This is a genomic window from Bacteroides reticulotermitis JCM 10512, assembly GCF_000517545.1.
Taxonomy (GTDB): Bacteria; Bacteroidota; Bacteroidia; order Bacteroidales; family Bacteroidaceae; genus Bacteroides; species Bacteroides reticulotermitis.
This window is the reverse complement of record NZ_BAIV01000001.1, coordinates 173,015-270,264: the sequence shown is the minus strand read 5'-3', so window position 1 is coordinate 270,264 and position 97,250 is coordinate 173,015. Positions and strand designations below refer to the sequence as shown.

Genomic DNA, 97,250 nt, shown 5'->3' with positions numbered 1-97,250 from the left:
TTATTTTGTATCGTTTTTAAATATCCGTTCAAAGACGGATTATCAGGCAGCAGATTATTACAGGGAAGAGAGAACTTTCCCTTCCCTGCAGTAATCTTTCTTGCTATCTATCTGTCAGTCTATGATTTTATTGAGGAATTAGACTAACGTTCTCACTCTCCAGATTCCAAGGACTAACCTTAACCTCTACTTTGATTTTAGTTGTTAGGTCAATCGGATTAGTTGGTACTTTAGGACCTTCCGTTGAATCTCCCAAGCCCATAATCTCATCAATAATAACTTGGTAGAAGTCATTACGGAATATATCGTAATTCTTAGCCTTGTTCACATAAACGGTATAGTAGCAAGTACCACTCGTATATTCCACTATATTGGCAGCAGGTATCAAGTACTCAGTGGCATAGGCATCGGCTTCCGTTACTGTTTTGAAGTACAGGTTGCCTGTAGTTGTTTTAATGCACCAGAATTTTCCGTTTGTACCATGAGGCGTTTCTTTATTCCAGTTACCGGTTGTTCCGGTAACTACATTGGTCGGAGCGAATTTCGCGCTAACGCTAACATAAGTCAGGTTACCGGCTAGTACGTTGTCATTCGTGTTTTCCGGAGCATACTTTGCAACCAGCGTATTTATTAGTGTAATACCGGAAGCATTCACTGCAGAGTAGTCGGCAACTGCGGGAGTAGCGGTCAGCCCGTCACCCGGAGTTGAGGGAGCCGCATAGTTAGGGTCTTCAATGGTAGTCCCTACTTTCTTCTGTGCAGCATACGTTGATTTATTCACCTGCCCCAGTGCAAACTGCAAATCACTCAGTGTTCCGCCATCAACATTTGCCAAAGCCAAATTAGCTTTCTCTTCCACCGTAATTTTAGAGGCAAATCGTTTTACATCTACCGTAATGGCATTGGCAGCCGGCATACTTCCCGTCACACCATCCCAAGCAATGAAAGTTGCACTATTCACATCGCTACCCATCGCGAAATTATTGTTGGTAGCAATATCAGCAACTGTGATTGCTTGGGCTACGGAAGTAAGAGCAGCGAGCGTCTTATTAGTCGTAGACAAGCTCGTTCTAATTTCACCAGGAAGGTTAATTCCTACATAAATCTGCTTGGCACCCGAAGTTGTTTCCATCAGTTGGGTTGTTTCCCAAACACCTGATCCCGGAGTTGTTTCAGCAAACGTAGAGAACTGATGGTGGTTTTTCAGGAAGCCACCGGAATTGTAGATAAACACATCAACTGTGTTGATCGTAGATTCTTCCGTAGTACCCGTATGCGAAGTAGCATACGTAGAGGGAGAACTGAATTTGATGCTGGCATACGTTTTAACTCCTTCTTTGGAGGTGTCATCTACGACATCACTTTCATTCGAACAACTGCTTAAACCCATTGTAAGGGCAGCAGCCATCATCATTACATACTTGAAATTTGCTTTCATTCTTTGTTGTTTTTAATTAATAATTAATATAGCGTTATCGCTTTTCGTGTTTTATCTATGATTTACCGACGCTTGGTGTAGCGTTCCATCTTCAGATTATCGGCACGCTTCGTCTGCACTTCCTCTTTGTTAAGGGTAGCTTCTTCGCTCCCTGCCTGCTGCGCTCGTTCGAAACAGGCTTCGGCTTTGTCGAGATCACCTTCCAATAGGTGGAGTACACCTTGGTTATTGATTGTTTGCGCACTGTCGCCCGCCTTTTCGAGATAGCGGGAAGCGGTGGTCAGTTCTCCGTTTTCCAGAAACACAACGGCTGCATTGTTGTTGGCGGCAGCGTCTTCACCGTAGTAGCGCAGAATCAGTTCCGTGAAGACAGTTGCATAAACCGGATTTGCTTTATCCAACGACTGGGCCAGCGTATAAAGTTCCAGATGTGATAAGTCCTCGGGACGGGAGTCCAGCAGTTTACTACTTTCCTCTACACTGTAATCCTTGACTGTATAGTCGATTTGGTATTCAACCCGGCGTAGCTCGGGAAACACATCTTTAAAAAGTGTCCGGTATGGTATACCTCCCTTGAAGCGTTTAAGCAGAACTTCTTTCTTGTCGGGTTCCTGCTCGGAATTGATAATCGCCAGAAGCTGTTCGGCATCGGGGTAGTCGCCCGCACCGACCAAAGCGGCTAATCCTTCCCAGTCCTCAGCTACCGAACTGATTCGGAAGAGGGATTCATCCAACGAGAATTTCGTGCGAATATATTCTTTCAAAGCAGTGGCTCGTTCACGGGATAGTCGTTCGTTTAAGGCGTACCGACTTTCGGGTGAAGCGAAGCCTTCTACATAGAGTCCTTTCAACTCGGCATCTTGATGGTTAATCACTTCCCCAACAGCATCCTCGATCTTCTGCAACTCCTGCGGGTTACGGCGGTATGTAGGCAAGATAACCGAACGGCCTGCCGGGAAGTCTAGGAATGCTTTACCCTGACGACTGCGACGCTTTTCTTCCTTCTGTGGTGTTATTAAGGCAAAACGAGGACAAACAGCATAGGGAAGTTTCTTTTCCAATTCCACTTGATCCCTCAGCTGATAGTGCGTGATCAACTTATGTCCCCGATAGCCCGACACTTCCTGCCGAATACACAGTCGCGCGGAATCCATCCAGAGTTGATAAGGAATACGCACTTCGTAGTTGTTAGCTGGCAGACTCGAAGCCTGTTGCTCAAGTTTGCGATTATGCTGATAGCGCTTAAGCACTTTATTCTTATTCTTACCCAGAACAGTCATGTGTGGCAGCCGAAGAATCGAATCACCCGCCTGAATCATTGGAACGATGTGCAGCCCCTGTCCACTTTCCACACTGTGGGGAGGCAGTTGTAATTGATAGCTCATATGCAGGCTATCGCTCTTCTCCCTAAATTGGAGAAATTTCACGCGGACCACCTCCTGAGAAAAACAGCTTGTTGTCCCCAACAACAGCAGTCCACAGAGTAGCGTGAATGGTATATGATCTCTTTTAATCCCTTTCATATAGATCTTTACTTAATAATATAGATTAGTGAAACGCCCAATTTGGTAGGGCCGAAATAATGTTTGTTGTTCTTGTTTAGCTTTTTGCCACAGGTATGACACTCGTAGCGGGAATAGTCCAAATACATATAACCCAGTCCCAGTGAGGCTTCCATGCTCCAACGAGGAGAGAGTAACCATTGATAACCGTAGGCAACACCCACTCCATACCCATTCCCCTGAAGGCGGTGATCTTTCAGATCCGAAAAGATATTCAGCGGAAGATTCAGGTTACCCACATTGAAGTTTGTATAGTTTACGTGAGCACCCAGAAAGTGTCCGTTAAAAGGTTCATGCACCCAATAGCGAAGTTCCGATTGAACTTGGAAGTGTTTGAGTTTGCGGTTATCCGAGAAAGTCCACGGATTGTAGTTAGCCGACAGATCCAGCGTCAGATAGTCTGACAAGCGGAACTCGGCACCCAGGTTAAAAGTTCCCGTCAGATCGGTAAGCAGATTTGTTTTCAACGCTACCGCAGGCAATGACTCCCCACCCGGCAAGTTTTCGGTTGTAAAGTCCGGTTGCTGAGCATGCAGCAGCAGTGGTGAAGCGAGAAACAACAGTACTAGTTTTGCTAATAGTTTATTCATTCAATCTAATTTTAAGGGTATCAGATACAGGAGAAAACGCCTAATATCCGTGCAAAAAGAATGGTACATTATGAAATGTCATCTATATATGCTTACTTTACCCATTTGTTTTAATATCTCTTTTCTAGGGAAGAGAGTTAAACCTCACAAAAGCCATTTAAAGGCCTTTTCTTAACTTCAATAAATTCACGCATATCTTTTCTGACACTTGCAGAGTGTCAGAGGGGGTTTTAGCATAATCACAGAATACTGACATACAGCACATTACATGATCAAATAATGACTCAAAAAACGACTTGTGAAACATTTGTGAAACATTATTTGAGAGGTCAGCTAAAAAAGAGGCCGGAAGAGACTGGCTACTAGCGTAGTAGTAACAGTTATCGAGAAAAACCCCAAGCAAATTTGTGAAACATTTGTAAAACATTGACTTAACAATCTTATTATTAATTAGATATGAAGAATAGAAGTGAATTCGCACATAAACTGTGCGCCAATTGTCGCAAGACAGGAAAAGCGGCAGTTGAAGTAGTGAAAATGGTAAAAGGAAAATCAGAGGTTGCAAACCTTATATTTCACAAAATTATATTTATAGCGGAAGGAAGCTTAAAACTTTCTTATAAGGATGAACCGGACTACCAAACCGCAAAAGGAAGGATGCTTTTTCTGGTTGCCGGAAGTCGATGCTCATACAAGGCAATAGAAAATACCACAGTTGTTTTCTTTAGGATTCAAGCACCGATTAATTTATGCAGGGACTTCTCACTGGAAGACTTATATACAAGAATGAATAGGAAGAGAAAAGACACCTACAAACCGGAGCACAACAACTTCGGAGAGTTGGACATTAGGTCTCAGATAGAGCAACTGATGGATGATATTAGTCAATCGGTCGGGAGTGGATTAAACTGCCACTACTGGCTTGAAATAAAGGTTAAGGAGTTCTTCTTACTACTTAGAATCAGTTATACCCAGGAGGAGATCTATGAGTTTCTATACCCTATACTAAGCAATGACATAGCCTTCTCCGAACAGATAAGACTTCATTGGAAGAAGTTTCAAACAGCGGCTGAGTTGGCAGCATTCCTGAACCTGACAAGCAAAAGGTTTACCGCACAGTTTACCGCTGTATTTGGGTTGACACCCTATCAATGGATGTTGCAGGAGAGAGCACGTAGTGTCTTGTTTGAAATCAAATCAACCGGAAAGCAGTTTAAAGAGATAGCCTTGGAAAACGGGTTCTCATCGGAATCATCCTTCACACGCTTCTGTAGAAAGGAATTTAACAAAACACCCACGCAAATAAGGTTGGATAAGTTGGAAGGAGAAGCCTGAATGTAAAACAAACGGCGATTAATGACAAATGCAAATCGAAGACTACACCCTATCTTTGCACCCAGAAATTTTAAGAAGTTCATGGCGACCTCTGACACTCTGCAAGTGTCAGATCATATATATCCGTCTAGTTACATGCTTTTGCAAAGGTAAAAAATATAATCGAAACTTGACTTTTTTTATTTAGAACCCCTTTACACTAATTAATTGTATTCGCTTGACGGACTTTTTATATTCGGAAGGATAAATGCCTGTATGACGCTTAAAGAAACGACTTAAATAGGACTGATCAGGGAAATGCAGTTGGTCGGCTATTTGAGTTATGGTTAAATCGGTAGAAGCTAATAACGATTTAACTTTGAATATCAATTGTTTATCAATAAGCTGTTTAGGAGTTTGTTCGGGAGCGTTTTCTCTAACAATTTGCGAGAGATAGCGCTTACTGATACACAACCGGGATGCATAAAATTGCAGATCGTGCTCTTGTTCACAGAAATTATAGATGTCGGCAATAAATCTGCGATACATATATTCCCGGTTAACGTATGCATTCAAACTCGATTTTAGAAAAGGACTGATATAATCAAAAAGATAAAGTATGTAGTTCAATGCAAAGTTCTTGATACGGGTTGAAGCTGTTTGCAAACTTCTTTCCAGATACAGTAATTGGGCCATATCCATGGATACACGCACAAATTGCAATGAAAGAGCTTCCGACGAATGAATATAAGCTGGAATTTTAGTTAAGAAATCGACGAATGCCGGGGGAATGCTTGGTATGATCTCTTCATACAACGCATAAGAAATGCTCCACATCCGAACGCTAAAGTCATCGCTTGCGTTGACAAGAAGGATGGAAGATCCATTTAAAAACATAGTGGTTGCATTCTGTACTAACTCAAGCGTTTCGATCCCTGTCACGATTGTGGCTTTCCCCTGAGTGCAAAGCATTACAACGCACCCGGATATAGACATAGGAGTACTTGTTAGATTATGCAGATCAGTGTCAGCATATACGAAGCTAGAAGTCTGAATTGTTGTTTCCATAACTGCAAATGACATACAAATATACGATAATAACGCAATAACTCCATAAGAGTTCCTGATATGAAATATTCTACTGAACTAATGAAATGAAGACATCAGAGGATTAGCCGTATGTTTGCATATAGTATGAACATTAACTAATGGATTATGAATAAAGACTTTAAGCAACAGTTGTTGGAAAGATGGAGTTTGTATTTTCCTGAGACGTCTCTTCCTATAGGCGTATTTTACTCAGACGATTTATGTGAAGCAACCTATGCAAAGACACCATCAGCTAATTCGCGCGGCTATACATGTATTTTTGCACAGATGGCACGTGTGCATTTAGGACATAGCCTAGCTTTTGACACGGAGAACTTGGGATGTTTTGGTTCTATGCAAACTTTGTTCGGCGGACCTTATCATGAAGAGAAAACAGTGAAGTTGCTGTGTGAGATCGAACATTTCAAAAAGAACAGGGAGCAGGTTAATGCCATGCACCAAATTAATCCGAAAGCTGAGCCAACCGGACGCTATATCATCTTTAAACCCTTCGACAAACTAACAGAAGAGGATAAGCCTGCTATCTATTGCGTGTTTGCCAAACCTGATGTAATCGCCGCACTACACGGATTAAGTTGCTATGATGACACGCGTGTAGACAGTGTTATTGTACCTTTTGGAGCCGGGTGTGAAGGGCTGATCTCGTTTGCTTTTTCCGAAGCTAAGAAATCACAACCACGTGCAGTTATCGGTGGAATGGACACAGCGATGCGCAACTGCATAAAAGCGGAATTATTAACTTTCTCTGTTCCGTCTATGCGCTTCGAGCAAATGGTGGAGAACATGGACAGTTCTTTTCTGAATACTTATATCTGGAGTGGACTGAAACCAAGGTTAATGAGAAAATAATGCGCACTTATTTTCAATACATATAAAACGCTGGGAAGAACGATCCTCATTCGATAGATCTCCATCCGTTTGAACACAAAAAAAGGATGTATTTTCATACACCCTTTTTTGTAATTTCATCGGCTATAGTAACTTAGTCAATTACTTTTTCGGCAATGCTTCTTTAACAACCATCGGACGACCTACATATTCTGCACCGTTCAATTCTTTGATAGCATTAGCTGCTTCAGCATCGTCCGGCATTTCAACAAATGCAAATCCTTTTGATCTTCTAGTTTCACGATCTGTAATAAGTTTCACAGAAGCAACTGTTCCGTATTCTTCCATTACATTTTTCAAATCTACTTCCTTAACATTGTAGTTAAGATTTCCAACGTACAAATTCATAAAATCAAATATAAATAATTAATAATCTCAATAACAAAGTTTCTTGGAAGTTCTTAATCAGAGATGGATATGCTCAATTAAATGAGAAGATTCACTTGAAATAATCAAATCGTAATAAACCTTTTATTGTTTAATGCGCAAATAAAAGCATTATCCGCCGATAAGCAATTATCTTTTGTTATTTTTCTTTCAGAAAATATCATTTTTTATGAAATTAGAGCAATCGTTGACATTCATGTTTCAAATATGTGATTTCTCTAACCCCGAAGTCTATGTCTCACAAGCTTCTATATTGACCATAAATTTGCAGATACCGATGTTTTTTTACTTGTATCAATCTCTACCTCCAATAAATTCACTAAATTCGTGGCGAACTAAATGAAATAAGACAATGGAGGTTAAAATAGACAACTGGAATAACCGAAGGTATCAGATAGGATATGCTTTAAGTGGTGGATTCATTAAAGGATTCGCTCACTTGGGAGTGATGCAGGCATTGCTGGAGCATGACATCAAACCGGACATTATATCAGGAGTCAGTGCCGGGGCCCTAGCTGGTGTATTCTATGCCGACGGAAATGAACCGCATAAAGTGCTTGATTATTTTACAGGACATAAGTTTCAAGACCTAACGAAATTGGTTATTCCCAAAAAAGGATTATTCGAACTAAGCGAGTTTGTCGATTTCTTAAGAACGAACCTGAAAGCTCAGAAGTTGGAAGAGTTGCAAATTCCATTAATAATCACTGCCACAGACCTCGATCATGGACGCATGGTGCATTTTCATCGGGGAAGTATAGCCGAACGTGTTGCCGCATCATGCTGTATGCCGGTACTTTTTGCACCTGTAAATATAGAAGGTTCGCATTATGTAGACGGCGGACTGATGATGAATCTTCCCGTTTCGAGCATTCGGAGAATATGCGACAAAGTGGTGGCTGTCAATGTAAGCCCTATCATGGCGGAAGACTATAAAATGAATATCGTCAACATAGCGCTACGCTCTTTCCATTTTATGTTCCGCGCCAATACATTTCCCGAAAGAGAAAAAGCCGACTTACTGATTGAGCCGTACAATCTTTATGGATACAGTAATACCGAACTAGAGAAAGCTGAAGAGATATTCGAACAGGGATATAAAACTGCAAGTGAGATTATAGACAATCTCTTGATTGAAAGAGGGAAAGTCTGGAAATAACCAAAACGATAAATATAGAAACAGATATGAATGAGAAGAATAAAATAATTATCTATCAAGTATTTACCCGCTTGTTTGGAAACAACAACAACCATTGCAGCTACAACGGAGATATTGGCGTAAACGGTTGTGGTAAGATGGCAGACTTTACGGCCAAAGCTCTGGGAGAAATCAAAAAACTCGGAACAACACATATATGGTATACCGGCATCATCGAGCATGCTACGCAGACGGATTATCGCCGATACAATATACAGCCCGATCATCCCGCCATTGTGAAAGGAAAAGCCGGGTCACCGTATGCGATCAAAGATTATTATGATATAGACCCGGATATCGCGACTGATGTTCCGGGACGTATGAGAGAGTTTGAAAATCTGGTACAACGCACGCATCGTGCCGGACTCCAAGTGATTATCGACTTTGTGCCCAACCACGTTGCACGTCAGTATCGCTCGGACGTACAACCGGATGGGACCACTGACCTAGGTGCAAACGATGACCCAAGCCAGCCATTCAGTCCCTACAATAACTTTTACTATATCCCTCAGTCCGAACTTCACGGCTTGTTTGATATGAAAGGCAGTGCCGCAGAACCTTATCGGGAGTTTCCGGCTAAGGCTACCGGTAACAACCGGTTCGATGCGACTCCAAATATAAACGATTGGTACGAGACAGTTAAACTTAATTACGGGGTTGACTACCAGAACGGGGGAACTTGCCACTTCTCTCCCACTCCGGACACGTGGTTCAAAATGCTCGACATACTTTTATTCTGGGCTTCGAAGAAGATTGATGGTTTCCGTTGTGACATGGCGGAGATGGTTCCGGTTGAATTCTGGGAATGGGTAATCCCTCAGGTAAAAGCAGTATATCCGCATGTTCTGTTCATTGCCGAAGTTTACAATCCGGGTGAATATCGGAATTATCTGTTCCGTGGGAAGTTTGACTATCTGTACGATAAGGTCGGACTATACGATACCTTACGGAATGTTATCTGCGGCAACGAATCGGCCACAATGATCAGCCGCTGCTGGCAGAACTTGAATGGGATAGAAAAGAGGATGCTCAATTTCCTTGAGAATCATGACGAACAACGCATAGCCTCTGATTTCTTTGCCGGAGATCCCCGGAAAGCTATTCCGGGACTGATTATCTCCGCTTGCATGAATACCAATCCGATGATGATTTACTTCGGACAGGAGTTCGGTGAAATGGGTATGGACAGTGAAGGATTCAGCGGACGAGACGGACGAACAACGATCTTTGATTATTGGAGTGTAGATACGATTCGTCGCTGGCGAAACGGTGGTAAGTTTGATGGCAAAATGCTGTCGGAAGAGTATAAAAGGATTTATGAAGTCTACAAAAAGGTACTCACGCTGTGTAACGAGGAGCATGCCATCACCGAGGGAGTATTCTTTGATTTGATGTACGCCAATCAAAACGGTTGGAAGTTCAATGAACATAAGCAATACGTTTTCTTGCGAAAGTATAAGAACGAACTTCTTCTAATCGCTGTCAACTTCGATCATCAGTTGGTGGATGTGGCAATCAATATCCCTTCGCACGCCTTCGACTTTCTGCAGATTCCTCAATCTGACGCGTATAAAGCGACTGACTTGCTAAGTGGTTTGCAGGAAACAATTACTCTGCTGCCTTACAAAGCAACCGATTTGTCAATTGGCGCTCATAGCGGAAAGATATTAAAGGTTTCTTTAGCTCAGCCAGAGAAAGAGGTCAACGAAGCCGGACACTAAGAAATACAGCATTTAATAAGTGGCTGCCCAACCTTTTTGGGGTAGCCACTTTCAAAACATTCCATAAAGAGATTGATCGAATAAAGTCGTATGATATCCTCATAAATGAGGATTGTCACATAAATCGAAACTCGCTACTTTTGCAAGCAAAAATAATAAAGAAAGATAATGAGGTATTATTTATTGCTTACCGTCCTGATGTCCGCCAAAGCAAGTTTTGCAGCCGTATCCATTCCAGATTCCATTACACACAGATCCGTAACACTGGATGAAGTTGTGGTAACTTCATATAAAGAACAGAAGGGTTTTAAAGAAATCCCGGCCTCGGTATCCATCTTATCAATCGGCGAACTAAGGAAAAGTAACATTACCGATTTTAAAGAAATCAGCTCCTATATACCCAACTTATATTTTCCTGACTATGGTTCCAAGCTGACCTCTCCCCTATATATTCGAGGAATAGGCTCGAAGCTTACTCCATCGGTGGGACTGTACATCGATGGGATACCGTTTTTCGAGAAGTCGGTATTCGACTTCGATATGAATGAAGTGAGCCGCATTGAAGTGCTACGAGGTCCACAAGGTACGCTTTACGGGCGGAACACCATGGGCGGAATTATCAATGTGTACACCAAGAACCCCTTGAATTATACGGGTTTCAACTACCGCCAGACTGTAGCAAACTATGGTCAGACGGATTTCTCCGGAGCGTATTACGGACGAATATCCGAAAAGGTAGGCTACTCCGTTTCATCCAAATACAAACATAATGATGGTTTCTTCACGAACCTGCATACCGGAGATAAGGTTGACCGCTCCAATCATATAGCCGCCAAAGGTAAATTACAGTGGCGAGCAACGAATGGACTGGAAGGTTTATTAGCCATAAATTATGAATATACCGATCAAGGGGGATATCCTTACGGGTTGTATGACCAAGATAACGGTGTTATTAATGATGTGGATTATAATGATTACAGTTCGTACCGCCAAGGGGTATTGACCGCCGGGTTGACGCTTAACTATGCTTTCCCCTATTTTATACTTAAATCGGCGACCGGTTACCAGAATCTGGATGACCGCCAAGCGATTGATCAGGACTTCACATCTCAGGCAAATTCATTTGTGATCCAGACTCAACGCCAAAACCAGTTCTCGCAGGAGTTGGAGATGCGTTCGAAAGAGAATGAGAAGTATAGTTGGCTAAATGGAGTCTTCGGTTTCTATAATACTGTAAATCGAAAGGTGTTCTTTACGACACAGAAGGATTTCAAAGAACCGGCTTACGGATTGGCCTTTTATCATCAGTCCACCATGAAAGACCTGTTTATTGAAAAGCTATCGGCCACGTTGGGCGTCCGGCTGGATATTGAAAGAGATAAGCAGGATTATACGCTCTGGAAACTGACAGATTCCGCGAAAGAACTTTCCACCCAATTGAATGACAGCAAAAGTTTTACTCAGTTTACACCGAAACTCTCTTTGCAGTATCAGTTCGATAAAGATAATATGGTATACACCACCGTTACCCGTGGCTATAAGACCGGTGGATTCAATGTTTCCTTCTCCTCCGAAGATGAACGTACATACAATCCCGAATACAGTTGGAATTATGAGGTTGGAGCTAAAGCGTCCGCATTCAACGGAAAACTTCAAGGAGACGTCGCTTTATTCTACATTGATTGGAGACATCAGCAAATCTCACACAAGATTCCCAATGGACAGATTTTGACCAATGCAGGACGCTCATATAGCAAAGGAGTGGAACTTTCGCTCAAAGCGCAACCAATCGAACAACTCCACCTGCAACTTTCTTATGGATACACAGAAGCTAAGTTCAGGGAGTATCTATATAACGATGCTGACTATTCCGGCAATTACACGCCATACATTCCGCGCCAGACTATTATGCTAGGCGGAGATTATGGGTTCAATCTGCATAGCCGCTACATCGATCATCTGCTCTTTTCTGCTCAATATACAGCTATCGGACATCAATATTGGAATGAGGCGAATGCAGTAGGACAAGGCTTTTACGGGACATTAAATGGTAAAGTGTCTGCAACGAAAAAGAACTTCACCGTTGATCTTTGGATAAAAAACGCCACATCCCGTGACTATACCGCTTATTTATTCCAATTGGGAACAAAATATTTTGCGCAGAAAGGGAAACCACTTACTTTTGGAACAACTATTTCATTTACGTTATAAGTGGAAGTTGCCCGAAGTATATATACTAGGTATAAGATCCCAAAGAATGGGTCTCAACTATGTTTTAAACAAATACGCCGATAATGAATTTATCAACACTTATATCCTCTGTCAATAGAGGAAGAGGTAATAAACAAGAGATAGTGAACGAAGAAAATCCGCTAGCGACGACTTCCGAACGTGACGATTCGGGACATAAATTCAAGCTTCTTACTTTCTTCTCGCTCTACATAGCTCAATCGGTGCCGATGAGTCTATTCAGCACCTTGCTACCGGTACTGATGAGAGAGGATAATTTTTCACTGACTTCCATCGGCTTGCTTCAATGTATCAAACTGCCCTGGATCATTAAGTTTCTCTGGGCACCACTCGTAGACCGCAACACCTCGAATCTGAAGACGTATAAGAAATGGATCTTCTGTTCGGAGGCAGTTTACGCGTTCTTAATCCTGGCCATTGCCCTACTCAATCTGAAAACCGATTTCCTACTGATTCTCGTGCTCATCGTATTGTCTTTTGTAGCCTCAGGCACTCAGGACATTGCCACAGATGCACTCACAACTCTCTCTTTCAACCGCAAAGAAAGGAGCCGGGGTAATAGTATGCAAAGTATGGGAAGCTTTGCCGGCTCATTAGTCGGTGGCGGTTTGTTGCTGGTCTTGTATAAATATATAGGATGGACTTCCACGCTTCTGGGATTGTCCGTATTTGTACTCATCATGCTTATCCCACTCTATCAATATAAAGACAAAAGCTTTACGTCACATTCGGGAAGAGTGCCTATTGGCATGAAAGACCTGCTCTCGTTCTTCCGTCAGCGCAGGATCGGTTCGCAATTGACGTTCTTGATTTTATTTAATTCCGGTTTGATCGGCACACTGGCTATGCTCAAACCCTGGTTGGTCGATTTGCATTATCCAATGGCTCACATCGGACTGATGTTCAGTGTTTTCGGCTCGTTATGTGGTTGTATAGGTTCTTATTTCAGTGGCAACATCATCCGTCGTTGGGGAAGAGGAAAAGCAGCAACGCTGTATGCGATATGCATTCTTTTCACCGGGCTTTACTTTGCCGGACTATCTCATTTCGGACTGTTAAGCACAATCAATCTTTATATCGGCATCTTCTTTCTCTGGGGAAGTTACGGACTGGCTACAGTATTGATTTATACTATAGCCATGGATTATGTACGTGTAGGACGTGAAGGGACTGACTTCACCCTCCAGATTGTAGCGTTGCATTTAAGCAGTATGTTGGTGGCCGTAGGAAGTGGCAAACTGGCAGATCATCTGGGTTACACAACTTTATTTGTTGTCGAGTCTCTCTTTGCGCTAGGTTCACTTCTATATGTTTGGTTTTATTTTAAGAAGATGCACCGGGCATAAAGAAAACAAACGATTTTATTTCAAAAACAGATATACAGACTATGCGAATGAGTAGTTTCCATATAAACAAAAGGTTCCAGTCATGAAAGTAGACGATTTAATAGCAAAATATAACTTACCGACTCCCCGATACACGAGCTATCCTCCGGCCAACTATTTCCACGAAAGGTTTACGGAAGAAGATTTCAGAAAGACTATTGCGGCGTCCAATCAATTATCTCCCGAACATCTGTCGTTCTATATTCACATTCCGTTCTGTCCGCAACTCTGCTATTACTGCGGGTGCAATTCTTATCCCATGGAGAAGAAAAATGTGGTGGAAGCTTATATGAATGCTGTAAAAGCTGAGATTAGAACCGTACTTCCACTACTGGATAAGAAGCGAAAAATAGCTCAGATTCACTACGGTGGAGGTACTCCTACCGCTATCCCTTTGCATTTCCTGAAAGAAATCAATGAGATGTTGCTTTCAACATTCGGTTGCATAGATAAACCGGAAATAGCTATTGAATGTCATCCGGGATATCTGACAGCAAAGCATTGGTTGGAATTAGTTGAAGCGGGCTTCAACCGTTGTAGCATCGGCGTACAGGATTTCAATGAGACCGTTCTCAAAATAGCCAACAGACGGCCGTCACTTCTTCCACTTGAAGAGATCATTGAGTTATTGCGTACGAATGATATATCGATTAATATGGATTTCATCTATGGACTTCCCGGTCAGACTGTAGAAAGCTTTTCACAGACCATAAGTCGGGCTGTGGAACTAAAACCCGATCGACTGGTTACCTTTTCCTATGCGCATGTTCCTTGGATCAACAAAAACCAGCTAATTCTGGAAAAAGCGGGACTGCCCAAAACTGAGGATAAAAGTAAAATGTACAGCCATACTGTAGAGACGATGGGTAGCCACGGATATGTACCTATCGGATTGGATCATTTTGTACTACCGAACGACTCGCTGAATATTGCTTTGAGAAACGGTATGCTTCATCGAAACTTCCAAGGATATTGCACCCGCGAAACGACTGGGCAAGTCTATGCTTTCGGAGTAACAGCCATCAGTCAACTGTCAGCCGCATACAGTCAGAATACACGTAGTATCCCACAATATATTGCAGCTGTCAATCAGGGGCTATCCCCGTCATGAGAGGCTATACACTGAATGAAGAAGAACAATTGGCACGTGAGGTTATTACCACGCTGATGTGCAACGAACGTTTGAATTGGGAGGAGTTGGCCAAACATATTGGTATACCGGTCGTCGACATAAAGCAACGATTGACTTATGATGAGTCGAGATTAGAAGATATGGCGAAGGACGGTATCATTACCTATTCTCCCAATGAAATAAAAGTGACTCATACGGGGGCACTCTATGTGCGTAATGTGGCAGCGGTATTCGATCCCTTGATGCATAACGGTGGTGCACAAAATTTCTCCAAACCGGTATAGGGCGAAAAGAGTAGGTATAAGTGTGAAAGGAAGCAGAGAGTGCAATAAAAGATTAGCAGTATTATAAAGAAAAACAAAAGATATGGATAAGAAAGTTGAAGTAGTTGTTATCGGTGCGGGAATTACAGGCTTGATCACCACGTTCCTTTTACAGGAAAAGGGTATTGACGTAGTATTGCTGGAAAAAACGGACCGAGTCGGCGGACAGCTCCATACCATCAACGACGAAAGTTTCTTATTCGAATCGGGACCAAACACCGGCGTTGTATCCAATATAGAAGTATTGGAACTCTTCAGAAAACTAAATGACGAATGTACACTCCAGATTGCACAGCAGGAAGCAAAAGTTAGGTTGATCTGGAAAAACGGACTTTTCCGTCCGCTCCCCAACGGACTTTCAAGTGCCATATCCACCAATTTATTTTCATGGTACGATAAGATCAACATTCTGTTTGAGCCATTCCGCAAGAGAGGTAATGATCCGCTTGAGAGTGTTGCATCGTTGGTAAAACGACGCCTGGGTAAATCGTATCTGAACTATGCGGTAGACCCATTCGTTTCGGGTATTTATGCCGGTGACCCCAACCGACTGGTCACTCGCTTTGCGCTGCCTAAGCTCTACAGGCTAGAACATGAATATGGAAGTTTTATACGCGGTGCGATGAAACGTCGCAAAGCGTTGGCAGAAGAAAAAGAACAAGGCATTTCCAAAGATGTTTTTTCGGTGAAGGGTGGCTTCAACCAATTGGTAGAAGCATTACGTAAACGAATATCGAATGATGCGATCATAACTTCAGCGGGGAACAGTATCGTGGAACCGACTCTTGACGGTTGGTCTACCTCCTTGTCCGCCAGCGGAGATAAGATCTATTCGCAATACGTTATCACTACCGTGCCAGCTTATGCGCTCCCGGACTTACTCCCCTTTGTAGAAGAGGAGGAGATGAAACCCATAGCATCTCTGCACTACGCTCCTGTCATACAGATTGGTGTAGGAATCAAAGACGGTAGTCGTGTTCCCTTGGCATTCGGCGGACTGATACCGTCTGTTGAAAAAGAAAAGCTGCTAGGTATTCTGTTCAACTCTTCATGCTACAGTGACAGAGCGCCTCGCGGAGCAGCATCTCTATCTTTCTTTCTAGGTGGAGTTCAGCATGCCGACCTATTAAACTATTCTGATAATGAACTTTACGAGTTGGTAAAAGAAGCCATGCATACCATGTTGAAGTATCCTAAAGATACCGAGCCTTACAAGTTCCACATTTTCCGACACTCGAAAGCTATTCCTCAATACGAAGCTGATAGTGAAGAACGCCTAAATACAGTGGATAAATTGCAAGAGAGATACAAAGGACTGATCATTGCAGGAGGTTTACGCGACGGTATCGGCCTTGCCGACCGCATCAAACAGGCAACCAAACTAGCCAACTTGCTTAGTAGATAATATCAGATACCATCGTTTACAGGTGATCCGTTTTTCGCAAGTAAGCAATAGTGTGATCGACACGTCAGTATAGTATCGGACAAAAAAAAGGTTGCCTATCGCATACGATGGACAACCTCTTTTATGGAGCGGAAAACGAGACTCGAACTCGCGACCCTAACCTTGGCAAGGTTATGCTCTACCAACTGAGCTATTTCCGCAAACTAAACTTTCACTACCATGAGCAGTGCCCAGAACAGGACTCGAACCTGCATGCCTTGCGACACACGCACCTGAAACGTGCGCGTCTACCAATTCCGCCACCTGGGCAAATCTAGTTGTAATATTTATTTCAAAGGAACAAGAGCGGAAAACGAGACTCGAACTCGCGACCCTAACCTTGGCAAGGTTATGCTCTACCAACTGAGCTATTTCCGCAATTTATCTTTAATGAACCGTGAAGAGAAGGAGACTCGAACTCCCACGACATAACTGTCACTACCCCCTCAAAGTAGCGCGTCTACCAATTCCGCCACCTCTCCAGATCCTAAAGTTTTTAATCTCTGTGCCCAGAACAGGACTCGAACCTGCATGCCTTGCGACACACGCACCTGAAACGTGCGCGTCTACCAATTCCGCCACCTGGGCAAAGATTTATTCCAATATTTCAAAGAAATATGAGCGGAAAACGAGACTCGAACTCGCGACCCTAACCTTGGCAAGGTTATGCTCTACCAACTGAGCTATTTCCGCGTTTTGTTTGCGGTTGCAAAGGTAGACATTTTCTGTAAACCTGCAAACATTATGCACTTTTTTTTTCACAGAGCCTCTATCCGCCTCAACGACCGCCAAACGATCAATTTGATTATCAACTCATTCGATCCCGATAGTCTTCGTAAGAGAATTCCTTAAAGATTTCAGCCTTTCCCTCTTTTGTCCACATAGCAATGCCCGGATGATGAATTCCATTAAACATATTAGTCTTTACTATGGTGTAGTGAATCATGTCTTCGAATACAAGTTGCTCACCAATCTGCAGTTCATGATCAAAACCCCACATTCCCATATAATCGCCACTCAAACAGGAGCTTCCGCCCAGCCGATAAACAAATGCACCTTCATCTCCGATTTCAGCACCGCGTACTACCGGTTGATAAGGCATTTCCAAACAATCGGGCATGTGACAAGTAAAGCTTACGTCCAGAATAGCCGTCTTTATTCCCCTACTCTCTACAACATCCACCACCTGAGAGGTTAAGACGCCCGTTTGCCAAGTAAAAGCGGATCCCGGTTCGAGGATAATCTTCAAATGCGGATAGCGTGCTTTCAGTGCTTTGAGTAAGTTAATCAGATGCTCGGTATCATAATCAGCACGCGTCATAAGATGTCCTCCACCCAGATTGAGCCATTCTATTTGCGGAAACCATCGGGAAAACTTCTCTTCCAAATGTTGCAACGTACGTTCTAGTTCGAACGAAGATGATTCACAGTGACAATGGCAATGAAAGCCACGAATGCCTTCCGGCAAAGTTTCCGGTAGCAGATCGGCCGTCATACCAAAACGGGTTCCAGGTGCACAGGGGTTATATAACTCCGTCTCGACTTCCGAATATTCCGGATTGACACGAATTCCACAAGAGATACCGCTTCCTTCGGTGACAACCTTCGGATAGAAACGTTCATATTGCGAGAAAGAATTGAAGGTGATGTGACTGCTACAACGCATTATCTCCGGGAAATCTTGTTCGGTATAGGCCGGCGAATAAGTGTGTGCTTTGCTTCCGAACTCTTCTAAGGCTAAACGCGCTTCATATACGGAACTTGCCGTAGAATGCCCGATATACTCCCGAAAGATAGGGAATGAACGCCACATGGCAAATGATTTGAAAGCAAGTATTATTTCTACTTCCGCCCGATCGGCTACATTTTTAATTAGGCCCAGATTCTTCCGGAGCAATTCTTCGTCCATTATATAGCACGGTGAAGGAAATTGAGTAAAGTCTATCATATTTCAAGTTTATTATCCAAACGTATTCATTGAATATGCAAAAGTACAAATTCGAAATCAAAGACTTTCGTTTTTATTTTTAATTAAGAAATGGCTTATTTCAAAAATAAATCCTATTTTTACACATTATATCATTTAAGCAGTTATTTCATTCCAAACGTTTGATTAGTATGAATAAAGAATTAAGAAAAGTCGTGATCTTACTGGCCCATCCAAATTTAAAGGACTCATTGGCCAACAAAGCTTTGATTGATACCGTGAAAGACATCGAAGGAGTAGCAGTGTTCAACCTGTACGAACATCAGGAAATAGCTTTCGATATCGACGAATGGAGTAAAGTCATATCTGAGGCTTCTTCAGTCATCTTCCAATTTCCATTTCATTGGATGGCGGCTCCGGCTCTACTTAAAAGATGGCAAGACGAAGTATTCACTTTCCTCTCCAAGACACCGGCAGTAGCAGGAAAGCCCCTACTCGTAGTCACAACGACTGGCTCCGAACATGAAGCCTATCGCAGCGGAGGAAGAAATCGCTTTACCGCCGACGAGCTCTTACGCCCCTACCAAGTGAGCGCAATTCATTCGGGAATGAACTGGCAAACTCCTATCGTGGTTTACGGTATGAGCACCAATGAAGCCGGAAAGAACATTGCCGAAGGAGCCAACTTATATAAGCAAAAAGTCGAAAACCTTGTTGACCACAGCAATGCAGGAAACAATTGGTAATTATAATACGGGAATCTAATTGATTTCCGATGAATCCGACCGACTAACTCATTGCAAGCTAGTCGGTCGGATTTATAGCCTCAGCCGGATAGGAAGCCTATTTTATTTGCGCCGGCAAACATCTTTCTTTCTCAAAGTCAGTATCGGCAAGAAAATAAATACGCCAATAACCGACATGATCAATCCTCCAATCGTACCGGCTGCCAATGGGAACCAGAACCCTTCCTTTTCAGCCCCTATCATAAAAGGTATAAAACCCAAAATAGTAGAAGTGACCGTTAGAAAAATAGGAATTATTTTCGTATTCCAAGCTTTCACATAGGCCTTCACCGAAGCAAGGCGAGGCTGTCTCTTCCGAATCGCATTGTATTCATTCAGAATGTAGATACTTGCATTCACCGTCACTCCACAAAGCAGGATGAATGAGGCGAATCCACCCTGATCGAAATTCAGCCTGAACCAATAGAAGGTTAGAAAGACACCGATATATGATATTGGAATCACAAAAATAATAGCCAACGGCTGCTTTAACGAATTGAAAAGGATACTCGATATCAAGAAAATGATGGCAATTACAATTAGTAGCAGGTAATACTGCTTATTACCTTTACCGCCCCAGTGCCAATTGGCCTTTTCCGATTTAGCAGTATACCCCATTGGCAACAATTCGCTAAGTTCTTCCAAATCCTTCTCTAATAATTTATCACCTTGTTCCGACGAACCGATATATTCATACTGCAAACATAATCGATATTGCTGATTTTCTTTGGATACCTCTTGAGGCATCTGACCTTTCTCCACCTTTGCAAGCTCCGAAAGTTTATAATCTCTTCCGCCTATACGGAGAGCATTATACTGCATAGCCCACACATCCCACTCGTTCGACTGACGAGAGGTGAGTTTAATCTTCTCCGAACCGTTCTCAGTAGCTACCGTCCCGACATTCATATCTCGCCCATATATCGGTCGAAGAGCCGCAAATAGTTGTCCGGCAACAATTCCCTCCTCTGCCATGCGCCTTCGATCCAAATCAAAGTAGAACTCCCGGTAGTCGTCTTTCCACCAAGAGAAGTTCGATCCGATGGCTACTTCTTTAATACGTCGATGCGTCAATAGCTTTTCCTTCAACTTCACAGCCCAACCATAGAGTTCATCATAGTTATAGCCATACATTTTTACCCGGAACGATCCCGCAGTTTCGCGCACATCGTTACTAAAACCCTGATCTTCCAAACCATACACACTCCAGCTACCACCTCCTAACTGCAAAGCTTTACTGGTAATACGTGCTTTCAGCGTATAAGGAAACCCGCTTTGTTGGTGCTCTTTATCAAAATAGATACTAAGGCTTGCTCGCTGCGCACTCTCAACGGATGCTTGAAACTGTTTTATCTCTTTAAACTCACTCAGATAAGCTTCCATTCGTTTGATCAAGGTGTTCATCTGTTCCAACGTACTTCCGTTCGGCAAGTTAGCATTGGCATAAAGTACAACCTCTTCCTTACGACTGAAGTAACTACCCTCATACACCTTTTCGACAAATAGTCGCAGGCTACCTCCTAACGCTTTATCTACAAGGGGCTTGATGCTTTCTTTGTATGTAGAAGTTCCTAACGTGTGATTATAAATTGTTGGCCATGCACCTTCACCTCCCATTTTATCCGGTAATAGAAAAACCGGCAATCCAAATGCCAATAACAACAATACGCAAACCGCTATCCGCCAACGGCAAAGTATTTGTATAAACCATGAGTAAAAACGTGTGAAGTAAACCGGGAAACGCCGTATTTTGTGTCCAATCCTCGAAAATACGCGGAGATGTACCCGTCGCGAGCTTAGGCGGGAAAGATAAGACTTTCGCCTTTCCATTCCCATCTTATCGATCAAAGACGGTACCAGGAATAAAGCGACCAGTAGTGATACGCCCAAGTTGATGATTACCACAGCGGCAAAGTCTTGTAAATTGAGACGTATCTTTTCATCCAGGAAGAAAATGATGACTAAAGCCCCCATTGTGGTTACCGTGGCCGCCAGTATAGACATAAACGCTTTCCGGTTACGACAACGCAAATAGTGATCACTCATCACAATGGTGTTATCGATCACCAGATTGAGTGAGACGGTAATACCGGCTAAAGAATACAGTTGCATTTCGAGTCCGAATGCATAGTAAAAAATAACAGCGATAGCCATATTGATGCTCAAACTACACACAATCAAGAACAGATATTTAGGACTAAAGGTGATCAGCAATACAAATAAAAGCAGAATCACCAACGTAGCACCTGTACGAAGATAGATCTTGCTCAACTCCGCATCGATAAATTCCGTCGCATCATAGCTGGTATGAATCTCATATCCGAAGGGTAAAGTGGCACGCAACGACTCCATAAAATCGGTAATTTGTTTACTCAATGTCAGTTGGTTGGCCGATTCTTCAGCAACAACAGACAAATAGATGGAATTCAGACCGTTGATACGGTAATAACTTTGAGGCTCTTCCTCCGCTCGTGAAACTTTGACCAATTCATCCAAGCGGATTATCCGTCCGTCCTTTATTTTAACTTGTATTTGACCGGCATCAAAGAGCCTGTCATTTTTTTCGGGCACTAAAGCCAATCGTATCCACTCCTTCTCACCGGACATCTGTTCTACGTCGTATGTACCCAGAAACTCCTTTTGATAATGTAATCGGATGGCTTGCTGAACTTCACCGGTAGTTACGCCTAAGGTCTGCAATTGGTCGTAATCATATTCCAGTTGCCACTCCATCGGAGTAGCTCCGCTTAGGTTTATCTTATAGATTCCCGGAATTTGTGCCAAACGTGTCTTGATATGCTCTTCCGCATATTCCTGAATCAGATAAGGCGTAGACGGTGCATTAATTGTGAACGATATAAAGGGCTTTTGGCTCTTCTGATCCGAACTTTTCATCTGGATATACGGATAGCTAACTCCATCGGGCAGCTCCGACCAAGTTTGTCGGATAATAGCTGAAGCCTCGAAACGAGCAACAGCCAAGTCGGCATGTTTATCTAAATTCACATTGATACTGCCCCACCCATTGCCCGACGTAGAGGAGATCTGCCGAACTCCTTTGACTCTGGCAAGCATGGATTCCAATTTGCTGGTAGCCTCCATCTCTACTACTCGTGCCGAAGTACCGTGCATGCTAAAGTGGACAGAGAACCCGGGAAGATTCCGTGACGGATTTAATTTCACCGGTAGCAACGGAACAAGAACTAACCCAACCAATGCCACACAGATAAAGGCTACAATTAGTGTAAATGCAGAGGCTTTTGAAGTTCCTTTTATATTCGAATCCATTTTCATTCTTTATTCATTGCATATAGTGTATAAATCCGGAATATCTCTTCCTAGATTTGCCCGGGTCGTCTAACTATCGGATGATATGTCCTCCATTAAAATCAAAGCGATCGGACAAGGATAGGTTCGTCGCAAAGTCAAATAGCGTGAGGCGTCGGATTTTATAATAATTCAACCAATAATTTTGCAAAGCAGAAATGTAGTTGCGTTGTGCCTGTTGCTGGCGATTGAGCGAGAGTGTCAGACTGCTAATATCTGCCTTACCTATAATAAAACGCTGTTTAGTTTCATTGTAGGCAAGAATAGAAAGGTCTAACGCTTCTTCAGCACTAGCTATTAGCTGTTGTTGAATATTAAAATCGCTCACTGTCATAATCACCTCCTCCTCAATATTGATTTCATTCTGGCGAGAGGAGATCTTCACCACATTGAGGTTGTTGCGTGCCATGTTATATTTGCCTTTCCTAACCCCCCAATCCAATAACGGCACAGAAACACTCACCGCTATCAGATCTTGTTGCATAGGTTTATGATATACATCTCCGAAATTATCGGCCACTTGATTGAAACCGATACTCGCATTCACACTGGCATTAAAACGGGCTTCCTTCTTTGTTTTATCCACGCTCCTCTCCGCCTCCAGTATGTTTTGTTTCAATTCGAGTAGTTGCGGATTATTGCTTCTTCCCCACAGAATAGCCTCATCGACAGGGATTTCAACACTTTGCGAATGTGAAGGAAGTTCCAACTCAATCTGTGTATCCTTATCAAGGTTCAAGAAAGAAGCCAATGAAAACATGGCTCGTTTTAAATCACTCGCCCGGTTTTGCAACGTGTTCTGCGCATTCACACGATCCAGTTTCAACGTCAACAGATCCGCCTGAGATATCGCAGCAATCCGATGCCGTTGTTCTCCGATGCGATACAATGTATCGGTAGAGCTAAGATTCTCTCGAGCCAGTTTATATTCTGCTTGTGCCATAGCCAAGGAAAAGAAGTAAGTCGTAGCTGTTTCCGATACTTTCTCTACATTATAAAGAAATTCCTTTTTCACTCGTTCGTATTTCAACGGCTCGATCTTTCTCTCCCATTGAAAAGAGTTGTAACCAACCAGGCTTTGCGAATATCCGATACGTATAGGTACACTGGTAAACTGAGTCGTGCGATTATCTCCAAAATTGCGCATATAGGCTAAGTTGGATTCCAGATAGAAAGTACCTCCGGTTAAATCGAGATTCTGCCGTACACTTAAACCTCCATAAGCATAATAGGACTGCTGTCTGCGATAGACATCCAGGTTCTGTCCCGAATCATAGCGCTTGGTTATATCCCGATTGTATTGAGCCGGCGTCATATCTAATGTCAAGCTCGGCAAGCGATTGGCACGATATGTTCGGTATTGCCAATAACCGGATAGATACATATTTTGCGTACGAAAAGACTCTAGTGAACTATCATTAGCCAGACTAATCGTTCGACTCAAGTCTAATGTCAGCCGTTTTTGTGCCTGTGCGGAAAGATTAACTCCCCATGCTATTGCCAACAATGCGACATAATAATAGAATTTATTCATATCTAAGCGTGTTTTTTCCGATAAATAAACCAATAAAGTAAGGGTACAATGAACAGGCTCACCGCAGTGCCGACCAGCATGGTACCAATCATTGCCACAGATAGTGGTTTCTGCAATTCTGATCCGAGGTCGGAAGAGAACAAGAGTGGAACCATAGCAAAAACGGTTGTAAGTGACGTCATGATAATGGGACGCAAACGTCGACGCCCCGCCTCATGAATAGACTCGACAAGAGGCATACCGGATTTACGCAGTTCATTGATCGCATCCAGTTTCAAGATGGAGTCGTTAATCACAATACCGCACGTGACAATTAAGCCGATAGCCGACATCAGATTCAATGTATATCCGCATAGCCAAAGTAACATCAGCGCAAAAGCAACGTCTATCGGGATTTCGACTAAGACCAGCAACGGTTGGAGGAAGCTTTCAAACTGAGCAGCTAGAATGAAGTACATCAATAGCAAAGAAACTAGCAGAATGATAACTAGTTCGTCGAGCATCTCTTTGTTAGAAAAGAAGCTTCCCGAAAATCCCGTATCCCAGTCACCGGTATCTTGCGCGACTTGTTTTGCTTCTTTTATCAGTTCTTCGGCATGTTTCACTCCATAAAAATGAAATGGAACATATTCGCCGTTACGACCGGCAGTAATACTTTTCAAATCCTCCGTAGGGGCTACGGTGATTAACTCACGAAGAGGAACATACGCTATTTCGCCCTTATTATCGGGTAGGGTTTGTATCAGCGTTTCCTGCAACACATCATTCACCGTTTTCTCATCACCGGCTACACTGATCGGTAAATACTGTTGGTAAGAGTGCAACATGGTTACACTGTTTTCGCGAAAAGCTGTTTTCAACATCCGATATAACTCATTATAGGATATGCGATAAAGCAGTAACTTCTCTTTGTTGATACTCAAGTTCAACTGGTTTTCAAAAGCAATACCGATAGGAACAACTCCCGCTCGTTGACCTAACTCAAGCTCGACTTTCCGAATAGCCTCTGCCCGAGGTGCTTCTGTCTTATCACGTGCATAAAACTCGGCAACCACATCCGGCTCACCGGTTACAAAAAGCTTTTCAAATACCGTTTCAGGTGGGAAGAATGAGACTACAGCATTCGGATAGGAATCTGTCAGTTTTTGGTGCACTTTCTGTTTTAGAGGTGCAATCTCTTTGGAAGTCTCCGTACGAAAATACAGTTCAGCTTCCGAAGATGAAAGTTCCCTCTCTCTGTTTAATATAAAGTCTTGATGTCCGATGGACGCCGTCTGCTCCAGTGTTTGCGCACTTAGTTCCTTGAAAAGTTCATCAATGCGTCGTTTGTTTTCATCTACGTGAATATTCTCATTCCAATCAATCCGTACCATGAGTTCACTCTCCTCCACAGTAGGCATTCGCTCCTTATCAATAAAAAAGAAGAAAAAGACACAGAAGGGGACGGAAATAAGACAAAAGAGCACACTCAGTGTCTTATGACTAAATACCCAGTCGATACCTCCATCATACATGCGAAAAAGAGTACGATCCTTTATCGGATTATTGAACTTAAAAGAAAGCCATCTCCATTTTCGAGTACGGACTCCGGTACGGTAAACCAAATAATAGAGCACCGGAAGTAATATAATGCCGGTAAAGTAAGAAACCATCAACCCCACAGTGACAGCAAATGCCTGGTCGAAGAAAATAGCACCGGCAATTCCACTCATAAAGATCAGTGGTATAAAGACGGCAATCGTTGTCAGCGAAGAACTCAACATGGGTGTAATCACCTCGTTGGTACCAACTATACAAGCACGACGCAATGAATAGCCTCGTTCACGATACTGAGATATATTTTCGGTAACCACTATCGAACTATCAATCATCATTCCCAAAGCCAGAATTAATCCAGCCAACGATATGATGTTAAGCGACATATTGAAAAGATAGAAAAGAGTGAAGCAACTCACGATAGAGACAAACATACTAATACCGATCACCAGCGGAGATTTCACATCACCCAGAAAAAGGACAGCAATCAGGCAGATAAACAGAAAGCCCAGAGACAGGTTTTCTTTTAAGTTATAAATTGTATAGTCTAATAGTTCCGTTTGATTACGGCTAATGCTGAAGTCAATATCCGGATACACCCGCTGGAAATGCCCCATAGTCCCCGCCAATGCTTTCTTCATCTGATCCATATTCTCATCAGCCTGCTTGATAACCGCCAAAGTAACAGCACGTTTACCATTGGACACAGCCATTCCCCGCTCTTTGACAGGAATAATGTGTATCCGGCAAAAGTCTTTTAGCTGCATAATGCGTCCTTCTTTACGAAGATAGATATTCTCAACGTCCTCCGCTGTACGCAGCAACGTTGAAAACTTTATGTTGTACTCATAGTATCCGTCACGAACCGTCATGCTGCCGGGCTCTACATTGTTGGTTGAAAGAACAGATTCAATATCCTCAATAGTAAGCCCCATGATGCCCATTTTATCTTTATCCGGCACAATCTGCAACTGTTGCTCCAATATTCCGGTAACATCAACCATAGCCACCTCGGGGAGTTGTTCTATTCGCCGCTTGATAACCGATTCGGCAAATTCACACAATTCTAGAAAAGACTGTTGCTGGGTGCTACCATACGCACTGTCTTTCTTCAATGTCAAATTCAGATAAAACACAGGAATATCTGTTGCACTAGCCTTAACTACCTTGGGACGTGATACATCCTTAGGTAAGTAGCTCATTGCCGCATCAATCTTTTCATTTACTTCAATAAAGGCTAGATTGGTATTTGTGCCATATTCAAAAGAAAGACGAATAATTCCTGCTCCATCTCTTGACTCACTCTGTATATCCTTCAGTGTGGAAACCTGAATCAGCTGTTGTCGTAAGGGTTTAACAATCGTATTCTCCAGTTCGCGTGCGGAGGTGTTTGCAGCAGATACTTGCACCGTTATTTCCGGAATGGCAATATCGGGGAGCAGCGATATGGGCAATGTATAATAAGTCACCAAACCAATAATGAAGCTAGCAGTAAATGCCATCAACACAGCGATAGGACGATGAATCAAAAATTTTATCATGAATATTTAAGTGTTTTTTATTATTTACCCTACCCTTCCGAATGCATTATTCGGCATGCATAGTAGCTTGTACTTCTGCCTCATGCGCCAAGTTCAAATTACCAGTAATAATAACTGTGTCACCTTCAAGTAGCCCATCCGCAATCCCTTTCTGCGATTTATCGGAAACAACATACTCGGTGGCGTTTTCTAATCCTGTATGTACATAATTCCACATAGCTTTGTCGTTACTTAGAGTAAACACGACCTGTTTGCCCGAACGCAAGACAACAGCCGTTTTAGGTATCACCAGTTGACCGCCCAAGGAGCGACGTACACTCACTCGCACATTCATGCCACTAAACAACTTATCTTGTCCATTCACCGCAGCCTTTACCTTTACCATCCCATTGACATCTACCAACGGATTGACTTCGGATACACTCCCTTCATAAGAATCACCGCCGGCATAGGGAGTAACCGAAACTTTGTCTCCCATCTTGATAAAAGACAATTCGCTCTCTAATACAGTAAAGTCCGCTTCCATTCCCCGTGTGTCGATAACCGTACAAAACACCTCAGACGTATTGGCGGGATTATGAGGTTTTGCGAATAAGTTAGCCACTATTCCATCAAAAGGAGCTACCAACGTAGCATGCTCTAGCTCTCTCTTTATCAACTCATACTGTGATTTTGTTTGGTCATAACCACTTTTCACCTTGGCAAGCTTCATCGTTTCAGCCGGTACTTTACTAAAATCATCCGATGTGTACCCCTGCCCAATCAGAACATCCTGTAACTCCAAGCTTGCTTTCGCTAAAGCATCTTCCGCTTGAGCCATTTTTTGTTCAAGGCGAAACTGATCCAACTCTGCCAACTTTTGGCCTTTACGTACTCGATCCCCATTTTTTACGTAGATACGAGCAATGACTTCACCTGTCTCAAACCGTAGATCAGCTTTACTGCGCGCATTCACCTTCCCATTACTTATCAGTTCGTGGTGGAAGTCGCACCGCTTTAAGATCTGGGCACTCACTCTATTATCGCCATCAGGAAGAACTGTAGAAACTCCTAGTTCTTTTTTATCAGCATCACTCTTTTTGCCAGAACAGGCAACTACCAGACTTAAGGCTACAGATAGTAAAAGCCACGTAAATTTATGTTTCATCATATTTTAATGTTTGTTTATCTTAGTATAGTCAACTAGCTAACATCAATCGTTTATTTGCAAATGTAAAAAATAAAACACATTAATCAAGCTGTATGGTTAATATTATAACTTACAAAGTGCATCTCACTCAGATATCTTATCATCTTTTATTTCATTATTATCTATTCACTCATATTACCGTTCGCTATGATCAATTATTAATTTCCGTACCTCTTCTCGCATCTCCTTTATAGCTGTTGATTGTACTTTAGGTTCTTTTGTCAATACTATAGAAGCTGTTTGCTTAAACTTTTCCAGGTTCTGAAATTCCGGTTCGGTATACAACTTCACCAATAAGTAATACGGATAAATACGTCCCGGAAGACGATGCGTAGAACGTATCAACATTCCTCAGCCTTTTCAAACTCACCCAATGCATGGTAGTTCTTACCAATAATATTCAGAATCATCGGATCACTGCTATACTGAATCGCTTCTTTCAACATCCTTATAGAAGAGTCATATACTTTCAATTTATGCAAACAATGACCATATTCAAAAAGGAATGCTCCTCTATTTTTCAACTCAGGATATAGCACCTCATATTCTTCCTTAGCAGCCTGATAAGCACCAATATTATACATCATTTTAACACGGAACCACTCCTTACAAGCATCATATTGATTACTCTTTAAGCAATAAGTTCCCAAAAGAGCTACTATCAAACTAAAAAATATCAATGAAATTTTGGAACGACTTATAACACAAGCGGCCAATAAAAAGAAAATAGCTATAGCAAAACCGGGAATTTGCATCGGATAAGAGGAAAAGGCAAATACCAAAACAGAAATCACGCCACCACAGATACCAATCTTTTGTTCAGTAATCCCTTTCCAAAGGCAAAACGCAATCAGCATTAAAATAAGAATAAGGAATGGAACTCCATATTCCACCGCTATTTGCAGATATTCGTTAAAAGCATATTCCGGACTTCCTGCCACCAACTCTTCCGTTTTTGTATAGCTTCCGGCAGCAAAATAACTCTCCTGTGCCATTCCGTAAACTGAAGCAAAAGTTCCACTTCCATGGCCCCACAAAGGGCTTTCGGCAATAGCCAGTCCACTTATTTTCCACATGAACAGACGCCCGCTAGCCGAATCAGCCTTTAAATGGAAAAGGGCATAGCCAGCCATTAACAATACAATCCCCCCAGTGATAATAGCGGCTAATGCCCTTCCCCTATATTTTCGTCCTATCTCCTTTATTCTACTTCCCCAGGAAGCATGCATTCCATATACCCATGCACTCGAAATAGTAGCAGCAATCCATGCCGAACGACTCATACCAGCAGGCAGTACACAAACAATCAATAAAATCACTCCTATCGACAAATAGCACTTCCCCTGCTGCATCCATCGACGCTCTCTTACATTTTTCACATTCAGCCATTCATGCAAACAAATCGGAAATACCATCGCCAAGTATCCCGAATAGGGGCCGGGATTGTAGAAAGAACCTGTAAGGGCATACAATGCATGGTTTGAAACAGCCAAACCATATAGTTGCCTCAAACCCCAAATTGCTTCAATTCCACCTAATGCAATCAATACCCATATAACAAATAAATGAAAAGAGAGACATTGTTTCTCATTCATATTAAAATAAAACAAACAACCAATAATAAACACAACAGACATATATCCTAACCATAGTTTTTGATATGACATATCTCCGACAGCAATGATGGTTGAAGTGGGCAAAAGTAATACCGCTAGAATAGCGATAACTCCCACGAGCATTATCAAATTCCCTATATGTTTTATTCCTATTTGTATCAATTTAATATTTCATTCAACAAGTAATTCAGGTCCTAATATCGTTACATAAAAACGCTAGCATCAGAAATAATATAGTATTTTACCATTTTCGAAGATTATCATTCTGGAAAAACTAAATCCATCCTCAAATCATCTGTCGTATTCTGCTCATCCAGTGCATTATCTACAAAAAGAGCAATACCATCACTTAATACATTCCACCCTGTATAATAGCTATATCGATGCTTAGCCAATTTAACTTCACAAACCACCTCAAAAGCCTCATTAAACAGCATCAAATATAAATCTCGATCATTTATCAATTTCTCTAGGTCTCTATTCGCATCAAATTCTAGTTTATCGATATGCAAACGCGCATACATTTTGACGCTTGGAATATACATTACATCATAAAAATGAGGATTCTCAATTCTATGCCTTTCCAAAGCGGCATAATCCTCCGCTAATGTAAATTTCTCAACTAAATTTGAAGTATAACGACTTTTCGCCGTGATCACTTTATTTTCATTGGTAAGTATATTAAGCGTATAAATAGAAGATTCTATCGGATAGTTATATATAATATTCTCACCAACAAAATTAACATTAGGCGCATCCATATAAGTATATCCCTCACTTATATCAGGCACGATCTTTGAGGGCGAAAGCTCATAAGTTATTGCACTCCTTTCACTGTCCACAAAGACCTCTTTTATGCCAAAAGAATTAGAAGATAGGTCCTTTACCAAAAACATCAATGATTGACGAACAGCATTATAATACAAATGCGAAGTATACATTGCGTAATTAGTATTAATGAGTAACTGCTCTGTTTCTTTCAAATGCTTTCTCAAACTAACCGTTTTTTTTATTGTTCCGGTAGAATCTACTAAAAAAATAGATTGAGATTCATCAGATAACCATACCGAATCTAAAGTATGAGCATATATCCCCGATAACCGAGTAAGAGCATCAGGACCGTCACTAGATAGTTGAGTTTGAGTAATTCGTTTTGTTCTTAGATCTATATAATCTAATGAATGTAATCTATAGTTATAGCCTATAAGGATATCCATAGAATCCAAATGAGTAGGAGAAGATAAATAATATGACTTTAGTTGTAATATGTTTTGTGGAGGAAATTGTATTTCCTCCACCTGTATCCCAACTTTATTATTATCTACTGCTCCTCCCTTTTTTACTCCTGTACATGATATTAATATCACAAAAAGCATAAAGAAGAATACATAAGCAATATGTTTAGCACGTAAGATCATTTATCTTTTTTTATTTGTTCAATTATCATAATTGGCGACTCCAAAAATAGGCGAAACGAAAGTAATTGCACAAAAAACAGGCTGACTATTTCGGACCAATTGCTTTTAGTTCGTATCTCTGCCTATTTAATTTTTTTCATGACACGTTCCCACAGGACTTGCCCAGTATATCTATTTACAGAACTCCAAATATATGTAGCTTTACCTACAATATACTCTTCAGGCAACATGCCCCAATAACGAGAATCCTGAGAGTTATCAGCCTTATCTCCTGCTACAAAATAATAGTTCTTTTCAAACTGATATTCGTTTATAACACTATCACCAATCATTACCGCATCATCCTTTACGGTCACTTTCCTTTTCTGCTCCCATCCTAGCAATTGTTTATACAAGCAGCCATTCTCACGATTCATCTTTACCACTTGCCCTTGCTTGGGCACAGGTAATGGGCCAAACTCTAACACCGTCCACCCCATTATTTTATCACGGGGAAATGCTCTTAATACAATAGTTTTCTCATCTTTCGCCAACATTTCAGAAATTTGTCCCTGTGCTCTCGCATTTCCTAATATTTCATTCACACCACGAACTTTAAAAAGACCTTGCCGAATTTCTAATGTATCACCTGGAAGAGCCACACATCGCTTTACATAATATTGCATCACATCAAAACGAATGCTATCTTTTCGTTTCTTCTCATAAGGAAAGTTGAAAACCAGAACATCATTTCTTTGCAATTTATCTAGGCTAGGTACTCTGTAAATGGCAACATCTTTGTTTTCTAAAGCAGCAGAAATATTAAATAAACGTGCTCCCATAACCATTTTATTCACCAGAATTTTGTCACCCGCTTGTAAAGTTGGCTCCATAGAATCGGATGGTATCTTGAACGAAGTAAAGCAAAATACTTGCAGAACTAATGCTAGCAAAAACAAGAGACACAAGCAAAAAGATAGATTCAGCAAGCTATTGCAACATTTTAGCAGAATTGTCCTCACTTCATTCATAGGCTTTCCTAATCAGTTAACGCATTTCCAGTAATGTTTAATAGTAAAGGCGATTTCTCTGCATTACAAAAGACTTTAACACTTTTATTAAAATATCCTGGTTGGTCCGCCTTATATTTAATAGAAAGCTTAAGTCCTTTTCCGGGTAGCACCGGTTTTCTACTATATTCTACAGTAGTGCATCCACAAGAAGTAACCACATCAACGACTACTAAAGGAGTATCTCCTGTATTAGTTAAAGTGAATTCGGTTACCACTTCTTCCTCCGAAGGGAAACTTCCCAAGTTAGCTACTGATTTATCCTTTTTCACAGTTGTATTTTTATGGGGAATTTGTTTAAAGGTTTCATCTCCTAAAATGACTTTTTTATATAGTTCTTTCACTTTGGGATTATGAATAGGATTGCCGATAGCTAGAACTCGGTCATCTTTATCAAGAAGGAATGTTTGAAAATTCTCATCCTTCGGAAAATGGTTTATCTTATTTAATGTATCAATCTCATCAATATAAACAAAATTAGTAAAGTGTTCTCTTTTTAAAAGCCGAGCTAGTACTCTCTCATCTTGAGAATTAAAAATAAAAATAAAATCTAGCTTATGTGGAGTTATTGAATCAAATTCCGCAATCAGTTCTTTCCACTTTGAAAGTTGCAACCTACAACTGAAACAGCCTGTAGAGTCCACATAATTGAGTATAGTGTATGGAAAAATCGATTTATCACATTTCGTTATAACTGAATCTTTGGAATATGATGTAAAACACATTCCACTAGGATAGTAGACTATTTCGCCCAACCATTCATTTAACAAACGAACAAATCTTTGTTTCTCAGTTTCTTTACATGATATCATCAAGAAAAAGACACAAAGCAACCCTATTATTTTCTTAATCATTTTAGGTAATATTTTAGTATTACAGGATTATCATCTTCTTTCAATTGCTTCATTTTATCAATATTTTCCAAAGACATTAAACTAGTATCCACAGATACAGGAACCTCTTCTGGTTCACAAATACTCAATAGCACATTATCGACATAGCAAAGCAAGGAGGGAACATAATAGGTTTTTTATCTTTCGTTAAAAAGGACTCTTTCGATTTTCTGTTAAAAATAAAAGTATTTCCCGGACGTTTATCTCCCTGAACTAGATACACATAAACATAATCATCATTGAAAAATTTGATTAAAGGATAAATATAATCAGACTCTCGCACAGCATTCCACCTCTTATCGACCTCATCTGCCAGTTTTTTTCTTTCCTTATCTGAATCAACTCTTTCTTCAATCGCACGACCAGGTAAGTCTTCATCTTTTATTTCCGCATCTCCAAAATCGAGATACATAATAGGAGTCAGCTTCATCTCCTGTTCATCAACTCGATAAAAATAATAATTAATACCCGGAGGAATAAAATAGAAATTATTTCCGACTTTGTGAAAGCACTCTCTGTCCATTGAATTTAAAGAAATCGTTCCACTATACCTCACATTCTTTGTCACTTTCGTATCCATATTTACGAACAAAACCTCTTCACCTGCCCACAGAGTAGGATAAGTGAAAACATAATATGTAGGCTCAACGCCATAAATTTGTTAAGGACAAACTCAGATTTGACCTTTTTCTTAGATATAAGATTGAAGCTAGGACTATATGTATATATTAAACCATAGGGGTCTAAAAGATCAACTCCTTTTAAATCAGGATTGAATTTTATATCTAGTGCCATATTATACTCTTGAGGACCTTGCCCTTGCATATTTTTTGAATTAGCAATAAAGCGACCATCTCCAGTGAACGTAAACACAATCTGGTCCCTAGTATAAAGTGCATACATATCCATTTCCCTGTTATAAATTACTTTTTTGCCTATTTGGGTTAATGATGAATCATTCGTCTCCAGAGGAATTATCTCTATTTTTCCAATGAAGGAAGAAGCGTTCGCAAGCATATCATTTACTGCAACCGGTATGGTTTCAATCTCAATAGTTACATTTTGCTTACTAAGAGAACATCCGTAAACAATTGCCAATAATAAAATCAGTCCTATCTTATTCATATACATTATTTTTTTATGAGGCTATCCCCATTATATTTTTCCATTTTATTTAAAATTAAAGCACAAAAAATAGTTGAATAAATAGCCTCATCTCTTCATTTAGATTAACAAGGACTCAAACATGATTCGTGTTGATAACCAGAGAACTCACAATCGGGCCAGTTATGCACTGTACATTCGATTCTTGAGATTCGCCAACAAACCCCTCCTTTTCCATTACATGTGACCTCCAATTCTGGTAATTCATAATCACTTGCTAATGCCTCTATATTAGCCAAAGCAAGATCAGACAGGTTATCTTTGTCTTGCGATACATATATACCATAGCCTATAGCCATAATAAATAAAAATACTATACTTAACGTTTTCTTTCTCATAATAATAATAGTTTAATTAAAAAAACTGAATTTGTCTCTTCAATAAATAAACAAAACAAATTTGTTATAAAGCCAAATGATTTTTGCGTTTGCCTTACCTCCTTTTTGATGGTTAAAAAGCAAAGGATATGAAGTGCTCGGCAAGACTCAACATTTATCCCATTACTCTTTGAAAATTTGTTTACTAATTCTCTTCTCGTCAAAAGTAAGGGATAAGAAACTAATAATCAAAGAACAAGCCTGACCATTTTAGACCAACAGCAATTACATGGAATATTGTACACAAAGAGATACAGAATTACATCCAGACTTGCCTTCCGCCTTCATAAATAAAGATTCGTTCTTCTTTTCCTTTTGTACGATTTCTCAAAAGTAACAAAGACCGTTCAGGTACACTATCATATTCAAGCGACATATTAGTTGCAATTCTACGTCCTAAAGAAATCCACTTGTGATCATAATACAACAACTCATACTCCTGCCGAAGTTGAATGAAATTATCATCATTCTTGGGGTAATAGACTATTTTTTGTATATATTTTGGGGATTCTAATGCGAGTCCCACCCAATAACCTGTTTGTTTACAGCTAGGACAAGTCTGCATATCGCTATCAAAACAGTTTTCCAATGCAGTAGCTTTTTCACCGACTACTTTTCCTAGTAGTCGCTGTCCATCACTCCAAAATTCAATTTCAGCCAAAGGCGTTCGACAATCAGTAGGACATACATAACGTATATACTTGAATTTTTCATCAGTATTAAGTTCTACAATGTTCTGAAAAAGCGGGGTCGACCGTATGGTATACAATATTTTCGCATGTTTGAAATCTGAAGAGTGACTACCTTCAAAACGTCCTTGAAGCATCTTTCCCCATTGATTGGTCCAATGCGTAAAAAATGGATATTTTCTATGTAACAATACTTTTTGTTTTGTTTGCAGATCCGGTTTAAGAATAACTTTCCGCCCATCAATTCGCAATATGAATGGATATCCTAAAGGAGTAAGAACTCCAGCATTTAGCTCCACAAGTTGATAAACAATAGAATGGCCAACATTACGAAATGTAAAACCATTCCTTTCGCGAGGCGCCCATGCAGCGAGCTGCCAATCGCGGCCTGTACGGAAGGTACACAGATATGCAACCTTAGCTTTTGTTAGAGATACAATAGAAACACTGCTAGTCAAAGCATACTTATCCGACACATCCACACTAAAAGGATTGGCTAAATTCCAAGGTATATATTTCAAGAAACTAGGATCTTCCTCCCAACTGAATCTATAGATACTACGCCAAACTTTGCTGACTCGCTTTATAGAATCTATCACAAAAGGATAATCAGATTCAAGTATATGAGTTGGTTTGAACATTGATGCATCAATTCTATTTCCAGTGCGGAGCACAGAATCTTTATCCAGAAGTGTATAAGTCTTCCCTTGATAAGGAAGTGCAATCCATGTATGCCCTACTTCACTATAGTTTGCCCATGAATGTACATAATCATATACAGCCGGTATACCAACTGCGCGCAAAGCATTTCCTAAAAGCAAAGATCGATCTCGCAAAGCCATAGCCGTATTTATTAAGTGATAATATATCCATCACATGCGGACAAGCAACACTAGATTGCGACATTTTCTTATTTACATATTTGCTGATCAACACAAATGCTCGTTGCATATCTGTCTCTTTTTCTATAATTGGAGAAAAGTGTAAATTTAAACTATCTCGCCAACTTATGGATAGCGGTTCATCCGCCAAACGATATGGCAGTATATAATGGCAAAAAGTATTATAATCAACCTTCTCACGCCAAGGAGACAACTCCCATACTCGGAAGGCACTCTCTATGTTTCGTATAAGAAAATCAGATGTTAGCGAATGCGCATCAAGCACGAACTCCTGTTCATCCGGCATCTGCGATTCCTCCCAAAATTTACGCAAAATTCCTCGTCCTAATACTCTTCCTCCAGCAGCAATTTTCTTTCGATACATCTCCTGTCTTTCACTCCACAAATATCCATGATAAGGCATATTTGCAATGAGGAAACATGCTGCTCTTAATTTTAGAGAATCTTTTGGATCTTTATAGTAAGCAAGCACTTTCTCCAGTTCCGCACGGTTTGTCCCCGCATAATCAAGCGCCACTTGTACTTCATTTTTTGAACAACCAGTATATAATAGATAAAAGGCGATTAAATATATAAAGTTTTTCATACTTCAAAAGACATAATTTCAGCATCAATACTATTTATACGACTATATCTACAAAAGACATTTTGCAGCTCCATATCAAATTCACATATAATAAGATGCAGGAAGAATACCAAATTTTATTTTTTTAACAACTTTATTAGCTCACCAAGTTTCAGATAAGCAAACTGAATTTCGTCATTCATCTGGAGTATAAGTCGTTCATTATCCAGTAACAATTGCTTATAATAAAATCAGTTCTATTCATCTCAAATAAAGGGTTATTAAGCTTTTCAAATCTTTTATATATCAAAAGAAACAACTTCAGCATCAATAGATATAGCATAAATCATTTTTTGCTTTTCATCTACAGCAAAACTAATAATTAGGTGTATCCAGTGTGTACTTCACCATTACATTCCCATTCAAGGAAAAAACATATAGCAGTTTGGAATAAGAATAATGCTCTTTATCTTTCTTATTCTTACCTGAGTATAATGCATAAATGTTATTGTTCGTAGCTTGGACAGCAAGGTACGCCCTTTTAGTTTCTTCTGATTTGACGAGAGTTGATCTTTCAATTGAACGCTTTGTATCAAATTTTAGATCAAATTCTTTTTCCGGACCTTTCAACATTTTCTGCAGATTACCTTTTGAATCATAGATTTCGATCAGATCTAAATAACGACCGGCTAAAATAACTTTCGACCGATCTGGAGTCACACACATCCTTGTTGACAAAATATCCGCCAAGATACCCTCATTATAATTCTCTTTAAAGATCAAATCGGGGTTTACAACCGATTTCACTAATTGGGCATTAGAGTCATAGATAAAGAACCTATCTATATACTTGGAAAGACTGCTTATTACAAATCCACCCTCAATCCAAACAGGATTATCCAAACCTGGCAAATTCGAATTACGTAAATTCAAGACATCAGTATCTTCAGCACTCTGGAATAGAAAACGGTTACTCAGTTTGTCAAACGCCATGCCTGTCCACAATTATTTTGTCATATCAAAAGTCCAAAAGCTCAAAGAGTCAACAGAAGCACTAATACTTGATGCTGACAACAGTTCTGTAGGGGCATTTCCTTTAAGAAAAACACTACCCAAGTATTTCTTATTGACCGTAGAAAAGCAGCGAACTAATGTATCTGAAGTTACTGTAGAATCAATCGTAAATAATAAGGAATCAAATAATGCTATCCGTGTCAGATTTTGTATCACAGAATCATTGAAAGAGACTGCATTCAATTGATCCACACGAGTAAACGACTTATCTTCAAATTTATCGCATGAAACAATGTCTACTAAGTCGCTGTGCATAGAAACATCTGACTTACATGAACAAAATGCAAGAAAAATTCCGAATAAAAACATGTAACCTTCTCTCATAAATTTTCTTTTAAATCAAAGCAGTGATACTATTTCTAAATATATTTCATAAAACAGTGAGTTTCCAATAAATATCAAATCATCTATCACTTGTTTCGTCAAATGTAAAAGATAAGAGAGAAATAATCAAGAAATAGGTCTGACCAATTCGGACCTAGTATAGTTGCATGGAATATTGTACACTTCACTATTCAGAACAAGGCTAATTTTCCATGCACTACTTCCATGCTTTACTATCCATGAAAAAAAAGTCAATATTGCTGTGCACTCTCAACTGAAGATTTAGTAGTTACTGGCTTCGTTCTTCGAGTTCTGCCTCACCCCGGAATGAGCATTTATATTATGCTAATCCATTACAAGAGATAAAACGATATATCTACGCAAGCTATCGTAATTTCTTATTCTAAAATGTGAAAATATCGATACTCGATTTCGATGCATTATGGGCATATATTTTAGTTCCTCCAACACAAAAAGAGTCATATACATTTTCGGAAAGTCGATAAGTAGCGATATGCTTCAATTCGCTTTCAGACGCATAAAGCACAGCCACATCATGACAGAAATATTTATCCTGTTTACGCGTTCCGATTAATACATATAAATGATTATCCGTATAATAAGCATCTTGTATAATAGTAAAATAACTCCCCGGATTCTGCAAAGTGTTCTGATAGGCTTCCATCATCTTTTCTATTTCAGGGACTATGGATAGGTCACAATCTTGCAATAGCTTTCCTTGCATAGAATATTGTTGCAATACAGGATAGGCACAACCTATCAAAAAGAAACAATTATCTCCTTCTACAACATGCTTGGTAGCATGCCTGCCAAATGTAGGATCATCCGATATAGCATACGAACACAAAAAAATCGGTTCATATCCACCAAACATAAAAACAGGTGCCTCTTTCGCTATAACAGAATGATAGATATCCCCCCCATGAACTAAAAAGCGGGTATTGAAAGTAAAACAAATACTTTCCGGAAGATCTATTGTGTGATTGTAATTTCCCCCAGAAAAGACTTCTATGGCACGCTTTCCTTCATTTAATATATATATAGAATCATTTTCACCTAAATAGAAGTGAGCAGCACCTATAAGTTCCCCTGGTCCTAGTCCTCTCGTCCCAATGCGAGATTTTAAGTTATAGCATGTATCCAAAACAACCATTCCATCGGCATAATCTGTATAATGAATATCACCATTTGCCGAAACAGCCATACATTTTATATGTGGAGAAATAAATATTGAATCATTAAGTTCATTTAGCACTGTATCAGGAACTAAAGTCAATACTTGAACTAACCCGTCTTGTTTTTTATCTCCACAGGATATTGTTGTTAAAAGGATAAATACAAGAAAATAAAAAGTAACTTTACCTTTAATCGTATACATATATCTAATTCATTTTTAGACACAATAACTAATATTCCCATCACAAATAACATACTGATGTCCACTTGAGCAATTGCTTGTTCCAGTACATGAAACACTCCCCTCCTGCCTACCACCGTAGTAGCAATTTGCAGAAGCTGAGCAAGAATAACCACTCTCCCTATTATTTGCCAAAGCTTCTATATTAGCTAATGTAAGATCAGACAATTTAGTCTCATTTTGTAAAGTATAGATATTTAAACCAATAAAACATGCGATTACAATACCACAAATAACTCCTTTAAAACTCTTTTTCATAATACAAATTATTTAAATGTCAATATTAATAAGTAACACCTATATTTATCATTTCATCAGATCAACAAAACGAATTTGCTATACAACAAAAAAAAGCTTTACCTCCTTTTTTTTAAAAATAAAGAGTAAGGGATGTAAAGCGTTCGGCTAGACTCAACAATTCATCGCTTCACTCCTTCTGAATTTGTTTTCTATCTCTCACCTCGTCAAAAATAAAGGATAGAAAACTGATAGTCAAAAAATAAGTCGGACCATTTCGGACCAGATCACATTTAACTCATTTTTCTTTAGTTTAAAAGACCGGTCATATTTAGTCAGAAACAAAAAAGGATTATTCCTTGTGATCCTCAATATTTATCACATTCTTTGTAAAGAAAATAATCACTATTTTTCTATGAAAACAGAATATAGATGTACGCTCACCTTAGGAATAATATTCAGTTTGAGTTTCCTCTGCTTTTTTACAATTGCAGGGTGTACTTCTAAGTATGATTATATTTATCAAATAGCAAAGGAAAACAAAGAAGAATTGCAGAAGGTATTAGACTATTATAAAAAAGATTCTATTAAATACAAAGCCGCAGACTTCCTTATTACAAACATGGCCCATGGCTACCCCTACACAACCACTATGGATGAATACAAATGTTCAATAATGTCCTGTACAATAACAAAAGGAGTACAAGACTCCTTATGGAAAAAAATAAAAAGCAGACAGTCTGAACCTTTGAAAGTTACAAAAGATCAATACATACAAGATGCTCAGTCACTATCTGCTGCCTATTTAATTAACAATATTGATGAAGGATTCAACACATGGAAAAGCACTCCATGGAGTAATCAAATAGACTTTTCCACCTTTTGTCAACACATTTTGCCATATAGGATCCAAAACGAGCCCATCTCAAATTGGAGAAAAATTCTCAGAAAGAAATATGCACCATACATAGTTAATATTCAATCAGCGGAAGAAGCCTTCATTTTGATATATAATAAAGTAATGGATGAATTCAAGAAAGGGGAAAATGATTATCCTCATCAAATGGACATACTGATGCTTGACAGAATAATGAAAGGAAACTGCATGGATCGCTCACTCTACATGACAAGTGTTATGCGTGCGTTAAGTATTCCTGCCGCATATGATTATGTACCATATTGGGCTAATTTCACAAGCAATGGACATTCTTGGGTTGCTACATCCGCAATGACTCTACTTTTATTCCTACGAATGATAGACAGAGCTTGGAGTTATATGGTGTTATAGATGCCTCCCATTTCTATCAAAAAACACATAATTATAACACACAAGAATTAGCATACAATGTCGATTCCGTAAAAAGAGCAGGTAAAGTATTTCGCTCCGGATATGCAATAAGACAAGATCACTTAACCTTTATCCAAGAAAGCAAGGAAGAGATTCCAAGCCTATTTATTGATCCATTCTTAGAAGATGTATCCGCACAATACGGACTATCCGAATCTCGTGTTTTTACTACATCAACTCAGCAAAATATTTATTTATGTAACTTTATCGCCGGTAAGAGTTGGCAACCAGTACAAATCTCAAAAGCAATTAATGGCAGGCTCTCTCTCAATAATTTAAATAAGAACGTAGTCTACCTTGCTGCAACTTACTCAGCAGGACATTTTATTGCTATTGCTCCTCCTTTTTATATAAATAGTTTGGGGAATATACATGAATTCAAACCCGATCAAATAAAAAAAGTAAAAATTAAATTATATCGTAAACATGTGCTTACTTGCCACTGGACCGACAGGTGGAGCCCATTTCTTGGAGGAAAATTTGAAGGTTCAAATTCTCCTAATTTTGATCGAAGCGATGTTTTATATGAAATCAATAAATTGCCAACTGGAATAGAATATATCATTTTTTCTACGCCTAAAAAACATCGATATATTCGCTTTGTTGCTCCAAAAGATAGTGACCCAAACTTTGCAGAAATAAAATTTCTAGGAAAATCATCTTTATCCGATACTGTAAAGCATGTTTTATCTGGTAAACTTTTATCTGAAGGAATTAACGAGATTTCGTTAAACAGGGGAATGGATGGAGATTACGCTACATTTTTTAGAATGACTAATACTCCAGGAATACCCAAAAAGAACTATTGGTTTGGATATGATTTAGGAACTCACAATACATCTTTATTTACTGGAGTTGAATTTTGCCCGATTAATGATCAGAATATGATAGAGCCGGGAAATCTCTATGAACTATTTTATTTTGAAAATAAATGGATTTCCATAGGACACCAAGTGGCAACAGAAAACTATCTAATATTCGACAATGTACCATCCGGATCACTATTGTGGCTAAAAAACAAAACAAAAGGAAAAGAAGAACGTATATTCACTTATATCGACGATAAACAGAAATGGTGGTAGCCAGCTCATGTTTTATGTATTACTTTTTTCACCACCATATCTGCTCTCCATTCTCATATGTGAAAATTCTCTCCTCTTTCCCTCTTGTTAAATTATGAAGAATATAAAAAGTATTTTGAGGAACAGTATCAAATGTAATTGTCAAATCAGTTGCGACTTTTTTTCCTACACTTATCCACCCTTCATCAGTCCAATAACATAATTCATATTTATGCCCCTCCACAATAAAGTTTGAATCACTACGTGGACAGTAGCGAACTCTCGTAATATAATGCGGAGTTCCCAAATCCAATCCTATATATCCTTCTTCATTCTTAGGCTTATCAAAATATGTCTCATAATCGTTATCCATAGCATGGGTATACGGATGTGTGATATCGGAAGAAATAGACGGGAGACCAAAAATTTGCCCTGATAATTGCTGTTCCGGGTCATTCAAATGCTTCTTCCCAAAAAACTGTACTTCAGCAAGACCACCAGTACGATATAAAGCTGGTCGTACTCTTACATATCTGAACTTCTGCGATACATTAACCGATGAGTCTACAACATCAACTGGTTCTTTCATTATATCAAAAAGTAAGGACTTGCCATTAAAATATTTATCATTCGCACCCTCTACGACACCTCTCCGAATCGCCATCGCAAACATCTCCATTCTTTTGAATCGCGGATACTTTCGTTTCAAAACCATATCCTCAGAGTGTAGCTTATCAATAGATAAATACTTAACACTTCCATTCTTCTGTAAGATAAATGGAGATGTTGCAGGAATAATCCTCCCACGATCATAATAAGCAGCCATGTAACAGACATCACCCATCATTCGAAGAAAAGTAATCTTATTATTTTTTATTTTCCCCCAATAGACAGGCTTCCATTCTTTATTATCAAAAACGCAAATAATCCCATGTTTTTTAGAGTAGTCTCCGCTCCATGGATGAGTACATTTAACAGATATATCGTACGTATCGCCATATTGCGTAGTGACATCTAATTCATCTGGAGATAATAGCCAACCGGGTACATCTTTCAAAGAAGGAATCTCTTCAGTGATATTATTCAATGAATACATTTTGCGAAATATCTTAGCAGGTTTATAAGCAAACTCTAATCGATCTATTCCAAAAGCGTCAAAAGGAAAAATTCGCCCGCTATCCAGCATCAATACATTCCACTCATGCCCTTGACTCCGATTTCCCCATGATTTAACAAAGTCAATAGCTACAGGTAATCCACAGGCACGCATTACCCATGTATAAAGAGCAACGGTATGCCTACAGGCTCCTCGATGAATCATTTCCATTTTACTAACTGGAAATGTAATTGGATAATTCCACAAAGTATTACTGTTACGATAACTACGGTTATAAAAGAATTCTTTATTAAATCCAAGCAAAAGTCCCTTTACTCCACTTTTTACCGTATCACGCAAATGAGCAAACTCTTTAAAATATTTCTCTCTATATATTTCTGGTATTTCATTATTAGCTTTATAGGGTAATACAAACTCGTAGAAATCGTCAAGTTCTTTACTTACATAGCTTGGGGCAGACTCCCACGCTTGAAAGGCTTGTTCGACATTTTCTATCAAGAAATTAGCACTCAAAATTCGAGAATCCAATTTTCTCTCCATATTCGACTCCGCAAGTTTTCCACAATGGTACTCCAATGAATCCCAAATTTGAGAGAGCATAGGCGGATCTCCCTCTATAATTCCTCTTTTATTTAGTGAATCACATAGTTGGAAAACCTCATCATACTTATCTAAAAGACTCCCTACATAATAATGTTTATTGGCCATGCCTGAGAGCAAGAATTCTGCAGCTTGTTTTTTTTGCTTATCTTTTGAATAATAAGAAAGAAAAGATTCTAATTCCATTCGATTTTCTCCTGCATGCTCTAAGACATACTCAATATGAAGGGGTTGCCCACAAGATAAAAAGCTAAAGCAGAAGAACAGTAACCAAGTATATTTTGTCATTTCTTAAAATTCATAAGATACATTATAGCAACTCGCTCTGAAATACTGTCTCTATACTGCTTTGGAAAGTATTCCAATGGATATTCGTCTGTTAAGACAGTAACTAAAACGTTTGGCAGATTAGTTGCAATAGGAATAGGACATACCGGATATCCGGGAAAGTCTATCTTGGGCAAATAAAAAACCGTGCTTTCCATTGTGTCCTTTTCATAAAGAGAACATAATGCCATAGAGTCAGATGTATACCACATAGTATATAAATACCTATTTGCATCAGCTATATAAGAGAGGTACGCATAATCATCGCGAATATCCATTAAATTATCCATACCCTTATATGCGGCCAATGCTTTTCTATCCGAAACCAAATGCTGCATTTCCACCAATTTGTCTTCCTTCTTTACTTCATATAGATAGAAAACCCCTGTTATCGGATCGAACACCTTGAAACTATCGTCAGAGGAAGTGTTAATTATTGTACTCCAATTTGTGCTGCTATATGGATAGGAGCGTCATGATATATTAAGGTCTTTTCCTCTTCCCCCTTTTCATTCATGAGCCAGATTTTACTCTCCCCTTTACGTCCTTGTATATCATGGCATAAGAATTTTCCATTAGGCAAAGCAATGATATCATCATACACAGATGTATGAGTAGCAGAAATTGTTTGAATATATCCTCCTGAATGTGTATAACAATGTATTTTCCTCATTCCTATATCACTGATAAAAACAGACTGCTTCCCTAAAAAGAAACGATGTAAAGCGCGATATTCTCCCGGAGCCTCTCCCTTGCTGCCTACTTGATTAAGAAATGTACCATCTTGTCTAAAACGATAGACGTACCCTTGCTTTTTGTCTACTACAAAAAAAGTAGAATCTGTAAATAAAACTTTAGTTATAATACCAAAGAAATAAGGTTCAGGAACTTCAAATTTGATAGTCTCAATATCATCGATAAAAGAAGAAATTGGTAAGTTTTCTTTTGGATTAGATAAATCAATTAATAGTGAACTACCTGTTTTCGAATTATTTTGAAAAGAACAACTGGAAACAAGTAATGCAAACAACGATAACAAAATTCCTATTGGTACATATTTCATATATATATTATTTTAATTGTATTTCCAAAAACTACTCAGGAATAATATTAGAATAAGTATTTGTCAAAACGCCGAATTTATAATAATAGATATACCTGAGTAGTCATATTGTTTTCTAAATCAATAATTTCAACATGAGTCTAATCCTCTAGAACAGCCACTATACGGACTTGGATCGCTTTCACAACACGGAATTGTAGTCGTTATAATCTTTCCATCAAGTATAATGCTCAATGTTTTTGATCCTAATCTAGTATATGGATCTAATGTTGGGTCAATCTTCCCATGCTCATCATTCGCAAAAGATTCAATATTTTCCAATAATAGGTCAAAAGATTCCCTATGGGGAGAGAACGAAAAAAGTACAGTTGAAACGACAACCGTAATTAATAGCAATAATTTAATTTTCATAATTTAATTTTTAAGTAGTTTTTTATACAATTTCCTAATACGTTCGTTTACAATTGGATCACCAATGCCTACTATACGGTTTTGTTGATCAAGTAAAAAGATGTGAGAGTCATTCAGCGACATATTATTGATCCGTCGTATTTCTTTACTAGAATCGACACATACAGGTGTCGAGAACCTATAAGCTCTCAAAACCGTATATAATTCTCTCTGATAAATAGGATCCATGATAAACAGAAAGCTGACATTAACAGCAGTAGAATCCAAATCCTGAATAAATCTCTGCCAATCATCAATTCTAAGTTTGCAACTTATACAATCAACTCCGCTAATAAAAATAGCTATTTTATACTGGTCTCTTGAATATTCAAAAGGTACTTTTTTCTCGCGCAAAAAGTCGAAAAGTCATTGTATCAGGCAACAATATGGTCTTTCCATACCATTCTCTCACATATCGTTCGTTCCTATCCATGCAAGCTAATAACAGTAATACAACTAATAAATAAATAAATATTTTACACCAATAGTGTCTCTTTTTTTTCACAACATGCATTCTATTCTATTTTCCCAACAAATATACAGTAATAATATTTCAACAATCGATGCAGACGAATTGCATTAATTAGAGTTTTTCTATCTGCACACCTCCATTCTATTTTATGAGCTCTGAAGCTATTGAAAAGAAGTTGACTACCAAACTAGACACTCTTTTAATCACCTCTCACTCTGGTTTTACAGTATTAACAGTGCCTCATCTATTCAAAGCAAAACCTTACTATCGGCTGATCTTTATTTACATCTGTTGCTATGATTGTTTTAGTAGCTTCATCCACCCAAATGCCATAAATATAGCGATTAAGCACATATTTATATAATGGTTCTCCTTTCAAATTAAAGACATAAATATACTTTCCTCCATCCGGACGTCGACCTTTTTTTTGAGCAATTTCTTTAAAGGATACTCCCTGAAATACTGTATAAATAGCACTATCCGTTACTTGAATATCACTAAACCCCATTATTCCCGTAGATTCCATATCCCTCGGCTATTCGAAACCCCGGCTCCCCATATTCTCCAATACGAACGATATATGTACTATCTTTTAAGTTATAGATTTCAAGTACTTCTCCTAATTGAGTAGCCGTTGCCATAATGTTATTATGCGGGTTATAATCCACAAAACTACGCCACGCTTGAGCCAGTGCCGGACGAGCATTTTGTAATGCCTTTCTATTGGCCGAAGGAATACTTCCTGTTTTATTTAGTATTCTCCCATTGCGATGTACCCAACACAATCGGTTATCACCCGAATAATCTGGAATAATTAAAGTTGTATCATTATATATAGCAAAATCAAGAGCTCTTAATATCTCTTCATCCAATGCCACCACATCATCACGAAGTAGTGAATCACCGGATGAAGAGAACCCTAACTGATTTAATTCTTTTTTGTTAGCATCTAAAGTCCAGATATTATGATTGTAGAAACGAATATTCTCCATAGAAAGCATTTCTGAAGGAGACTCACCACGCTTCCCAAAAGAAGATAAATACCGAAAACTTGGATATTGGAACAAATGTCCATAATGATCCATACCATGTAGATCCATAATAATGGCTCTATCTCCTTCTACTCGTATTCGAAACGGATAGCGTAACAAAGCTGTATCCAGCTCGATCACTTGTCCTTTCAATTCCTTTTCGTGCGGAAAATCAATATAGAAATATACATTTTCTCCATATTCTCGTTGCTTTGTTCCGCACGAGAAAAGAAAGAAGAAAAAAATAAAACTATGGTATTTCAATACTAATTCCGATGCCATAATATTCAGCTTTTTGATAAGAAGTTGGGCAGTCAACCGACCCTACCCCAAAACAGTATTTAGATCTATCGTGTTCATCGGCTGCTAAAGCCTCAATATTCTGTAAAAGTAATGAACTTACTTTCTCGTTTTTGGATACTTCTACTTTATACAAAACAAGTATAGCTATAATAGATGAAAATATTAAAACTGATAGCTTTTTCATAACGTAATGTAATAAGATTAATAATGTCAGCAAAAGTAGACGTAAAGTACACTAAAGCCATAAAAAAAAGCTGACCATTTCGGACCAGCTCTCTTTTTACATGTAATTTTGTGCAGAAGAATGGAATAGGAGTGTTCACAATTAAAGAAGAAGTTGATAGATACCGATGCCTCTCTTGATATCTATGGTGTCATCAATCTGACGAATACAAGAACGCAAGCGACCGATAGCCTTATGAATTCGCTCAGAAGTACCCGTTCCATCAGGCCACAAGATCTCCATAATTGCGTTGTCCTCGAGAATGTGATCGTTTTCTTTTTCCTTTAGAAAAAGTTCAAGTAATGTGCTGGATTGATTCTGAATTTTCTTTTCAAGACCATCAACTTCTATTCTTTTTTGCTCTGCATAAAATATTATTTTTTCATGTATGACATAAACACGCGTGGGAGTTGCCACAACTTCTTGAAGTACTGGATGAGTAATTGGCAGCTCATCCATCTCCGCATGATAAACCAAACGTGTGTGTTTTCGAAGGATCAAACTTACTCTATAAATCCCACAAATAATAATACCAATTAGCAACAGATAAAGAAAAAACTCAGTATGCACCATAGACCAAGCTGAATAAGGAAGATACCCCATTATTCCGATTTCACAAGCATGTCCGATATAAATAGTAAAAATCCTATTCGAGGAGTTGCACCATTCGCTTCCAGCGGAATATTGATCTTTTGTATGCCCCTTTTCATCTGAAATAGATATACACAGAACTGGCTTTACAGCAAGACCGACTGCCTGAAGTTGGCTACTCCATTCCATATTTAAAGAATCTGGACAAATAGGCTTTTTTATAAAAGCAATGGAGTGCATAAAACGTATATTACCATTTTCAGTAATATTCATTCGATGTTTTTCTGGGTCCAATCGATAGGCATGTCGACCCGATGCATCAATTAAGTATACAGAATCAGGTAGTTCTGCTCTCAACAGAGATTTCGAATTAAAACTAACCGAAAGGTCTCCTTCCAGATGCCTAGCCTTCAATTCTTTATCTAATGCTTCAATAAATGCTTTCTTCGCTTTTTCCTTTAACGTAGCAACCTTAGAATCATAAGTATATTTGCAAGCAAAAAAGAAAGTAACACTTCCAATTAGAATCAGTATTGATAGCAATATTATATTTGTAGTCTTCATTTTGTTTCATGTTAGGTGTTTTCACCGCGCAAAGATAACATTATTTTAGATTCGTCATTGTTTTACATTTAAAGATATTTCCATAATACCTTAAAGACTCTACTTAAAAACATTCACAAGTATCACAAAAGCAAGTCCTACATTTAGTATTATATTATAAGTACACCTTTATTCTCCCTATATAGTTACATGAGTTTATTCGAATTCAGCATAGATCTCCTATGAAGCCATATCTAGATAAAAAACAGATTATAGAATCATCGGTTTTCTTCAATCAAATCCATATATATAATAAAAAAAACAACTACTTAATACAGTAATTGTTTTTTCAAGGAAATAAAAAGTTTCACTAAACAAGCGAAGCTCTTTGTCCTAATATTATAATAGACAATTTAATCTCTCCGTTGCATAGGTAGAGTAAATTCCTGCGAATCGCAAATTCGTCCGTTCTCATTGGCAACCGCCACACGGAAAGTAACTTCACCATCTTTCAATTTTTCTCCGGCGTATATCGTAGCGGTATAACGAATCCCTTCACCGGGAAGTATCTCTTCTACCATAACAGACGGTGAAATGCCAATATGTTTCACCTTGCCGACAGTTTCGACCAACGGCACTACATTGTAGACAGCGTCTCGTCCCTCATTCATTATCTCAAAGATAATCTTACTACTCTCACCACCATCAATAATATGGTTGCGGTTGTCGTCAATAAAACGAATCTTGCGCAGTTTTAACTGAGATGCATATTGCACCTGCGAACGGGCTTTGTTCGAACGCGGTTCTCTATATACTTCTCTGACTTCAGGAATATAGGCACCATCCTCTATCCGCTCCTCTCTAGGAGTAGTCAAAGCATTGCCTATAGCAGCACCGGCAATAGTACCTACAATATTACCAATGGCAGAACCACGGTAGCCTCCTCGCCAACCATTGTTATTATCTCCGATAAGCCCTCCGATCGAGCCTCCTAAACTTCCGCCAATTGAAGCACCGGCTATAATAGCGCCGGGATTTCCCATCCTTCCGGATGCACAGCCGCCCAAGATAAGAGCGGAAAGCAAAATCATTGTTACTTGTTTCTTCATGATTTCTCTGTATTTTAATTTTTATCCTATTATTTTAAAACGTGCAAAGCGCAACAGTAGTTGTTTATCGCCTGCATTTTTAAAATGAATAGTCGCTTTTGCGTTGTCGCCCGCACCTTCAACTTTCATCACTTCGCCAATACCAAAACGTTCGTGCTCGATCATCTGTCCGGCTTCTACACTGCCAACTGGGGGAGTTCCCGAAGCAGAGGCAGTGGGCTTACTTCCTAATGAATTGACTCGTTTCAAGTTCCTCGGCATCGCAGGAGGAATTACTTGTACTTTTTCTTTCGATGTACCTGCGCCGAATGGTGTTCGCGAAGAAGAAGCAGAACGCATTCCTCCTCTTTCGATCTCTCGACGGAAGCGGCTGGCTCCTTCATCAACCGAACGTGCTAAACCTGCTTCATGAGGCAGATGCAAATAACGTGTCTCTATATCGTGCAAGAAACGGCTCGGACTCCCGAACTCCATTTTCCCATAACGAAAACGAGTTTTGGCATACGAAAGGAAGCAATGTTCTTCGGCACGGGTTATGGCAACATAGAACAAGCGTCTCTCTTCTTCCAAGCCTCGAGGCGAATCACCAACCATTCCACTCGGAAACAGATTCTCTTCCAAGCCAACCACAAATACATTCTTGAACTCCAATCCTTTGGCCGAGTGAACAGTCATCAAGGTTATCTTCTCCCCATCATCCGTTTTATCCGAGTCCTGATCAGTCAGCAGGGAAACTTCCGAAAGAAAGTCGGTTAATGAAACATTGGAGTTCCCCTCTTCCATGCGCAAGGCACAGAAATCATTCATTCCGTTGACCAGTTCTTCGATATTCTCTCTACGGCTCAGATTCTCGGGAGAAGTATCCTGCATACATCGTTGATGATACCGGACTGACGAATAATATCCGTACCCAGTTCATAAGCATTTTTATCTCCTTGCGTACCTATAAATAGCTCAATTAGTTCACGGAAACCTTGGAGTTTGTTATGAGTCCCTTTGTTGATAACAAGTCCATAAGTCAACGGTTCACAAATCACGGTCCAAAGACTTGTTTCGTTTTCGGTAGCTGCTGCAATGATTTTACCAACAGTCGTTTCTCCAATTCCTCGTGCGGGATAATTGATAATACGCTTGAAAGCTTCCTCGTCACTTGGGTTCACTACCAACCGGAAATATGCAATCACATCCTTAATCTCTTTACGCTGATAGAACGATAACCCTCCATAAATTTTATAAGGTATAGTCCGCTTCCGAAGAGCTTCCTCAAAAATACGGCTTTGCGCATTCGTACGGTATAGAATGGCGAAGTCGGCATACCCATAATCTTTCTCTCTTCGCAGTTCGGCAATCTTATTGACCACAATCTCGCCTTCTTCCATATCACTATATGCTTGAAAGACGCCGATCGGTTCGCCCTGCTCTTTTTCGGAAAAGACTTCCTTTTGTATCTGTCGTTCATTCTTCTCGATCAGGCTATTGGCCGCACAAACGATGGTCTGTGTAGAACGATAGTTCTGTTCAAGCTTAAACACCCTCGTATTCGGATATATTTTCGTAAAATAAAGTATGTTCTCTATATCCGCTCCCCGAAAGGAATAAATACTTTGCGCATCGTCGCCCACTACACAAACGCGTTGATTCTCTTTGGTCAATTGCAAGACAATGCTATGTTGCGCAATGTTGGTATCCTGATACTCATCCACCAACACGTAACGAAACTGGTTACGATAACGCGCTAGAACATCGGGATGATCGTTGAACAGAAGATACGTATTCATCAATAAATCATCGAAATCCATAGCACCTGCCTGACGACAACGATCCCAATAACGCCGATAAATATCCCGCACCGCAGGAACACGAGCTGCTACATCCGCCTCATATGCTTCTTTATTGGCCGCATAGCCCGTGGGAGAAACCAAATGGTTTTTGGCATTGGATATACGTGCTTGTACCATACCGGTTTTATAAGTCTTATCATCCAATCCCATCTCTTTGATAATGGAACGTAGCAGACTTTTACTATCAGCCGTGTCGTAGATCGTGAATTGGGACGTAAACCCGATGTGACTTGCCTCGGCTCGGAGGATACGCGAAAAGACGGAGTGAAACGTTCCCATCCAAAGATAACGCGCCCGCTGCTCTCCTACCTGACGACCGATACGATCTTTCATCTCTCGCGCCGCTTTATTGGTAAACGTCAGTGCCAAGATATTCCACGGTTCATACCCATTCTCCAGCAGATAGGCTATTTTATAAGTCAGCACACGAGTTTTGCCCGATCCTGCACCAGCGATAACTAATGCAGGTCCGTCATTGTAACGCACAGCCTCGAGCTGACTATTGTTTAATTCATCTAAATAATTGGTCTTCATAACTTATAAATGCAGAATGGCAGCTGTTCTTTTAACTAATTATTCTCTTCCTCTGCGATTCCCAAAGACAAAAATAGAACATTCGCCCGACAATCCGTGCTTTTTCACATATTTTCATCACTTCTTTGCTAGTCATGCGTTCAGACCGAACGGTGTGATCACCTGCAAACAACCTGCCGGATAAAAGTCTTTTGCATTGAACATTTTCAGAACAAGTGTTGTTATCTTAATATAAACCCAATTAAATTTGGAACAATTATGAATACATTATTAATGTCTTTAATATTTATGACCATGACTTACGAAATGCCTAAGCTTCCTTACGCTAACAATGCGTTGGAACCTGTAATCAGTCAGCAAACCATAGATTTTCACTATGGCAAACATTTGCAAACTTATGTAAATAACCTCAACAGCCTTGTACCGGGCACTGAATATGAAGGAAAATCGCTTGAAGCTATTGTAGCTTCTGCACCGGATGGAGCTGTTTTCAATAATGCGGGACAAGTTCTGAACCACACTTTGTATTTCCTCCAATTCGCTCCGAAGCCTTCGAAAGCTGAGCCGGCAGGAAAACTGGGAGAAGCAATCAAACGTGATTTCGGCAGTTTTGATAATTTCAAAAAGGAATTCAATGCTGCTTCCGTAGGATTATTTGGCTCAGGATGGGCTTGGTTATCAGTAGACAAAGAGGGTAAACTTCACATCACGAAAGAAGTAAATGGAAGTAATCCGGTACGTGCCGGTTTGAAACCTATTCTGGGATTCGATGTATGGGAACATTCTTACTATCTTGATTACCAGAATCGTCGTGCCGATCACGTCAATGCCCTGTGGAGCATTATCGATTGGGATGTTGTTGAAAAACGTATCTAACAAGTAGAATACACTGACTATTCGAAAGGCCGCCCAAATAAAATGGCGGCCTTTTTTGTTGGCATACAGCAAGCCTATAAATTGTTTAGCCCCATCTTTTACCGTCCTATTTTCAATCCATAAGTAGGTCTTGGATTACATGCAAAAGCATGGGATCTCTAAGCCTCAATTTTCCTGAGTGTTACTTAAGTTTCGATTCTTTCTACAAGCTGTGCAATATCCCGTGTAGCGATTCTGCGCTCGTAATGGCTTGAAAGAAGCACTCTGTACAATGATACATCTCTCTTATGACTTAATCACTTTTTTGCATATCGTTCAGTATATCAGCCGTTTATTTTGCGTCTTCTTTTTTTTGATCACTTTATTCCGATGAGCGACAGCCATTGCTTATTTTCTCAAAAAACAGAGTTTTCAATTCACCAAACAAGTCTTTTTAAGAACCGCATCGTGCGCCGCTATTAGTGAATTTAAGAACTCTTTATTGTACTGATAATCTTCTTATTAGCTGTCTCACATTATGTGCGACGCCTGTTCCACAATATGTGGGACACGTGCTTCACATTATGTGAGTCAGCCGTTCCACAGTTGTGGAACAGGAAATATAATGGTCAAAGATGTCTTTTACTAATTGTTTACTACTAGCCAATGGGAAATTTCAGCAAAGTATACAGCCTTTGGAAATCGGTATTCTATATGTATTAAATCAGCTTATGGAAAAGAAGGCGCATTGTATTTAATTATAGATCAGCTTTTTACAATAAAAAGTGACTATGGCGATATATCTCTTCACATTCTGTTACTCGCTTAAATTGCGCGTTTTACCGATTAATTAGTTTATAGATGCAGGCCATTCCGCTCGGTTTCATCCTGATCTGAGTTAAGAGGAGTAATCTTCAAAAAGCCCTGTGATGAACGTTGCCTTACCTGAGGCGCGGACACGGTTAGCCCAAAGTAAAACAAAGAAATCTTCAGAGAAACGGTACAACATCTTTTAACAGAAGAAATAAAAAAAACAGAGGGTTTTCCTGTTTTCTAGTTCTTTTTGGTTTACTTTGCCACTGTAAAGACAAAGGGGTGCCCCAAGCGGGCTGAGATTATACCCTAGGAACCTGACGCAGTTAGTACTGCCGTAGGGATTGTATTTCTTCTATTATCTTGCTTACCCAAAGCACCTTCTTTGTATTTACTTCAACTTATTTATCTTAACAGAACAATGAAAGTACAAGTAAACAACAAAGAGGTGGAAATTCAGTCGAATTCTACTCTTATCGAACTCACCGCCCAACTGGAACTTCCTTTAGTGGGTATTGCTATCGCTGTGAACAACAAGATGATTCCCCGCACCGAGTGGGAAAGTTTATCTCTCCGAGAAAACGACAACCTGGTCGTAATTAAAGCAGCTTGCGGAGGATAGCATATGATTAATCTACAATTTATCACCCACCAGACGGAGCGTTACTCCTATCTGGACTCTGCGCGTATGGCACTCGCAGGGGGATGCAAATGGATTCAACTACGTATGAAAGAGGCTTCCTTGAAAGAAGTAGAAAAGGTGGCCCTGCTACTAAAACCCCTTTGCAAAGAACAAGAAGCGATACTGATACTCGACGATCATGTCGAACTGGCACAAAAGTTAGAAGTAGACGGTGTGCACCTGGGTAAAACAGATATGCCTATTGCTCAGGCACGACAGATTCTGGGAGAAGCATTTATCATTGGCGCCACGGCAAATACATTCGAAGATGTCCGCATGCACCAGCAGGCAGGCGCCGATTATATCGGCATCGGTCCTTACCGCTTCACCACTACGAAGAAAAACCTCAGTCCGGTACTCGGAATAGAAGGCTACGCCTCGATTCTTTCGCAAATGCAAGATGCCGGCATTGATCTCCCCGTAGTGGCTATTGGCGGAATCAATTACGAAGATATTCCCGACATTCTGGAAACGGGCGTCAACGGTATCGCTCTCTCCGGCACTATTCTGCGGGCGGAAGATCCCGTAGCAGAAACCCGGAGAATCATCGGACAGTATTAATCAAGGATCATTTTACTTATAATTATTATGGAAAAGCTTATTATTGCGGGACGTGAGTTTGATTCCCGCCTTTTTCTGGGAACAGGAAAATTCAATTCCAACCAAGTGATGGAGCAAGCAATACTCGCCTCAGGCACAGAGATGGTAACCGTAGCGATGAAACGCATTGAACTGGATAATCAAGATGACGACATGTTGAAACATATCATTCATCCACATATTCAATTATTGCCCAATACCTCTGGCGTTCGTGATGCCGAAGAAGCCGTATTTGCCGCGCAGATGGCACGCGAAGCCTTCGGTACGAACTGGCTGAAACTGGAAATCCATCCAGACCCGCGCTACCTACTCCCCGATTCAGTGGAAACACTCAAAGCAACCGAACAACTTGCTAAACTGGGGTTTATCGTATTACCTTATTGTCAGGCAGACCCTGTGCTCTGCAAGCAGTTGGAAGAAGCCGGTGCCGCTACCGTAATGCCGCTTGGGGCTCCTATCGGAACAAATAAAGGATTGCAAACAAGAGATTTTCTACAAATAATAATCGAACAAGCCGGAATTCCGGTTATAGTAGATGCCGGAATCGGTGCTCCCAGTCATGCAGCCGAAGCTATGGAACTCGGTGCATCCGCGGTGCTTGTCAATACAGCTATTGCCGTTGCCGGAAATCCGGTCGAGATGGCTATTGCTTTCAAAGCAGCCACAGAAGCGGGTCGCCGTGCTTACGAAGCCGGGTTGGGATTGCAAGCCGACAATTTTATAGCAGAAGCTAGCTCACCACTCACCGCCTTTCTAGACTAACTTGAAGACAAACCCGTTTTATTAATGACTAGTTCCGCGAAAATAAAGAAGGAACTCTAAATGACAAATCATGAAACAAAAAATAAAATTTCCCCGCTCTGAGAAAGTATATCTGCCCGGTCAGCTTTATCCTCACATCCGCGTCGCTATGCGAAAAGTGGAATTGCTACCCAGCGTAGATCTTCAAGAAGAAGAAAAAGTATACACTCCTAATCCGGATGTTTATATATACGATACCAGTGGCGCATTCAGCGATCCGGCTGTTAGTATCGATCTCAAGAAAGGACTCCCCCGTCTGCGCGAAGAATGGATCATAAGCCGTAAGGACGTGGAACAGCTCACTGAAATCAGCTCGGAGTATGGACGGATGCGGCGGGACGATAAGAGCCTGGATCATTTACGATTCGAGCACATCGCACTACCTTATCGTGCTCAGAAAGGGAAACCTATTACCCAAATGGCCTATGCTAAACGCGGACTGATTACTCCCGAGATGGAATATGTCTCTATCCGCGAAAATATGAATTGCAAAGAGTTGGGTATCGAAACACATATCACGCCTGAGTTTGTGCGTCGGGAAATAGCCGAGGGACGCGCCGTATTGCCTGCCAACATCAACCACCCGGAAGCAGAACCCATGATCATAGGCCGCAATTTTCTAGTAAAGATCAATACGAACATCGGCAACTCCGCTACCACATCCGGAATCGACGAAGAGGTAGAAAAGGCCATTTGGAGTTGTAAATGGGGAGGTGACACTTTAATGGATCTTTCCACCGGAGAAAACATCCACGAAACCCGCGAATGGATCATCCGCAACTGCCCTGTTCCCGTGGGTACAGTACCTATTTATCAGGCATTGGAGAAAGTGAACGGCATCGTAGAAAACCTCACATGGGAAATCTACCGGGATACCTTAATTGAGCAATGCGAACAAGGAGTCGACTATTTCACCATCCATGCCGGAATCCGTTTACACAACGTCCACCTCGCAGACAATCGTTTATGCGGAATCGTCAGCCGTGGAGGAAGCATTATGAGCAAATGGTGTCTGACACACAACCGTGAAAGTTTCCTCTATGAACATTTTGATGATATTTGCGACATCCTCGCACAGTATGATGTAGCCGTTTCGTTGGGCGACGGGCTCCGTCCCGGTTCTATCCACGATGCCAATGACGAAGCACAGTTTGCCGAGTTGGATACTATGGGTGAACTAGTTGTACGGGCATGGGACAAGAATGTACAGGCTTTTATCGAAGGGCCGGGTCACGTGCCTATGCATAAGATTAAGGAGAATGTAGAACGTCAGGTAGAGAAATGTCACGATGCGCCGTTCTATACCCTGGGACCGCTAGTCACGGATATCGCACCGGGATACGATCACATTACTTCTGCCATTGGCGCGGCACAAATCGGATGGTTGGGCACAGCCATGCTCTGCTACGTTACACCGAAAGAGCATCTTGCTCTGCCCGACAAAGAAGATGTGCGGGTAGGTGTCATTACTTATAAAATAGCTGCCCATGCGGCCGACTTGGCCAAAGGACATCCGGGAGCACAGGTACGCGACAATGCGCTAAGTAAAGCTCGGTATGATTTCCGATGGAAAGATCAGTTTGACTTATCACTCGATCCGGAACGAGCTCAATCGTATTTTCGTGCCGGGCATCACATTGATGGCGAATACTGCACCATGTGCGGACCGAACTTCTGTGCCATGAGACTCTCGCGTGACTTAAAGAAAACCAATAAAAAGAACTCATAACAACGATAGTATGTTCTCAGACGAATTAGAAAGAATATCCTGGGAAGAGACGACAAAAGCCATCTATTCCAAAACAGACGCTGATGTACGCCGTGTGTTAGGCAAACAGACAGCGCTAAATGTCAACGACTTCATGACGTTGATCTCACCTGCCGCAACTCCTTATCTCGAAGTAATGGCGCGGCTCAGCCAGAAATACACGATGGAACGGTTCGGCAAAACAATATCTATGTTTGTCCCGCTCTACATCACCAACTCGTGCACCAACTCGTGTGTGTATTGCGGGTTTCACATCAGCAATCCGATGAAAAGGACTATTTTGACCGAAGAGGAGATTGTCAACGAATACAAAGCGATCAAACAATTGGCTCCCTTTGAAAACCTATTGCTCGTAACCGGTGAGAATCCTGCCGCAGCGGGTGTACCATATATCGCCCGTGCATTGGATTTGGCAAAGCCATATTTCAGTAATCTTCAAATCGAGGTAATGCCTCTGCAAGCGGAAGAGTATAAGGAGTTGATCGGACATGGTTTGAACGGCGTAATCTGCTTTCAGGAAACTTACCACAAAGCCAACTATAAGAACTATCACCCCCGAGGGATGAAATCAAAGTTCGAATGGCGAGTGAATGGTTTCGATCGCATGGGGCAAGCAGGTGTACACAAAATCGGAATGGGCGTATTGATCGGCTTGGAAGAGTGGCGCACGGACGTTACCATGCTAGCCTATCACCTGCGCTACTTGCAAAAGCATTACTGGAAAACAAAATACAGTGTTAACTTCCCTCGCATGCGTCCTTCCGAAAATGATGGGTTTCAGCCCAATGTGATAATGAACGACCGGGAACTGGCGCAACTCACATTCGCGATGCGCATCTTCGATCACGATGTAGACATCTCCTATTCTACCCGTGAGGGTGCCGAATTCCGCAATCAGATGTCCACTCTTGGAGTTACTACCATGAGCGCGGAAAGTAAAACGGAGCCGGGTGGTTATTACAGTTATCCGCAAACATTGGAGCAGTTCCACGTAAGCGACGAACGAAAAGCGATAGAGGTTGAACGAGATTTAAAGAAACTAGGACGCAAACCGGTGTGGAAGGATTGGGATCAGTCTTTCGACTTAAAAAACAAAAGTCATGCGATACGATAGACAAACAATGCTTCCCGAGATCGGAGAAGCCGGACAACAGAAATTGAAGAAAGCTCGTGTACTTATTATAGGTGTTGGGGGATTAGGCTCCCCCATCGCCCTCTATCTCACAGGAGCGGGCGTCGGTCACCTCGGATTGGTAGATGATGATCAGGTAAGCATCAGTAATCTTCAACGCCAAGTTCTTTACACCGAGGAGGAACTGGGAAAGCCGAAAACGATATGTGCTGCCAAGCGATTGCGTGCACTCAACAGCGAAGTAATAATCAATACCTTTCCCACCCGTTTGACAGCGGAAAATGCCCGGCAGATAATCGGAGCATATGATATTATAGTGGATGCTTGTGACAATTTCGCCACGCGTTATCTTATTAATGATATTTGCTTCGAACTGGGTAAACCTTATGTATATGGTGCTATACGTGGACTTGAAGGTCAGGTCTCGGTGTTCAACTATGGTGAGGAAAGGAAGAGCTATCGCGACCTCTATCCCCATGAGGAAGAGATGAAGCGTATGCCTCCGCCACCGAAAGGAGTAATCGGCGTTACACCTGCCATTACGGGAAGCGTAGAAGCCACGGAAGTGCTCAAAATGGTCTGTGGTTTTGGTGACATTTTGTCTGGAAAACTATGGACAATTGATTTGCGGACATGGCAAACTAACATCTTTTCACTATAAACGTTGGGTGCAAAGATGGTAAATTGCTAACTTTGCTAGACTTTACCGTTTAACAAAAGAAATGAAACTAATAGTAATCACCACTCCAACCTTCTTCGTTGAAGAAGACAAAATCATCACCGCTCTTTTCGAGGAGGGGTTGGATATTCTGCATCTTAGAAAGCCGGAAACAGCGGCTATGTATTCCGAAAGATTATTAACACTTATTCCTGATAAATATCACAAACGTATCGTTACGCACGAACATTTCTATTTGAAAGAAGAGTTCAATTTGATGGGAATCCATTTGAATGCACGCAATCCGCATGAACCGCATGATTATGACGGACACGTCAGTTGCTCGTGCCATTCGATAGAAGAGGTCAAAAGCAAAAAACACATCTACGATTACGTATTTATGAGTCCTATATACGATAGTATTTCCAAAGTAAACTATTATTCAACTTTTACACCGGAAGAATTACGTGAAGGTCAAAGGGAGAAAGCGATTGACTCTAAAGTCGTTGCTTTGGGAGGGATCAGTGCTGACAACCTACTGGAGATTAAAGATTTTGGTTTTGGAGGAGCTGCTATTCTAGGCGATGTATGGAATAAGTTCGATGTTTGTTCGGATCATGATTACCTGGGACTGATTAAGCATTTCAAAGAATTAAAGAAATTAGCGGATTAACAGTATAAGCCATCTGTGTATATGATAATAAATCCTCGTCTTTACCCTTATTCGGTAAAAACGAGGATTTCTACAATTCGCTATAGAGCGAAATGATGAGGTCTATTAGAACTTATATCCCACTACAATAGAGAATACCGTATTCTTTGGGTTACCGGCTTTTTGTACATCTACCAAACCGAATTGACCTTCCAATCCAGCTAAAATCTGTCCAAATTCTGCAGTGACTCCTACTCCAAGTCCGGCATCGAAACGCTTTAAAGCATCACTACCAAATGTATTTACTCTAAATTCTGCACCACTCCCCAAATCCTGTTTAGTCTTACCGGCGATACCGTAAGCAATGTATGGACCCGCATTAATTACCAAATTGGTATTATCTGCAATATTGAAACGAGCGGCAGCCATAACAGGCAATTCCAGATACATCGCATTGTAAGAGATTCCATCTTTCTTCGCGCCCTTTGAAGATAAGAATAGAGATGGCTGCAAAGACCATGTATCCGTAAAAGTATACTCAAACCCACCACCGACTTTATAACCAACCTTAGCATTCAAATCCCAATCGCCACTGTAGTTACTAATATTCATTCCAACTTTAGCGTTCCAACCGGCTATCTGTGAAAAACCGGCAACTGAGATCAATGCAAACATACAAAACAAAATACTCTTTTTCATAATTCTTAAAATGTTTAATTAATACTAGAAACTTCTTTTATTTCTGAAACAAAAATAAGATTCCTTAAAGTATAAAACAAACATTTGGATAGAAAATAATACACAAATAGAGATTACATAAAAAGAAAGGGAATTCCCTATTTAAAAGGACTCACTTTCCTATTCCTAGCATTATCTATTAATAAGGTATAGCAAAAACCATATCATAAGGCTTCTCTATGGATAGAGAACCATCCTTATTGCATAATATGATAGTATACAAAATAGGCTGCAACCGTATCCACTTGATTGCAGCCTAAATCATTAATAAAGAAATAAATAAACTTCGCTAAACTAATCTTCCAATGCCGCCTGAGCTGCCGACAAACGAGCTATAGGTACACGGAATGGGGAGCAACTTACATAATTCAGTCCGACTCTATGACAGAACTTAACAGAAGAAGGTTCACCACCATGCTCACCGCAAATTCCACACTTCAATTCCGGACGAATTGCACGGCCTTTTTCAGTAGCCATTTGGATCAACTGCCCCACTCCCTTTTGGTCAAGTACTTGGAACGGGTCTACCTCAAGTATCTTCTTTTCCAAATATATAGGCAGGAAAGAAGCAACATCATCACGAGAATAACCGAAAGTCATCTGAGTCAAATCATTCGTTCCAAATGAAAAGAACTCGGCAGCCGAAGCAATGCGATCAGCAGTCAACGCAGCACGGGGTATTTCGATCATGGTACCCACAGTGAAATCAATGCTATCACCCACTTCAGCAAAAAGCTTGGCTGCTTCAGCACGAATTACATTGTCTTGTTCTTTATACTCGCGCAAGATACCTGTAAGCGGAACCATTATTTCAGGATGTGTTACTACTCCTTCCTTTTTCAGTGCGAGCGCAGCACCTAGAATCGCACGAGTCTGCATCTCTGTTATCTCAGGATAAGTATTCCCTAAACGACATCCCCGATGACCTAACATCGGATTGTGCTCACAAAGAGACTCTACTCGTTCCTGTATATATTTTAAGCTCACACCCATTGCCTCTGCCATTTCTTCTTGTCCTTTCAAATCATGAGGAACAAATTCGTGCAAAGGAGGATCGAGCAAACGAACAGTAACCGGAAGCCCTTCCATAGCTTTGAAAATTCCTTTGAAGTCCTCTTGCTGGTAAGGCAATATCTTGGCCAATGCGATACGACGCTCTTCTATGTTCTCAGCGAGAATCATTTCACGCATGGCTTTTATCTTCTCACCTTCAAAGAACATATGCTCTGTCCGACAAAGCCCGATACCTACCGCACCAAAATTGCGCGCTACCATGGCATCATGAGGAGTATCGGCATTCGTGCGTACTTGCAGACGAGTGTATTTATCAGCTAGTTTCATCAGTTCGGCAAAATCATCGGAGAGTTCGGCTTCTTTCGTCTCTACCTCACCCAGATATACCTCACCCGTACTTCCGTTCAAGGAGATATAGTCTCCCTCTTTCAGCAATACTCCATCAATTTCAACCGTACGAGCCTTGTAATCAATTCTTAAAGCACCCGCTCCTGATACGCAGCATTTTCCCATTCCACGAGCTACGACCGCAGCATGTGATGTCATTCCTCCGCGGGCAGTTAATATTCCTTCCGCCACAGCCATACCGGCTAAATCTTCGGGAGACGTTTCGATGCGCACCATGATGACGGCTTTCTTTGCGGCCGCCCACTCGGAAGCATCATCGGCAAAAAACACAATCTGTCCCGTGGCTGCACCCGGAGAAGCCGGAAGTCCACGAGTTAAAACTTTAGCTTGCGTCAAGGCCTCTTTATCAAATATAGGGTGCAGTAATTCATCCAATTTATTGGGTTCTACCCGCATCAGAGCAGTCTTTTCATCTATCACCCCTTGACGGAATAAGTCCATTGCGATTTTAACCATGGCCGCTCCGGTACGTTTTCCGTTACGAGTTTGCAAGAACCAGAGTTTTCCTTCTTGTACGGTAAACTCCATATCTTGCATATCTTTATAGTGGTTTTCCAATTTCGTTTGCAGTTCATCCAACTCCTGATAGATTTCAGGCATTATCTCTTCCATCGAAGGGAATTTTGCAACACGCTCTTCCTCACTCACTCCAGCAAGTTCCGCCCAACGTTGCGAACCAATCTTTGTAATCTGTTGCGGTGTACGGATACCCGCTACAACATCTTCCCCCTGTGCGTTAATCAAATATTCACCATTGAAAAGGTCTTCACCGGTACCCGCATCACGGGAGAAGCAAACCCCTGTAGCAGACGAGTCGCCCATATTACCAAACACCATTGCCTGCACATTTACAGCAGTCCCCCATTCATAAGGTATTCCTTCCATTTTACGGTAAAGGATGGCACGTTCGTTAGTCCATGAGTTGAAGACCGCACAGATAGCTCCCCACAATTGTTCATAAGCATTCGTCGGGAAATCCTTTCCGGTTTTAACTTTTACGGTTTTTTTGAACTTCTGAACCAACTCTTTCAAGTCTTCCACTTTCAGTTCATTGTCGAGTTTTACTCCTTTGGCATGCTTTACTTCTTCAATAATGGCCTCAAACGGATCAATATCGTCCTTGTTTGTTGGTTCATACCTAATACAACATCACCATACATCTGCACAAAACGGCGATAAGAATCCCATGCGAAACGGGCATTTCCTGTTTTACGAATCAGTCCTTCAACTACTTCATCATTCAAACCAAGATTAAGAATTGTATCCATCATACCGGGCATCGAAGCGCGAGCACCCGAGCGTACGGATACAAGTAAGGGGGTCTCTACATCACCAAATTTAGATTTCATCAAAAACTCCACAGATTCTATAGCAGTAATAACTTCTTTTTGTAAAAGCTGTACAACTTTCTCTCTTCCGAGCTCATTGTATTCCGTACAAACGTCTGTTGTTATCGTGAATCCGGGAGGAACGGGGATTCCAATAAGATTCATCTCGGCCAGATTGGCACCTTTACCGCCTAATAGATTTTTCATGCCGGCTTTACCCTCCGCTTGGCCGTTTCCAAAGGTGTAAACTCTTTTTTTATCCATAATATAGTGTTTAAAGTTACAGGAAGATGTTTTTCTGTTCACAAATCTAAGTATATTTCAGAATAATCAAAACTTTTTGAGAAAAAAAAATCGACAGAATGTAATTTCAATATTGCATTTCAGAATAAATTCAAATACTCAGAAAATATACGAGAAAAAATACCTATTTTTGCCACATAATTATTAGATTGGTGTAAAAGTGGCAAGAAAGAAAAAAGAACTTCCTCTCTTTGAGAGGGTAACGATCACGGATGTGGCTGCCGAAGGAAAAGCCATTGCAAAAGTAAACGACCTGGTGATTTTTGTTCCCTATGTAGTACCAGGTGATGTTGTAGACTTACAAATCAGACGTAAAAAGAACAAATATGCTGAAGGCGAAGTAGTGAAGTTTCACGAATTATCGCCTGTACGCGCTGTACCTTTCTGCCAACATTACGGAGTTTGCGGAGGATGCAAATGGCAGGTTCTTCCCTATCAAGAGCAGATTAAATACAAGCAGAAGCAAGTAGAAGATAATTTGAAACGCATCGGCAAGATTGATCTACCGGAGATTTCTCCTATCTTAGGCTCCGACCGCACAGAGTTTTACAGGAATAAACTGGAGTTCACTTTTTCCAATAAACGGTGGCTCACCGCAGAAGAAGTTCGACAGGATGTCAAATACGACCAAATGAATGCCGTAGGTTTCCATATTCCGGGAGCATTTGACAAAGTACTGGCTATTGAAAAATGCTGGTTGCAGAACGATATATCGAACCGCATCCGCAATGCAGTACGTGACTACGCATACGAACACGACTATTCTTTCATCAACCTACGCTCGCAAGAAGGTATGCTTCGGAATATGATTGTCCGTACGTCCTCTACCGGTGAGCTAATGGTGATTCTGATCTGCAAGATCACCGAAGATCATGAAATGGACCTGTTCCGACAAATATTGCAATTCATAGCTGACTCATTTCCCGAAATTACATCGCTTCTATACATTATTAATAATAAATGTAACGATACGATTAATGATTTGGATGTGCATGTATTCCGCGGCAACGATCATATCTTTGAAGAAATGGAAGGCTTGCGTTTTAAAATAGGACCGAAATCGTTCTATCAAACAAACTCCGAACAAGCCTACAACTTATATAAGATCACGCGCCAGTTCGCAGGCTTGACAGGCAATGAGTTGGTTTACGATCTTTATACAGGTACAGGAACAATAGCCAATTTTGTCTCGCGGCAAGCACGCCAAGTAATCGGTATTGAATATGTACCCGAAGCGATTGAAGATGCGAAAGTAAACGCAGAAGTCAATGGCATAGAGAATGCATTGTTTTATGCCGGCGATATGAAAGATATACTAACACAAGACTTCATCAACGAACATGGTCGTCCGGATGTGATAATCACTGACCCACCTCGTGCGGGAATGCATCAAGATGTAGTCGATGTAATTCTCTTTGCCGAACCGAAGCGTATTGTATACGTAAGCTGCAACCCTGCCACGCAAGCCCGAGACTTGCAGTTGCTTGATGACAAATATAAAGTTGCAGCGGTGCAACCAGTCGACATGTTCCCACACACGCATCATGTAGAAAATGTGGTGTTGCTGGAGATTCGACCAAACACTGAAAATTAAAAAGAATGAAATCAGAGAAAAGACCAAGAAAAACACGTGCCGAAAAAGCTCGTGCTCAATATACCAATTATCTGGTTAAAGAACCGATGGAACTGATGGAGTTTCTGGCTGCCAAAATGCCGGATGCCAGCCGTACGAAATTGAAAGCGCTCTTAAGCAAACGAGTAGTGCTGGTAGACAATGTGATTACGACTCAGTTCAACTTCCCTCTACAAACGGGAATGAAAGTACAAATAAGCAAGAATAAAGGAAAGAAGGACTTCACTAACAGGCTATTAAAAATAGTCTACGAGGACTCCTATATTATTGTTATCGATAAAATGCAAGGCCTATTGTCTGTCAGCACAGAACACCAGAAAGAGCGCACAGCCTATATGATTCTAAATGAATACGTACAGCGCTCGGGACGACAGTATCAGGTTTACATCGTACACCGCCTGGACAGAGATACGTCGGGTTTGATGATGTTTGCTAAAACCGAGAAAGCACAGCGTGTACTGCGTGATAACTGGCATGAGATCGTGACCGATCGACGTTATGTTGCCGTAGTAGAAGGAGATGTAGAGAAAGATCGAGACACGGTAGTATCTTGGCTAACAGATAAAACACTCTATGTCAGCTCAAGCGAATACGACGATGGTGGCTCCAAATCGGTTACTCACTATAAAACAATCAAGCGGGCCAACGGTTACTCGCTATTGGAACTCGATTTGGAAACAGGCCGCAAAAACCAGATACGTGTACATATGCAGACACTGGGGCATCCGATAGTAGGTGACGGCAGATATGCAGGTGAAAACTATACGAATCCGATTGGCCGTCTAGCCCTTCACGCTTTCAAACTCTGCTTCCATCATCCGGTAACAGGTGATCTAATGGAGTTTGAAACGCCTTATCCGGGAGAGTTCAAAAAGTTGTTTTTAAAGAGATAAGAAACACCTAACAAACTTATAAAATCCTTCTGTTTTCAAACTAACAGAGGGACTTTATCTTTTGTGCAACAATGTCGATTCGAAAACAAGCAGTAAGGGCTACCTCATTGAGGTAGCCCTTACTGCATTAGTATATTACTTGTTATTGCATTCTCAATTCAACATAAGCAAAGTACACTCCATCAAGAAATAAATCGCCCTGTAAATAACGCCCCCTTACGCGAACATTTCTTATTTCACGCAAAGCGAAATTACTACCGTAATCTAAATACAATGTACCATAATCTACTCGCCAACGAAAGGGTAAATCTCCAGCAGGGGCACCATCATAATCGTAAATTTGGTAGTCTATTCCCAACTCATTATTATCCATTCGAATAGCACTTTCTATCGGATCTCTATCAGTACCAAAACCTAAATCACCGATCCAAGTACGTCCCATGATGTCATGATAGATATCTTCATCATCATCACACGAAGTAAACCCCACAAGCAAAGTCAGCATCAGTAGGATGCCTCCGTATTTTTTTAACATTTTCATAATTTCTTAGTATGTTACATTTATTTTTGCAAAAATAGTGTTTTTATATTACTATACCCAGTATGCCACAAGTTTTTTTGTATCTTTGTACTCTAATATTAATTTCAACATGAAAATTCTTTGGCTTGATTTAAACAGTTCGTACGCCCATTCTTCTCTGGCATTGCCTGCGTTACATGCTCAGATAATGGATGACACAACCATCGAGTGGGACATTGTGTCGACAACCATCAACGAAAACACCGGCATGGTGGTCAACCAAATTTACCATCGCCAGCCCGACATCATCGCTGCTACTAATTGGCTATTCAGTCATGAGCAACTGCTACATATCATTTCACGCGCTAAAGCCTTACTCCCTGAGTGCTGCGTCATACTTGGCGGACCAGAGTTTCTAGGCAATAACGAATCGTTCTTAAGAAAGAACAAATTTGTGAGCGGAGTGTTTCGGGGAGAAGGCGAAAAAGTTTTTCCACAATGGTTAAAAGTTTGGAATAACCCAACGGAAAGCTGGCAACAAATTACAGGCCTCTGCTATTTAGACGAGGCAGAACACTACTGTGACAATGGTATTGCCCGTGTTTTGGAATTCGACCGCCTTGTACCGCCTGAAAAAAGCAAGTTCTTCAATTGGAGCAAACCCTTCGTACAATTAGAAACTACACGAGGATGTTTCAATACCTGTGCTTTCTGTGTCAGCGGAGGAGAAAAGCCCGTACGGACTCTTTCGATAAAAGCTATTCGTGAACGGTTGAAGCGTATTCATAGCCAAGGCATTAAAAATGTACGGATACTCGATCGTACTTTTAACTACAACAATAAACGTGCTAAAGAGTTACTCGACCTATTCTGCGAATATTCTCCGGACATTTGCTTCCATCTTGAAATTCATCCGGCCCTACTGTCTGAAGAGTTGAAAGAAGAACTGACTATATTACCCAAAGGGCTACTACACCTTGAAGCAGGGATTCAAAGCCTGCGCGAACCAGTACTTGAACAAAGTAAACGGATGGGAAAACTAGCTGATGCATTGGATGGTTTGGAATTCCTCTGCTCGTTAGACAACATGGAAACACATGCCGACCTGATAGCCGGACTTCCTCTCTACCATCTGAAAGAGATTTTTGAAGATGTTCGTACATTAGCCGAATACGGAGCGGGAGAGATTCAGTTGGAGTCACTGAAGTTGCTTCCTGGTACCGATATGCGAAGAAGAGCCGCCGAACTAGGCATACAATACTCCCCTCTTCCACCTTATGAAGTATTGCAAACTCGGGAGATCAACGTGGAAGAATTACAAACCGCTCACCATCTATCGCGCTTGCTCGATGGTTTCTACAATGCTCCAACCTGGCGCGTCCTTACTCAAAACCTAATCGTAGAGAATCCCCGGTTCCTTCATGATCTACTGCAACATCTTGTTGAAACAGATGTGATTGACAATCCGCTGAGTCTTGAGAAGCGAGGATTGATTCTTTATGATTTCTGTAAACATCATTACCCTGCCTATCTGACACAAGTCTCTATTGCGTGGATAGAAGCCGGTATGTCACTCAAAAAGATGCCGGCAGAGAAAGTTAGGACCAAAAGAGTAACTCCCCCTGCCACATGGAAGGTGATCTACGGGACCTATCGCGAGAATTTACGTTTATGCTTCCTACCCATAATTGGAGATGATTTCGGCTACTGGTTTGGCTTCGATTCGGAAATACAAAAGATGGAACCCGTTTTCAAAGCTTTGAGTATCAAATAATACCTGCGACTGCGAACTACGATTTTGGCAACAGGTAGTAGAGCACTGCCGGACTGACACCATATTTGACCAATCAGCCTTCTTCTACAAAGCTTTTCAGGTCGCATATTGCCTTACTCTTCAGTAAATGAGTAGCCGGGCATAATCAGCTCGGGTTATGCAGGGAAAGGTTCTCAGATGTTCTTTCAAAAGGTCCTTTCTCTGCTCCATACACGTATCTTTAGAAACCATAACCGGTTTATCAACACCTTGCTAAGACATACTACGCATTCTTTTACGTAAACTTCCACTGATGCGCAGATCGACATTATTAAAATGTACAGAGCCTGCATGTTTTTTTTCTTCTGAACCGAATGACTGGTCACAGTAGCTAGTAGGTACCCCAAATCTTCTAATTGCACAATATACCCTCATGCATAAACTCAACATCTGCATCTGTGATACAAGCCATTATCGCATTAGCCTACGTGTGATTAAAACCCGAGATTTGTTCCACTCGTTTATAAAGTTTCTTTTTGCTTATGTATCCTCCAGTCACATGCCTTCCGCGATTCTTTTCCTCCTGTTCTTGGTTATCAATACCATACACGTTGTATAAATCATACTTTGCCATGTTTTGTTTAGGTTATAATGATTAGGCTAAAGTAAGATCGATTGCCCGTGTAGGAACGATTGACTTCACGCGTGAAGTCAATCGTATTCTAGTGTAAAGATAAAAAAGTTTTAGAAAGTAAGAAAGCATATTTTCCATTTTATTCCCTACCTTTGCAAGACGATAAAAAACATCTTATAGCAATGAAGAATTTTATTAAAGGATTCCGGTTTACTCCTTCCAATTATCCGGCCCAAGTAGAACAAAAAATACAAAAATACAGAAAACAAGGATATAAACTCCCCCTACGCAAAGTTCTACGCACGCCTGAACAACTAGAGGGAATCCGCGAAAGTGCTAAAATAAACACAGCACTCCTCGACTATGTTTCAGAGTATGTTCGCGAAGGTATGTCTACCGAGGAAATAGATAAACTGGTATACGACTTCACAATTGCTCACGGAGCTATTCCCGCTCCGCTCAACTTCGAAGGCTTTCCAAAAAGTGTATGTACAAGTATCAACGACGTAGTATGCCACGGCATACCCTCTAAAACTGAGATTCTGCAAAACGGAGATATTCTTAATGTAGATGTTTCGACTATTTACAAAGGATATTTTTCAGATGCATCACGCATGTTTATGGTTGGTGAAGTCCGCCCTGAAATGCAAAAGTTGGTACAAGTAGCCAAAGAATGTATGGAGCTAGGTATTGCAGCCGCTCAACCCTGGAAGCAATTGGGTGACGTGGGTGCTGCTATTCAAGAGCATGCCGAAAAGAACGGATTCAGCGTTGTGCGCGATCTATGCGGGCATGGTGTGGGCGTGGAGTTTCACGAAGCACCGGATGTGGAGCATTTTGGGCAGCGAGGTACGGGAATGATGATCGTACCTGGAATGACATTTACCATCGAGCCGATGATCAATATGGGAACTTACGACGTGTTTATCGATGAGAATGACGGATGGACAGTATGTACAGATGATGGGCTACCTTCCGCACAGTGGGAAAATATGATCCTGATTACCGAAACCGGAAATGAGATTCTGACATATTAATGGAGCTACTGTTACTTATCGTCATAATTGTACTGCTGATAGTACTGATTGTTCTTTCACTAACGAAGAACAATCAACAGGCTCAATCAGAGCAGTTACAAACGGCCCTGAGAAAGCAGATGCAAGAAAATCGCGAAGAGTTGAATCGCAGCATTCGCGAACTCCGAATGGAGATCACACAAACACTCGGACAAAACATACAGCAGTTGCAAGATGCCTTGCATAAGAATATGATGACTTCGGGCGAACTACAAAAAGAGAAGTTCGACACGATGGCACGTCAGCAAGAAGCATTAATGAAATCAACCGAAAAGCGACTGGACGACATGCGACAGATGGTAGAAGAAAAACTACAAAAGACGCTAAATGAACGCATCGGACAATCGTTTGAAATCGTTCGCTCGCAGCTCGAAAACGTACAGAAGGGACTGGGTGAGATGAAGTCACTGGCTCAAGATGTGGGAGGGCTAAAGAAGGTACTAAGCAATGTCAAAATGCGAGGAACTTTCGGTGAAGTACAGCTTGGCGCTTTACTAGAGCAAATGATGAGTCCGGAACAGTATGACGCCAATGTAAAGACTAAGAAGAGTGGAACCGAATTTGTCGAGTTCGCCATCAAACTACCCGGCAAAGATGATAGCAACAGTACGGTCTATCTACCGATTGATGCAAAGTTCCCCAAAGATATATACGAGCAGTATTACGATGCCTTCGAAGCAGGAGATACCGCTCTGATTGAGTCGTCCGGCAAGCAACTGGAAGCAACTATTAAAAAGATGGCTAAGGATATTCACGAGAAGTATGTAGATCCACCTTATACAACAGACTTCGCTATCATGTTTCTTCCCTTCGAAAGCATATACGCCGAAGTAATCCGCCGCACCAGTCTTGTGGAAACCTTACAGCGTGAATACAAAATTGTTGTGACCGGCCCTACAACACTAGGTGCTATCCTAAATAGCCTACAGATGGGATTCCGTACCCTAGCCATTCAGAAACGCACCGGAGAAGTGTGGACTATCCTAGGAGCTGTAAAAACAGAATTTGGTAAATTCGGAGGTTTGCTCGAGAAAGTACAGAAGAATCTGCAAAGCGCAGGTGATCAATTGGAGGAGGTTATGGGCAAGCGCACTCGTGCTATCGAACGTAAACTCCGACAGGTCGAACGATTGCCGCAAGAAGAAAGCCGTAAGATTCTGCCACTAGATGATGAAGACGAGGATAATGCGTTACTATAAAAAAGAAGGCACTTCTACTCTCATTATTTTCTTTTCATTTTTTTCATAGTTTCGTAAGATTGGATCGATTAACGACAGAAAGCAGATTAAAACCAGAACAATTATTTCGCAAGGGCCAAGTATTCATTAGATTATGAATACTTGGTCTTATATTTATGCAACTTTTTCATTGATAGCAGGAAATTACAAATAAGAACAGGTATAATAACTAATTGTGTATATATCTTATCTAAAGAGAATCATTAGAGCAGCATACGCTTATATATTAATTGAGCCTATATCTAACTGATGAACTCCGTTATTATATCAATTCATGCCACTCTTCATATCTAAATATATGAGTTTTATTTCTTCATGAACTTCATAGCAAATAAAAAAGAAATAGTGCTACCTAGCCAAAACCTAAAAACAAAAAGAAAGTGCACTGCACTATTACATTTATCTCAGCAGAAAAAAAATGTAATCAAATCAAGACAAATAAGTATCCCTAAAATGAAAACAGATTAAATAACATAAGAATAATAATACAATTTATTAATATATTTATTCATTTGCATTACAGTCTTTTTTTAACCAATGATGGAATCAAAATGCAAGCCAATAAAACCAATGTGAAGTATGGACTTTTAAAAATTTCTGGAACATACTCATAAAAGAACAAAGAGGAAACAATCTTCATAAAAAGAATAATATACAATATATTGAGGGTGTATTGTATATACCTACCACTGTTTATCAAAAATTTCATCTAATTCATTAATGGATTTAATATTAAACTATTTTCTTTTCGTATTTAATCAACTTTGAGTCCCACTTCTTGCGAGGCAAATGCACTAATTCACAGGATTCTTTAAAACACTAAAAGTAATCCGTTTTTGCGAATTTAATAAATTATATTCGTTTTCACGAATGCCCTTATTAAACTATTTAGTTAAGTTTACATTTTCGATATTACCCTAGTGTCTAGGTAATCGTATTGATTGTCGAATCGTTTTATTTAAATGGTTTTTCTGTTTCGAAGCGCCATTCGCAAAACAATATAGCCTAATATCCCCGATAGAACCGTACCGCTTAGCACTCCTAGTTTAGCTTGATTAAGTAGTTCAGGGTATGCACTACCAAAAGAGAGATTGGCTACAAATAAAGAAACCGTAAAGCCAACTCCTCCTAAAAGAGATACACCAGCCACACTTTTCCAATTCATTCCTTGAGGCAAGGATACAATGCCCGACTTTACCGTTATCCATGTAAAGGAATAAATTCCCACGAATTTGCCAAGTAGCAGCCCTAAAGCCACAGCAATGCTAACATTGCCAACAAGCTCTCCCTCACCACTGAATACGACTCCAGCATTTACAAAAGCAAACAGTGGAAGAATCAAGAAGTTAACCATCCCGTGTAAGTTATCCTCCAACGATTGCAACGGGCTAATCACACGATCAGAAGCCGACTCAACCATTTTCAGAGTGGCTATTTGCTCGTTAGTAAGTACAGTATGACCCTTTTTTGCTGCTTTAATCACGGGAAAACCAGCAATCGTCTCACGAATATATTCAACGTATTTAGCAACATCAAGACGAGGTCTGGCAGGAGTTACAAAAGCCAGAATAACCCCTGATATAGTACTGTGAATACCTGATTGCAGGAATAGGTACCAGATCACTCCACCAAAAACGAAAAAGAATATTTTATTCGTAGCTCCATAGCGTCCGATAAAGAAGAGAATCAGGTAGAGCAAAGCGGCTACAAGTAAATAACCGTAAGATACATGAGAACTGTAATAAATGGCAATAACCAGAATTCCTCCAATATCATCTACAACTGCAAAAGCTACCAAAAAGACTTTCAAACTAAGAGGTACCCGACTTCCCAGCAAGCTAAGAACTCCCAAAGAAAACGCTATATCTGTAGCCATCGGAATAGCCAAGCCCTGTCCTTCAATAGAACCGGGTTCGCAGACCAATAAATAAACCATCACAGGAATAACCATACCACCAAAAGCTGCAATAATAGGCAGAAGAGCTTTACGGAACGATGACAGTTCACCTACCAATAATTCTCTTTTTATCTCCAAACCGACAGAGAAGAAAAAGATCGCCATCAGTCCGTCATTAATAAATTCGAGCATAGTCATATTATGCCCTCCATGGGAAAGTAGATTGAAGCTACCTATCCGTAGTTGCAATTCGTTCGATAGGAACTCTTGATAAATGGGAGCATACGATGAATTAGCGATAATAGCCGCTGCAATAGCAGCCACGAACAAAAGTACACTGGCAGTCACACGGAGTGACAGTACGCGTCTCATCATTGCATGAATAAATGTCATATCTAGTTCAATATTTAGCAGGCAGAGATGCCCGGGTTAAAAAATGGCTCACCATCCCGGTGAGAGGACAAATTCCTTTCAGAGTAAAAACACGAACAACAAAGTAAAGTTTGCTATCCTATTAAATTAGTTATCGTTAAGCGTTTGTCTGAAGACTCCAGATCAATGATTGTGACTAACGCATTGATGTATTAAAAAGACCGTAAGGTAAATTGGAAAGAATATCCAGCATTCACTTACGGTCTTAAATACCATTAATCGAGCTTGAGTACAGCGAGGAAAGCTTTTTGAGGAACTTCCACGTTACCAATCTGCTTCATTCTCTTCTTTCCTTTCTTTTGCTTTTCGAGCAGCTTACGTTTACGGCTCACGTCACCACCATAACACTTTGCGGTAACATCTTTGCGCAATGCTTTGATAGTTTCACGGGATATAATTTTCGATCCGATAGCAGCCTGAATAGCTATATCAAACTGTTGACGCGGAATCAATTCCTTCAATTTTTCGCACATACGGCGCCCCATATCATAAGCGTTGTCAAAGTGAGTCAAGGTTGATAAAGCATCTACCGGCTCGCCATTGAGAAGAATATCCAACTTAATCAATTTCGAAGTCCGGAAACCATCCATCTGATAATCAAATGAGGCGTATCCTTTCGATATACTCTTCAACTTATCATAGAAGTCAATCACGATTTCACCCAATGGCATATTGTAATGGAGTTCTACCCGGCTGCCTGATATATATTCCTGTTTGATAAGTTCACCACGTTTACCCAGACAAAGAGTCATGATCGGACCGATATAATCAGTCGTTGTAATGATGGATGACTTAATGTAAGGTTCTTCAATATGTTCAATCAAAGTAGGATCGGGCATTCCCCCGGGATTGTGCACTTCCTTCACGTGACCTTGCTTATCATAAATCAGATAAGATACGTTAGGTACGGTAGTGATTACGTTCATATCGAATTCGCGATCCAGACGCTCTTGTACGATCTCCATATGAAGCAGGCCAAGGAAACCACAACGGAAACCGAAACCGAGTGCTAAAGACGATTCCGGTTGGAATGTCAATGACGCATCGTTCAACTGAAGTTTTTCAAGCGAAGCACGCAGATCTTCGAAATCTTCAGCATCAATGGGATAAACCCCAGCAAATACCATCGGCTTTACTTCTTCAAAACCAGAGATCGCCTTATCACAAGGGCGGGAGATATGAGTAATCGTATCACCTACTTTTACTTCCTTAGAGGTTTTAATACCCGAAATAATATAGCCAACATCACCCGTGCTCAGTTCTTTACGAGGGAGCAAGTCCATTTTCAACACCCCAATTTCATCGGCATCGTATTCTTTTCCGGTATTGAAGAACTTCACTTTATCACCGCTCCGAATCACTCCGTTCTCTATTTTAAAGTAAGCGATAATTCCACGAAAAGAGTTGAATACCGAGTCAAAGATCAAAGCCTGCAACGGTGCGTCATCACTTCCTTTCGGAGCTGGTACGCGCTCGATTACCGCAGACAATATTTCTTCAATCCCCATACCCGTTTTACCGGATGCGCGGATTATTTCTTCGCGTTTAGAACCCAACAGTTCGACAATTTCATCCTCAACTTCTTCAGGCATAGCACTAGCCATATCGCATTTATTGATAATCGGAATAATTTCCAGATCGTGTTCAATAGCCATATAGAGATTCGAAATAGTCTGTGCCTGTACTCCTTGAGAAGCATCTACAATCAGCAATGCACCTTCGCAAGCTGCAATGGAGCGTGAAACCTCATAAGAAAAGTCCACGTGTCCCGGAGTGTCAATCAGGTTCAGAATGAATTTCTCACCCTTATAGGTATATTCCATTTGGATAGCATGGCTCTTAATGGTTATACCTCTCTCCTTCTCCAAATCCATATTATCGAGCATCTGTCCTTTAGTTACCTGAACAGTTTGAGTAAACTCTAACAGGCGGTCGGCCAAAGTCGATTTACCATGGTCAATGTGAGCAATGATGCAAAAGTTACGTATATTCTTCATGTAAATACAATTATCTTTTTGTTTTTAGGTGCGCAAAGATACGCAAATGCTGGTATAAAAAAAATGCGTCAATGACATATTGGTATGTATTGACGCATTTTTTATTAGTAAGTGGATTAATCTTTAGATTAACTTGATGAAAAGTTCACCTTCCACTTCTTCAACAGAGACCTTGTCTTCTCTCAACAACCAGCCAAGGCCAAGAAATAAATCTTTGTCAACCGTCTTGGTTGCTTTTTTCAGCTGCTTAGCAGTCATACCTTCTGTTTCATTCAGTGAATTCCAGATTAAACCGGCAACATCACCTGCTTTTTCTTTCAACATTTGCTTTTGACATTTTAGTTAGACATGCATTTAAAATCATCAGTTCGAAAACTTTCAGATTTTATTCTGGTGACAAATATAGTTATTTTTATGTTATATAACAGATTAACAGGCTTTTTTTTACCGTTTTTGTAATAAAAACAGCTATTTCCCTCTTATTCGGAAGTTTTTTCGAGATATTCCATCCAAATTCTTGCAGCTTCTTCTACCATTTTAGAACAAGGACGTTTAGCATAATATTGTTGAGTTCTCTCTTCGGGAAGAGAAGAAATAGAGGTTTCTTTTTTCAATCCCAACAATTCCCCACAGTTAAGCGATCCATTCCTTTTCTTAAATTCAGCAGCCAGCTCTTGCACCAATGCATAGTTAGCTGCTTTACCTTCTCGATCGGCAGCTTCAGTAGCCCCCGTTTCCAATCCGGCAAGTAAAAACATGCCACATGCCGCACCACAGGTCTCACGCATACGCCCAATTCCGCCACCGAATGAAGCAGATATGCGAAATGCTTGTTCTTGTGTAAAGCCATACTTGTCGGCAAAAGCAGCCACTACTGATTGCGAACAGTTATATCCGCTTTTAAAGAGTTCACCGGCTCTTTGTATTCTTTCTTCCTTATTGTTTTCCATTCTCTATGCAAATTATTTTTCCGTTTAAACAGATAAAGAGTACCTTTGTGCCATTCAATTATATCAATCGACTCATGGCTAAAACCTTCGACATCCGCTTACCGCATTATTCACGTGGTTTTCATTTGATTACACGCGATATCATATCGCAATTACCAACCTTGCCGGAAAACGGATTACTGGTAGTTTTTATCAAGCATACTTCGGCGGGCCTTACCATCAACGAAAATGCCGATCCGGATGTACGTTATGACTTCAGAACCTTTTTCGATAAACTAGTACCCGATGGTGCTCCTTATTTCATCCATACTTTAGAAGGCCCTGATGATATGAGTGCACACATCAAGGCTTCGTTGGTAGGAAGTTCGGTAACGATTCCGATTAAGAACCATCATTTAAACCTGGGAACGTGGCAAGGGGTTTACCTTTGTGAGTTCCGCGACGGAGGAGACACACGTACATTAAGTATTACAATTTTGTAGTCCGGTTTAATAGTTGACTTCCAGCAACATTGGGCAATGGTCGGAATGTACCGCATCATTGAGTATCTGAGCATGTTGCAACAACGGACGTACGGATTCACTGGTCATACAGTAGTCAATTCGCCAGCCTTTATTCTTGGAGCGGGAATTAAAACGATAACTCCACCAGGTATATTCCTGCTTATCAGGATTCAGTAGCCGGAAAGTATCAACAAAACCAACCGAGAGGAAACGAGTCATCCACGCTCTCTCTTCAGGAAGGAATCCACTATTTTTGGCATTCCGAACAGGATCGTGGATATCAATCGGTTCATGACAAATATTGTAATCACCACAAAGAATCAAGTTTGGGCGTTTTTTCTGTAATTCCACCACATAACGTTGGAAGTCTTCAAGCCATTCCATTTTAAAGGCTTGACGCTCCTCTCCGCTTGTCCCTGACGGATGATAAACACTAACAACAGACAAATCGCCATAATCTGCACGAATAAAACGTCCTTCGGCATCATACTTAGCCATCCCCATCCCATATTCTACATGATCGGGCTCACGACGAGTAAGAATAGCCACACCGCTATATCCTTTTTTCTCAGCCGAATAAAGATAAGATTTATAACCTAATGCTTCAAACACTTCGGCAGGATATTGATCGGGCTGCAGTTTTGTTTCTTGCAAACAAAGCACATCCGGCTGCTCATGCGCCAGCCACTCGGGAAATCCCTTGGTTACGGCTGCTCGCAATCCGTTTACATTATAAGTAATAATTTTCATTCTTCTCTGTTTTATTTCTAGTTAATTGTTTTAGGAGAATAGCAACATGATATTCAGAACCGACACCACAATGGCAATGGTATAAAGTACAAAAGTACTCCAACGACTATTGACATAGTTACCCATTACCTTACGCGAAGAGGTTAATCCAACCTGCAAAAAGACAGTGAACGGAAGTTGAATACTCAGTATCATTTGAGAGATAAGAAGCCCCTTAAACGGATCGCCAATAAAGAAAATCAGCAATAAAGCAACTCCCAATGACAATAAGACCCCCACTTGTGAGTGGCTATCTTTTATATGGTATGATTCCCCAAATATCCCGGCAAAAATAGAACCGGCAGCCATTCCGCTAGTAATGGTTGAAGAAATTCCCGCCATAAGTAACGCCAAAGCAAACACGATAGCAGCATTACTACCCAAAAGAGGCTCGAGTAATGATTTTGCCTGCTGCAACTCTTCGACCTGAATACCGCTTTTAAAAAATGTAGCTGCTGCCAGAAGTATCATCGCACTATTAATAGCCCACCCAACAATCATCGAGAAAAGGGTATCAAACAATTCATACTTCAACACTTTTTTAATGGAAGCATCGTCTTGTTTATTATATTCATGACTCTGTATCACTTCTGAATGTAGGAAGAGGTTATGCGGCATAACTACCGCACCTAGTACACTCATAATGATCAGCATACTTCCTTTAGGTATAGATGGAGTTATCCAGCCTTCTACAGCCAATGGCCAATCGATCTCCACGAGAAACAACTCATAGATAAACGACAAACCTATAACAGATACAAAAGCGATGATGGATCGTTCTATCTTTTTATACGAATTGGTCATTAGCATAATGAGTACAAAGACGGTAGTAAGTACCGCTCCCCAGACTATAGGAATATCCAATAACATTTCCAAAGCAATAGCACCGCCCAGAATCTCAGCAAGAGAAGTCGAAATGGAAGCTAATACAGCTGTACCCAGAATGGGGCGAGACACCCATTTGGGTGTGTACTTTGTGGCGGCTTCCGACAGACAAAGCCCGGTCACAATCCCCAAGTGAGCTACATTATGTTGCAGTACAATCAGCATGATGGTAGATAAGGTGACCACCCACAACAAGGAATAGCCAAACTCTGAACCAGCAGCAAAATTGGAAGCCCAGTTTCCCGGATCAATAAACCCTACAGTAACAAGCAAACCAGGACCGATATATCTAAAAACATCCAGACCGCCTAGATATCGTTTATGATCTTTGCGTTTTAAATCTTGAAAAAAATTCTTTATCATTGCATAATAGTATTATTCCGCACAAATATACTTATAAAAAACAACCGAAAACCGCATTTGGTTCAAAATACCGACAAATGGGGAATCAGTAAATACGGTAATCTCACGGCAAGCTACATAATGGTTACCGCAATCAACTGAATCAAACAAATAAAGGCTGCCCAATGGGACAGCCTTTTATTTATATGTTTCAAATACCAATCAATATCCCATCTCGTGCAATGCATGGCAAAGCTGGTCAGGACAAGAAGTCGATTTATTACCGCAACAAATACCTTTTAAGCGGACGATGACTTCTTCAATTTTCATCCCTTTCACTAAACAAGATATTCCTTGCAGATTTCCATGACATCCACCTTGAAAAGAGACATCCGTAATTACATCGTTGTCAACGCTCAGACGAATACTGGAACTACAAGTTCCTTGGGTTTTATAAACGTACTCCACAGCTTATTCCTCTTCACCTTCCGGGTGCATATTCGTATAAACAGTTTGCACATCGTCAAACTCTTCCAAACGTTCCACCATCTTATCGAGCGTTTCACGCTGCTCAGCAGTTACATCTTTTAGATCGTTCGGAATGTAAGTGAAATCTCCACCAACATCTTCGAAGCCATACTCTTCAAGGTGTTTCTGAATTGCAGCATAACTTTTAGGATCACCATAAATAGTGATTGTACCCTCTTCGTCATCTTCTTCATATTCATCTTCCACATCGAAGTCAATCAGATCAAGAATCAATTCTTCCATATCTACGCCATCTTTCTTCTTGAAAGTAAACATACATTTATGATCGAAAAGAAACGCTAATGATCCCATAGTACCGAGATTCCCACCGAATTTATTAAAGACAGAGCGTACATCAGCTACCGTACGAGTAGCGTTATCTGTCAACGTATCAACAAATACAGCCACTCCGTGAGGTCCATATCCTTCGTAAGTCATGCTCTTATATTCGCTCTGATCCTTGCCCATTGCGTTCTTGATAGCACGATCAATATTATCTTTCGGCATATTCTCACGCTTGGCATTAGCAATAATAGCACGCAGAGTCGGATTGTTCTCTGGCTCCGGGCCACCGGACTTTACAGCGATAGCTATTTGTTTACCAATTTTCGTAAATGTACGAGCCATATGGCCCCATCTTTTCAGCTTAGCTGCTTTTCTATATTCAAACGCTCTTCCCATTGGTTTTATAGTCTCACCCATCTTCTCTCTGTAAATAGAGAGTTGGAAATGAATTTGTTTTAGTGATTAAAGTATATAATATTATTCTCTTATTTCTTATCTCAATTTAGCTCCTAATTTATCTTCCAGATTCTTCACCAGCTTAGACATGATTTTATCGATCATCTTATCATTCAGCGTCTGTGATTCATCTTGTAGCAGGAAGCTAACAGCGTACGATTTCTTACCAGCCTCTAGATTCTTACCTTCGTATACATCGAAGAGAGAAACTTCTTTGAGTACCTTCTTTTCGGTTTCAAATGCAATCTTTTCGATTTCGGCAAACTGGATATTATTGTCAATCAACAAAGCTAAGTCACGCTTAACCGCCGGGAACTTAGAAAGTTCCTTATAGCTTATCTTCGCAGACCGGATAGCTCTCATCAATTCTTTCCAATTGAATTCGGCATAATATACCTCATTATCTATATCGGCAGCCTTTAGTATTTTTTTAGCTACTACACCGAAAGAAACCAAACACTTCCCACCTCGGGTATTAATCGACAGAGCAGAAGCAAAAATATCATTGCTCAGAGTACCGATGATAAGGTTGTTTAAATCCAAACCTAGACGCAAAAGTACGTTTTCAACATAAGCTTTCAACTCGAAAACCGAACTATTTTCGTCCAGATGTGCCCAAGAATTGGAGACTTTTTTTCCTGTTACCCACAAGCCTAAATGATACTCTTCCGAATAGGGAGCTAGTACCTTATCAGTATTTTTGCGATCAGCATCGAAAAAATAGCAGTTACCAAATTCAAAGAATTTCAAATCAGCTCTCTTACGATTGGCATTATGAGCTATACTTTCCAGCCCTCCAAATAGTAAGGTCTGACGCATACAGTTCAAGTCGGCACTCAACGGATTGAGTAACATAGCTAAACGACTGGGCGAAAAGTCTTCCATCCCCTCATAATAAGCAGCATGCGTAAGCGAGTTATTTAATATTTCATTAAATCCGCATCCTACCAATTGCTCAGCAATCAGGTTCTGCAATTTATTTGATTTATCATCTTCTCCTTTGGTTGTCAGACTAGACTTCAAAGTGGTCGGAATTTCTACATTATTATATCCGTAGATGCGAAGAATATCTTCAATTACGTCGCAATCTCGTTGTACATCTACACGATAAGGAGGAACTGCCAATGTCAATCCTTCTACCGTTTCATTGGTAATCTTCATCTCAAGGCTGGTCACGATGCTCTTAATTGTTTCAACCGGTATCTCCTTACCAATAAGTGAATTCACTTTAGCATACGCCAACTCAACAACAAAATCTTGCGCAGGTGTAATACATACATCTTGGATTTCAGAAGAGATCGTACCACCGGCAAGTTCTTTCACCATCAGCGCAGCCAACTTCAGACAGTAAATAACACTGTTAGGATCGATACCACGCTCAAAACGGAAAGAAGCATCGGTGTTCAGACCGTGACGGCGCGCAGATTTGCGAACCCATGTAGGATGGAAATAGGCACTTTCAAGAAAAACGTCAACGGTTGCTTCAGTAGCACCGGAATCCAGTCCACCAAATACCCCCGCAATACACATCGCATTTTCTTTATTACAAATCATCAGGTCACGTCCATTCAATTTCCGTTCTACTTCATCTAAAGTAACGAATGGAGTACCCTCTGGCATTGTTTTTACAATAACTTCTCCGCCCTTAATCTTACTTGCATCAAAGCAGTGCAACGGTTGTCCGAAAGCATGAACAATGTAATTTGTAATATCCACTACATTATTAATAGGACGCACACCGATGAGCTGCAATTTATTTTGTAGCCATTCCGGACTTTCTTTAACTGTTACGCCTTTTACCGTCACACCAGCATAATGCGGACAGGCTTCACTGTTCTCCACAGTGACCTGAATATTTAAATCTTGATTATCTGCCTTGAAATCAGCCACGGACGGACGCTGTAGGACAGCTTTATATCCATTTTGAGTAAGATAAGCATATAAGTCGCGAGCAACTCCATAATGCGAGCAGGCATCTGCACGATTGGGAGTAATATCTACTTCGAGTACATAATCACTCTTGATATTATAATAATCTTTGGCAAGAGTTCCCGGTACTGCCTCGGCAGGTAATACAATAATGCCGTCATGACTGGTTCCAATACCGATCTCATCTTCGGCACAAATCATACCGATAGATTCTACTCCGCGAATTTTTGATCTTTTAATGGTGAAACTTTCGTCTCCATTATAAAGTTTTGTGCCTAGGGTAGCTACTACCACCTTCTGTCCGGCAGCCACATTGGATGCACCGCAAACAATCTGCACTGGTTCATCACTTCCTAAATTGACACTAGTGACATGCAAATGGTCGGAGTTAGGATGTTCAACACAGCTCAACACCTCACCTATCACAAGACCTTCCAAACCACCCTTAATTGTTTGTACTTCTTCTACACCGCCTGTTTCCAAGCCGATAGAAGTCAACGCTGCCGCTGTTTCCTCAGGTGTCAGATCGAAGTTGACATACTCTTTCAGCCAGTTATAAGAGATATTCATATAATTATTTTTTTATTGTTTCTCAAAAGATTCGCAAAGTTAATAAGTTTTTTGGTTGAAAAAGAAGGATTTGAAAGAAAAATGAGATCGTGCAGAGAAAGATAAAGCCCGATACAGCTGCCACAGTATAATATTTGATACCACACAGCAAAAGCAAATCTTTTTCTCTCAAACTAAATAACATCCAATTAGGGATGTTCAGCAAATTTTGGAAATGAAATCAAATCATGTAAATTTATCACTCGCCACTCCCTGAACTATGAGTATCTAATCAGAAATAACACTACTCTATTTACAATACCTTTTAATAAAATTCAAAAAATAACATCGTTTGTTTTATTCACAAAATTACCACCAGATCTGTTTGCCATCCTCATAAGTAAAAGGGCGCTCTTCCACGCCTGTCGTATGATCTTTCAAATATAGAAGGGAATTATCAGGAACAGAATCATATACCACTTCATAATCATCTGATTTACATTTCCCCAATGAGATCCAATCATTATCATAATAAAACAATTCATAATCACGCCCAGGAAGAACAAAATTATCATCATTCCGTGGGAAGTATATGATGGAGCATATTTTTTGAGAGATGCCTAAATCATATCCAAACGAATATCCTCTTTCAATATCGGGACGCGTAAACGTATCGTTGTCTAAACTTCGCTCCACGCCTCCGGTTGTATTTTTCCACGGAGAGACTTTCATTTTTCCTTTTATACCTATAAATTCAATTTCTGCTATTGGAGTTTGACACTCTTTCGGAGAGACATAGCGTACATAGCGGAATTCTTTTCGACAGTTTACTTTCACAATATTACGAAAGACAGGCATATTCTCTATACTACACAACAATTCCGCATTTATAAAATCAGGATTATTACTACCTTCAAATCGCCCTCCAATCATAGGGAACCACTCGTTCATCCATTTCCCTGTAAGTGGATATTTGCGCATAATCTTTATCTGTTTAAGGCTTGACTTATCAGGAACAAAACTTGTTTTGTGTTTTCCCTCAAGCATAAAAGGATTTCCCAGAGCTATAGGCTTTCCGTTGAGATATCCCATTATTATATAGCAACCGAATCACCTAATGCCGAGAAATGGCATCTACCATTATTCACTTTACAGTAACTAATGGGAGTCCACCCCTGAGCTGTAACAAATGTGCAAAGATATGTATATTGTATAGGTAGATTGATCTGTACTTCACTTTCTCCCTTCAAACCATATTCATGTGAGACTTCACAAGAAAAAGGAGAAACCATCTGTTGTACAGCTTTCCATTCATAATCCAGATTTTCTATATACTTATGATATTCAAACGTAAAACGACTGATTTTCGCACAGCGTTTCTTAAAATTTGTAATCAATTCATAATCTTTAGATATCGGATAGTCAACTTCAAATAGGCTTGCATCAATACGATTATGGATTTGGGCCTCCTTTTCATCTCTATAGATAGCATATGTACCATCTTTGGTTATTAGAGAGACCCACGCATGACCCTTGTACTATAATTCCCCCAACTACCGACATAATCTATAGCAGTTGGAATACCCAGCGCACGCATTACACTGCTTATCATTATACATCGTTGGAGACATGTAGCTTTGAGTTGATGCTGCATGGCCACTACGTCTATTTTATATGGAAAATCAGAACTACTGCTCGACAAACGCTGCCCTACCTCATAATGTACTATTTCATAAGCCTCCTTTAGCGTTTTTATATCTTTCACTAACGGATAATAGGCTTGATACAAGCTGTCCCGCCACCCATCTGCCAATAACTCTTTCTCTAAACGATAAGGCAGTATATGATGGCAGAAATTTATAAAACTCACATCTTTTCTCCATGCGGAAGCATACCATACCTCGAAAGCCTTATCTATATTTTGTATAAGAAAGTCCGCTTTCAAATTATTCAAGTCAGGTTTAAAGATCGGTTTATTAACATCTTCCAACTCATTCCACCACTTGTTTAATATCTCCATTGGTAATAAGGAGTCCGCCTCATACACTTTTTCCCTAAACGTACCTATTGCTTCACTCCATACTCCTCCATGAACTGGCATATTTTCTATCAAGAATAAAGCTGCTTTTAACTTCAGTGGATCACGATTGTCCACATTCCGGTAGTAATCTATCACCTTTAGCAGTTCTAAACGATTTTTACCAGCCTCTTCCATAGCTTTATCCAAAGCTTGATTTTCTTGCCTGCAACTAGATAAAGAACCAACTATAATAACCCAAATTCCTACTAAGTATATTTTTCTCATATCTTATTCTTTGTATAAAAATTAATAAACCAGTGCACAGCCATACCACGTGAGAAATTTTTTCGCATATCTTTCAAACACCACCTTTGAATCTAGATATATTTGTACTTCGTCTTCTAATGGTAATTTATCATTTGTATATACCCCCTTCATTAAAATATTGTACTTTTTGTAACACACTTCTGCTTCCTTCGTTTTTCCCACCTCTTTATGTAACTTTCCTAACAAAAGCCACGGAACAGCAAATCCTGGTTGAAATTCCAACGCTTTGTTCAGAAACACCTTTGCTTCTTCTTTTTCACCCATATAATAAGAAATATAACCATAACGAGCATACGCATTGGGTGTATTCTCTATTTTTATTAGTTCTAGTGTTAAATTAGCAAGCACTTTTTCCCTAAAAATAGGATCAGTAAAAAACACATCTTTTACTTGTTCTGTATGTAAAAATCTAGGGTATAACCATAGGACCTTTGCCAACGTTAATGCAGCCTCCTGCTGCTTTCCTTTTTTATACAACATTTGATAAAACTCGTACATGTAGGAAGCATTACGCGGATAGTTCATTACCAATTTTTCGAGTATGTGGTAGGCCTCTATTTCTCTTGCTCCATTAAGCATTAACTTCGCTTGTATATAAGAAATGTAAATATCTGATGGTAAGGTTATTTCTCCTAAACTCTCTCCAGCTTTCAACTGATACCCCACTGGTAAAAGGCTATCGGGGACATTCACAGCGAGCATTGCCCGGTTAATCCGACAGGGTAAACGGTCAGAGGTTTTTTCCAACCATTCTACAGCTTTAAGATAGTTTCCCGATCCGAATGCCTCTACTGCCTTATGAGTATTTTCCTTATCAGACTGCTCCTTTAAATTAGAGGTTTCAAAACAAATGAAACACATGCCCGTAAATACAACAAAAGCATATCTTTCCCAAGATGGAACAATTATTTTTTTGTTCTCTACTTCTTCCGCTTCTACTTGTAAAAAGGCAAGTAGAATAAACACCAATAAGCAAACCACATAATCGTTTAGCATACTACTTATTGTCATCTCTTTTATAGCAAATGCCAATAAGCATCCACCTGACAGCAATGCGATGGGGCGCTTTCTCCATCGCATAAATGTTATTATAACCGCTATAGCTAAGCAAACATAGAGCATTATTCCAATAATACCTTTTTCTATTAATAGTTGTATAGCTATGTTCGGTGCATATGGAGTAAAAGCAAATGTTGAATCTTGAGTCATCACTTTATCCATTGTCAAAGAATAACTTTTATCTCCAGTACCTATCCATTTGTTTTCTTTAAATATCTCCAGTGCTTTCTCTGTTGCTTTCAAACGCCCTTCTGTACTTTGTCGTTGTGATATCGTTTTGTTCATGGCAAGTGTAGTAGCAACCTCTATTGGAAAAAACAGCCAGATCGTTCCACATATACAAAAATAGAGAGCAAGAAGAGTCATCTTCTTCCGAGTTGATTTTACAACTATTAAAATAAAGATAGCATATACTATACATGCAATATAAGCTGCACGTGAAAACGAAAGAAAGATTGTAACCAATGCCAGCACCCCAGACAAGCCAAAAAGACCTCGCCAGCGGGGAATCTGGTAATAGCACCCTATAGCAAGCAACCCTAGTAAAGGAATATAAATGCTTGACAGAACAGTTGTAACATAGCCTAAGGGTCTAAACAAAAAACGAAGAGGATATGTGTCAATAAATCCAACTTCATGTGTAGCATCGATAAAAAGATTAAATGATACTAATGTAATAACAAGGGCAATTAATATAGGAAAAAGAAGCATCTTCAGGAATAAGTTTCGATACTCTCTAGAATACATAGTACTCCTTAATAATGCGTAACAACAAATACAAATTACTGAGGTATATGCTCCATCCAAAGCCGAGGAAGGGCACATATACCAGTTTACTACATCGTATATACAAATACAGACTAACACAAAATCGATAGTCGAGAAACGAAAGTTTCTATACAAGCAAGCCCATACGATCGATATGCATGGTAAAAGTAGTATATAGGGATCGTTCATTTGGAACATCCACATCATGACTGTTACTGCAACTACAACAACAGCAATTTGAGCAGTTTTATTTTTGTTTTTTTCCTGCATATCCCAATAAAGCACGTACTAAGTTAAAAACAAAAATACCCATTAAAATTAATAATAATAATTGCATAGCCATATTGCGCAATAAAGCAAACGAAGGAGTCATATTGTTGGAAAGATAAAGAACTAATTGATTCATTTCCTCGGGGAATGAATGTATGAAACTTATGACAAACCTAGGCAATATATAGAAAAAGTAATATCCCATAAATAGGTTTACGACAATCGAATATACAATCAACCCATATCGTCCCAAGCAATTCACCTGTAGCAGGTACGGTTTTTCTCTTTGACTCTTTCTCCCTATACTCTTAAAAAAGTAGACTAGCAGTTCTTGTGAACGTTTACGTAAGTTGGGAACTCCCAGCATATCCGAAGCAATCCAATAACCATCAAATTTAAAGAAAGGATTCAGTGTTAAAATGAAACCAAAGTTAATGAGTAGCAGCATATACCGTATAATATCGGAGCCAGTCAAGAAAAAAAACAGTAATAAAACAAAAGCTATATACATTTGAAAATATACCCCTGCAATGTTTACAACACACCGTTGCCATCGTCGCAGACGCCACACTTCAGTTACCTCAGTATAGAGTACAGGAAAGTTCAAATACAACCCAAAACCAATTTGTCCATGATGGACACTAAAAAATTTGCACGCCGAAGCATGCCCAACCTCATGCAGAAGGGAAGAAAGAAGCATAAATACAAGTAATCCTACTATAGTATAAGCGTTTATCGAACTATTAATAGCAAGCAAATTTTCTGTTGCATAGAAAAAATAAATATCCAGACTCAGTACTATTATAATGAAGGGTATCATCAGATTTTTATAGAATAAGAAACGGAAAATATCCGTAAAACGATCTATAGAAGCAGCTGAAAAAAGTTCACGTTCATAAATAAAAGATCGTTTTTTTTTCTCCGTATTTTCTAATATCGGCACTATGCATCGATCTATCAACTCTTCAATTTGCCTCGGTGTAAATAGATTCCTGCTTTGTCCTATATAGGCAATTATTGCTTCTTCCTTAGTGTCTTTTTCTTGCAAGCAAACAAGGAGTTGCACAACAGAAGAACTGGCTTCATAATATTTGCCTTCTGAAATAAGCAAATAACGCTCTTTCACAGAAGAAGTGGACAGCTTCTGAATATATATTTGATTATACTTTTCCATTCTATTAATCGATTTTCATAATTGCACTATTTATACTTCTATCGACCTCTTCCTTCTCACGTGACGTTTTACGTCCAAAATCGAAGGTATAAGATAATTTCACATAACCGATAGATTGATTCAGTCGACTTCTCTGAAGCTGGTTATACTTATACATATCCAGCTTTACATACTCGCGATAATTACCACGACTGAAAAGATTATCAACTCCAGTTTCAGCATACCAGTTTTTACGACTCCAATTCACAGAAGCACCATAGCGGGCGGGTCTTTTCTCATGGACAAAAGTCCAAAGATTCACTTTACTTGTTTCTATGCTTCCATAGACATTCAAGGCAAAGTCTTTCCAGAAATAATTAACGTCCAACTTAACGGATAGACTATTATCGGTCAGATGAGCTTTTCCTGTTGTTTTCTGAAATACATAATCAGTAGATAATTTGGTACGCAGCTTATCTGAGAAGTTATAGGTAACTCCTAAACGTGCTGATAATACATGAGCATTGTCTCCGGAACGGAAGCTGTTAATCAGTTTATCATTGTCAAAATAATAATGATAAGTAACATTGTCTAGGTATCCCATATAATCTACCACACCGTGCAATTTCAAACAGCCCCACTGGTTGGTATAATTAGCACCTATATTATAGAGTTTAGTATTATCCAAGTCCGGATTACCACGCTTGATTTGTAGAAAATCAACTGTTTGTTCAACATTGTTTATAAACGAAATATCAGGTGTTATATTGCCGATATTCACATAGTACCTTACTTGTTGCTTCTTGTCTATTTGATGCAATAACATGGTATTAAATCTCAAGGTATAATGTTGTTTCAGCTCTCCACGATGTAGTTTGTAGTTCAAATAAGAAATTCCCGGACGAATAAGCATCATTAGGTTTTTACCTACTCTTTGTGTATAAGTAATGAACATCACACTCTCTCCAGACCATAAATGTTGCCAGGAGGTATAATCTCCGGCATAGGAGGAAGATGTTACTTTATGATTATGCAGCATACCTACGCCCAGACTTTTTCCTTTTCTCAAGCGCAAGTTATAATTACCAGAGAACACAAGCGAGTACATATCTTCATCTATATTGGTCGAAAAAAAGTTACTCCCCTCCATATAGGTTCTTTTATAATCATTTTGGCTATAGGAACCTCTCAACGTAAAGTCCAGCGATTGGTCTTTTGGAAGGTTAAACTCCCCATACAACTTGATAAAAGGCTGCAAACTTTTCGAGCTTTTCCTTTCTGACGAACTTTCATTGTGAGTATAATATCCCGAATAAATCAAGTTATCACCATGACCGTCTTTAGGTGTTTCATCACGTACCAACGATACTTGCATCGACAAATTGCGTAATTTAGTCTGGTTGTTCACTTTGAACTGCACATATTGCTGGTTGTTGGCAAACGTGGCGTTTTCTGTCCGACGGTCACGATTAACCGTATAGTCGGGAGAGTAGATTTCTTCATGCTTTTCTGTTTGCGTACCAGTATATCTTTTCATATTGTAGCCACCCCACATAGAATAAGTGGTATGCTTACGGTTCATTTTTGCCCCTACATTATAATCTCCCGCTAAATAACCAATGGTTTGTTTACCATCCAACGCGACATAACCTCCGGATGTGTATTGTCTGGTTACATAGTTGATGGCTGCTACATCACCAGCGTACTTACCTATGGGGACGTCATAATATTCCACATTGAGAACATCACGCGGACGAAGGCTCTGCACGTCACGGTAATTCGCCTTTTCCCCATTTATATATAACGAAACTCCACCACCGAAAGTGGTAACTTCTCCAATACGCCTGTTTACGTCAATATCAGGTATCATCAAGTTATAGAGTAAATCGTATCCCGTATTGGCATGCTTTAGCTGCTGCTTATCCGGAAGGATCAGAACATGGTCTTCCTTGCGGATAAAAGAGCTGGCTTTAACGACGACCTCTTCCAACATTAAATGATCACTCTCTAATGTGAATGCCGGAAGTACAGTATCGTTTGCCTGTATCGTTACGGGAACTACTTTAGATAGATACCCAATGGAGCTAAAAGCAATCAGATACTTCTCCGGATAAACCTTATCGAAGCGGTAAAGACCTGTGCTGTCTGTCAGACTCCCGGAAACAAAAGTTGAATCGATTTGTAATAAACGAACCGTAGCATAAGAAATTGCCTGCTTCTCATCTGAACAATTTAAATATCCCGACATTCTATATTGAGAGAAAGCCAAAATGTAGCTCAACATCAGGTACAATAAAATTATATATCTTTTCTTATTTCTCATGCTGTTTTAAAAGTTATTCTTCTTATCATAGAGAATATCTATGATAAGAAGAATAACTTGAATTAAAGATTAAAATTCAATTTTGAATCCAGAATCACATGTAATCACGAAACATGCCAGTGAATTTTCTGGTGCTGAAATACTTATCAACCACTTAATGCCAATGGATCTGTTTCCAAACGTTCTTCCAACTGTTGAATTTCAAACTCTGTGATCAGATTCTCATTTAACGAAATCAATTCGTTGTTACTCTCTTTTTTTTTCTTTCATAAAATAATAATTAATTTGTTAAACATACGGGTTCATTAAATCAAAGTATACTTCATTACAAACCTGTCCTAAAATAGTAGAGAAATCTCCACAATATGAATCACCACATTTTGGATTTCGCAACACTTTTGCAAAACATCCTCCTCCACATAATAATGTGTATTTACATCTATTGCACCCAGCAATACTACTAATATTTCTCTCTTGCCAACGAGCAGCATTTTCATTCCATTTCAAATCAGCTCTATTATATGTACCAATAGAATGCTCTTTTTTCCCAACTAATTCTAGGCATGTATAAATATTGCCTAAAGGGTCAAATACATAATTTGAATAGTGGGAATCGCAATGGCAAGAGGAAAGTGGTATCGATTTTTTACTTTCTATAGCATTGTAAAGTCTATTATACAATGTGTAATTGTGCTTAACTTTATGATCTTTATTTTTAAACACTTCAAAAAAATCATCATAGGTACCGGATAAACTGATTTCATTGTTATATGTTTCTGGATTAAAATTAACTTCCCCCCCCAAATAAGCAGCATACACCATAAAACTATCATATAAATAAAAGCCCTTCTCCCGAAAATACTTATCAAGTTTTACTACTTCTCCTACATTTGTATTATCTATATTAATTCTTACAATAATTGAAATCCCTTTTCTCAATGACATCTCTATATTATTAATAATTACATCAAAAGATCCGATTTCAGTAACATGTACTCGCCTACTATCATGAACATATTTACTCCCATCAATAGTCACTTGAACCACACCAATAGCATCAGTGGATAATAACTCTTCATAATATACTAAATCATATCCATTACTTGTTGCAGAGAATTTGAATCCACGTTCTTTTCCTTTTTTAATAATGTATTTAATCCGATCCTTATTTTCTTTTAAAAGGGGTTCTCCTCCAAATAGATCGATGGTTCTTCTCCATAGCTCTTCATCGGGTTCAATTTTAGGGATCATTTCAAAAAAATGATCAACCATTTTTTCAGAAATAACGAAGGATGGATATTTCATAACACTTTCTTGCTCATAACAATAAGGACATTTGAAATTACAGTTATAAGTAACTAATAAGGTAAATGTTTTTCGACAAAAGGAATTTCTTTTACCTAATACATCTGCAAGCTTCCTCACATAAGCTATTTCTTCTTCTCGATTTTTATTGGTAATATATCCTCTCTTCTGAAGTGTTTGAATTGTTTCGAAAGATAAATCTGTCCTCTGAGATACTGATTCTATTTTTTTAGCAATCCTTCTGTTATGATATCAACAGCTCCCGTATAACCATGAATCAACATATATCTCCCATCTTTTAGTTTTACAGGTATTATATACGATGATGCTCTTGCGTGTTTCATAGTGTTTAAGTATTTAATTTAAAATAAAATCTCAAATAATTACATTGGCAAATGTATGTGTTTTTATTATATATATAAAAAAAAGAACCTGTTTTAGGCGAATATACCAAATAGTTGTGTAGAATGAACAATTATTCCTCCTCTTCAAAGAGCTGATTTACAAAAAGGAAGACTTTCTAGTTCCTTTTATACGGAATAGATGACCTCCAGTTAATTTGTATCTTCATAAGAAAGCTGATTCGAATCTGCTCAACAATTAATTCTTTAACATCGAAGTATCTTTTAAAATATCTATAACAGAAAACATGATATAGTTCACATACTTATTACCAAACCTCCCATGCATGCTAATAACATAGATTACGATTTGTGGAAATTGGTGTTCCCTTACTTTAAAATCCGATTATTTCAAAGATAAAAAAGCACCCCAAAACATTTGTAGATCTTAATACATCAAATAAAAAGCTAACTGATGGCTTCCCAAAGAAGCTTCATATATGTGGAATAACAAATCCCCTTTCACAATAGCTAGCATCTGCCATATAACCTAAAGGTTATATATAAGGCTTCCAGTAAGCGCACAAGACTTCCTTTTGTTTATTACAGATGGCACTTACAATCTTGAAGTTGGGCAGGGATTGCGAAGAATCGGCTCATAACAGAGAAGTTAGTATAGATATTACTAATCAGATTCTTGATCTATTTGGCATCAAAAAAAGGGTCTAAAACTTCAAAAGCATTAAGCTAGGTTGCCTCCTACAGAAAAAGCCTTCCTTTGTCTCTTTTAAACCAAAAGAGTGATCAAGGAAGTAAAAGGAATCTCGGTACAGTTTCTCAATTCACATGTTTTGCGTTTTTCTGGTAACTCTTGTAAAATTCGAACTTCCTTGAAGTCATTGTTGGTTCCAATTCGAATATCTTTTGGAAGAGTTTTTCTCCTTCAAGGTTGGTAACCCGTATTAATGGATATTCTCTAAAGAGACTAAAGTCCCAATCAACTCATAAGAATAAGTCGGGATTAATTTTCATATTACTATATTTATAATCTTAACTCCGTCAGCCTTTTTACGAACCCAAGCAAGGTACAGGCTTCTAGTCTTCTTTTCGCCCCAATTGAGCGAAATACATAAAAAGCGAATAAGATGTAAGATACTTTCGAATAAAATTAGAAAGGCAAAGGACCATCTCCTCCCGGTGCTCCAAACGGATTGTTCGATTGAGGTATAAAATCCGGTTCGGGTGGAGGTACGGAACCAGATGAATCGGTATTAACCTTCGACCCTAACATAGCTCCATTCGAATCTCCCGGCATCGGAATAACCATATCATCTTCCGGATTGGAGAAACGAGTAAACTCCCCTTTAAATCGAAGTAACACCTCTCCTACTGCACCATTACGATGTTTGGCAATAACAATTTCTGCCATACCACGCAGGTCATTTCCCCGGTCATCTTGAAATATTTTGTAATACTCGGGACGGTGAATAAAGCACACCATATCGGCATCCTGCTCGATAGCTCCCGATTCACGAAGGTCACTTAATTGAGGACGCTTACCATCAATCCCCTCGCGGCTTTCAACTCCACGATTCAACTGCGACAACGCAATAATCGGTATATTTAATTCCTTCGCCAAGCCTTTCAAAGAACGAGAAATGGTACTCACCTCTTCCTGGCGGCTACCAAAAGCCATTCCGCTTGCATTCATCAACTGAAGGTAGTCAATAATAACCATGCGAACCCCATGCTCCCGCACCAAACGACGGGCCTTGGTGCGAAGCTCAAACACAGAAAGTGAAGGAGTATCGTCGATATACAAAGGAGCGTCTAATAAATCTTTTAATTTATAATCCAACTGTTGCCATTCGTAGGTTTGCAACTGTCCACTCTTAATCTTGTCACTGGGTATCTCACATACATTCGAAATCAAACGATTCACCAACTGTACGTTACTCATTTCAAGCGAGAATAGAGCTACCGGATTCCGATAGTTAACCGCAATATTCTTCGCCATTGAAAGTACAAATGCGGTTTTTCCCATTGCCGGACGAGCAGCGATAATAATAAGGTCGGAATTCTGCCATCCGGAAGTCATCTGATCAAGCTTGTTATACCCACTTTCAAGACCGCTCAAGCCATCTGCACGAGCTGCCGCCTTTTGGATTAACTTATAAGCTTCATCAACCACAGGATTGATCTGTGTATAGTCTTTTTTAAGATTTTGTTGTGAAATGTCGAATAACTTACCTTCGGCTTCTTGCATCAAATCATCTACGTCCAGCGTTTCATCAAAGGCTTTACTCTGTATATTGCTGGTGAAAGTAATTAGTTCACGAGCCAAGGATTTCTGTGCAATGATACGGGCGTGATATTCTATATGAGCCGAAGAAGCAACCTTACTACTCAATTGAGTAATGTAAAAAGGGCCTCCTACTTCTTCAAGTTCTCCCCGCTTGCTTAATTGTTCCTTTACCGTAAGAATATCTACAGGTTTTTGATTTACGGAGAGGTCAGTAATCGCAGAATAAATCAACTGATGCCGATGCTCATAGAAAGATTCCGGACGAAGTATTTCACTAACTAGCGAATAAGCATCTTTCTCAATCATCAGAGCACCCAGAACCGCTTCTTCCAATTCTAGCGCTTGTGGTTGGATACGCCCATAGTCATTCACTGGTTGTACTTTTGTCTTCGTATTACGGGTATTTCTTTTTTGCTCGGCCATTCTTAATTTATTAACTATTTAATATTCTCCCTTTATCTCTTCAACAAATTCAATCGTACATGAAAGGGATGACAAAGATAGAATATTATAATGAGGATTAAATAAAGAAAAATGAAGATTTTGCTAACTTTGTCGCGGATAAATAGTTTTTCTAAATTAGCAACTTATAAATCGTAAACAAAAGATGATTACTTTTCCAAATGCCAAAATCAATTTGGGACTATACATAACCGGCAAGCGACCGGACGGATACCACAATCTAGAGACTGTTTTTTATCCCGTTCCGCTGGAAGATGCTCTTGAAATCAGAACACTTCCCAATGCTGACTCTAAATTTTTGTTATATCAATACGGCATACAGATAAATGGTACTGCCGGAGAAAATCTGGCAGTTAAAGCCTATCTACTGTTAGATAAACTATTTCATCTTCCTCCTATTGAGATTCATCTATACAAACATATCCCTTCCGGCGCAGGAATGGAGGTGGCTCATCGGATGCGGCTTTCATGCTTAAACTGCTCAACAAACACTTTCAACTAGATTTATCAGAGAATCAGCTAGAAACATATGCCAGCGAATTAGGAGCTGATTGCGCTTTTTTTATAAAAAACGCTCCAACTCTTGCCAAAGGCATAGGCAATCAGTTTTCTCCAATAAACCTTTCGCTCCAAGGCTATGTGATTAGAGTTGTCAAGCCGAATATTTTCGTTTCTACCCGAGACGCGTTCGCACATATCTGCCCACGAACTCCTCAACATGCCTTAGAAGAGGTTATCAACCTTCCCGTAAGTACCTGGAAAAAAATGCTAAGCAATGACTTTGAGGAAAGCGTATTTCCCTTACATCCGGAGATCGGAGAGATAAAAGAAACACTATACAAACAAGGGGCGATCTATGCTTCTATGAGCGGTTCGGGTTCTTCCGTATATGGACTTTTCGCTCCCGGGACTACTTTGCCAACTAGTGACTTTGGT

At 40.0% G+C, this 97,250-nt stretch carries 72 protein-coding genes, 6 tRNA genes, 6 pseudogenes and 1 riboswitch (1 of these 85 cut by a window edge); of the genes and pseudogenes, 26 read left to right on the top strand and 58 right to left on the bottom strand.

Going from position 1 to position 97,250, the window contains the following annotated elements; genetic code table 11:
• Positions 1-127 precede the first annotated feature (127 nt).
• The 3 genes from JCM10512_RS00985 to JCM10512_RS00975 form a co-directional block, all read right to left on the bottom strand.
• Positions 128-1,438 (bottom strand): Mfa1 family fimbria major subunit, encoded by a 1,311-nt coding sequence (locus JCM10512_RS00985; RefSeq protein WP_044159521.1) that lies wholly within the window; start codon positions 1,436-1,438, stop codon positions 128-130.
• A gap of 62 nt (positions 1,439-1,500) precedes the next feature.
• A complete protein-coding gene (locus JCM10512_RS00980; RefSeq protein WP_081741184.1) occupies positions 1,501-2,961 on the bottom strand; it encodes a DUF3868 domain-containing protein in 1,461 nt (486 codons plus the stop codon).
• A gap of 8 nt (positions 2,962-2,969) precedes the next feature.
• Positions 2,970-3,590: a DUF3575 domain-containing protein gene (locus tag JCM10512_RS00975; RefSeq protein WP_081741183.1), complete on the bottom strand. Its 621-nt coding sequence runs from the start codon at positions 3,588-3,590 to the stop codon at positions 2,970-2,972.
• Positions 3,591-4,046: 456 nt separating this feature from the next.
• Here JCM10512_RS00975 and JCM10512_RS00970 point away from each other — a divergent pair, with 456 nt between their 5' ends.
• Positions 4,047-4,925 (top strand): helix-turn-helix transcriptional regulator, encoded by an 879-nt coding sequence (locus JCM10512_RS00970; RefSeq protein ID WP_044159516.1) that lies wholly within the window; start codon positions 4,047-4,049, stop codon positions 4,923-4,925.
• 183 nt (positions 4,926-5,108) lie between these two features.
• Here the strand turns inward: JCM10512_RS00970 and JCM10512_RS00965 are convergent, their stop codons facing one another.
• Positions 5,109-5,972, bottom strand: a complete 864-nt coding sequence (locus JCM10512_RS00965; RefSeq protein WP_158332162.1) for a helix-turn-helix domain-containing protein — start codon at positions 5,970-5,972, stop codon at positions 5,109-5,111.
• Positions 5,973-6,119: 147 nt separating this feature from the next.
• Here JCM10512_RS00965 and JCM10512_RS00960 point away from each other — a divergent pair, with 147 nt between their 5' ends.
• A complete protein-coding gene (locus JCM10512_RS00960; protein ID WP_044159510.1) occupies positions 6,120-6,863 on the top strand; it encodes a DUF169 domain-containing protein in 744 nt (247 codons plus the stop codon).
• 141 nt (positions 6,864-7,004) lie between these two features.
• On the opposite strand, the gene rbp is transcribed toward JCM10512_RS00960, so the two are convergent.
• Positions 7,005-7,250, bottom strand: coding sequence for an RNA-binding regulator (rbp, locus tag JCM10512_RS00955; RefSeq protein ID WP_044159508.1), 246 nt, complete (start codon positions 7,248-7,250; stop codon positions 7,005-7,007).
• 391 nt (positions 7,251-7,641) lie between these two features.
• On the opposite strand from rbp, the gene JCM10512_RS00950 reads away from it, so the two are divergent.
• The 6 genes and pseudogenes from JCM10512_RS00950 to hemG all read left to right on the top strand — a co-directional run bounded on the left by JCM10512_RS00950 (position 7,642) and on the right by hemG (position 16,703).
• Positions 7,642-8,448, top strand: a complete 807-nt coding sequence (locus JCM10512_RS00950) for a patatin-like phospholipase family protein (RefSeq protein ID WP_044159505.1) — start codon at positions 7,642-7,644, stop codon at positions 8,446-8,448.
• A gap of 26 nt (positions 8,449-8,474) precedes the next feature.
• Complete coding sequence (locus tag JCM10512_RS00945) at positions 8,475-10,208, top strand: alpha-amylase family protein (RefSeq protein ID WP_044159501.1); 1,734 nt, start codon at positions 8,475-8,477, stop codon at positions 10,206-10,208.
• A 168-nt stretch (positions 10,209-10,376) separates the two neighbouring features.
• Positions 10,377-12,419 carry a TonB-dependent receptor gene (locus tag JCM10512_RS00940; protein ID WP_044159498.1) on the top strand — a complete coding sequence of 681 codons (2,043 nt, stop codon included), beginning with the start codon at positions 10,377-10,379 and terminating at the stop codon, positions 12,417-12,419.
• 83 nt (positions 12,420-12,502) lie between these two features.
• Positions 12,503-13,804 (top strand): MFS transporter, encoded by a 1,302-nt coding sequence (locus tag JCM10512_RS00935; protein WP_081741181.1) that lies wholly within the window; start codon positions 12,503-12,505, stop codon positions 13,802-13,804.
• 82 nt (positions 13,805-13,886) lie between these two features.
• Positions 13,887-15,259, top strand: a pseudogene (hemN, locus tag JCM10512_RS00930) (oxygen-independent coproporphyrinogen III oxidase).
• An 82-nt stretch (positions 15,260-15,341) separates the two neighbouring features.
• Positions 15,342-16,703 carry a protoporphyrinogen oxidase gene (gene hemG / locus JCM10512_RS00925; protein ID WP_044159492.1) on the top strand — a complete coding sequence of 454 codons (1,362 nt, stop codon included), beginning with the start codon at positions 15,342-15,344 and terminating at the stop codon, positions 16,701-16,703.
• Positions 16,704-16,827: 124 nt separating this feature from the next.
• On the opposite strand, the gene JCM10512_RS00920 is transcribed toward hemG, so the two are convergent.
• From JCM10512_RS00920 to nspC, 7 genes are all read right to left on the bottom strand, one after another.
• A tRNA-Gly gene (locus JCM10512_RS00920) sits at positions 16,828-16,903 on the bottom strand.
• 27 nt (positions 16,904-16,930) lie between these two features.
• Positions 16,931-17,012: transfer RNA gene (locus JCM10512_RS00915), tRNA-Leu, on the bottom strand.
• A gap of 35 nt (positions 17,013-17,047) precedes the next feature.
• Positions 17,048-17,120: transfer RNA gene (locus tag JCM10512_RS00910), tRNA-Gly, on the bottom strand.
• A 20-nt stretch (positions 17,121-17,140) separates the two neighbouring features.
• A tRNA-Leu gene (locus tag JCM10512_RS00905) sits at positions 17,141-17,224 on the bottom strand.
• A gap of 24 nt (positions 17,225-17,248) precedes the next feature.
• Positions 17,249-17,330 (bottom strand) — tRNA-Leu (locus tag JCM10512_RS00900).
• A gap of 32 nt (positions 17,331-17,362) precedes the next feature.
• Positions 17,363-17,435: transfer RNA gene (locus JCM10512_RS00895), tRNA-Gly, on the bottom strand.
• Positions 17,436-17,550: 115 nt separating this feature from the next.
• Positions 17,551-18,690 carry a carboxynorspermidine decarboxylase gene (gene nspC, locus JCM10512_RS00890; RefSeq protein WP_044159489.1) on the bottom strand — a complete coding sequence of 380 codons (1,140 nt, stop codon included), beginning with the start codon at positions 18,688-18,690 and terminating at the stop codon, positions 17,551-17,553.
• A 170-nt stretch (positions 18,691-18,860) separates the two neighbouring features.
• Here nspC and JCM10512_RS00885 point away from each other — a divergent pair, with 170 nt between their 5' ends.
• Complete coding sequence (locus JCM10512_RS00885) at positions 18,861-19,415, top strand: NAD(P)H-dependent oxidoreductase (protein ID WP_044159486.1); 555 nt, start codon at positions 18,861-18,863, stop codon at positions 19,413-19,415.
• 102 nt (positions 19,416-19,517) lie between these two features.
• Here JCM10512_RS00885 and JCM10512_RS00880 read toward each other — a convergent pair whose 3' ends face one another.
• The 17 genes and pseudogenes from JCM10512_RS00880 to JCM10512_RS21805 form a co-directional block, all read right to left on the bottom strand.
• Positions 19,518-22,742 (bottom strand): efflux RND transporter permease subunit, encoded by a 3,225-nt coding sequence (locus JCM10512_RS00880; protein ID WP_394354185.1) that lies wholly within the window; start codon positions 22,740-22,742, stop codon positions 19,518-19,520.
• A 73-nt stretch (positions 22,743-22,815) separates the two neighbouring features.
• Entirely contained in the window at positions 22,816-24,315 is a 1,500-nt protein-coding gene (locus tag JCM10512_RS00875; protein WP_044159483.1) for a TolC family protein, read from the bottom strand.
• A 2-nt stretch (positions 24,316-24,317) separates the two neighbouring features.
• Entirely contained in the window at positions 24,318-27,392 is a 3,075-nt protein-coding gene (locus JCM10512_RS00870; RefSeq protein WP_044159480.1) for an efflux RND transporter permease subunit, read from the bottom strand.
• 46 nt (positions 27,393-27,438) lie between these two features.
• Positions 27,439-28,539 carry an efflux RND transporter periplasmic adaptor subunit gene (locus JCM10512_RS00865; RefSeq protein ID WP_044159576.1) on the bottom strand — a complete coding sequence of 367 codons (1,101 nt, stop codon included), beginning with the start codon at positions 28,537-28,539 and terminating at the stop codon, positions 27,439-27,441.
• 177 nt (positions 28,540-28,716) lie between these two features.
• Positions 28,717-30,320, bottom strand: a pseudogene (locus JCM10512_RS00860) (O-antigen ligase family protein).
• 137 nt (positions 30,321-30,457) lie between these two features.
• A complete protein-coding gene (locus tag JCM10512_RS00855; protein WP_044159476.1) occupies positions 30,458-31,615 on the bottom strand; it encodes a hypothetical protein in 1,158 nt (385 codons plus the stop codon).
• A gap of 122 nt (positions 31,616-31,737) precedes the next feature.
• On the bottom strand, positions 31,738-32,625 hold the full coding sequence (gene lepB / locus JCM10512_RS00850) for a signal peptidase I (RefSeq protein WP_044159474.1): 888 nt from the start codon (positions 32,623-32,625) through the stop codon (positions 31,738-31,740).
• Between the two features lie 8 nt (positions 32,626-32,633).
• Positions 32,634-33,518: a DUF1573 domain-containing protein gene (locus JCM10512_RS00845; RefSeq protein WP_148298217.1), complete on the bottom strand. Its 885-nt coding sequence runs from the start codon at positions 33,516-33,518 to the stop codon at positions 32,634-32,636.
• 124 nt (positions 33,519-33,642) lie between these two features.
• Positions 33,643-34,137, bottom strand: coding sequence for a hypothetical protein (locus tag JCM10512_RS24765; RefSeq protein ID WP_369346454.1), 495 nt, complete (start codon positions 34,135-34,137; stop codon positions 33,643-33,645).
• Positions 34,138-34,139: 2 nt separating this feature from the next.
• Positions 34,140-34,682, bottom strand: a complete 543-nt coding sequence (locus JCM10512_RS24760; protein WP_369346453.1) for a 6-bladed beta-propeller — start codon at positions 34,680-34,682, stop codon at positions 34,140-34,142.
• Between the two features lie 104 nt (positions 34,683-34,786).
• Positions 34,787-35,059 (bottom strand): NVEALA domain-containing protein, encoded by a 273-nt coding sequence (locus JCM10512_RS21810; RefSeq protein ID WP_081741180.1) that lies wholly within the window; start codon positions 35,057-35,059, stop codon positions 34,787-34,789.
• Positions 35,060-35,357: 298 nt separating this feature from the next.
• Positions 35,358-36,629 (bottom strand): hypothetical protein, encoded by a 1,272-nt coding sequence (locus JCM10512_RS00835; RefSeq protein ID WP_148298216.1) that lies wholly within the window; start codon positions 36,627-36,629, stop codon positions 35,358-35,360.
• Entirely contained in the window at positions 36,559-37,275 is a 717-nt protein-coding gene (locus tag JCM10512_RS00830) for a hypothetical protein (protein ID WP_044159468.1), read from the bottom strand. Before JCM10512_RS00830 ends, JCM10512_RS00835 begins: the two co-directional genes overlap by 71 nt.
• Before the next feature lie 354 nt (positions 37,276-37,629).
• Complete coding sequence (locus tag JCM10512_RS00825) at positions 37,630-38,247, bottom strand: BF3164 family lipoprotein (protein ID WP_044159466.1); 618 nt, start codon at positions 38,245-38,247, stop codon at positions 37,630-37,632.
• 12 nt (positions 38,248-38,259) lie between these two features.
• Positions 38,260-38,652 (bottom strand): hypothetical protein, encoded by a 393-nt coding sequence (locus tag JCM10512_RS22320; RefSeq protein WP_148298215.1) that lies wholly within the window; start codon positions 38,650-38,652, stop codon positions 38,260-38,262.
• 403 nt (positions 38,653-39,055) lie between these two features.
• Positions 39,056-40,051, bottom strand: a complete 996-nt coding sequence (locus JCM10512_RS00815; RefSeq protein WP_044159459.1) for a 6-bladed beta-propeller — start codon at positions 40,049-40,051, stop codon at positions 39,056-39,058.
• A gap of 15 nt (positions 40,052-40,066) precedes the next feature.
• Entirely contained in the window at positions 40,067-40,348 is a 282-nt protein-coding gene (locus JCM10512_RS21805; protein WP_081741179.1) for an NVEALA domain-containing protein, read from the bottom strand.
• Positions 40,349-40,742: 394 nt separating this feature from the next.
• Between JCM10512_RS21805 and JCM10512_RS00810 the strand changes: the two genes are divergently transcribed.
• The gene (locus tag JCM10512_RS00810) at positions 40,743-41,615 is read left to right on the top strand and encodes a transglutaminase-like domain-containing protein (protein WP_044159456.1); all 873 of its coding nucleotides are present in this window, start codon (positions 40,743-40,745) and stop codon (positions 41,613-41,615) included.
• Positions 41,594-42,757 carry a hypothetical protein gene (locus JCM10512_RS00805; RefSeq protein WP_044159453.1) on the top strand — a complete coding sequence of 388 codons (1,164 nt, stop codon included), beginning with the start codon at positions 41,594-41,596 and terminating at the stop codon, positions 42,755-42,757. The genes JCM10512_RS00810 and JCM10512_RS00805 overlap by 22 nt, the downstream gene beginning before the upstream one ends.
• Positions 42,758-42,785: 28 nt before the next feature.
• Here the strand turns inward: JCM10512_RS00805 and JCM10512_RS00800 are convergent, their stop codons facing one another.
• The 9 genes and pseudogenes from JCM10512_RS00800 to JCM10512_RS00765 all read right to left on the bottom strand — a co-directional run bounded on the left by JCM10512_RS00800 (position 42,786) and on the right by JCM10512_RS00765 (position 52,940).
• Positions 42,786-44,741 carry a discoidin domain-containing protein gene (locus tag JCM10512_RS00800; RefSeq protein ID WP_052517055.1) on the bottom strand — a complete coding sequence of 652 codons (1,956 nt, stop codon included), beginning with the start codon at positions 44,739-44,741 and terminating at the stop codon, positions 42,786-42,788.
• Complete coding sequence (locus JCM10512_RS00795) at positions 44,738-45,184, bottom strand: hypothetical protein (protein ID WP_044159450.1); 447 nt, start codon at positions 45,182-45,184, stop codon at positions 44,738-44,740. Before JCM10512_RS00795 ends, JCM10512_RS00800 begins: the two co-directional genes overlap by 4 nt.
• A 29-nt stretch (positions 45,185-45,213) precedes the next feature.
• Positions 45,214-45,843 carry a DUF4934 domain-containing protein gene (locus tag JCM10512_RS00790; RefSeq protein ID WP_044159447.1) on the bottom strand — a complete coding sequence of 210 codons (630 nt, stop codon included), beginning with the start codon at positions 45,841-45,843 and terminating at the stop codon, positions 45,214-45,216.
• A 129-nt stretch (positions 45,844-45,972) separates the two neighbouring features.
• A complete protein-coding gene (locus JCM10512_RS23115; protein WP_183207942.1) occupies positions 45,973-46,254 on the bottom strand; it encodes a hypothetical protein in 282 nt (93 codons plus the stop codon).
• A 755-nt stretch (positions 46,255-47,009) separates the two neighbouring features.
• Positions 47,010-48,078: pseudogene (locus tag JCM10512_RS00780) on the bottom strand (BF3164 family lipoprotein).
• On the bottom strand, positions 48,047-48,283 hold the full coding sequence (locus JCM10512_RS21800; protein ID WP_081741178.1) for an NVEALA domain-containing protein: 237 nt from the start codon (positions 48,281-48,283) through the stop codon (positions 48,047-48,049). Before JCM10512_RS21800 ends, JCM10512_RS00780 begins: the two are co-directional and overlap by 32 nt.
• Positions 48,284-48,424: 141 nt before the next feature.
• On the bottom strand, positions 48,425-49,477 hold the full coding sequence (locus JCM10512_RS00775; protein ID WP_044159441.1) for a winged helix-turn-helix domain-containing protein: 1,053 nt from the start codon (positions 49,475-49,477) through the stop codon (positions 48,425-48,427).
• Between the two features lie 392 nt (positions 49,478-49,869).
• Positions 49,870-50,565 carry a YMGG-like glycine zipper-containing protein gene (locus tag JCM10512_RS00770; RefSeq protein WP_044159438.1) on the bottom strand — a complete coding sequence of 232 codons (696 nt, stop codon included), beginning with the start codon at positions 50,563-50,565 and terminating at the stop codon, positions 49,870-49,872.
• A gap of 21 nt (positions 50,566-50,586) precedes the next feature.
• Positions 50,587-52,940, bottom strand: a pseudogene (locus tag JCM10512_RS00765) (ATP-dependent helicase).
• A gap of 258 nt (positions 52,941-53,198) precedes the next feature.
• Here JCM10512_RS00765 and JCM10512_RS00760 point away from each other — a divergent pair.
• The 8 genes from JCM10512_RS00760 (at position 53,199) to JCM10512_RS00725 (ending at position 60,922) form a co-directional block, all read left to right on the top strand.
• Positions 53,199-53,816 carry a superoxide dismutase gene (locus JCM10512_RS00760; RefSeq protein ID WP_044159436.1) on the top strand — a complete coding sequence of 206 codons (618 nt, stop codon included), beginning with the start codon at positions 53,199-53,201 and terminating at the stop codon, positions 53,814-53,816.
• A 1,060-nt stretch (positions 53,817-54,876) separates the two neighbouring features.
• Positions 54,877-54,969, top strand: a riboswitch (TPP riboswitch).
• Positions 54,970-55,029: 60 nt separating this feature from the next.
• Positions 55,030-55,230, top strand: a complete 201-nt coding sequence (gene thiS / locus JCM10512_RS00755; protein ID WP_044159434.1) for a sulfur carrier protein ThiS — start codon at positions 55,030-55,032, stop codon at positions 55,228-55,230.
• A gap of 3 nt (positions 55,231-55,233) precedes the next feature.
• Positions 55,234-55,851, top strand: a complete 618-nt coding sequence (locus tag JCM10512_RS00750; protein WP_044159431.1) for a thiamine phosphate synthase — start codon at positions 55,234-55,236, stop codon at positions 55,849-55,851.
• A 27-nt stretch (positions 55,852-55,878) separates the two neighbouring features.
• Positions 55,879-56,652 (top strand): thiazole synthase, encoded by a 774-nt coding sequence (locus JCM10512_RS00745; RefSeq protein WP_044159429.1) that lies wholly within the window; start codon positions 55,879-55,881, stop codon positions 56,650-56,652.
• 70 nt (positions 56,653-56,722) lie between these two features.
• Entirely contained in the window at positions 56,723-58,420 is a 1,698-nt protein-coding gene (gene thiC / locus JCM10512_RS00740) for a phosphomethylpyrimidine synthase ThiC (RefSeq protein ID WP_044159426.1), read from the top strand.
• 10 nt (positions 58,421-58,430) lie between these two features.
• Positions 58,431-59,573, top strand: coding sequence for a 2-iminoacetate synthase ThiH (gene thiH / locus JCM10512_RS00735; protein WP_044159423.1), 1,143 nt, complete (start codon positions 58,431-58,433; stop codon positions 59,571-59,573).
• Positions 59,560-60,252: a HesA/MoeB/ThiF family protein gene (locus tag JCM10512_RS00730; protein WP_044159421.1), complete on the top strand. Its 693-nt coding sequence runs from the start codon at positions 59,560-59,562 to the stop codon at positions 60,250-60,252. Before thiH ends, JCM10512_RS00730 begins: the two co-directional genes overlap by 14 nt.
• 61 nt (positions 60,253-60,313) lie before the next feature.
• Entirely contained in the window at positions 60,314-60,922 is a 609-nt protein-coding gene (locus JCM10512_RS00725; protein ID WP_044159420.1) for a thiamine phosphate synthase, read from the top strand.
• 105 nt (positions 60,923-61,027) lie between these two features.
• Here JCM10512_RS00725 and JCM10512_RS00720 read toward each other — a convergent pair whose 3' ends face one another.
• Complete coding sequence (locus JCM10512_RS00720) at positions 61,028-61,600, bottom strand: porin family protein (protein WP_044159418.1); 573 nt, start codon at positions 61,598-61,600, stop codon at positions 61,028-61,030.
• Between the two features lie 333 nt (positions 61,601-61,933).
• Positions 61,934-64,653 (bottom strand): annotated as a pseudogene (ppdK, locus tag JCM10512_RS00715) (pyruvate, phosphate dikinase).
• Between the two features lie 253 nt (positions 64,654-64,906).
• Between ppdK and rlmD the strand changes: the two are divergent.
• A complete protein-coding gene (gene rlmD, locus JCM10512_RS00710; RefSeq protein WP_044159415.1) occupies positions 64,907-66,286 on the top strand; it encodes a 23S rRNA (uracil(1939)-C(5))-methyltransferase RlmD in 1,380 nt (459 codons plus the stop codon).
• 5 nt (positions 66,287-66,291) lie between these two features.
• Complete coding sequence (locus tag JCM10512_RS00705) at positions 66,292-67,218, top strand: RluA family pseudouridine synthase (RefSeq protein WP_044159414.1); 927 nt, start codon at positions 66,292-66,294, stop codon at positions 67,216-67,218.
• A 142-nt stretch (positions 67,219-67,360) separates the two neighbouring features.
• On the opposite strand, the gene JCM10512_RS00700 is transcribed toward JCM10512_RS00705, so the two are convergent.
• Positions 67,361-67,759 carry a hypothetical protein gene (locus JCM10512_RS00700; protein WP_044159410.1) on the bottom strand — a complete coding sequence of 133 codons (399 nt, stop codon included), beginning with the start codon at positions 67,757-67,759 and terminating at the stop codon, positions 67,361-67,363.
• Between the two features lie 109 nt (positions 67,760-67,868).
• Here JCM10512_RS00700 and JCM10512_RS00695 point away from each other — a divergent pair, with 109 nt between their 5' ends.
• The 3 genes from JCM10512_RS00695 to JCM10512_RS00685 all read left to right on the top strand — a co-directional run bounded on the left by JCM10512_RS00695 (position 67,869) and on the right by JCM10512_RS00685 (position 72,400).
• Entirely contained in the window at positions 67,869-69,512 is a 1,644-nt protein-coding gene (locus tag JCM10512_RS00695; protein ID WP_044159571.1) for a B12-binding domain-containing radical SAM protein, read from the top strand.
• 795 nt (positions 69,513-70,307) lie between these two features.
• Positions 70,308-71,162: a type I methionyl aminopeptidase gene (gene map / locus JCM10512_RS00690; protein WP_044159408.1), complete on the top strand. Its 855-nt coding sequence runs from the start codon at positions 70,308-70,310 to the stop codon at positions 71,160-71,162.
• Positions 71,162-72,400 (top strand): DNA recombination protein RmuC, encoded by a 1,239-nt coding sequence (locus JCM10512_RS00685; protein ID WP_044159405.1) that lies wholly within the window; start codon positions 71,162-71,164, stop codon positions 72,398-72,400. The genes map and JCM10512_RS00685 overlap by 1 nt, the downstream gene beginning before the upstream one ends.
• A gap of 997 nt (positions 72,401-73,397) precedes the next feature.
• Here the strand turns inward: JCM10512_RS00685 and nhaA are convergent.
• The 4 genes from nhaA to JCM10512_RS00665 all read right to left on the bottom strand — a co-directional run bounded on the left by nhaA (position 73,398) and on the right by JCM10512_RS00665 (position 77,715).
• Entirely contained in the window at positions 73,398-74,729 is a 1,332-nt protein-coding gene (nhaA, locus tag JCM10512_RS00680) for a Na+/H+ antiporter NhaA (RefSeq protein ID WP_044159403.1), read from the bottom strand.
• 254 nt (positions 74,730-74,983) lie between these two features.
• A complete protein-coding gene (gene lepA, locus JCM10512_RS00675; protein ID WP_044159400.1) occupies positions 74,984-76,765 on the bottom strand; it encodes a translation elongation factor 4 in 1,782 nt (593 codons plus the stop codon).
• 123 nt (positions 76,766-76,888) lie between these two features.
• Positions 76,889-77,089 (bottom strand): winged helix-turn-helix domain-containing protein, encoded by a 201-nt coding sequence (locus JCM10512_RS00670; RefSeq protein WP_044159398.1) that lies wholly within the window; start codon positions 77,087-77,089, stop codon positions 76,889-76,891.
• Between the two features lie 155 nt (positions 77,090-77,244).
• A complete protein-coding gene (locus tag JCM10512_RS00665) occupies positions 77,245-77,715 on the bottom strand; it encodes a C-GCAxxG-C-C family protein (RefSeq protein ID WP_044159395.1) in 471 nt (156 codons plus the stop codon).
• Positions 77,716-77,789: 74 nt separating this feature from the next.
• Here JCM10512_RS00665 and JCM10512_RS00660 point away from each other — a divergent pair, with 74 nt between their 5' ends.
• Positions 77,790-78,197, top strand: coding sequence for a secondary thiamine-phosphate synthase enzyme YjbQ (locus tag JCM10512_RS00660; RefSeq protein ID WP_044159391.1), 408 nt, complete (start codon positions 77,790-77,792; stop codon positions 78,195-78,197).
• Between the two features lie 6 nt (positions 78,198-78,203).
• Here JCM10512_RS00660 and JCM10512_RS00655 read toward each other — a convergent pair whose 3' ends face one another.
• The 13 genes from JCM10512_RS00655 to dnaB form a co-directional block, all read right to left on the bottom strand.
• Positions 78,204-78,968, bottom strand: a complete 765-nt coding sequence (locus JCM10512_RS00655; protein ID WP_044159388.1) for an exodeoxyribonuclease III — start codon at positions 78,966-78,968, stop codon at positions 78,204-78,206.
• Between the two features lie 30 nt (positions 78,969-78,998).
• Positions 78,999-80,252, bottom strand: a complete 1,254-nt coding sequence (locus JCM10512_RS00650; protein ID WP_044159567.1) for an Nramp family divalent metal transporter — start codon at positions 80,250-80,252, stop codon at positions 78,999-79,001.
• A 204-nt stretch (positions 80,253-80,456) separates the two neighbouring features.
• Complete coding sequence (locus JCM10512_RS21795; RefSeq protein ID WP_081741176.1) at positions 80,457-80,702, bottom strand: TIGR03905 family TSCPD domain-containing protein; 246 nt, start codon at positions 80,700-80,702, stop codon at positions 80,457-80,459.
• 3 nt (positions 80,703-80,705) lie between these two features.
• Positions 80,706-81,443, bottom strand: a complete 738-nt coding sequence (locus JCM10512_RS00645; protein WP_044159564.1) for a YebC/PmpR family DNA-binding transcriptional regulator — start codon at positions 81,441-81,443, stop codon at positions 80,706-80,708.
• A gap of 96 nt (positions 81,444-81,539) precedes the next feature.
• Positions 81,540-84,002: a phenylalanine--tRNA ligase subunit beta gene (gene pheT, locus JCM10512_RS00640; RefSeq protein ID WP_044159386.1), complete on the bottom strand. Its 2,463-nt coding sequence runs from the start codon at positions 84,000-84,002 to the stop codon at positions 81,540-81,542.
• A 348-nt stretch (positions 84,003-84,350) separates the two neighbouring features.
• Positions 84,351-84,962 carry a hypothetical protein gene (locus tag JCM10512_RS00635; RefSeq protein ID WP_148298213.1) on the bottom strand — a complete coding sequence of 204 codons (612 nt, stop codon included), beginning with the start codon at positions 84,960-84,962 and terminating at the stop codon, positions 84,351-84,353.
• 113 nt (positions 84,963-85,075) lie between these two features.
• The gene (locus tag JCM10512_RS00630) at positions 85,076-85,378 is read right to left on the bottom strand and encodes a hypothetical protein (protein ID WP_044159383.1); all 303 of its coding nucleotides are present in this window, start codon (positions 85,376-85,378) and stop codon (positions 85,076-85,078) included.
• A 113-nt stretch (positions 85,379-85,491) separates the two neighbouring features.
• Positions 85,492-86,208, bottom strand: a complete 717-nt coding sequence (locus JCM10512_RS00625) for a hypothetical protein (RefSeq protein ID WP_148298212.1) — start codon at positions 86,206-86,208, stop codon at positions 85,492-85,494.
• Positions 86,209-86,307: 99 nt separating this feature from the next.
• Positions 86,308-88,134, bottom strand: coding sequence for an O-antigen ligase family protein (locus JCM10512_RS00620; protein WP_158332161.1), 1,827 nt, complete (start codon positions 88,132-88,134; stop codon positions 86,308-86,310).
• Between the two features lie 268 nt (positions 88,135-88,402).
• Positions 88,403-89,599 (bottom strand): hypothetical protein, encoded by a 1,197-nt coding sequence (locus JCM10512_RS00615; protein ID WP_044159372.1) that lies wholly within the window; start codon positions 89,597-89,599, stop codon positions 88,403-88,405.
• A gap of 4 nt (positions 89,600-89,603) precedes the next feature.
• Positions 89,604-91,901, bottom strand: coding sequence for a carboxypeptidase-like regulatory domain-containing protein (locus tag JCM10512_RS00610; RefSeq protein WP_044159369.1), 2,298 nt, complete (start codon positions 91,899-91,901; stop codon positions 89,604-89,606).
• Positions 91,902-92,189: 288 nt separating this feature from the next.
• On the bottom strand, positions 92,190-93,326 hold the full coding sequence (locus JCM10512_RS00605; protein ID WP_148298210.1) for a radical SAM/SPASM domain-containing protein: 1,137 nt from the start codon (positions 93,324-93,326) through the stop codon (positions 92,190-92,192).
• Between the two features lie 1,389 nt (positions 93,327-94,715).
• On the bottom strand, positions 94,716-96,275 hold the full coding sequence (gene dnaB, locus JCM10512_RS00600; protein WP_044159366.1) for a replicative DNA helicase: 1,560 nt from the start codon (positions 96,273-96,275) through the stop codon (positions 94,716-94,718).
• A 184-nt stretch (positions 96,276-96,459) separates the two neighbouring features.
• Between dnaB and ispE the strand changes: the two are divergent.
• Positions 96,460-97,250, top strand: a pseudogene (gene ispE / locus JCM10512_RS00595) (4-(cytidine 5'-diphospho)-2-C-methyl-D-erythritol kinase) (it continues 33 nt past the right edge of the window).

Excerpts from the sequence above, each read along its gene's own strand:
- JCM10512_RS00985 (WP_044159521.1), bottom strand. The coding sequence starts at position 1,438 with ATGAAAGCAAATTTCAAGTATGTAATGATGATGGCTGCTGCCCTTACA.
- JCM10512_RS00980 (WP_081741184.1), bottom strand. The coding sequence starts at position 2,961 with ATGAAAGGGATTAAAAGAGATCATATACCATTCACGCTACTCTGTGGA.
- JCM10512_RS00975 (WP_081741183.1), bottom strand. The coding sequence starts at position 3,590 with ATGAATAAACTATTAGCAAAACTAGTACTGTTGTTTCTCGCTTCACCA.
- JCM10512_RS00970 (WP_044159516.1), top strand. The coding sequence starts at position 4,047 with ATGAAGAATAGAAGTGAATTCGCACATAAACTGTGCGCCAATTGTCGC.
- JCM10512_RS00965 (WP_158332162.1), bottom strand. The coding sequence starts at position 5,972 with ATGGAAACAACAATTCAGACTTCTAGCTTCGTATATGCTGACACTGAT.
- JCM10512_RS00960 (WP_044159510.1), top strand. The coding sequence starts at position 6,120 with ATGAATAAAGACTTTAAGCAACAGTTGTTGGAAAGATGGAGTTTGTAT.
- rbp (WP_044159508.1), bottom strand. The coding sequence starts at position 7,250 with ATGAATTTGTACGTTGGAAATCTTAACTACAATGTTAAGGAAGTAGAT.
- JCM10512_RS00950 (WP_044159505.1), top strand. The coding sequence starts at position 7,642 with ATGGAGGTTAAAATAGACAACTGGAATAACCGAAGGTATCAGATAGGA.
- JCM10512_RS00945 (WP_044159501.1), top strand. The coding sequence starts at position 8,475 with ATGAATGAGAAGAATAAAATAATTATCTATCAAGTATTTACCCGCTTG.
- JCM10512_RS00940 (WP_044159498.1), top strand. The coding sequence starts at position 10,377 with ATGAGGTATTATTTATTGCTTACCGTCCTGATGTCCGCCAAAGCAAGT.
- JCM10512_RS00935 (WP_081741181.1), top strand. The coding sequence starts at position 12,503 with ATGAATTTATCAACACTTATATCCTCTGTCAATAGAGGAAGAGGTAAT.
- hemG (WP_044159492.1), top strand. The coding sequence starts at position 15,342 with ATGGATAAGAAAGTTGAAGTAGTTGTTATCGGTGCGGGAATTACAGGC.
- nspC (WP_044159489.1), bottom strand. The coding sequence starts at position 18,690 with ATGATAGACTTTACTCAATTTCCTTCACCGTGCTATATAATGGACGAA.
- JCM10512_RS00885 (WP_044159486.1), top strand. The coding sequence starts at position 18,861 with ATGAATAAAGAATTAAGAAAAGTCGTGATCTTACTGGCCCATCCAAAT.
- JCM10512_RS00880 (WP_394354185.1), bottom strand. The coding sequence starts at position 22,742 with ATGGATTCGAATATAAAAGGAACTTCAAAAGCCTCTGCATTTACACTA.
- JCM10512_RS00875 (WP_044159483.1), bottom strand. The coding sequence starts at position 24,315 with ATGAATAAATTCTATTATTATGTCGCATTGTTGGCAATAGCATGGGGA.
- JCM10512_RS00870 (WP_044159480.1), bottom strand. The coding sequence starts at position 27,392 with ATGATAAAATTTTTGATTCATCGTCCTATCGCTGTGTTGATGGCATTT.
- JCM10512_RS00865 (WP_044159576.1), bottom strand. The coding sequence starts at position 28,539 with ATGAAACATAAATTTACGTGGCTTTTACTATCTGTAGCCTTAAGTCTG.
- JCM10512_RS00855 (WP_044159476.1), bottom strand. The coding sequence starts at position 31,615 with ATGATCTTACGTGCTAAACATATTGCTTATGTATTCTTCTTTATGCTT.
- lepB (WP_044159474.1), bottom strand. The coding sequence starts at position 32,625 with ATGAATGAAGTGAGGACAATTCTGCTAAAATGTTGCAATAGCTTGCTG.
- JCM10512_RS00845 (WP_148298217.1), bottom strand. The coding sequence starts at position 33,518 with ATGATTAAGAAAATAATAGGGTTGCTTTGTGTCTTTTTCTTGATGATA.
- JCM10512_RS24765 (WP_369346454.1), bottom strand. The coding sequence starts at position 34,137 with ATGGATACGAAAGTGACAAAGAATGTGAGGTATAGTGGAACGATTTCT.
- JCM10512_RS24760 (WP_369346453.1), bottom strand. The coding sequence starts at position 34,682 with ATGAATAAGATAGGACTGATTTTATTATTGGCAATTGTTTACGGATGT.
- JCM10512_RS21810 (WP_081741180.1), bottom strand. The coding sequence starts at position 35,059 with ATGAGAAAGAAAACGTTAAGTATAGTATTTTTATTTATTATGGCTATA.
- JCM10512_RS00835 (WP_148298216.1), bottom strand. The coding sequence starts at position 36,629 with ATGGCTTTGCGAGATCGATCTTTGCTTTTAGGAAATGCTTTGCGCGCA.
- JCM10512_RS00830 (WP_044159468.1), bottom strand. The coding sequence starts at position 37,275 with ATGAAAAACTTTATATATTTAATCGCCTTTTATCTATTATATACTGGT.
- JCM10512_RS00825 (WP_044159466.1), bottom strand. The coding sequence starts at position 38,247 with ATGGCGTTTGACAAACTGAGTAACCGTTTTCTATTCCAGAGTGCTGAA.
- JCM10512_RS22320 (WP_148298215.1), bottom strand. The coding sequence starts at position 38,652 with ATGAGAGAAGGTTACATGTTTTTATTCGGAATTTTTCTTGCATTTTGT.
- JCM10512_RS00815 (WP_044159459.1), bottom strand. The coding sequence starts at position 40,051 with ATGTATACGATTAAAGGTAAAGTTACTTTTTATTTTCTTGTATTTATC.
- JCM10512_RS21805 (WP_081741179.1), bottom strand. The coding sequence starts at position 40,348 with ATGAAAAAGAGTTTTAAAGGAGTTATTTGTGGTATTGTAATCGCATGT.
- JCM10512_RS00810 (WP_044159456.1), top strand. The coding sequence starts at position 40,743 with ATGAAAACAGAATATAGATGTACGCTCACCTTAGGAATAATATTCAGT.
- JCM10512_RS00800 (WP_052517055.1), bottom strand. The coding sequence starts at position 44,741 with ATGACAAAATATACTTGGTTACTGTTCTTCTGCTTTAGCTTTTTATCT.
- JCM10512_RS00790 (WP_044159447.1), bottom strand. The coding sequence starts at position 45,843 with ATGAAATATGTACCAATAGGAATTTTGTTATCGTTGTTTGCATTACTT.
- JCM10512_RS23115 (WP_183207942.1), bottom strand. The coding sequence starts at position 46,254 with ATGAAAATTAAATTATTGCTATTAATTACGGTTGTCGTTTCAACTGTA.
- JCM10512_RS21800 (WP_081741178.1), bottom strand. The coding sequence starts at position 48,283 with ATGAAAAAGCTATCAGTTTTAATATTTTCATCTATTATAGCTATACTT.
- JCM10512_RS00775 (WP_044159441.1), bottom strand. The coding sequence starts at position 49,477 with ATGAAGACTACAAATATAATATTGCTATCAATACTGATTCTAATTGGA.
- JCM10512_RS00770 (WP_044159438.1), bottom strand. The coding sequence starts at position 50,565 with ATGAAGAAACAAGTAACAATGATTTTGCTTTCCGCTCTTATCTTGGGC.
- JCM10512_RS00760 (WP_044159436.1), top strand. The coding sequence starts at position 53,199 with ATGAATACATTATTAATGTCTTTAATATTTATGACCATGACTTACGAA.
- thiS (WP_044159434.1), top strand. The coding sequence starts at position 55,030 with ATGAAAGTACAAGTAAACAACAAAGAGGTGGAAATTCAGTCGAATTCT.
- JCM10512_RS00750 (WP_044159431.1), top strand. The coding sequence starts at position 55,234 with ATGATTAATCTACAATTTATCACCCACCAGACGGAGCGTTACTCCTAT.
- JCM10512_RS00745 (WP_044159429.1), top strand. The coding sequence starts at position 55,879 with ATGGAAAAGCTTATTATTGCGGGACGTGAGTTTGATTCCCGCCTTTTT.
- thiC (WP_044159426.1), top strand. The coding sequence starts at position 56,723 with ATGAAACAAAAAATAAAATTTCCCCGCTCTGAGAAAGTATATCTGCCC.
- thiH (WP_044159423.1), top strand. The coding sequence starts at position 58,431 with ATGTTCTCAGACGAATTAGAAAGAATATCCTGGGAAGAGACGACAAAA.
- JCM10512_RS00730 (WP_044159421.1), top strand. The coding sequence starts at position 59,560 with ATGCGATACGATAGACAAACAATGCTTCCCGAGATCGGAGAAGCCGGA.
- JCM10512_RS00725 (WP_044159420.1), top strand. The coding sequence starts at position 60,314 with ATGAAACTAATAGTAATCACCACTCCAACCTTCTTCGTTGAAGAAGAC.
- JCM10512_RS00720 (WP_044159418.1), bottom strand. The coding sequence starts at position 61,600 with ATGAAAAAGAGTATTTTGTTTTGTATGTTTGCATTGATCTCAGTTGCC.
- JCM10512_RS00705 (WP_044159414.1), top strand. The coding sequence starts at position 66,292 with ATGAAATCAGAGAAAAGACCAAGAAAAACACGTGCCGAAAAAGCTCGT.
- JCM10512_RS00700 (WP_044159410.1), bottom strand. The coding sequence starts at position 67,759 with ATGAAAATGTTAAAAAAATACGGAGGCATCCTACTGATGCTGACTTTG.
- JCM10512_RS00695 (WP_044159571.1), top strand. The coding sequence starts at position 67,869 with ATGAAAATTCTTTGGCTTGATTTAAACAGTTCGTACGCCCATTCTTCT.
- map (WP_044159408.1), top strand. The coding sequence starts at position 70,308 with ATGAAGAATTTTATTAAAGGATTCCGGTTTACTCCTTCCAATTATCCG.
- JCM10512_RS00685 (WP_044159405.1), top strand. The coding sequence starts at position 71,162 with ATGGAGCTACTGTTACTTATCGTCATAATTGTACTGCTGATAGTACTG.
- nhaA (WP_044159403.1), bottom strand. The coding sequence starts at position 74,729 with ATGACATTTATTCATGCAATGATGAGACGCGTACTGTCACTCCGTGTG.
- lepA (WP_044159400.1), bottom strand. The coding sequence starts at position 76,765 with ATGAAGAATATACGTAACTTTTGCATCATTGCTCACATTGACCATGGT.
- JCM10512_RS00670 (WP_044159398.1), bottom strand. The coding sequence starts at position 77,089 with ATGTTGAAAGAAAAAGCAGGTGATGTTGCCGGTTTAATCTGGAATTCA.
- JCM10512_RS00665 (WP_044159395.1), bottom strand. The coding sequence starts at position 77,715 with ATGGAAAACAATAAGGAAGAAAGAATACAAAGAGCCGGTGAACTCTTT.
- JCM10512_RS00660 (WP_044159391.1), top strand. The coding sequence starts at position 77,790 with ATGGCTAAAACCTTCGACATCCGCTTACCGCATTATTCACGTGGTTTT.
- JCM10512_RS00655 (WP_044159388.1), bottom strand. The coding sequence starts at position 78,968 with ATGAAAATTATTACTTATAATGTAAACGGATTGCGAGCAGCCGTAACC.
- JCM10512_RS00645 (WP_044159564.1), bottom strand. The coding sequence starts at position 81,443 with ATGGGAAGAGCGTTTGAATATAGAAAAGCAGCTAAGCTGAAAAGATGG.
- pheT (WP_044159386.1), bottom strand. The coding sequence starts at position 84,002 with ATGAATATCTCTTATAACTGGCTGAAAGAGTATGTCAACTTCGATCTG.
- JCM10512_RS00635 (WP_148298213.1), bottom strand. The coding sequence starts at position 84,962 with ATGCGCAAATATCCACTTACAGGGAAATGGATGAACGAGTGGTTCCCT.
- JCM10512_RS00620 (WP_158332161.1), bottom strand. The coding sequence starts at position 88,134 with ATGTATTCTAGAGAGTATCGAAACTTATTCCTGAAGATGCTTCTTTTT.
- JCM10512_RS00615 (WP_044159372.1), bottom strand. The coding sequence starts at position 89,599 with ATGGAAAAGTATAATCAAATATATATTCAGAAGCTGTCCACTTCTTCT.
- JCM10512_RS00610 (WP_044159369.1), bottom strand. The coding sequence starts at position 91,901 with ATGAGAAATAAGAAAAGATATATAATTTTATTGTACCTGATGTTGAGC.
- dnaB (WP_044159366.1), bottom strand. The coding sequence starts at position 96,275 with ATGGCCGAGCAAAAAAGAAATACCCGTAATACGAAGACAAAAGTACAA.